We start from the raw sequence: 115343 nt of genomic DNA on the forward strand, positions 1-115343 counted from the left end.
ATGTCCACGGTCTGCGTCGCCTCCACGTTCGCGCGGCGCAGGTCCTCGTCGGACAGGACGACATACTCGCCCTTCTCGTAGGGATAGCCGCGGACGATATCGTCCCAGCTCACCGGCTCGCCCGTCTCCCGGTTCACGCGCTCGTAGCGGATCGGCGCCATGGTGCGCCTGTCGAGCTGCGTGAAGTGGAGCTCGTCGGGCTCCTCGGCGGGGTAGAGGGCCACCGGGATCTGCACGAGCCCGAAGCTGATACTCCCTTTCCAGATGCTGCGAGGCATGTGCGCTCCTTCGACCCGGAAGGCGACCCGAGGGGCCCGCGCCAGGTCCGTCATGGCGAGCAATGCAAGCCGGCGGCCGACGACGCGTCCTCGCGCATCCTGCGCCGCGCGCCCGTCCTGGCCGCCTGGGGGCCATCGCGGATCCTGCGCCCCCTGCCGCGCGCCGCCACGGCCGAGGTCGCGTTTCGCCACGGCGGACCGGGCGCGGCGGTGATCGGCGGTGATCGCTGCCCCACGCGCCGTCGCCCGCAGTATATAACCGCGCACGACATGCCTCGGCGTTCCCACGACCTTCACGGCGCCGCGCCGGACGACAGCCGGACAGCGCTGCTCCTCATCGACGTGATCAACGATCTGGACTTCCCGGGAGGCGACCGGCTGCTCGCCCACGCGCTCCCGATGGCGCACCGCATCCGGGCGCTGAAGCAGCGGTGTCGCGACGCCGGCATTCCGGCGGTCTACGTGAACGACAACTTCGGCCGCTGGCAATCCAACTTCCACCGTCAGATCGAGCACTGCCTGGAAGAGGGCGTGCGCGGCCGCGAGATCGCGGCGCTGCTGCGGCCTGGAGAGGACGATTATTTCGTGCTCAAGCCCAAGCACTCCGGCTTCTACGGCACCACGCTGGAGATCCTGCTCGAGTCGCTCGGCGCGCAGACGCTCCTCCTCACCGGCATGGCGGGGAACATCTGCGTCCTGTTCACGGCGAACGACGCCTACATGCGCGATTACCGGCTGCTCGTCCCGTCGGACTGCGTGGCCTCCGAGACAGAGGAGGACAACGGCCACGCGCTCCGGCAGATGCAGCGCTTCCTCAAGGCCGACATCACGCCGTCGGACGAGCTCGACCTCGAGCGGCTGCCCGCCTGACACCGGCCGATGCGCGGCGTCAGGCGGGCAGCTGCCCGAGATCACGTGGGGTGACAGCGCGTCACGCTCAGGCGACGGCCCTGTGCTTCGACGAGATCCCCTCTTCGGTGAGGACGGCGACGTCGGTCGCGCCGCCGCGCTCGAGGATCTGCTTGGCGAGCGCGCGCTCGTTGCTGTCCTCGACGTGGACGGAGATGAGGATGTTGCCGCCCTTGATCTTGCCCTCGTACTGCTTGGCCTCGACCTCGGGGATGCCGAGCCCGATCAGGGCGCCGGTCACGCCGCCGAGCGCGGCGCCGGCCGCGGCGCCGCTCAGCGCGGCCATGATGGGGCCGGCCGCGATGAACGGCCCGAGCCCCGGGATGGCGAGGGCGCCGATGCCGGCGAGCAGCCCGATGGTCCCGCCGACCGCGCCGCCCGCGCTGGCGCCCGCCGTCGCGCCCTCGGGCGCCTTCGTGTGCTTCTCGTGCGCGAAGTCCCGCGTCCCGTGCTTGTCGGGGAAGAGCGCCGAGATGTCGCCGGTCATGAAGCCGGCGCGCTGGAGATCGCCGACGATGATGTCTGCCTGAGCGAGCGTGCTCACGAGGCCAAGGACCGCTTTCTTCGTTGCCATGGTGTCTTCCTTTCGGACCGTTCGTGTCGGTTCAGTCAACGTCGACTTCGAGCTGGTTATCGACCCTCTGCACACCCGGGATCCCGAGGGCGATGGCGGCGATGTCGGCCTTCTCCTTGTCGCTCTTCACCGGGCCGCGCAGCGTCACCACCTGCCCCGTCGTGATGATCTTGACGTTCTTCGCGCTCATCGAGAGCGTGTCGTTCGCGATCACCGCCTGCCGGATCTTCTGGGTGATCGTGCGATCGGCCTCGTTCTCGCCCTGGTCCCCGGGGGTCAGCGCGGCGGGATCGCGATCGCGATCGTTCTTGCCTGTGTTGTCGGCGGCCGTCGGCGTGGGGTTGTTCGCCCGCTGGGCGATCTCGCCCGGAACCGCGGGATTGCCGTCCGAGCGAGTCGTGCCTTCCGCTCGATCGCAGCCGGCCGCAGCGGCGATCGAGAGAGGCAGCAGCAGGACGAATTTTGCTGTGTTCATGCCCGGCACCCTCGCAAGGCCCGGGCCATCCCCTGGCGGAGAGCGCCTGTCGGCGCGCGGTCGTGGCCAGGGTGGAGCATGATCCCCGTCACGCCGATGGATGAGATCCCTCTCTCCACGCCGTGTCGTGGGCGGCTCTTCCATCGCGGCGCCGCGCGGCAGGCAAGCTCATGACTGGATAGAGGCCGGACTGCCCCAAGTGGGGCGAACTGCCCCGTGCCGGTGATGTCAGAAGAGGAGAAACAACGCTATCGGGCGGAGGAAGGTGCGTGTGTATGCCTGTGACGGACGCCGTCCAGGGCGCCAGTCGCCAGCGTCCGATCGGGCCCGCGCTCGCGCTCGGGGCGCTGGAGGAAGGGCTCAGTCGTCGCGGGCGCCTTTCGGCCGTTCGGTCGTGCGTGCGATCGGCGATTCGATAGGCCGTTCGATAGGCCGTTCGATCGGCCGTTCGATCGGCCGTTCGATTCCGAGCCGCCGCAGCTTCCGGTAGAACGTCGCCCTCGACATGCCCGCCTCGCGCGCGGCCTGGAGCGCGTTCCAGCCGGTCCGCTCGAGCGCGGCGAGCAGCGCGGCGCGCTCGTCGCGGGGCGGTCGCGGCGCGCCGCGGCCGCCGCCTTCCTGCGCGCGGGGCAGGTCCACGTCGTCGGGGCCGATCCTGCGGCCGTCGCACAGCACGACCGCCTTCGTGATCACGTTCTCCAGCTCGCGCACGTTGCCGGGCCAGCCGTGCTGGCCGAGCCGCCGCAGCGCCTCGTGGGACAGCTGCGGCGCCGGGCGGCCCAGCTGCTCGGCGGCGCGGCGCACGAAGTGGAGCGCGAGCTCCGGCAGGTCCTCCAGGCGATCGCGCAGCGCGGGCAGCCGGATCTGCACCACCGCGACGCGGTAGTAGAGGTCCTCCCGGAAGCGCCCGCGCGCGGCCTCGGCCAGGAGATCGCGGTTCGTCGCGCAGACGAGGCGGAAGTCCACACGCACGGCCTCGGCGCTGCCCACCGGGCGCACCTCCCGCTCCTGGAGCACCCGGAGCAGCTTCGCCTGCACCTCGAGCGGCATCTCGCCCAGCTCGTCGAGGAAGAGCGTGCCGCCGCGCGCCGCGACCACGAGGCCGGTCCGGTCCCGGTCGGCCCCCGTGAACGCGCCGCGGACGTGCCCGAAGAGCTCCGACTCGAGCAGCGCGGCGGGGAGCGCGGCGCAGTTGATCCCCATGAACGGGCCGCTCTTCCGCGGGCCGGCGAAGTGGATGGCGCGCGCGACGAGCTCCTTGCCGGTGCCGCTCTCGCCCGTCACGAGCACGTTGACCGGCGCGTCGACAACGCGGTCGAGCGTCGCGAACACCGCGCGGAGCGCCGGGCCGCGCCCCACGATGGCGCCGTAATCGTAGCGGTGCTCCAGGGCCTGCTGGCGGACGAGCACCTGCTCCTGCAGCCGGTCGATCTCCGCGGCCTGGCCGCGCAGGAGCTCCTCGACGCGGCGCCGCTCGGCCTCGAGCTCCACGGTGCGGCGGCGCAGGTCGTCGACGAGCCGCGCGTTGCGCAGCGCGAGCGCGACCTGGTCGGCGAAGGCGAGGAGCAGGTCGACGTCCTCCGGCGCGAACCGCGCGCGCCGGAAGCGGTTGTCGAGGTAGAGCGCGCCGAGCACGCCGTCCGGCGAGCGGATCGGCACGGCGATCACGGACCTGAGCCGCATCGCGTGCACCGACGCGTGCTCGTGGAAGCGCGGATCTTCCTGGGCGTCCACGGTGACCACGGGCTCCTGCGTCGCGATCGCGCGCTCGGCGATGCCGTAGCTGAACTTGAGGTGGCTCCTGCCGACCTTCTCCCGGTCGACGTTGCGCGCGACCGCCACGCGCAGCTCGCCGCCCGGCTGCTCGATCAGGAGGAACCCGCGCTCCGCGGCCGTGAGGTCGATCGCGGCATCCATGGCCATCGCGAGGATGTCGGCGATCTCGACGGAGGAGTTGAGCCTGCGGAACACCGCGAGGAGCCGCTCGAGCTTGGCCGTGCGCTCCGCCGCCGGCGGCGCCGCGGCCTCGGTCGCCGCGGGGGTGCGCGCCGGCTGCGCCGCGCGGCGCCGGGGGTGGGTCCAGAAGGCGTGCTGCAGCGCCTCTGGCAGCGAGCGCGCCATGGCGGTCCAGGCGGCGGCCGCGCGCTCCCGCTGCGCCGCGGCGGCCTCCGGCTCGCCTGCGAGCTCGTGGGCTTCGGCCAGCGCCAGGCGGACGTCCGCGGCGAGGTCGGGCTGCGCCGCGCGCTCGGCGAGGCCCAGGGCACGCTCGAGGCGCTCCCGGGCGGCGGTGAGATCCTGACCGAGGTTGAGCTGACCGAGGTTGGGGCCGCCCTGACCGAGGTTGGGCTGACCGAGGTTGGGGCCGCCCTGACCGAGGTTGGGCTGACCGAGGTTGGGCTGACCGAGGTTGGGCTGACCGAGGTTGGGCTGACCGAGGTTGGGCTGACCGAGGTTGGGCTGACCGAGGTTGGGGCCGCCCTGACTGAGGTTGGGCTGACCGAGGTTGAGGCCAGCCTGACCGAGGTTGGGCTGACCGAGGTTGAGGCCAGCCTGACCGAGGTTGGGCTGACCGAGGTTGAGGCCAGCCTGACCGAGGTTGGGCTGACCGAGGTTGAAACCGCCCTGGTCGGAATCGCCCTGACCCAGGTTGCCGTCGCCCTCGCTGTCGAGCAGCGCGAGCCGCCCCTCCAGCAGCGCCGCGCGCGCCCCGAGGTCGGGCGCCTCCCGGGTGGCGCCGTGCTCCCGCGCCCGGCCCAGCGCGGCCCGCGCGTCCCCCACCGCGCCCCGCGCGAGGTGCGCCCGGCAGAGCTCCAGCTCCTCCTCCACCACCTCCCGCTGCGCCCCTTGTGCCTCGAAGCCGCGCCGCGACCGCTCGAAGCAGCGCGCCGCCTCCTCGGCGTCGCCGCCCGCGAGCGCGCAGTCCCCGAGGACCGAGGCCGCCGCCGCCGCGAAGAACGGCGCGCCCCGCCGCGCGGCCTCCGCCTCCACCCGCGAGGCCACGCGGGCGGCCCGCTCGAACGCCCCCACGTCCGCCCAGAGCTTCGCCAGATCGAAATCGAGGACGAGGACCAGGTCCGCCTGGCCCAGGGCGGAGGCGAGCCGCGCCCCGCGCTCGTAGGCGGCGAGCGCTTCCCCGAGCTCGCCCGACTGGTGGCACGCCGTACCCACGTTGAGGCTGCAGCGCGCGACCAGGTCGCCGAGCCCGTGCTCCTCCGCGGTCGCCAGCGCCTGCCGGTACCCGACGAGCGCCGCCTCGACCTCCCCGGCCCGGAAGGCGTCGATCGCCTGGTACGACAGCGCCCGCACCAGCGCCCTCGGCGCCTGCCGATCGCGGTGCAGCCCGGCGGCGAGCCCGAGGTGCAGCCCAGCGAGCCGGCGCTCCCCGAGGTAGCTCGCCGCGACGCCGACGTCCTCGTGGAGGCTCGCCAGCACCTCCGGCTCGTCGCACCACGCGAGCGCCGGCTCGGCGCGGGCGCGCGCCTCCGCGTGGGATCCGAGCCGCAAGAGCGCCCGGCTCGCCAGATCGGCGAGCCCCGCGCGCTCGCGCGGCGTGAATGACGACGCCGAGCCCTCCCCGCCGGCCTGCTCGCTCCGCTCGGCCTCGTCGAGCCGCGCGAGCGCCGCCGTGGGGTCGCCCAGCTCCAGCAGGCACGCGCCCAGCCGGACGAGGGCCTGCGCGCGCCGCGCGCCGAGCCCTCCGGCCTCGTCGCTCGCGAGCAGGTGCTCCAGCACCTCGCGCGCCCGCGCCGCGCGCCCGACGCGCTGGAGGGTGGACGCGATCTCGAGCCGCGCCTCCGCCGACGTCGCCACCTCGAGCAGCGCCTCCGCGGCCGCGCCCCACGGCCTCGGATCCGCCTCGCGCTCCGCGCGGCGCTCGAGGAACAGGCGCTCGGCGGCGGCCGTGTCGCCCGACAGCGCGAGGTGCAGCACCCGCTGCTCGGCATGCGCCGGCAGGGCGGCTGCCGCCCGCGCGTGCGCCGCGCGGACCGCCTCGCCGCCGAGGGCGCAGAGGAGGGCGGCGATCGGCCCGGCGCGCGTCAGCGTCCACCCCCCCGCGGTGCGCGCGGCGACGCCGCGGGCGGCGAGCTCGGCCAGGTGCGCGACCGGGAGCCCGAGCGGCGGCAGCTCCTCGTCGGCGATCGCGCCCCCCTGCACGGCCAGCGTCGCCACGGCGTCCCGAAGCGGCCGACCGAGGCCCCGCAGCCGCAGCGCGTAGCGCGCGCTCGCCCCGGGCGTCGTCGCGTCGAGCCCGGCCACGTCCCCGCTCTCGGCGAGCCGCCCCGCGATCACCACGAGATCGGCGGGCCACCCCGCGCTCGCGCGCAGCACGACCTCCGTCGCGTCGCCCAGGCCGATGTCGTCCATCCAGCGCTGCACCGCCTCGCGCCCGAGCGGCGGCAGCGCGACCTCGCGCGCGCTCCGCCCCGCCTCGGCGGCCACCGCGGCGAGCGGCGCCCGGCCGCCGCCGTGCGGGACGCGCTCGGCGGCGAGGAGCAGGACCGGGTCCTCGGGGCCGAGCAGGCGGGCGAGCGCCTCGAGCATCTCCCGGTCCGCCCCGCTCACCTCGTCGGCGTCGTCGAGCACGAGCACCAGCGGCCCGGCCCCCGCCCCCGCGTCGCCTCCCCGCGCCCGCGTCAGGCGCTCGTGCGCGCGCAGGGCGCCCAGCGCGCCGGCGGGGAGCGCCTCCTCGCCGGTCGCGCGGCGCAGCATCGAGGCCACCGGCGCGCTGGCCCTGGCGAAGCCCTCCACGGCCTCCATCCGGAGCTCGGCGCTCCACGTCGCCTCGCGCAGGAGGCGGCTCTTCCCGCAGCCTGGCTCCCCGGCGATCACGCAGACGCGCGGGCCGCGCTCGCCTCGCTCGAGCGCGGCGAGCGCCTCGGCGACCGCGCGCATCTCACCATCGCGCCCGACGAGGTGGGGCGGCTCCGGCGGCGGCGGGGCCACGGCGCGCGGCGCGGCGCCCACCCAGTCGAGCACCTCGCCCGCGTCGGCCGGGCGGTCGCGCGGCTCGGACCGCACGAGGCGCTCGACGAGCGCGCCGATCGCCTCCGGCAGCGGCTCCGCGAGCAGCGGCGCGATCGCCTCGAGCGTGCGGCCGAGCGAGAACAGGTCCGCGCGCCCGTCGGCCGGCTCGCCGCGGATCACCTCGGGCGCGAGGTAGCCCCGGGTGCCGGAGACGCCGTCGTCGGGCCTCCCCCCGAGCCGCGCCGCGCAGGACAGATCGATCAGGACCGCACGCCCCGAGGCCCCGACGAGGATGTTGGCCGGCTTCACGTCGCCGTGGCGGATGCGCGCGCGGTGGAGGAACCGCAGCGCATCGAGCACGTCCACGATCGCGGCCCGCGCCTCCTCGAAGCGCCGGCCTGTCACGTACTCGTCGAACGGCGCGCCCAGCACCGCCTCCGACGTGAAGTAGAAGCGCGGCTCGCCGGTCTCCCGCAGCATGCCGAAGTCGAGGACCCGGACGAGGTGCGGATGGAAGAGCCCCGCCAGCATCCTGAACTCGCCGCGGAACGCCGCCCGCTCCGCCGTGCGCGCGTGGCCGAGCAGCTTGAGGCACAGGTCCCGCCCGAGCGCCTCGTCCCGCGCGAGCCACGCGGTGGCCAGGCCCCCCCGCCCCAGGGGGCGGATCAGGCGGTAGCGGCGGGCGAGCAGGGTCCCTTCGGCTTGGCTCACCCGCGCAGTGTCTCATGGATGTGCCATCTGAGACAGTGAGACACTCGATGAGACACTTGTGCCTCGCATTTCACGACGATTTCCGTCCTTTTTCATTCGGCACCAGGTTTGCTCTAATGGCCGGCATGGCGATGCGGACGACATACGGACACCGAGGACGGCGGGGCGCGCGCGTCGCGACGCTCCTCGGAGCGCTCGTTGGCGGCTGTGTCGTGAGCCCGCAGCCGAGCCCGCCGGTCCACGAGCCGATCCTGGACACAGGGCTCGTCGGCGTGTCGGGCGACCCCCAGGTCTTGCGGCAACAGGTCTTCCTCAAGGGCGAGCCTGGCGCGGTCGAGCCGGCGGAGGGCGTGGTCGTGGTGACGAACCTCGACAGCGCGGACGCGCCCGTCATCGCGGAGATCAGCCGCGACGGCAGCTTCGTGGCCGCGGTGGACGCGTCGACGGATCAGGTCCTGCGGATCCAGGTGAAGCAGGGCGAGCGCCGGTCGGAGCCGGTGGATCTGCAGCTCACGGGGGAGCCCATCAGCGCGGCGCAGACGATGCTGGCGCACCTGCCTTGCCTCACGATCGAGCCCGCTTCGTGGGTCTCGCTCGAGGTCGGCGAGAGCGACGTGGTCGTCCGCAACACGTGCGCCGAGGACGTGTCCATCGGCGCGCCGCGCCTGCGCCGCGGCGCGGGGCCGTTCGGGTTCAGCCCGGCGGAGGCGTTCGTGGTGCCGGCGGGCGAGTCCGCCGTCGTCGCGGTGCGCGCGGACGGTGAAGGGGTGGAGCGCGAGGACGTGCTCTTCCTCGAGGTCACGGCGCCCGAGCCAGGGCGCCGCGTCCTGACGCTGACGCTCCCCGACTGAGCGGTCGGGGAGACGAACATCGAACTCGCGCGCCGCGCTCGCCTTACTGCGCGCGGCGCGAGGCGCCCTTCCTCTGGAGGGGAGGGGCTCGTGGATGTCTATTGCCTCGCCGGTGACGGCGGGGCTCTTTTGGAGGAACCCATGAACGTCCAGAATCGTATCAAGAGCAGCCGTATCGGATCCTTCCTCTGGCTCGCGCTGTCGATGTTCCCGCTCGCCGCGGGCTGTCATGTGGAGATCGCCGACGACAGCACCGCGTCCGACGCGGCGGAGGTGAGGGGCGGCGGCGGGCAGGGCAAGGCCTGCGGCGGCCTCCTCGGCCTCTCCTGCAAGAAGGGCCTCTTCTGCGACTACGAGCTCGACGCCATGTGCGGCGCGGCCGATCAGACGGGCACCTGCCAGCCCATCCCCGAGGTGTGCACGAAGGAGCTCAGGGAGGTCTGCGGCTGTGACGGCAACACGTACAGCAACGAATGCATGGCGAACGCGGCGGGCACGTCGGTGTCGTCGATCGGCCAGTGCGCGCCTCCTCCGGGCGACGTCTGCGGCGGCCTCCTCGGCCTCTCCTGCAAGGAGGGTGAGTTCTGCGACTTCGCGCCGGACGCCCAGTGCGGCGCGGGCGACATGACGGGCACCTGCCTGCCCACGCCGGGCGGGTGCACCAAGGAGTACGCCCCCGTCTGCGGCTGTGACGGGAACACGTACGGCAACGCGTGCATGGCGAACGCGGCGGGCGTCTCGGTCGCGTCGAAGGGCGAGTGCGCGCCGCCGCCGTCGGAAGGCAAGGCGTGCGGCACCCGCGGCGGCTGGACGTGCGAGAAGGGCGAGTTCTGCAACTTCCCGCCCGAGGTCGAGTGCGGCGCGTGGGACGGGCCGGGGGTCTGCACGCCCATCCCGGAGGCGTGCACGTTCGAGTACAACCCGGTCTGCGGCTGCGACGGCCAGACGTACGGCAACGCCTGCGCCGCCGCCTCGGCGGGCGTCTCGGTCGCGTCGAAGGGCGAGTGCGCGCCTGCTCCCGGCAAGATCTGCGGCGGCATCGCGGGCTTCGCGTGCGAGAAGGGCGAGTTCTGCAACTACAGCATCGAGGCCATGTGCGGCGCGGCCGATCAGACGGGCACCTGCGAGACCATCCCGGAGGCGTGCACGGAGCAGTACGACCCGGTCTGCGGCTGCGACGGCCAGACGTACGGCAACGCCTGCGCCGCCGCCTCGGCGGGCGTGTCGGTCGCGTCGAAGGGCGAGTGCGCTGAGCGCCGGTAAGGCGGTATCGTAGGCGCCGCCCGCGCCGCGCGTCGCGTGACACCCCCATCGCGCGACGCGCGGCGCGGCGGCGCCGCCCTTGACCGGCTCCGGGCCGGTTCCCTAGCATCCTGCCGTTCATGAGCGCCGCTCGATCCCAGACAGCGTCGACGCTCCTCCTCGACGAGCACTTCGAGGCCGGCGACGACCGGTTCGTGGACGAGGTGCTCGCCTCGGAGGCGGGCCGGAAGCTGAAGGCGCTCGCCCCGCGCTGGTACGAGGACCGGCGCCCGTTCGCGCGCCGCGCGCTGCTCCGCTACATCGACGACGGCTGCGACCGGCCGCACCACCGCGGCCTCGTCAAGGTCCTTTACAAACTCGCCGAGCAGGCGGGAGATGACGAGATCGTCGGCCGCTTCATGGTCGCCTTCGATCGCCTCGTCCGCCGCAAGCTCGTCAAGGTGACCCGCTACGACTGGGTGACCAGGACCTCCAGCGACGAGCCCTGCCTCGTCAGCGACACCGGCGCGCCGGCCAGCCTCCCGCAGGGCGACGTCGCGTCGCCGCGCTTCTCGATGCGGACGCGCCACTACCTGCGGCGCCGCGCGTTCCGCTACTTCCGGCGGCTCGGCCGGCGCGACGCCGCCCGCTACGGCCGCGCGATCCGCGCCGCGCTCGCGCTCTACCGCGACGAGCACCTCGACAGACCCGAGCGCCTGCTCGACGCCTGGGGGCTGCTCCACGCGCTCTACTGGGGCTCGCCCGCCCTCGAGCGCCTCCCGCGCGGCGTCCGCCTCGCGGAGGGCGCCGCCCTCGCCGAGCTCGAGCCCGCGCCGATCTACCCCGAGGCGTGGCAGGGCGCCTTCGACGAGGTGCTCCGCCTGGCCACGGCCGCGAGGAGCCGCACCGTCCGGGCGTTCGCCGTCGGGCTGCTCGAGCGCGGCTACGCCGCCGAGCTCCGCGGCCTGCCGCTCGCCCGCGTGCGCGCGCTCCTCGAGAGCCCGCACGACGAGGTGCGGACCCTCGCCGCCGGCCTGCTCCGGCAGATCCCGGGCCTCGGGAGCCTGCCGATCGCGGACTGGCTCTCGCTGCTCCAGACCGAGAACGCCGCGGCGCTCGCCTTCGTCTGCGAGGCGGTGGTCGAGCACGTCTCGCCTTCGCGGCTCTCGCTCGCCGAGTGCGTGGCCCTCGCCTGCGCGCGCGCCGCGCCTGTCGCGGAGCTCGGCCTCCGCTGGGCGAGGACGAAGCCCGTCGCGACCGCCGCCGATCTCGACACGATCGCGCGCCTCGCGGCCGCGGTCGCGCCGCGCGTGCGGGAGGAGGCGGTCGCGTGGCTCGTCGAGGTGCTCGGGCGCTCGCCCCACGGCCGGGCCGAGCACGTGCGCGATCTCCTCGACTCCCGCCACGAGGACGTCCGCGCCCGCGCGCTCGAGCTCTTCGAGGCCGACGCCCGCTTCCGCGACGACACCGGCCTGTGGGCCGCGCTGGCCGAGACGCCGCACGAAGGCGCGCGCGCCTTCCTGATCCGGCACCTCGCCGCGCGCAAGGCGGCCTTCTCGCCCGAGGCGCTGCGGCACGTCTGGGCGGCGGCGCTGCTCGCCGTCCACGGCGGCGCGCGCGACAAGCGCGCGGTCGTCCGGCAGATCGCGGACCGCGTGGTCGCCCGGCCCGGCGAGGCGGACGCGCTCCTGCCGCTGCTCGGCGTCGCGCTCCGCAGTGTGCGCGCGCCCGAGCGGCGCGCCGCCCTCGGGGCGCTCGCCCGCGCCGCGTTCCGCGCCCCCGCGCTGCGCGACGCCATCGCGCGCAGGCTCCCCGAGCTCCGGCTGTTCGAGGGGGAGGACGCGGCGTGAGCTTCGATCTCCGCTACCTCGGCACGAGCGGCATGAAGGAGCTCGGCGGCGGCGCCGCCCTGAGCTTCGCGCCCAACCTCGCGCGCCCCAGGGTCTTCTTCGACGGCGAGCTCGCGCGGCCGGTGCGCTTCCGCGAGGCGATCAGCGCGCTCCACGACGTCGTCGTGGGCGACCTGCGGCGCCTGCCGAAGGATCGCTCCGCCCACGAGGCGTGGAAGCAGCAGGAGGCCGAGCGCGAGGCCCGGCTCCGCCGGGAGCTCCACGGCGAGGCCATGAAGGCCGAGCTCGCGCGCCTCGGGAGCGCACCGCGGCCGCCGAACCTCGAGGCCGACTTCCGGAAGATGCACAAGCTCTACTGGGGCGCGCGCGTCCGCTGGGCGAACGAGCTCGCGCGGAGCGACCCGCAGCTCTTCCGCCACCTCGTCCCCTGCGATCCGGTCGTGACCGTCGCGCCCGATGTCGTCTTCTTCGAGTGCTTCTCCAAGAACGAGTCGAGCTACGGCTGCCTCTCGGTCGATCGCGACGCCTTCCGGGGCGCGCAGGACGCCGGCCTCGGCACGACGAACGTCGACTACTCGCTCGCGCTCTACGAGCACTTCCAGACGCTCCGCAGCTACCGGCCGACGCGGCTCCTCGTCGATCCGACCGGCTTCGAGGTCGCGGTGGAGGGCCGCGGCGACTACCGCGAGGAGAAGATCGATCTCCCTCCCTCGTGGCTGCGCGGCTTCGGCCAGCTCCAGGCGGCGATGTGCCTGCCCTGCCGGAGGATCGACGTCCCCGTGGAGGCGGTCTACTCGCTGCTCGCGCACCTCGATCGGCACCGCGAGCGCACGGGCCCGCGCAGCCTGCGCTTCCAGCTCACGCCGGGCAAGGCGCCGATCCTGGTGCTCGACCCCTGGGGCGTCTCTATCCCCTGCCGCGGCGTCACCTGCGACGATGTCCCCGTGGCCGTGGGGCCCGCGGCGGGCGCGGGTGGGCTCGGCCCGTACCGCTCCGGGGCGCCGAGGGGCGCGCCGGCGGCGGAGGTGACCGAGGAGATCAAGGTGTGGGGGAGGCGCCGCCTCTCGGTGCTCGCGCGGCTCTTGCCGCTCGCCGATCGCATCGAGGTGCGGCTGCTCGGCTCCGGGTTGCCGAGCCTGTGGATCGTCTTCATGGGCGAGATGCGCTTCACCCTCGCGCTCTCGGGCTGGACGGCGAACGACTGGACCTCGGGCTCTCACCTCGACGTCATGGCGGACGCCTTCACCCCGGACGCGCAGCTCGCGGACCGCGTCGCGCGCCACCTCGAGATGGTGCGGCGCGCGTCCTACGGCGAGCTCGCCGTGTCGATGGGCGCGCCGGACGGCGCGCTCCGCGGCGCGCTGCACCTCGCCGCGAAGCAGGGGCAGGTGGTTTACGACCACGCCGCGGAGTGTTATCGCTGCCGCCCGGTGATGCCGGTCGCCCTCTCCGACGCGCTGCTCGGCCCCGAGCCCCCGGAGCTCGCGGAGGGCCGGCGCATCGCCCGGGGCGGCGTGGAGATCGCGCGGGAAGAGACCCTCTCCGGCGGCCGCCGCGTCGTCATGGCCAGGGCCAAGGCGACGAGCTGCGAGCTGCTCCTCGACACCGACGGCGCGATCAAGAAGGCGAAGTGCAGCTGCTCGTACTTCTACAAGAACCGGCTGCGCGCGGGCCCGTGCCGTCACCTGCTCGCGGTCAAGCTCCACCTGTCCGGCCGCGGTGACGCGGCGCCGTCGCTGCAGCCTCCGGAGCCGCCGGGGCAGGCGGAGGCCGGCTCGCGCGGCCCGCGGGCGACGACGGCCGCCCCGCGGGGCGAGGCCGTGCCGTTCCCCGCGGAGCTCCTCGTCGAGATCGAGCGCGCCGCGGCCGCCCAGCGGGCGGGGCTCGCGGAGATCGTCGAGGCGTCGTGGGATCTCGCGTTCGAGCGCATCCAGGGCTGCCGCTCCTGGGTCGAGGCGCTCGCGCTCGGCGGCCCGGAGGCGGAGCGGGCGCTCCGCGCGCGCGAGCTCCGCGCGCCGGTCGTCAGGACGCTCCCGGTCCACGCGGACGTGCTGGCCGAGATCCGGCGCGTCGCTGACCAGTTCAAGGCGAGCCCCGCCGCGGTGGTGGGCCTCGCGTGGCTCGTCGCCAGGCGATCGACGAAGTGAGGTTCACCCAGCATCCGAGTGTCCAGCCCTGCAAGGAGATCCGTCCGCTCGAGCCCAACATGCTGCGGCGCTCCGCCGTGGTGGAGGTTGTTCTTCCATGCATCCCCACCCCCGATGTTCTTTGGGCGCCTTTAGCACCTGCGCGGTTCCACTCAGAGGGACCTGACGGTCCTGGAACCGCGCAGGTGCCCGGCGCCTGGGTGATCGGGCGTGGTCACGAGCAAGTAGTCGGGCGGGCGGGCCTCCTTGGAGGGCTGGACCGGGTGATAGGGTACTTTGGCCGAAGGTGGGGTCTTTTGAACCGCCAAGACGCCATGAGACGCCAAGAAAAACACAAAAAATCTTGGCGTCTCATGGCGTCTTGGCGGTTCCATGATTCTGGCAAGGTGGGGTAAATACCCCACCACCCTGGACCGGGTGCTGTCCCGAGGAACGGTCGAATGGGCTTCTGGGATAAGCTGAAGTCGATGCTCGGCCTGGGCGGGGCGGAGCAGGGCGAGCGAGCGCCGGGCGGGGTCGAGGCCGAGCAGGCCCGGCCGGCGCAGGCCGGGCCCGCGGCCGCCACGCAGCCGGCCGCCCGCGCGGGGCAGCCCCGCGTCGCGACGGGCGCGAAGCCGCGCCCCGCGGACCCCTACGACGGCGGCGGGATCCTCGGCCTCTCCGCCGACGAGCTGCGCAGGCGCGCGCTCAAGATCAACCCGCGCCTGACGGCCTGGATCGGCCGCGTGGACACGATCCCGCCGCAGAGCGACGAGCGCACCGCCCTCATCGATCGGGGCCTTGTCCTGCGCGGCCTGCTCACCGAGGCGCAGCTCGCCGAGATCCACCGCGTCGGCGATCTCTGGCTCAGGCACAAGGACGCCGCGGCGCTCGCCGGCACCGTCGCGGCGCGCTCGGCCGACGAGGCGATCGAGCGGCTCAAGCGCGAGAAGCTCGCGCGCAAGGAGGAGAAGCGGCGCCAGAGCGCCGAGCGCAAGCGGCAGCGGGCCGAGGCGGTCGCGCGCCGCCGGGCCGAGGACATCCTCTTCCTGGGCACCGACGTCTCGGCGGGCCTCGCGGACCGGCGCTCGCACGTCGAGTCGCTCGCCCAGCGCGGGCTGCCCGTGCTGTCCACCCCGGCCGACCTGGCCGCGGCCCTCGGCGTCGCCGTCCCGCGCCTGCGCTGGCTCTGCTTTCACGGCGAGGCCGTCGAGCGCCCGCACTACGTGTACTTCGACGTCCCGAAGCGCTCGGGCGGGACGAGGCAGCTCGCGGCGCCCCACGCATCCCTGGCCGCGGCGCAGGCCTGGGTCCTGCGCGAGATCCTGGAGAAGCTGCCCGTCGAGGCGCCCGCGCACGGCTTCGTGAAGGGCCGCTCCACGGTCACCAACGCGCGCCCGCACACGCGCCGCGACGTGGTCGTGAACCTCGACCTGTCCGATTTCTTCCCGACCATCACGTTCCCGCGGGTGCGCGGCGTCTTCCATCGGCTCGGCTACTCTCCGGCGGTGGCCACGCTCCTCGCCCTGCTCTGCACCGAGGCGCCGCGGCGGCCGGTCGAGTACGACGGGCAGCGCTACTGGGTCGCTGTCGGCGATCGCGCGCTGCCGCAGGGCGCCTGCACGAGCCCGGCCCTCTCGAACCAGATCGCGCGGAAGCTCGATCGCCGCCTCGCCGGCATGTGCGCCCGCGCGGGCTTCACGTATACGCGGTATGCGGACGACCTCACCTTCTCGGCGCCCCCGGGCAAGCGCGGCGACATCGCGATGCTGCTCGCCCGCGTCCGCCACATCGTCGAGGAGGAGGGCTTTGCCATCAACCCGGACAAGGGCCGTATCCAGCGCGCCGGCGGGCGGCAGGTGGTGACGGGCGTCGTGGTCAACGACAAGCCCTCGGCGCCGCGCGAGGAGGTGCGCCGCCTGCGCGCGATCCTCCACGCGGCGAAGAAGACCGGGCTCGCCGCCCAGAATCGGAGCGGCGTCTCGGACTTCGAGGCGCACCTGCGCGGCAGGATCGCCTATGTGCAGATGATCGATCGCGAGAGGGCCGCGCCGCTGCTCGCGGCCCTCGACGCGCTCACGGGGTGAACGCGGCGCATCTTCGTGCCGCGTCGTTCGGCTCGCTGCGTGGTACGTTCGTATGCTTCACTCGCCTGCCCAGTGCTCGTCAGGCCTCGTCCGCGAGCGCTCGATCATCACGACTTGGACTCGACTCGTCCGAGCGGCTTGGCTGCGCCCGCCAGCGCGCTTTGTGCTTCGTGCCAGGCGGGGTCTCCGGGGTAGAGCGCGGTGCGGAGGTAGGCCCGAGTCAGGAGCTGGACAGCAGTCACGCGCTCGGGGTTCTCGTCGGTGGTCTCGGCGAGGTCGTAGCCCGCGACGCCCCCCAGCCCGTGCCCTGCGTCGACCAGCATGAGCAGCGACTTGGGGCCTGGTGAGAGGAAGTAGGGATCAGCGTGCCAGGCGGCGCCTGCGGTCGTCAGGTGGGGAGAGCCGTCTTTGTCGCCGGCGACCACGAGCGCGGGCGTCGTCATGGTGGAAAAATCGATGTTCGCGAAGAATGGGTAGTTCTCTGCTGCGTACTTGCTGAGGGCGTCGCCTCGGCCGGGCGCGGCGAGCAGCACGCCCGCCTTGATCCGCGGCTCGGCGACGCTCACCTCGCTTCCGTCGTGGGGATTCACGTGGCGCGCGCCGAGCAGCACGCTCGCGGTGTGCCCGCCCATCGAGTGGCCGAGGACGGCCACCTTGCTTCGATCCACACGCCCGGCGATCGCAGGGACGGCGCGCTCGATCGCGTCGAGCTGGTCGAGGATGCGGCTCATGTCCTCGGCGCGCGCGCGCCAGAAGAGAGGCGCATCGGGGTGGTCCGAGCCTCTGAAGGGCAGCGTCTTCGAGTCGAGATGCGTGGGCTGGATCACGACGAAGCCGTGCGCCGCGAAGTGGTTGGCGAGCGGGGCGTAGCCGTGGAGGGACGAGACGAAGTTGGAGGGGCCGTGGCCGTGCGAGAGCAGCAGGATGGGCAGCTCGCTTCCGGTCACGGGCGCGGAGACGCGCACCTGGAGATCGACGGGGCGGCCGGGAGCGGGCAGCGCGATGGGGTGGATCGAGAAGACCTGCGCGGGTGCGCTGGCGGCGTTCGCCGCGGGAGTCGGTTGGCTCATGATGTGGAGTTCCTTTCGGGGGTTCGGCCCCGCTCATCGCCTTGGTAGCTCCCGCCACCGCTCTCTCATTGGAAGGACCGGACATTTTCGGAGCGCTCGCTCCGCCTCGGCTTGAACGATCGCAGCCGGCGCGCGACACTGCGACGGTGCTGCACACGACGGACACCGCGGCGACGTTCTCGCTCTCGCGCTTCGTCGAGGGCGTTCACTCGCTCCTGCCGGTGGGCGGGCACACACGTCATGAACGGCTGCCCGACGGACGAACGATGCTCGTCTTCCGCGCGCTCGAGGGAGGCCGGAGAGGCGATGTGTGCGTCGCGGGGCCGCGCACGCGCGCGCTGTTCAAGAACGCCGGCGGCGTGGCGCGGGCGATCAGCATCCAGTTCAAGCCAGGCTGGTCGGCGCCGCTCCTCGGCGTGGCCGCGAACGCGCTGACGGATCGGATCGTCCCGCTGGAAGACATCTGGGGGCGCTCGGGCGGCGATCTCTGCGACCAGCTGCTCGCGGCGCGCAGCCTGCCGGAGCTCCTCGACCGAGTGTCTTGCGCCATCGCCCTTCGTGCCCGCCAGACGTTCGAATCGGCATCGGCGCGGCTCGCGCGCCGCGCGGTTCGCTTGCTCGAAGGAGGCGAGGTCCGGGTGGAGAGCGCGGCGGAGCGGCTGGGCGTCACGGCGCGGCATCTCCGCCGTGCGTTCACCGAGAGCGTCGGCGTCTCGCCGAAGGATTTCGCGCGCACCGTTCGCCTGCAGCGTGCCGTGCGGATGGCAGCGACCTCGAAGGACTGGGCGCGTATTGCGAGGGACGCGGGCTATTACGACCAAGCGCACCTCATCACCGACTTCCGGGAGCTCGTCGGGCTCACGCCGGGCGCCTTCGTGAAGCGAGCGGCCGACGACGGTGCCGCGAGGCGACTTCTCGGCCCATTTCTGGGCTGATCGATGCGAGCGGCGCGCTCGGTACCGCCCGTGGCGGTGCCGTACGTCCAGGCGATGCCGCCCGGCGCCCATTGCCTTAGCTCGACGTGTTTTCTCATGCCTTGAGCGCTCCCCCTCTCCAGCTCCCGGTCGCCTCCAGCCCCAGCGTTGTTGCAGGCTCGTACAGCGGCCATGTAATGTCCGGCGCCATGAAACGTCGTCTCGCGGGAGCGTCGGGAGCGTCGATCACCGTTCTCGCGCTGAGCTGGGCGATGATCTCGTGCGGCGCCGCCGTCGGTTATTCCGACGACTGCGCCGAGACCTTCAGCTGCGAGCCGCCGCCGTCCTCCCCGCAGCCGTGTGCCGGCGATCCCGCCACTACGCCAGCGAAAGAGGAGTGCGGCGTCTTCGTCGCCGGCCACGGAGACGACGCCCGCGCGGGGACGAAGCAAGAGCCCGTGAGGACGTTGCAGCACGCGGTCCAGAAGGCGCTGCTGGAGGGCAAGCCGCACGTCTACGCGTGCGCAGAGGACTTCCACGAGGCGGTGCGCCTGCCGTCGGGCGTCGAGATCTGGGGAGGCCGCGCCTGCGAGCGCGAGGACTGGGCCTACCTCGGCGCGGACCACCCGACCGTCGTTGCGCCGCCCGCCGGCCTCGTGCCGGTGCTGGTGCATGCGCACGGCGCCGTCCTCTCGGACCTCTTCATCGACCGGAAGTCGCTGCTGTTCGGCGTGCGGCTCGTGGCGGCGGATGCGATCGAGCCGGGCGGCTCGTCGATCGCGCTGATCGTGGCGGACGACGCCGAGTTGAACGTCGCGTGGAGCGAGCTCATCCCGGGCGACGGCGCGCCCGGCGCGCCCGGCGAGGACGCCCCGCTCGAGGTCGCGGAGGACGGCGCGCCTGGGAACCACGGCGCCGCGGTCTGCTCGGCGGAGACCGTGCACGGCGCCTTGCCCGCGGAGACACTCTGCCCCGGCGGCGTCACGTCCATCGGCGGTCGCGGCGGCGTCGGCCGTCGCGATGCCGGCGGCGACGGCGAGAACGGGACGGTTGACGATAAGACGCCCGCGGTCGATCCGCCGGAGGGCGGGCAGAGCGGCTCGGGTGGGCTAGGTGAAGCCGGCGCCGACGCGTGTACCGCGGGCCAGGACGGGCGGGACGGCGTCCAGGGCGCGGCGGGCAAGGGCGGCGCGCGAAGCGCCGCGCGCGTCAGCGTCGTGGGGTGGCACGGCGACTGGGGAGTCGCGGGGACTCCTGGGACACCGGGCGAGGGCGGCGGAGGCGGCGGCGGCACGCGGGGGCGCGGCGTCTGTCAGAGCACGGAGCCCCAGGGCGGCGCATCCGGCGGCTCGGGCGGCGGCGGCGGCTGCGGTGGGCGCGCGGGCGGGGGCGGGCAGTCGGGCGGCTCCAGCATCGGGGTCGTCGCCGTGAACGCGGTCGTCGTGATTCAGCACTCGAGGATCCTCCTCGGGCATGGTGGCGACGGCGGACGCGGCGGACGCGGCCAGGTCGGCGGGTACGGCTGGCCGGGTGGCTACGGTGGAGAAGCCGGGATGAACGGGGGACAGCCCGAATATGCCTGCGATGGCGGCCGTGGCGGGGACGGCGGCGCCGGCGGCCCCGGCGGCGGCGGGCTCGGGGGGTACTCCGTCGGTGTTGCCCGCCTGCTGGGCGACGTGAGGCTCCAAGAGAGCGCCGTCGTCCAGCTGAACCAGGCGGGCATGGGAGGGAAGAGCGGCGATCCCGACTCACCGTCCGGCCTAGGAGACGACGGCCTCGTCGCGGATGTCTGGACGGTTGCGGGAATCGCCGCCCAGGAGGAGCCGCCGCGCTGAACCGCGGGCTATCCGACTCGAATCGCCGATTCGCGAGGGAGACCGATGAACCAGAGGACGTTGATGGGGGCGACAGTGCTGTTGGCGCTCGCCTCTGCGGGGTGTGGAACGGCCGGCCGCTGCGACGGCGGGGCGTGGTGTGGTGGGGCAGCACCGGCGGAGGCCGACTGCATCGAGGCGCTCGCCGCGCACAGGGCGGTGGACGGGTGCGGTGTCTTCGCGGACTCCCTCGCCGAGGGAGGGAATGGCACCATGGCGAGCCCGGTGGACTCGCTGGCGCGCGCGATCGAGCTCGCTCGCGCGGGCCGGCGCCGCGTGTTCGCGTGCAACCAAGCGAATTTTTGGGAGAGCGTGACCCTTCCCTCGGGAATCGATATCCACGGTGGGTTCGATTGCGATGACGGCTGGCGGTACGAGGGGGACGCGCTGCGGACGCGCATCTGGAATGCGCACGACGTAGGAGACCCGCATACCATCGTGCCGAACGAGGGCGAGCGCCAGGGACTCGACGACGGCGTCACGACGCTCACGGATATGAATTTCCAGCTGTTCGGTAGCATGCCGCCCGGCCAGACGGCGATCGGGATGCGCGTCGCGTCGAACGCGGTGGTGGAGCTGGTCCGGAGCCACATCATCGTCGCGGAGGGCGGGGCGGGGCTCCCCGGAGATGGATTCCGCACGGACGCGCGCGAGCGCGCACGCGACGGCGCAGACGGGAATCCAGGGGGCGACGCCTGCTCGGCCGACACCGTGCCTGGCGGCGCTCCGGTCACCACCGTCTGCGAGGACGGCTCCGAGTCCACGGGCGGCAAAGGGGGCGATGGCCGTGCGGATCGCGGCGAGGCCGGGAGCGATGGGACGCCGCTTCCAGAGCCGAACCCTCGCAGCGCCGGCCTCGGAGGCGCCGGGGGGCGGGAGGGCTCCGCGTGCGAGCGCGGGAAAGACGGGCAGTCTGGGGAGATCGGCGCGGACGGCAGGAGTGGGCGCGGCCCCGGGCGGATCAGCCGAGCTGGCTGGGTGGGTGAGAGCGGAACCGACGGAAAGCAGGGCGGGAACGGAAGGGGCGGGGGCGGGGGCGGAGGCTCTTTCGGCGGCTCGGCCGCGTGCGGTGCGTCGCTGCGCGGCGGTGCCTCCGGCGGCTCCGGCGGCGCCGGCGGATGTGGCGGCCAGGGGGGCCGCGGGGGCGCCTATGGGGGCGCGAGCATCGGCATCCTCGCCCTCGACGGCGCCAGGGTGACGTTGCGCCAGGTCGCGATCGAAACGGGCGACGGCGGTGATGGCGGCGATGGGGATTACGGACAGGACGGCGGGGTTGGCGGGCGGTGGGGAGGGATAGGACAACATCCGGGAGACTATCGTAGGGCTTGCGACGGTGGCTCAGGTGGCTGGGGCGGTCGCGGCGGCAACGGCGGCGCCGGGACAGGGGCGCCGTCGATCGGCATCGCCTACGTGGACGAGGAGCAGCTCACCTTGGAGGACGTCGCCTTCTTGATCGGCGCTCCGGGCAAGGGAGGCCTGACCTACAAGCCGGACGACGACAAGGGGGACGACGGGTTCGCCGTCGAGATGTACCGCTTCTCGCCGTGAGCGCTGCCGGCATCGCGCCCGTCGGGCTCGTTCGGGATGGGGCAACCGGCGGGTGGAAGCGGTGGTGGAGCTCATCGGGCAAGCGGATGCCGGCGGGTCTCCGCCGGATGACGACAAGTTCCACCTCGGATGACGATGAACCCCCCGTTGGATGACGGCGGGTACCAGCATCGATGACGACGTCTCCGGGCCGGATGACGATGGCTCGCCGCCCGATGCCGATGGGTTCCGGTCGGATGCCGGCGGGCTGCGGCCGCATGCCGGCGGGCCCCAGGCCCGATGCCGATGTCTCGGGGTCGGATGCAGATGGCTCCTGGGCGGATGACGACGACGTCCACTTCAGATGACGATGGCCCCCTCCCGGAACGACGACGCCCTCCGCCGCGATGCCGACGATTCCGCGCCGCGTGCTAGCGCGTAGGGCGTCGCTCTGTCGTCATCTACGTGCACGCTCCTTCCGGCGCTCGCAGGCGCCATGGGCCGAGACGATCCCCTCGACATCCCGCTCCCTGTGCACATAGCCTGCGCTGATGGCCAAACCTATCTCTCCTCCCGAAGAGACCATCGACAACGACCCCACGCTCGAATCCCTGGCGGAGCGGCTCGGCAAGCCGGAGCCAGGCATCATCGAGGCATTGCTCGACGGCACGACCGAATCCCAGCTCGTCGAGCGAGGGCGGCAGATCGCCTCCTCGCGCGTCTTGACCGATCTGCGCCGTCTCTACGCGACGGCACACGCGTGCTGGTCGAGCGCGTCGAAGGAGAAGCGGGAGAAGCTGCGCGGCTTCTCGCCGGAGCTGCTCGCGCTCGCGGTCGAGCAGGCGCTCGCCCTGGAGCGGCTGCTCGAGGCGCACGAGAGCGCCGGGCAGAAGAAGGACGCGGCGCGCGCCACGACGGACGCGGCGCTGCGGGAGCGGCACTCGCGCGCGCTGCTCCTGCGCGACCAGGCCTACGAGGTCCTGCGCGGCGTCGCCGGCTCGGGCAAGGAGGCGCGCGAAGAGCTCGCGCAGGCGGTCGGCACCGCGGAAGATCCAGGCGCGCTCGCGCGCGGGCTCACCCAGCTCGCCGCGCTCGGCAAGCGCTACCTCGCGCAGAAAAAGGGTCCCCTCGCCGTGCGCGCCAAGCTGATGCGGCTCGACCAGGACTACGTCGAGCGCCTCGAAGAAGCCGCGCAGGAGCTCACCCAGGCGGCGAAGACGGCGGCTGCGCGCCCCGCAGGCCAGAAAGTCACGAGCGGCGACCTCGACCGGGCCGACGGCATCAACCTGATCCTCCTCGAGCAGATCGTGCGGGTGTTCGAGCGCGCCAACGAGCAGGATCCGACCATCCCGCGCCTCGTGCCCATCGCGACGCGGCGGCTCTTCAGCCGGAGCACCAGGAAGAAGGCGACCGAGACGCCCGGCGGAGGAGGCGGCGCCACTGGAAGCGGCAGCGCCGGAAGTGGCAGCGCCGGCGGCGCGCCGCCGGACGAGGAGGATCCGGTCGAAGGCGATGACGCGCCGGCCTGAGCCGAGAGCGCTCTGATCGGAGCTGAGCGTCGACCGAGGGCTCAGGCTGCAACCTGGGCCCTCTTCCTTTTTGTCACGCCCTCGCCGGCGACGTTACGGGCGGACCCTCGCCGGTGGCCAGCTCGCATTCATTTCCCATGGATTTCCGTGGATCTGCGTGGCCGGCCAACATGCTCCTCGGCCGAACAATGTCCCACCGCTTTCGTGAGGACGCTTGCGCCTGAAGAACGGGCGGGCGAGCGTGCCCGGGCGAGAAAAATCGCGGGGTGGAGGCAATGAGATGAGAACGGTGCGATTGGCGACGATCGTTGCGGCGGCACTTGCCGTTCTGACGTACGGGGCAGCGTCGTCCGGCTGCCTGTGGGATCGCGAGGACGAGCCCCTGAGCGGGACGATCTGCGCGATACCGAATACCGGCGTTGTCGAGCACTGCGTTGACGCGAGCGAGGGCCCGGCCAGCGCGTGGAGCAAGGCCGAGGCGGACGGCGAGCTGCCGATATTCATGTGGGCGTGGTGGTCAGGTCGCGTGACGCCCGACGAGCTTCTCGCGAGCGACGCGGATCTCAGGGCCTGGTTCGGGACCATCGATCGGGTCGTGTCCTACGTGCGCGACGAGAAGAAGCACGCCGAGTCGCTCCGGGCGACGCTGCACGGCGAGCTCGGTAGGCTGCTCCGGCTGATCAGGGACAGCCAGGAGGAGGCCCTCCGGGCAGAGCCGACCCATGCAGCCGAGAACTTCAAGGAGGCGATGACCGGCAAGGCGAGCGCCGAGCAGGAGCCGCTCGTCGCCGTGATCGCGGCGGACAAGCAGGCGATGGCCGCCGTGCGAGCGATCTTCGATCGAGCCAGGGACGAGGTCGCGCCGCTGCAATCCAGGTACGCGGGCGCGGCGGCGCGCTTCGCCGCCTACCGCGCGACCGAGGCGGCGGAGACGGCGGCGTATGTGGCGCTCTCGGCGAATGCGTCGCGATCGGCGATCGACGAGCTCGACGGCGCGGAGCAGGCGGTGCTCGCGGCGGCGCACGAGGCGAGCCGCGCGCCGAGCGAACTCGCCGAGGAGGTGATGGCGCTGTCGGCGGAGCTCCAGGCGTTCGCGGTCTCGTTCGACGAGGCGATTGCGCCGCACAGGGAGGTCCTTGCGACGCACGGCGCGGTGGCGCCGGACATGACGTCGGGGGCGCTGCGCTCGCTGAGCGCGATGCTGGGGTATGTGCAGCGGCGGGTCGGCCGGAGCGACGCGACCGCGACGGCGCTGCTCGGCGGGATCGCGCTGCGCCGGCAGGCGCTCGAAGTCCTTCAGGCGGACGAGGGGGCGCGAGGGGCGATCGCGCGGTCGCGGATCCGCCGGGCCTCGGAGGTGTTCAGCGAGGGAGCGCGCGCGCGGGTCGCGGCGCTCTCCGCGGCGCCGCCGATGAGCGAGAAGCTCGGGCTGCCGCTGCTGTCCGAGCGGTGCGGGGAACTCTTGGCGGTCGTGCTGATGCGGCCGCTCTGCGAGGCGGCGCCGTCCTCGTGGCGCGAGGCGGGGTGCGCGGCGCTCCGAGGGCGTTTCGACGCCGCGGAGGCCGAGCTCAGGACGGGCTTGCCAGAGAAGATCGCGGCGGGCCTCGCGGCGCTGCGGGAGAAGGGGATGGGCGCGGCGGAGCTCGACGCAGCGCAGGCGAGGCTCGACGCGGGTGACGTGAAGGGCGCCGCGATCGCGTATGACGCCGCCGTGCGCGGCGCGGAGGGCACATGAGAAGCTCGAAGGACGTTGCGCTGCGCGGCTGGAGCGCTGCCGTGTTCCACAAGCTGGTCGCGGTGGTCACGGTGCTGGCGGTGCTGGCGCCATCGTTCGCTTGGGCCACCACGCCATACACTGTGCTGTGGATGAGCCGCCAGGACGCCACCTCGTGCGCGGACCCCGAGCTGGAGACGGAGGGCGCCGCCATCTTCGAGGTGAACCAGACGCCGCTGCCCACCTATGGGATCCCGGGCGCGGTGGAGATTTACGGCGACGGTTCCGCGAGCAACACGCTCGAGGCGGAGTTCGACTCGGTGCTGCTGCGCATGGGCGCGAACGACTTCCACTTCGGGGTCCACGTGAACGGCGGCGACTGGTGTACCCACGCGCACGACGTGGTGCACCTCGTCTCGGAGCCGCTCGGGCTGAACAAACCGCTCTTCGACATCCGCCGCGACGGGACCGGCTTCGAGGGCGACACCGACGTCGACCTGAGCCTCGCGGAGATCAACCCCGCGCTCGCGCGCGACATCGCGGAGCTGGAGGTCGCGATCGGCAAGCTGATGGAGGCGATCCTCCGGAACGCCGCCAGGGTCGCGGACCTGAGGGCACGGATGGACCTGCTGCGGCAGCTCGATCTGGAGCTGCACGACCTGGTGAACCGGCCGCTGGACGAGATCTCGCGGACCGACCTCGACGCGATCCTCGACCGGTACAAGGACGTTGTCGACGCGGAGACGCGGGCGGCGATGGAGCAGCTCGTCGACGACCTGAAGAAGAGCGTCAGCGACCTGGAGGACGAGCTCGGGCGGCTAATGGACGAGTTCGGCGCGCAGGCCGACGAGGTGGCGGACCTCGCGACGCAGGACGCGCGCGCCGAGGGGTGGAACCCGGACGACCCGTGGGCGTATGCGCTCGGGGAGAGCGAGGTGCCGTGGGTCGAGGTGCCGGACATCGCGGAGGTGGACGGTGCGTTCGACGAGGGGAGGGACCCGTATGCGGCGTATGCGGACGGCGTGATCGCGGCGCTGGAGAAGGACGTGAGCGGCGACGTGGTGGTCGCGCGGGCGGACTTCGTGGCGAACATGCGGGCGTGGCGGGCCAACAGCGCGGCGCTGGAGATCGCGCTGCGCGACCGGATGGGCGTGTCGCTGGCGGAGACCAACGCGTTCCTGAAGGCGCAGAACCGGATCACCGGCTTCGTGCGGCGGTACATGGATGCGTCGGACTGGTTCGTGGACACGCCGGTGCCGGCGGACCTGCGCTTGTACGTGGACACGGTGCTCAAGCCGCGGTTCGATGTGCTGGCGGACCAGATGAAGGACAGCCTGAACGAGTGGACGGGGGACGGGCTCGACCTGGAGCAGACGCAGCTCTACCAGACGATCAGCGCCTTCGCGGGGGCGATGTCGACGGTGGGCGAGGGCTTTGAGGCGTACGCGGAGGTGATGCAGACGCTGGTGCACGCGACGACGCGCATCGGGGTGGGGTTCGTGCCGGTGGTCGGGCCGGCGCTCGACCTGTGCGAGGCGGTGACCGGGAAGGCGTGGTGCTTGCCGTCGGGGGAGGAGCTCAGCGACGAGGAGCGGATCTTCTCGGGGCTGGGCTTCGGGCTCGGGGCGATCGGGCCGATGTGGCGCGCGGTCAAGACCAGCAGCGGACTGCGGCCAGCGGCGATCCGGGTGGCCGGGGAGATCGCCGAGATCGAGGAGTTTTTCGCCAAGATCGTGAAAACGAACCGCGTCCGGGGATACAAGAATCTTCGCGGGGCGGTAACGAAGCAGAAGAAAGTGGACATCTTCGAGAAGAAGGCGGCGAAGTTCCTGGTGGACGACGGCCGCTCGCTCGTCGGGGTGGGCGACGACGGCGTGCGCGACGTGGTCGGCATTCCGAAGACCTCGCGTCCTAAATCCAAGGAAGCGATGGCGCCTGACTTCGTGTCGATATCCAGCGGGCACAAGCTGATCATAAGCGAGGCAAAAGGTGGAAAGATCTATGTTGATGATGTGCGTCATCAGCTATCAAACGCAATGAAGGCGCTGAAGGACAAGGGGCTGGACGGAGATGTGGAGCGGGTTGAGCTCATCATGGAGCAGGGGGCGACGTTTGACGACCCCAACTTCACGGTACGGGACGGCTACCTGTTCAACGCGAACACGGGCAAGACCGTGACGCTGATAGACTTCAACAAGCCCATCATGGTGATCCGACTATGAGCAAGACAGGGCCTTGCTTTTTCGCCTGGTGTGATGAGGCGAAACGGATCGAGGCATTCGCCGCGGCACTGTCGGTCATCGTCATCCCGGGGGATCTTGTCAGCCTGATGATGAGCTCCGAGGAAGGATGCGAGACACCCTCCGTGGACGAAGTGCTAGCGATGACCCGCGCCCACTTCGAAGGAACGAACAACGCTCACATCCTCTCTGGCGTGATGCTGAGCGATTCCGAGCGCGTCATCTGTGTCGGACTGTCGTGTTACACCGACGAATCCGAGCGTCGCTCCTCCAGCGGCCCTCTCAAATTGCGAATATGCGAGAGCCGGGATTTCTTTCCATCCGAGGTCCCCGTGGGCAGGGGCCCCCGCTCCGTGGAGGCCGAGGCCGCAGCCGCCTACCATATGGTCCAAGGCGACATCGAGGACCTCCTGCTCCGCCTCTGCGCGCCGGACACAAGCGGGCGCGTGCCGACCGGCGCGTGCACGGACAAGGAGGACTGGATCGCCCCGGTCGAGATGTGCGCGACGTACAACGCGAACGCCGCGGAGCTCGCGCGCGATCTGGCCCTCTCGTGGGTAAGCCTTGATGACAAGGAGAGCGTCTCGCGCATCGCTGGCACGTCGCTGGAGGCGCTCCGCGCGCGGGTGGAAGCCGCGCCGCGCGGCGCGCGCGTGCCCATGAAAGGCACGAGCGAGCTCACGGGCTCGCTCTCGCGCGAGACCGTGCTGAAGGTTCTCGCGATGCCGCCGGCCACGCTGCTCGAAGCGCTCGAGGCCGCGGCGGTGCCCGACGAGGCGTGGCGCGCGGCCGAGCCGAAGGCGCGCGAGCTCCTCGAGCTACGCCGCCAGCTCAAGGACGAAGCCGCGGGGGAGGTCCCCCCCGCCTTCTGGGTGGACGTCACGACGCGCGAGCACACCCGCTTCCTGGAAGAGCACGCCCCCTTCCACGTTTGCCGCCTCCCGAGCGGCGGCGTCGTGCTGGCCACGCACCCGTACCGCACCCTCTGGCCGCTCTGGACCGATGCGATCTTCGTGCTCGGCCTGATGTCGTGACGTGAAGCCGAGCAACACGCTCGGGAGGTCGTGACGCTATGGGCCAGGATCAAGCCCGGGGAATGACGGCTGGGGCCGGCCAGCAAGAGGGCCGCGATGGTCGCCGACCTGGTTCTGTGACGAAGGGAAACCGATGATCCGTCAGCAAGGTGTAAATGATGTAGCCATTCATCACAGGTCGGAGGGCACCGCGTCGTGAGCCGCGCAAGCAGCTATCGTACGCTGAGGGAGGAGCCCCTTCGCCTGTATGCGGCGTGCGACGAGGAACACAGGGTCGACGCGTTTGCGGCTGCTCTGTCCGCCCTCGTCATGCCGGGGTGGTTCGTGAGGCTCTCGATCCATCCGCTCGACGGTCCCGATAGGTCTTACGCCGCGCTTCCTGTCGAGAAAGCCGTGGAAGTGGCTCGCTCGGCCTTCGGGACACATGTGCGCATCGGAGCGAGCTTCTGGACGATGACGAGCTTCGGCCACGGCATCCCGCTCACCGTCGGCTGCGCCGACGAGAAGCACGAGCGCCGGTCCCCGGACGGTCCTCTGAACGCGTCGAGCGGCGATCATCACGATCTGCTCCCACACAGGATCGACGTGGCTGTCGGGGCACGCTCCGTCGAGGTCGAAGCCGCGGTGATGTCGGTGCATGTCCAGCAGGACATCAACGACTTCTTGGTCCGTGTCTGCTCGAGCGAACACGTGACGACCGGCGGATGCTCGGACCTCAGTGCCTGGGGTCCACCGATCGAGCTCGCCGCGACATACCACGCGGACTCCCTCATCGCGCGCGATCTCGCCCTCTCATGGGTGCACGTCCACGAGGGCTACAAGGTGGCGCGCGCCGCAGGCAACTCGCTCGATGCGCTCCGAGCGCGTGTCGAGGCCGCGCCGCGCGGGACGCGGATCGCGGTCGCTGGCACCGTCGCGCGCGCGCGCAAGCACGCCGCGCTGGAGCATCTCGCAGAGACGGAGAGGATGGGGTTGCTGGTGCGCGATGAACCCGATCCGCGCGCGCGCTGGAGGAAGACCATCGAGCTCACAGAGAGGGAGGACGCGCTGCGCGCGCGCGGCGAGGTTCTGCCGGTCGGCACGCGGGTCGCGCTCGCGGGCGACGGCGAGCTGACGCGCGAGCAAGTCCTTGCAGCGCTCTCCACGCGGCCGGCCACGCTGCTTGAAGCACTCGAAGCCTCCGCTGTACCGGACGACGCGTGGCGCGCGATCGAGCCGATCGCGCTCGAGACCATTCAGGCAGCGAAGGAGGGGACGCCCACCGAGGACGTGACCGTGAATACGGGCGCGCACACTCGATTCATCGAGCAGCACGCCCCCTTCCACGTGCGCCGCCTGCCGAGGGGCGGCGTGGTGCTGGCCACACACCCGTACCGCACGCTCTGGCCGCTCTGGGCCGACGCGCTCTTCGCGCTCGGCCTGATGTCCTGACGCAGGCTACACCATGAGGATGATCGAGCGATGAGAGAAGGGCCGTTTTTCTTCGCATGGTGTGACGAGGCACAGAGGGTCGACGCGTTCGGCGCGGCGCTGTCGGCCCTCATCAAGGAGCCACAGTACGGTATCCGCGCGATCATGGACCGCGACACGGAGTGCAACACGACCTCCGTAGATGAGGTGGTCAGCATGCTCCGCGCCCACTTCGGGCGCACCGACGCCGAAACCTACTTCGTCGCATCGTTGAGCTATGACCACTTCGTCCATTGCATCCTTCGCTGCTTCACCGACAGGAGCGAACGTCTCAAGCCGATGGGCCCCCTCCACATGCACGCCCGCGAGATCGAGGACTTCTCCCCCATGCACATGGACCTCGCCCTGGGGAGGGGTCCGCGCTCCGTGCAGGCCGAAGCGGTGCTCGCGTGGCACATGGCGCTGGAGGACATCGACGACGTCCTGCTCCGCCTCTGCGCGCCGGACGCGAGCGGGCGTGTCCCGACCGGCGGCTGCACGACGGCGCGGACCTGGCTCGCGCCGGTCGCCATGTGCGCCACATACAACGCCGACGCCCGCGACATCGGACGCGATCTCGCCCTCTCGTGGCTCTGCCTCCATGACAAGGAGAGGGTGTCGCGCACCGCGGGCCTGCCGCTGGAAGCGCTCCGCGCGCGGGTGGAAGCCGCGCCGCCTGGCGCGTGCGTCGCATTGAGGCATGTCAGCGCGCATTCGCGCTCGCTCTCCCGTGAAGCCGTCCTCAAGGCGCTGGAGATTCCGCCCTCCGCGCTGCTCGAGGCGCTCGAAGCAGCGGCGGAGAAGCCCGACGGCGCGTGGCGCGCGGCAGAGCCGCGCGCGCGCGAGATCTACGAGCGGACGCTCCCGTTCAGGGGGCGCGACGGACAGGGCACGGAGACAGGCGACGGCTCGCCGCTCTCGCAGGTCGACATCACCCTCGACCACTTCGAGTTCCTGGTCGATCACGCCCGGTTCCACGTCCGCCGTTTGCCAAGCGGCGGCGTGGTGCTGGCCACGCACCCCTTCCGCACGCTCTGGCCACTCTGGTCCGACGCCCTCTTCGCGCTCGGCCTGATGTCCTGACGCACGTCGTGCCCCCTCTCGCTTCTCCGGACTTCACACCCGGGCGAGCGAGCGCTCGGGCAGCATCCCGGCTCCGTGTGGGCCATCACCCTCTGTTCCCTGCTGCCTGTCCGGAGACCTCGCAGGCCTGGCTCCCAAGGTGGCACCTTGAACCAGAACAGGTATCAACGGCGGATATCCACCCACGCCGTCCGGCGAGATTCGTCCAGCCGCGAAGCGGCTTCGTGGTACCATCCAGGACACATTCGTGGTGGGGGCATGCCACGCCGTGGCCTGTGGGCCGCGCCTGACAGCGCCAGAGCACGTCTGACGTCAAGGGGAGTGATGCTGACGATCTCGGGGTATCAAGCGACCGACACGATCTACGAGAGCGGCAGCTCGCGCGTCTACCGGGGCCGGCGCGCCGGAGACGGGCGCGCCGTGATCCTCAAGCTGCTGCGCTCGGACTATCCCAGCCAGACGGAGCTCACGCGCTACCGGCATGAATACGCGGTGCTCCGCGACCTGGACGCGCCGGGCGTCGTCCGGGCGCTCGACCTGTGCAGGCACGAGAACGGGCTCCTCCTCGTCCTCGAGGATTTCGGCGGCCGCTCGCTGGCGCACCACCTCCACCACCTCCAGCGCCGCCCGCTCGACGCCGCGGACTTCGTCCGGCTTGCGATCCAGATCACGAGCGCCCTTCGCGAAGTCCACGGAAGCGGAATTATACACAAGGATATCAATCCGTCCAATATCGTAGTCAACCGCGAGACGGGTGTCGCCAAGATCATCGACTTTGGCATCTCGACGCGGCTTTCCCGGGAAGAGCTCTCGATCAAGAGCCCCGCGGTGCTCGAGGGGACGCTCGCCTACATCTCTCCCGAGCAGACCGGCCGCATGAACCGGTCCCTCGACCATCGCACCGATTTCTACTCGCTCGGCGCCACCTTCTACGAGCTCCTCACGGGCGCGCCGCCCTTCAGCGCGACGGACGCCATGGAGCTCGTCCACTGCCACGTCGCGCGCGATCCCGCGCCGCCGCGCGCGCGCTGTCCGGGCGTGCCGGAGGTCCTGTCGGACCTCGTGATGAAGCTCATGGCGAAGGCGGCCGAGGGCCGTTACCAGAGCGCGGCGGGCCTCCTTCACGACCTGGAGGAGTGCGAGCGGCGCCTCGCGGCCACGGGCGAGATCGCCCCGTTCCCGCTGGGCCGCGCCGACGCCTCCGGCGAGCTCCGCATCCCGCAGCAGCTCTACGGGCGCGAGCGCGAGGTGCAGGCGCTGCTCGAGGCGTTCGATCGCGCGGCGCGGGGCGGCGCCGAGCTGATGCTCATCGCCGGGTACTCGGGGATCGGCAAGTCCGCGCTGGCGCACGAGCTGTACAAGCCCATCACCGAGGCGCGCGGGTACTTCGTCGCGGGCAAGTACGACCAGCTCCAGCGAAGCACCCCGTACACCGCGATCACCAGCGCGTTCCGCGACCTGGTGCGGCAGATCGTCGCCGAGCCCGAGGCGCAGTTCGCGCTCTGGCGCTCGAAGATCAAGGCCGCGCTCGGGGCGAACGGGCAGGTCCTCGTCGACGTGATCCCCGAGATCGAGCGCATCGTGGGCGACCAGCCGGCCGTCCAGGCGCTGGGGCCCGCCGAGTCCCAGAACCGCTTCGTGCGCGTGCTCCAGAACTTCGTCCGCGTGTTCTGCGACGCCGAGCGCCCCCTGGCCATCTTCCTCGACGACCTGCAGTGGGCCGACGCCGCGTCCCTCAGGGTCATCGAGCTCTTGATGACCGACGCGAAGCTGCGCGGCCTGCTCGTGATCGGCGCCTACCGCGACAACGAGGTGGGCGCCGCGCACCCGCTCTCGGCCGCGCTCGCCGCGCTGCGACGGGAAGGGGCGGTGGGCCGGGTGCGCGAGATCTCTCCCGGGCCGCTCGGCGCCGAGATGGTCTGTCGGATGCTCGCCGACGCGCTGCGCGCGGACGCCGCGGCGGTCATGCCGCTCGCCGCGCTGGTCACGCGGAAGACGGGCGGCAACCCGTTCTTCGTCAACGAGTTCCTCCGCACGCTGCACAACACCGGGTGTCTGCGGTACGACGCCGGGCTCGCGGCGTGGACGTGGGACGTCGAGCACATCGAGTCCAGGAACATCACGGACAACGTCGTCGACCTGATGATCGGCAAGCTCCGCGAGCTCCCCGCGGACACGCAGCGAGCGCTCATGTCCGCGTCCTGCCTCGGCAACCGCTTCGACCTGGGCAGGCTCGCGGTCATCCGCGAGGAGACCCGCGCCGATGCCCACCGGCACCTCGCGCCCGCGCTCCAGGAGGGCCTCCTCGTCCCGCTCTCCCCGATGGAGCCCGCGGCGCCCGACGATCTCGCCGCGCCGCTCGTCTTCCCGGACTACAGGTTCCTCCACGATCGCGTCCAGCAGGCCGCGTACGCGATGATCGAGGACGGCGAGCGCAGCGGCCTCCACGCCGACATCGGCCGGCTGCTCCTGCGGAGCCTGGGCGGGCGCGCGCCCGAGGAGAAGGTCTTCGACGTGGTCTACCACCTGAACCGCGGCGCCGACCTGCTGAGCGACGCCGCGGAGCAGCGGCGCCTCGCGGAGCTGAACCTCCTCGCGGGCCGGCGCGCGCTGCTCTCCGCCGCCTTCGACGCGGCGCGCGGCTACTTCGCCCGAGGCCTCTCGCTGCTGCCCGCGAGCGCCTGGCAGAGCGATCCTGCGCTGATGAGCGCGCTCCACGTCGGCGCGGCCGAGGCGGCGTGCATGAACGCCGACTGGGGCGCGATGAAGGAGCTCGTGGACGCCGCCCTGTGCGAGATCCACGACGTCATGAACAGGAGCAAGCTCTACGAGCTCCTGATCCTCTATCACCACACCCAGGCGGAGTTCCGGAAGGCCGTGGACATCGCCGTGGAGGCGCTCGCGCAGCTCGGCGAGACGTTCCCGGCGAGCCCCGGCATGCAGGATTTCCTCGACGCCTACACGAAGACGACGAAGCAGGTCGCCGAGATAGGCTTCGAGCGCCTCGGCCAGCTCGCCCCGATGACGGAGGCCCCGAAGCAAGCCGCGCTCGTCATCCTCCGGCGCGCGATCCATGCGTCGTATTTCGCCGCGCCGGAGATGCTCGGGCTCTTCATCTGCCGCGCGCTCGACCTGACGATGGATCACGGCGAGTCGCCGCTCTCGTCCTATGCGTTCGCGGCGTTCAGCGTGCTCGTCAACGCCGGCGTGGGCGACATCGCGACGGGATCCCGGTTCGGCGAGCTGGCGATCGCGGTGCACCGGCGCCGGGACGAGCCGTTCTACAAGGCGAGCGTCTACAACTTCTATTACGGGCTCTCCCGGCACTTCTACCGTCCGGCCCGCGAGAGCCAGGCGCCGCTCATCGAAGGATACCTGAGCTACGCCGAGAACGGCGACGCCGAGAGCGCCGCGTACTGCCTGATCAACGCCTTCGTCTGCGGCGCCGTCTCCGGGCAGAACCTCCTCGACCTCGAGGCGATGTTCGACAGGCACATCGAGGAGGTGTTCAGGTTCAAGCAGGAGCAGGTCATCAACCAGCTCAGCGTGTGGCGGCAGGTCATCCGGAACCTCACCGGCAGGTCCGAGCACGCGGCGAAGATCAAGGGAGAGTTCTTCGACGCCGAGCAGGCGCTCCCGGGCCTCTACGCGACGAAGAACTTCAACACCGTCAATTATATCCATACGGCGCAGGCCATGCTCTATTTCGTGTTCGGCGAATACGAGCTCGCCTACAAGCACGCCGCCGAGACGGAGCCGACCCTCGGCGCGAGCACGGGCAAGGTGTTCACGCCGCTGCACACCTTCTATTACTCCCTCGCCATGACAGCGCTCTACCCGGCGGCCTCGCCGGAGGACAAGGCGCGCTACCGCGCGAAGCTGTCGGAGAACCAGGCGAAGCTCGAGGCGCTGTCCGCGACGTGCGCCAGCAACTTCCTGCACAGGTACCTGCTCGTGGAGGCCGAGCTCGCGCGGATCGACGGCCGCGCGGCCGAGGCGCTGGACCTGTACGACCGCGCCATCGCGTCCGCCTCGGAGCACGACTACGTGAACGAGGCCGCGGTGGCCTGCGAGCTGGCGGGGCGGTTCTGGCTCGCGCAGGGGAGAGAGAAGCTCGCGCGCGTCTACCTCGCGGACGCGAGTTACCACTACGACCTCTGGGGCGCCGCCCGCAAGGCGCAGGACCTGGAGGAGCGGTATCCGCAGCTCGCCGCGCGCGAGGCGCACCCTCCGCGATCCTCGGAGATCGCGCCCTCACGGACGTTCGTCACGACGAGCACGCTCGGCGCCTCTCGCCTCGATCTCAGGACGGTCCTGAAGGCGGCGCAGGCGATCTCCGGGGAGATCGTGCTCGACAGGCTCCTCGCCAAGCTCCTGTCGGTCGCCATGGAGAACGCCGGCGCGCAGCGCGGCTGCCTCGTCCTCCGGGACAGCGACGGCCTGCGGATCGAGGCCGAGGTCGACTGGACGGACGGCCGCGACGAACCGCGCTTCCCGGGGCTGCCCCTCGACAAGGCCGCGGCGCACGAGCGTCCGCTCCTGTGGGCCGCGATCGTGCAGTACGTCGCGCGGACGGGCCAGTGCGTCGTCCTCTCCGACGCCTCGACAGACAGGCAGTTCCAGCGCGACGACTACGTCGCGCAGCGCTGCCCGAGGTCGGTCCTGTGCACGCCCATCACCCACCATAACGGCCTTTACGGGGCCATCTACCTCGAGAACAACACGGCGACCGGGACGTTCACCCAGGATCGGCTGGAGCTGCTGTCGATGCTGTCCTCGCAGATGGCGATCTCCATCGAGAACGCGAAGCTCTACACGGGCGTCGAGCAGAAGGTCCGCGAGCGCACGGCGGAGCTCGAGCAGGCCCACGCGACGATCGTCCGCCTGGAGCGGGAGGCGGTCGAGAACCAGATGGCGGGCGGCTTCGCGCACGAGATGCGCAACGCCCTCTCGGGGGCCGCCATGGTGCTCGAGTCGGTGACCCAGGGCGGCGAGACGCTGTGCGCGAAGAACGCGGCCCGGCTCGGCGAGCTCTTCGACTTGCTCAAGGGCGATATCCCGGAGGGCAAGATCAAGGCGGTCATCGCCCATCTGGGCGACATCGAGGAGGCGGAGGAGACGCTCGACAGCGTGCTCCGGATGGTGGGCGACTGCACCGAGCGCGCGCTGAGCGTCACGAACAGGATCCTGGAGTACTCGAAGCTCGGCGTCGCGCTCGCCGGCAACGAGGTCGTGAGCCTCCGCCGCGTCGTCGAGTCCGTCGCGGCGCGGCACCGCGACGAGTTCGCGCGCCAGGGCGTGTCGGTCGAGCTCGATCTCCGGGGCGGCTCGGCGGTCGTCGGGTACGAGTCGCACTTCGACTCCATCGTGAGCAACATCGTCCTGAACGCGCGCGACGCGCTGCTCCTGGTCGGCGACGGCCGCGACCGGCGGATGCGGGTCGAGACGGTCGACGAGGGGGAGCTCCAGGTCCTCACCATCAGCGATAACGCCGGCGGGATCTCGTCCGACGACCTCTCGAAGATCTTCCAGCCGTTCTTCTCGACGAAGCCGACGACCGGCGTGGGCCTGGGGCTCAGCTTCGTCTCGCGCCTCGTCGCGATGTACCGCGGGACGATCGACGTCGAGAGCGCCGCGGAGCGCGGAACGACGTTCGTCGTCCGGCTTCCGCGCGCGGCGCCCCACCAGCAGCCGCAGCAGCCGCAACGGCCGCAGCCGGCCGGCGCGCCCGTCGACCGGTTCGATCTCAACCTCTCCGGGAACTGAAAGGAGGCGCCAAGATGGCATCGGCGAAATTCACCAGGCGCTTCCGCGAAGCTTCGGACGAGGCGCCGCAGGAGCCCGACAAGGAGCGGGCGATCGTGGTCGTGATCGACGACGACCCGCGGATGCGGTCTGCGCTCGAGTTCACGCTGCGGCGTGACTACGACGTGCGCCTGTACGCGAGCGCGCAGGAGGGCATCGCCGCCATGACGGAGATGGTCAGCCTGGTCATCCTGGATATCCGCATGCCGGGCATCGACGGCCTCACTGCCTACCTGAAGATCAAGGCGCTGTTCCCCAAGGTGCCGATCATCTTCTACACCGCGTTCCAGGACATCCTGGAGAAGCAAGACCTGCTCTCGACCCACAAGGCGTTCGGCTATTTCGACAAGAATGGCGACGTGTCGGGGCTCATCGCGGCCGTCGAGAAGGCCGTCCAGCATCACAGCCTCGTCTCCAGCATGGCGAGCGCGCAGAGGCTCGTGCGCGGGATCATGCCCCCGGACGCGAGCTGATCAGGAGCTCGCGTGCCGCCGCGCGCGCGGCAGCTCGACCGTGAACCTCGCGCCCTCGCCCAGGCGGCTCTCCACGCGGACCGCCCCGCCCATCGCCTCCGCCGCCTCGCGCACGATCCACAGCCCGAGCCCGAACCCGCTGTAATGGCGCGACGTCGTCGCCCGCTGAAAGCAGCGGAAGATCCGCTCGTGATCGGCCGCCGCGATGCCGATCCCGCGGTCGCGGACGGTGAGGCGCGCCATGTCGCCGGACGCCTCGAGCGCCACGTCGACGGGCTTGCCGCCGCCGTACTTGGACGCGTTGGAGAGCAGGTTGCTGATGATCTGCTCGAGCCGCACCGGGTCCCAGTGGCCGCGGAGGGCGCTCGGCGCGTCGACGGTGACCGGACAGGCCGCGCGCCGGAGCAGCGGCGCGTGTCCGCTCAGGATGTCCCGGAGGAGCGCGCTGAGGTCGACCTCCTCCGGCGCCACCGTCATCGGCGCCGCCGTGATCTGCGAGATGTCGAGCAGCTCCTCGACGAGCCGGTGCAGCCTGCCGAGCAGCGCCTCCACGGCCTCGAGCTTCGGGATCACCTCCTCGGCGGCCGGCGGCGGCCCGCCGGCCCGCCGGTAGATGCGGAGGAGCGCCTGCACCCGGAGCATCACCGGGGTGAGGGGCGTCTTGAGCTCGTGCGACGCGATGGTCAAGAACTCCTGGCGCGTCTCCTCGACGTGCTTCCGGTCCGTGATGTCCTCCGCGATGACGACGAAGTAGGCAGGCGCCCCGGAGGCGTGACGCACCAGCGAGACCGTGACCTTCGTCCAGACCAGCTCGCCGCCCTTCCGGACATAACGCTTCTCCCGCGAGGCCGTCTGGACCTCCCCCGACAAGATGCGGCGCACGTTCTCGATATCGGGTGGTAGATCCGGCGGATACGTGATCTGCTGGAACGTGAGGTTGGTCATCTCTGCATGGGAGTAACCCACGAGATCGCAGAATTTCTCGTTCAGCCGGAGCCACCGGCCCTCGACCGACACCTGGCCGATGCCGACCGCGGCCTGGTTGAACGTGGCGCGAAAGCGCTCCTCGCTCCTCCTCAGCTCCTCCTCGGACCGCTTGCGCTCCGTGATGTCGTGGAACGACGTGACCACCGCATACGGGATGGACTCGCTCGGGCGCAGCAACGGCTGCGAGTTGATGGAGATCCACGCCATGTCGCCCTCCGGCCGGTGTACCCCCATGATCACGTTCTTCTGCGGCGCCCCCGTGCGGAGCGTCACGATGGCCGGGTGCAGGTCGCCGTTGAACGGAGCGCCGTCCTCGTGGACGGCCCGCCAGCGGGGATCGCGGCTCTCCCGGCCGGCCATCTCGGCGGACGTGAGCCCGAGGATGCGCTCGGCGCTCGCGTTGCACGCCTCGATCGAGCCGCTCGCGTCCTGGAGGACGATCCCCTCGTCGAGGGCGGCGATCACCGAACGATAGCGCTCCTCGCTCCTCCGGAGCGCCGCTTCCGTCGCCCTCCGCTCCGTGACGTCGGCGCAGATCACGAGCAGGGTGGCGACGCGGCCGCCGCGCAGGATGGGGCTGACCTTCACCTCGTAGCGCGCCGCGTGGCCGTGCTCGCCGGGGATCGTGCACTCGCAGCTGTCGGACGCACCCGACCGCACCACGCGCTCGACGCAGGAGCGGGCCGCCTCGCGCGTCTCCGGGGCGATGTGCTCGTAGATGCTCGTCCGCAGCAGGCTCGCCGAGCTCGCCCTCGGCAGCGCGCGGCCGGACAGCAGGATCGTGCCCTCCGGGGAGATCACCAGGATGCAATCGGATGCGCTGTCCAGGATCGCCTGCAGCAACGCCTCGGCGCCGCCGAGCTCGGCCAGCTGTCGCTTGAGCGCGTCGGCGGCGCCTTCTTCCGCGGATTTCCCCAGCGCGGCCACGCTCTATGCATTGTTACCAGAGGCCGCGGCCGCAACCGCGCAGGCGAGCTCGCGCCGGCGGACGGGGCCCGCGCGGGGGCCCGCGTCGCCGAGGTCTCCAGCATCGTTTCTCGGCGCGGCGAGTGGCCAAACGCCGAGCGCTCCACTACGCAAACCTCCGAGCGAGGACGATGCGGAGCACACGGGTGGACGGGGCTGGCCGCGAGCGCGCCGAGGGCGCCGAGGGCGCCACCGCGGCCGGGCAGGCCGAGGTGGCGCTGCGGGAGAGCGAGGCCCGCGACCGCGCGGCCAGCGCAGAAGCCGCCCGGCTGGCGGCCGAGGCGGCCGTCCGGCGGAGCGAGGAGCAGTATCGCCTCGTCAACCGCGCCACGAACGACGTGATCTGGGACTGGGATCTGGAGACGAACCGGGTCTCCTGGAACGGAGCGGTCGTCCAGCACTTCGGCTGCACGCCGGAGGAGCTCGGCGACGGCCCCGAGGGCTGGTACGACCGCATCCACCCGGAGGACAGGGTGCGGATATCCGAGGGGATCCGCGCGGCGATCGACGGCAACGGGGAGAGCTGGACCGGCGAGTACCGCTTTCGCAAGGCCGACGGCTCGTACGCGCCCTTCCTCGACCGCGGCTACATCGGCCGGAGCGCGAGCGGCGCGCCCACTCGCATGATCGGCTCGATGCTGGATCTGACCGAGCGCCACCGGGCCGAGGCCGCCCTGCGCGAGAGCGAGCTCTTTCACCGTCAGACCCTCGAATCGATCCCGGGCATGGTGTGGGCGACCCGGCCCGACGGCTACTGCGAGTTCTTCAGCGAGCAATGGGTCGAGTTCACCGGCGTGGCCGCCGAGCGGCAGTTCGGCGACCGGTGGCTCGAGGTCCTGCACCCGGACGATCGGGAGCGGGTCTTCGCCGCCTGGCGCGCCGCGGTCGGGGGGCTCGCCCCGTATGATCTGGAGTACCGCGTCCAGTGGCGCGACGGCGGATACCAGTGGTTCAAGGTGCGCGGGCGGCCCATCCGCGACGCCTCGGGCCGGATCGTCCGCTGGTTCGGGATCGCCATCAACATCCACGATCTCAAGCTGGCAGAGCAGGCGCTGCGGGACGCGGACCGGCGGAAGGACGAGTTCCTGGCCATGCTCGCCCACGAGCTGCGCAACCCCCTCGCGCCCGTCCGCACGGCCGTCGCGATGCTCCGGAGGGTCGGAGCGGCGGATCCCGTGCAGCGACGAGCCCGGGACGTGATCGATCGCCAGGTCACGCACATGGTCCGGCTGATCGACGACCTGCTCGACATCTCTCGCATCGCCCGCGGCCGGATCCAGCTCCGCAAGGCGCGCTGCGATATCGTCGGCATCGTCCGCCAGACCGCCGAGGATTACCGGGCGAACCTCGAGGCCGAGGGCGTGGCGCTCCGCGTGAGCGTGCCGGACGAGCCGCTCTGGGTCGAGGGCGACGACACCCGGCTGGCGCAGATGCTGGGCAATCTGCTGCAGAACGCCGGCAAGTTCACCGACGCGGGCGCGAGCGGGGGAGGGCGCGTGGGCGTGCGCGTCGAGGCGGGCCCTCGTCCTCGGGCGCCCGGGCGCGAAGGGGGCGTGTCTGGACAGGCCGTCATCACGGTCGAGGACAACGGCGTCGGGATGGATCCGGGGCTGCTATCGCGCATCTTCGATCCGTTCAGCCAGGCGGATCAGGGGCTGGCCCGGAGCAAGGGGGGGCTCGGGCTCGGCCTTGCGCTGGTGAAGGGGCTCGTCGAGCTCCACGGCGGGACGGTGGCGGCTCACAGCGAGGGGCCCGGCCGAGGCTCGGTCTTCACGCTGCGGCTGCCGCTCGCGGCGCCGGTCGCGCGGGACCTGTCGTCCGCCTCCGCCGGGGAGGAGGCCAGTCGCCAGGGGGTTCGCGTCCTCGTGATCGAGGACAACCACGACGCGGCCGAGAGCCTCGAGATGCTCTTGACCCTGAGCGGCTACGACGTGGAGACGGCGTTCGACGGGCCGACCGGCCTGACGGCGGCCCGGGCGCGCCCTCCGGATGTGGTGCTGTGCGACCTCGGGTTGCCGGGCGGGATGGATGGGTACGACGTGGCCCGCGCCATCCGCGCCGAGCCGTCGCTCGCGTCGACGCGCCTCGTCGCCCTGAGCGGCTACGGTCAGGACGAGGACCGGAGGAGATCGCGAGAGGCGGGCTTCGACAAGCACCTCGTCAAGCCAGCCGAGGACGCCGCGCTGATGGAGGCCCTGTCGGCGGGGCGCCGCGAGCTGCGGAGCACGGCGAGCCCGCTCTCGCGCTGACCTGCCGCGCTCGCGCCCCCGGTTGCGAGGGCGCCTGGCTTTGGCGTCGACTGCGTGAAGGTGGCATTGTAGGCACAGCGACGCTGAGGCGAACGATGAACGATAGAGAGCTCGAGGCCGCGCTGCGGCGTGATCCGTCCGATGCGCAGGCCTGGCTCGCGTACGCCGAGACGTTGACGGCGGCGGGTGATCCGCTGGCTGAGCTGATCGAATGGGAGCGGCGCGTGAGAGCCGACGAGGCGGGAGCGTGGCAAGCGCGGCGGAGGGCGCGGGACGAGCTGCGCAGGGCGTGGGGGTTGGGCGACAAGGATGGGGTCGACGGCGAGTTCGCGTGGGGGGTGTTCAAGGTGCGTCGGGTGAGGAAACATCATGCGGCGTGCCTGTGGCGTCTGACTCGAGTACGGCTGCTGGACGCGAGCTCGCTGGAGCTCGAGCAATTGCCGCGCGCCGAGCTGGAGGAGTGCCTGGCTGCGCTCGAGTCGTTGAAGCCGCGACGGCTGCTGTTGTCCGATGCCTTGCTCGACGCAGGGGATGCGTTGACGCTGGCGCGGGCTCCCGCGGCGACGATGCTGCGGCAGCTGGTGCTGGAGGCGAGCGGCGCGAGCTTCGAGGGGGACGCCGTGATGGCGGAGTTTGCTCGCGTGCTGCCGAAGGAGGAGCTCGAGCAGCTGGGGTTGTGGAACCTGCGGATCGGGGACGCCGGGCTCGAGGCGTTGCACGGCGCGGGTGCCTGGTTGCAATTGCGGCACCTGTCGCTGGGCTTCAACGAGCGGGTGTTGAGCGGGTCGCTGTGCACGCTGTTCGAGGGGGCATGCTGGCCTCGGTTGGAGCGGTTGGCGCTCGGCTGCAGCGAGGTGGACGCCGGCATGATGCCGCGTCTGTCGGGGCTGCCGCTTTCGGCACGGCTGCGCTCGCTGAGCTTGTGGGGAACTCCGGCGGGCCCGGCGTTCTGGCGTGACCTGGCGGAGAGCGCGACCTGGGCCTCGCTGCAGCGGCTGAACGTGGAGGAGAGCGACTTCGACGACGCGGCCGCGTACGCGTTGAGTCACGCTCGAGATCGATCGCTCGAGCTGCTCATGTCATTCTTCACGCCGCTCGGCGCGGACGCGGCGTTGTCGCTTCTGCGCGCCGAGGGGCTGCCGAGCTTGCGGCTGTTGGCGAACATCACCTCCGCGACACCCGAGCAGATGGCGGAGCTGCGCGGTTTTGGTCAGCGGTTCACGCTGGGCAGCGTCCACGACTGCGGAACGCCTCAGTGGATCGTGCGCGATCACTTTCAGATGGATCCATGGTAGCTTCAGGGCAGCCGCTGGCGCGCTGGCCGGGGCCCGCGGTCCGAGGCCAGCTCGGCGGGCGCGCGCGACGCCGGGATACCTCGATCGGGCGCCCGCGGTGGGGCTTTACGCGCGCCGCGACGCCGCCGATCCTTGTGCAATGCACCTACGTCTCGCTCCTGCTCTGGCTCTCGCTGTTGCGCTCCATGGTTCCGGGTGTTCCGACGCTGGCACGGGTGACCCCGGCGGCCCCGGCGGCCCCTAGTACTACAGCCGTACTTGCGGTCCATTTGCGGCTGTAGACGGGCGGACGGGCACGGATTTCTCGACGATTTTGATGTCTACAGCCGCACCTCGGACCAAGTACGGCTGTAGTACTAGGGCGACAAACGGGTTGAAACTGCCTGAAAAGCGCAGAATTTCCAACCGCCAAGACGCCATAAGACGCCATAAGACGCCAAGATTTTTGTGTTTTTTGGCGTCTTATGGCGTCTTATGGCGTCTTGGCGGTTCATTCCTCGCTTGATCAACACGATCGATGTTCTAGGCCGGCTCCAGCGGCGGGGGCGCGGGGGGTGATGGCGGGAACGAGCCGGGCGAGATCGTCGGCGTCGGTGGGGGGAGCGGGCTCTCGACCGACGTGAGCGTCATCATCACGGCCGACAACGCGTACGGCTTCGGCTACGGGACCGGCGGCATGCTCCTGAATTACTTCGGGGCATCGAGAACGTTTTCGTAAATGTACGGGACGGTCGTGCCGAGTCGGACGAAGCCGAGCCGCGACAGGATGGGCTGACTGTCGGGCCGAGCATCGACCTGGAGGTAACGATAACCGCGCTCGGCCGCGAGGCGGGTCCTGTACGCGACGAGCGCCCTGTAAACGCCTTGACCACGCCACGCAGGCGCGGTCCCTCCGCCCCAGAGGCTGGCGAACTGCGTCCCTCGGTGGAATTCGACCCTGCCAGCGCAGATGGGGACGTCGCCGGCCATCGCGACGACGGCGGCCATCGCCTCGGGCTCCTCTGCCAGCTGGGTCACCAGCCTGCGGCCCAGCGAAGCGTGATCCGTACCGAAGGCCGCCTCGTGCGCCCGGACGACCAGCCGCACGCCCTCGGCATCGGTCACGCGAAGCAGCCGCACGCCTTTGGGCAACACGACCTCCGTGGGGAGCTCGGCGGTATCGGCGACGAGCAGCGCCTCCTCCGGCTCCGGATGAAAACCGGCAGCGACCAGTCGCTGCCCCAGGTCTGCCGGCCGATCGTGGGTGTAAAGCTTCCACTCGAAGGCTCGCCCGAGCGGCGCGAAGCGTGCGATCTGCTCGGCGAGCGCGAGGTCCACGGTCGACTCGTCGAGGTCGGACCAGATGATGGTCGCCCAGCTCCCGTCCGAGCCCTCCGCCCGTACGGCGCGGCGGGCGAAGCCGGAACGTTCAGTCGCCGGCTCGCCGGAGCGCCCCTGCCTGATCTGGTGGTCAAACAGCGCAAGTACGGAGTCGCGGTCCACGGGGGCACTCCATCACCGAAGCCATTTCCTTCGCAACAGATCCCGGCCTCCTCCAGGAAACGATGGCGGGCGAGGCCTCGTGCGCATGCGGGGTGGCGCGGTGCGGGCTCTTGATGGCGCGGCGGACGCGGCGCGCACTCGATGTGCTCGGCCGAGCGACTTCGATCGATCGCCCGCGTGAGAGCTCGCTCTAGCCCCGCGGGTGCTGTCGCTGCAGCGGCGGGCCGCCGAGCTCGCCCGGGCTCGCGCCCGAGAGGGCCTGAGCGCGCCGGTGAGATCGGGGAAGACGACCACGTCGCGCGCGGGCTCGCCGGGGCCGTAGCGCAGCCAGAGCAGCGGCCACCCTCAAGGGGTGTTCAGCTCGCGCGCGCGAGGCCGACCGGGGTCGGGGCGCCGCTCTGGGCGAGGCGCTCGGCGAGGGCCTTGTCGTAGAGGGCCTGTTCGCTGGCCTTGTGGGCGGCCGTGAAGCGCACGAGGATCGCGCACACCGACGAGACGAGCGCGGCGAAGCCCAGCACCGCAAAGCAGTCCTGGGTGTCGCCGACCGCCTTGAGCAGGAAGCCCGCCGCGACAGCGCCGACGTTGCCGCCCGCGCCCACGATGCCCGCGACGCCGCCGAGCGCCTTGCGATCGATGAAGGGCACGAGCGCGTAGGTGGCGCCGCAAGCCATGTGCGTGAAGAGCCCGAAGACGATCATCGCGAGCACCGCCATCCCCGCCGTCTGCATCCGGGAGAACCAGAGCAGGCCGAGCCCCTCGCCGACCATCAGCGCGAACAGGAGGGTCGTGCGGGCGTCCAGGCCCTTCCGGTGCGCCAGCCGATCGGAGAGCATGCCGCCCACCGCGCGCGCGAACAGCGCCAGGAGCCCGAAGCTGCCCGCGGCCATGCCTGCGGTCTGGAGATCCAGCTTGAAGCGGTCCACGAAGTAGCTGGCGGCCACGTTGTGCACGAAGAGCTCGATCCCGAAGCAGGCCCCGTACGTGATGAACAGCATCCAGGACCGGTAGTTGCCCATCGCCGCCTTGAAGACCGCCCATCCACCCTTCTTCCCGCCCTCGATCTCGACGCCCGCCGCGCGGAGGTCCTTGTAGTTCCCTTGCGGGCAGTCCTGGGTGTACTTCCAGTAGAGGACCGCGACGACGAGCATGAGCGCGCCCGGCACCACCATCGCGAGGCGCCAGCCGATCGACGAGGCGACACCCAGGCTCAGCACCGCCGCGAGCACCCAGGGCATGGTCGACTGCGTGACACCCCCTCCGGCGTTGCCCCAGCCCGCGCTTGCGGCGTTCGCGGTGCCGACCACGTTGGGAGCGAACATGACGGACGTGTGATACTGCGTGATGACGAAGCTCGCGCCGATCATGCCGATCAGCAGCCTGAAGAACAGGAAGACCTCATAGCTCTGCGCGAGCGCGATCCCCAGCACGGGGATGGCGCCGAGCGCCAGCAAGCACGTGTAGGTCGCCCGCGGGCCGTACTTGTCGCAGAGCGGCCCGATCACCAGACGACCCGCCACCGTGATCCCCACCGCGGCGATGTTGATGTTGGCGATCTGCTCCTTGGTCAGCCCGAATTCGCCCTTGATGACCGGCATCAGCGGTGCCACCGCGAACCACGCGAAGAAGCAGGCGAAGAACGCCAGCCAGGTCAGGTGGAATGCGCGCATCGCTGGAGTCGACAGCGAAAATAGCTCGATCTTGGTCGCCTTGGTAGCCTGGGTCATGGGTCCTCGTAAGTTGCAAGTTCTGAAGGACCTCGCGGTGCGGCGCTCGAGGCCTCAGGACGGATCCATAAAACAAGGACCGTAAATGGGTCGTAAATCGTATGTTTCCGGTCGATGTCGAGCCAAAAATAGGTTGTAGACCGTATGTTTCCGGTCGATGTCGGACCCTGGATGGGGCGTAGATCGTATGTTTCCGGCTGATGTCGGGCGGCGCCGTGCCCTCCGGCAGCGCCCGTGTGCAGTGGAGGGGCATGCGTTGCAAGGCCGAGCTGTGTCGGGCTGGCCGAGACGTGCGGGCCAGGTGAAGAAGAGACCTGCTGCGCGACCGCGGAGGCGCTACCCGGAGGCACGTTCGACCGGAGCAGCGAGTCGATGTATCCAGCGATGGCGAGAGGGTTCTTGCTGGATCGGTTCGATGTGACGGTGGGTCGGTTCCGGAAGTTCGTGGAGGCATATCCCGGGAGCAAGCCAGCGGCGCGAGCAGGGGCGCACCCGCTGATTACATCAGGCGGCGGACTTCGAAGGATGTGGTGGTGCAGCTCGGCGGCACGCTGCCGTCGCAGCAGCGCACGCGCCCGACACGCTCGCTGGTTCGTTCCTGGGCCTCGCGGACGCGCTGCTCCGCTGCCACCTCGTCCCCGAGGGCGACGGCGCGGGTCATGGAGCCGACGAGCGAGGCGACCAGGGCAGCTCGCGGCGATAGATTCGATCTCCGCGACGTCGCCGGGCTCCAGGCTCGCCAGTCGGGCCCGCGTTGGGGCTATGCGTTCCGAGGAGCAGCGAGCCGTCGTCTCACCAAAACTTCCGGCGGAGTCGACGGACCGCACCGACTCGGCACCGCAACTTTGTCATTTCAGTCTGGTCGGATTTCATCGACCGGCTGGACGGACACGAGCGTTTCGTCGCGGCGATGCTCCGCGCCCTCGTATTCTTCCGGCTGATGGGGGTGCGAGGGGCTGCGCGAGGCGCTGGTGAAGCCGAGCGAGGCGGGGCGGCACGAGGCGGAGGAGCCGGCGAGGGGCGAGGGCATCCTCGACGCGCTGGCGACGACGCGCGGGGCGCTGCCGCTGCTCCAGTTCACCGCGGCCAAGCTGCGGGAGAGGCGCGATCGGCGGCGCATGCTCTTCAGGCGGGCGAGCTACGAGGTGCTCGGGGGCGTGGCCGGTGCGCTGGCCGGTCAGCCCCGGCGACGCCGACTTGTTGTATCGGAACCATCGCGGCGATGTTGTCCATGGTCGTTGTCGCAACGGGGACGAGGCTCGCGAAGCTGACCCGGCAGAATGGGGTGGACACGGCGCAGCTCGTTGCGAGCCAGCGGGCGGAGGACACGCTGAAGAGCGCGCTCACGGCGCGGCTGGCGGGCGATCCCGAGCGGCGGCGGCAGAGCAGACGCAGCGGGCGGCGGCGGAGGCCTGTGACCGCGCCGGGGCGGAAGCCAAGCGGGCCCGCGAGGCGGCGGACGGCGCGGGACGCGGCGCAGAGGTCCGCGGTCGAGGCGCGCAAGGCCGAGGTTAACGCGATCGAGGAGAAACGGCAGGCGGATGAGGCGGCGCTAAGGAGCAAGCGCAAGCAAGAGGAGCTCGTCATGCGGGGCATGGGGGAGACGGGGGAGCATCTATCGTGGCGCTCGGCGGACGGTAGAGCGACCCGGAGTCGCGAGGGGCCTCGTCTGGTTGTGAATGCAACTTCACGTAGGGTGGCCCATCGGCTTTGGAAGCTCCTGGCGCAAGCCGGACACCGCAGCGCTTTTCGGGCCACCACGCACCGCGATCTTCTCAAAAATCGCCGCTGTGGTAACCTCGACGACGCGCCGCGGTCGCCGCTGCCGCACCAGGTTCAGACCATGATGGACACACGGCCGAGCGTCTTTATCAGCTCCGATCCTCGAGATAGCCAGTGGCGAGATCTCGTTCTCGTGCATCTGAATGTCCATGCTTTACAAGGTCTACTAGACCCGTGGGACGAGGACCGGATAGGCTTCGGTCAGGATCGGGATGCCGCGCTTACTGCCGCGATGGATATCGCATCCGTCGCAATCTTGATCGTGACCGCAAACTTTCTCGGGTCCGAGTTTCTTCAGACGAAAATTGTGCCTCATCTTCTGAAGCGGCGCGCACAATCCGGCCTCGCCATTGTGCCGCTGCTGGCCGCTCCCTGCGACTGGCAGAGCCCCGAGTGGCTCCGCGGGCTCGAGGTCCGCCCACAACGTGATCGCTATCTCTCCCAGGGGTCACAGCATCAGATCGCCATCGATTTGACGGACATGGCCCGAGAGATAAGGGTCTTCATCAGCGGGACCCGCGAGGGGAAAGCCCTCCCGGCGCTCCCGCGCAGGCTTGTGCCAAGGTTTCCTGACGAAGAGACTCGGACTCTCAGTAACAAGCTGGAGCTGGCGCGCAGCCGTAAGGCAGAGCTTGTTGCCGTGGGGGCCAGCACGGCTGAAGTGGACCGCGAGATCCTGGATTTGCGTCGACAGCTCCGTCGAGGAGGCCAGCTGAAGGCGGGAGACTCGTTGGAAGATGGTCGTTACCTCTTGTTGAACCGCCTAGGTAAAGGAGGGTTCGCCGTGGTATGGGAGGCGCTAGATCGGAGCACCCTTGAGCGCGTGGCCATCAAGGTGCTGCATCCCGAGCTGGCGGGAGATGCGATCCGCCGTGAGCGACTCTTTCGAGGAGCGCGAGAGATGGCGCAGCTCCGGCACCCGGGGGTGGTGCGAGTCCTGAAGCCGTATGGCGAAGACGATGGGTATTACTACTTTGTGATGGAGCTCGTCGCCGGCGGCGATTTGCGTCAAGCGGTGCTCGGCGGACGTGTCCGCTCTGACAACGTTATTGAGATCATCTGCAGGATTGGCGATGCGCTCGCGGAGGCGCACGCTCATGGAATCGTGCACCGCGACATCAAACCTGCCAACGTTCTTGTCGATACGTCAGGGCAAGTCAAGCTCACGGACTTCGATCTGGTCGCCGGTGCGCACACCACCGGGGGCACGCGGACCGGTGCACTCGGAACATTCCTCTATGCGGCGCCGGAGCTCCTCCACCGGCCCCAGGATGCGGACGCACGGTCCGACGTCTACGGCCTGGGCATGACCGCAATCTTTTGCCTGCATGGCAGCGAGCTCCCGCATTGGGTTGTGCGTGATCCTAACAAGATCATTCGCAGGCTTCGGACCAGCGCCGCAGTAAAATCGGTGCTCCTGCGGGCGACCGACTGGACCAAGGAGCAGCGGTTCGCTAATGCTCGGGAGCTGTGCCTCGCGCTGATGAACTGCATGGTATCTGGCAAGCAGAATCCCCAGGAGCGCCGGCATGAAGCGACCCCGCCGGACGCTGCTCTTGCGACGGCTGACAAGGTTCTCGCTGCTCTTCCGCAGCCATCTTCCGGAGTCCTGAAGGGGCTCCGCCTCATGCGCTTTGATCTAGAATTTCCTGCGTTATTCCTGATTGGCTCCTCAATCGTGGTACTCGCCGTTGTTCTTGTTGAAACCCAGCTGTCTCGTCTGGAAGAACCGACGTCGGCATCGCCGACACCATCCCTGGCGCATCACGTGGAGGAACCGACGTCGGCATCGCCGATACCATTGGCCGTCGTCAAAGGCTCGTCGATCTCTAATTTTGAAATCATTATTGAATCGATCCCCGAGGGGGCGACGGTGCTGGAGAACGGGGATGTGCTGGGAAGCACGCCGCTAAAGATGTCGCTCGAGAATGGAATGGTCCGCGGCAATCCCCTTCGACTAACGGTTCAAAAGGAAGGGTTCGAGCCTTACAGCATCATACAGGGGCCGTCGGAACATCCCGTGCATATCGTCGTGCCGCTTACGGCGGTCGCGGGGAGGCCAAGGCCATCCAGCAGTTCACCGAGTGTGACGACGTCGGGAGGTGGTTCTCGTCCGCCAGCGTCGACCACATCGGCACCAGTGAAGTCGGCACCCCCGCCACCATCACCGCCATCGTCCAATTAGCCAGATGCGGTTTTTTTGCCGATCCGGGGCAGCTTCCCGCAGTAGTGTCAGACGGGCCGCTCGCCCTCCCCGCCGCTCGGGTGGCTACCGGGCTGCCGCGACATTTGCCCGGGCTGAACGCCCAGGGGCTCTCGGCTCGGGAGCCAGGCCTCGAGCGTCCTGTTGGTGGTGAAGTGGAGGACAGGGCCGCCGTCGGTGGTCCCGTGCTCTGCGCGTGATCGGTTTCGGTGAGGGTAGCGTGCACCCTCGTACGGCTCGCCGCGTCCGATCTTGACGCGCTAGAAGTGGCCTTGTTCCATGGAATGCGTTATGGCGCACCCCTCATTCACCCTTCTGCACCTGACCGATCTGCACTTCGGCGCGGCTCCCGCCAAGGGACACTATTGGAACAGCGAGGCGACCGAGCTGGATCTCGCACCGCAGAACCGCCGCGGTCTCGCCGGCAGCCTGGTGCGCGACCTGCGCGAGCAGGCGCTGCGACCGGCTCTTGTCATCGTCACCGGAGATCTGCTCGATCGGGGCGCGGCCGACGGCGTTCCGATGGCGGTCGCGTTTCTCGGCGAGCTCTGCGCGGCGCTTGCGCTACCTCGGCGTTGCGTCGTGCTGGTGCCGGGAAACCACGACGTCTCCCGCGATCCGGATCCCGCGCGCCGGTACGCGCTCTTCGACATGCTCTGGGCACAGTTCTACGGCGCAGAGCGCGCCGGCTTCGGCCCGAGCACCGCCCCGTGGGAGCGCGTCTCACGCTTCGATTTTGTGGCCGACCTAGGCGTGGAGGTCATCGGGTTCAATTCGTGCGAAGCCCTCGACCCGGCGGGGAGCCAGGAGCACGGGAGCGTCGGCATCGCGCAGCTCGATCGGGCAGAGGCGCTGCTCGAGGCGACCAAGGGCCGGGATCTCTTTCGGATCGCCGCCGTGCACCATCACCTGATGCGTCCAGCCGGCGTCCACCGCGACGATTTCAGCGTGATGGACGACGCGGAGCTGACCGTGCGCTGGCTCGCGCGGCAGCGCTTCCAGCTCGTGCTGCACGGGCATCAGCACCTCGACTGGCAGGATGTGCGCGAGATCGAGGGCTGGTGGCTGTCGACCGCTGGGGGCGCGAGCGCCGGGGTCGCGAGCTACGGGCGGCGCGCCTGGATGCTCCAGCTCGGTTACCAGGCCGTCGTGGTGGACAGCCCAGGCGTCGCGCGTCGCGTCCGGCGCGAGTACGACCCGCAGGCGCGCGAGTGGATCGCGGCCGGCAAGGGAGCCGCCGTGCAGGAGCTGCACTTTGGCGCCCGGCTGGCTGCACCGCCGCTCAGCGCACCCCGCGCGGCGCCGGATCCGCGGAGAGAGCTCGCGCCCGTTGACGTCTTCATCATGTTTGCGCCCAAGGACCGCGAGCTGCGCGACGAGCTCGATACCCACCTCTCCGCGCTCTGCCACGCAGGCGCGATCCGCCTTCACTACCGCGACTCCACCGACCTCGGCGCCGTCGAACAGGACGCGATCGACGCGGCGGTCGAGTCCGCCGAGATCTTCCTGGTGCTCATTAGCGCCGACTTCCTCAAATCGCCGTACTTTGGCGGCCCCGAGCTCAAGCGAGCCCTCGCGCGCTCCCGGGAGAGCGCGGGCCGCGGGCCCCTGGTGATCCCCATCTACCTGCGCCGTTGTGACTGGAAGCAGACTGCGCTCGGAGCGCTCCGAGGCCTTCCCCGTGACGACCTGCCCATCTCGCCCCGCGATCACGACGAGCACTTTGCTGCTGTCGCCGACGCGCTCCGCGCCGCCGTTGAGAGGCTGCGCAGAGCGTGAAGCCACCGGCTTCGCCGCGCCAGCTGTTCGTATTCTGCGCCTTTGCGGGCGCAGATGCGCGCCTGCTCGAAGGCCTAGAACACCGATTATATCGATCGAGCGTAAGATGAGCCGCCAAAGCGCCAAGGACAGAACACCGTCGTAGCGTCCTTGGCGTTCCTGGCGGTTTCAATTTGCGCTTTTCTGGCGGTTTCAACGCCGAATCGTCAGGCTCACTTCAGGTGACGCGATCTGTCTTCCTCCTTGCAGTCTTCGCGTCAATCAATCGAGATACAGATACGAAAGCCAATGGTGGTGTGCCGCGCGACCTCGTGGCTCCAGTTGCGGTACGCCGACTGGAGCCTGCTCTCGATGCTGCGCCAGCACCCGCCGCGCAGCGGGCGCACCCGCGTCGCGCCGCCCACGCACGGATCGCGGCCGAGGCGCGCTCGTTCGAGGTGCGCGTCCGCGCGGAACGCGTCCAGGCACCAGCTCCAGACATTGCCGGCCATATCGTGACAACCAAAAGGGCTGGCGCCGGCCGGGTGCGCGCCTGTCGGGCTCGGCCCGCCGCGATTCCAGTCCTCGGCGAAGCAGGCGCGCCGTTCGTCCGGAGGATCGTCTCCCCACGGATAGCGCCGCCCATCGAATCCGCGCGCGGCGAGCTCCCATTGCGCCTCCGTGGGCAAGGTCCCCCCGGCCCAGGCGCAATACCGCAGGGCTTCTATGTAACTCACGTTCACCACGGGCCGATCGGGCGCGTCGAGCTCGGGCCGGCCCGCGGAGGGCGGCGCCGTGGCGCCCGTGGCCTCGATGAAGGCGCTGTATTCGGCGCGGGTGACCGGGTGAGCGCCGATCCAGAAGGGCGACAGCTCGACGCGGTGCGGTGGGTTGGGTGCCTCGGACTCGAAGATCGGCTCTTGGCCCATCGTGAAGGTGCCGCCAGGGATCCACACGAGGCCGGGAGGCGTCGGGCGCGCGCCTGGTTTCATGGCGTCCGCGAGCCCGCCGCCGAGCGTTGTGCCTCGAATGGCTCGATGGAAGGCCACATCGACGCGCGCCGGCAGCCGATACAGTCCTCCGCGACCGGAATCCCGGCGTCGAGTAGCCTGCGCGCCGCCGAGAGCTCGAGCAGCCCGGATTGGAACCACACCAAAGGCGGACGCAACACGAGCGCATCCTCGACGTGGAGCGCGAATTCCTCGGGCTTGCAGAAGACGTTCAGCACGTCGATGGGCGCGGGAAGCTCGATCAGGCGGCGGCGGACGGGCACGCCGAGGATCCGGGTCGCCTCGGGATAGCGGGTCGGGACGGGGAGGATGTGGTAACCGACCTTCTGGAGGTAAAGCGGGATCTGGTGCGCATCGAGGTCCCGGCGGCTCTCCGGCTTGATCCCCAGCACCGCGATCGAGCGCGCGTTCCTGAGCGTCCGTTCCATGTCCACGGTGCCGAGGAGAGGGAGGTCGAGCATCTCGTGCGCCGCAGAAAAGCTAGCATGCGCGACGTCGTCCTGCGCCTGCGTGATCCTTGCGATGAAGATTCTCTCCATCGCCGTCGCGATCTCCGCGTTGAATGCCGCCGGGGCGCCACCGGCGGCTCGAGCAGCCGAGATGCGGTCGCTCGATGAAGAACTCGGTGATATCGAGGAGTCGATCCGAGGAGAGCACGAAGCCGAGGTCGCGAGGGGCAGCAGCGCCGCGCAGGAGACCCCGGAGCCACGCCGCGGAGGCGACGACCAGGCGCTGGCGTCGAGCCATGGTAGCGCAGGACACCAAGCGGGGCGCACAGGGGGGCCCGGGGCTTCGCAGGAGGGCGCCGGGGCTGCGTAGGAGGGCGCCGGGGCTGCGTAGGAGCTGCCGAAACGTGTGGTAGGGCACCAAGTGGGGGGCGCAGGAGGGGGCCCGGGACCGCGCAGGAGCCGTTCGAACGTACGGCAGGCCACAAAAATGGGTGCACAGGCGGCTGCCAGGGCTGCGCAGGAAGAGCGCCGAGGCCGCGCAGCAGGACCGCGGGGACCGCGCAGGAGGGGGCTGGAACCGCGCGGGAGGCTGCCAGGGCTGCGCAGGAAGAGCGCCGAGGCCGCGCAGCAGGACCGCCGGGACCGCGCAGGAGGGGGCTGGAACCGCGCAGGAAGAGCGCCGGGCCGCGCAGCAGGACCGCGGGGACCGCGCAGTGTACGAGCGGAGCCCTGGTAACACTTCTGACCGGGAGCCCCCTCGGCCGCGGCGCTACTTCCCCGGCGCGAACGGCCCCATCGACGCCCGCCGCGTCCAGGTCGCGCCCTCTCGCACCATGCGCCTCACGTGGATCTGATAGCCGACCTCGCCGCCCACGCCGTCGCGCGCTATCTCGATCTCGTTGTAGCCGTTGTGCTCCTGCACCTCCCGGCTGGAGAGCGACGGCGCCGCGGCGATACGGATGGTCCAGTCCTCGTGCCGCTCCGGCCATTGCTCCTTGCCGAACCAGCCCGTGTGGCTGTGGCCGTGGAGCACCAGGCAGAACTCCTTGTGGGCCAGCGCGTCCTTCACCTCACCGGCGTTGATCAGGCCGCCGAAGCGGGCGAGCTCGGTGGACGGCAGCGGCGACACCGGGTGATGCAGGACCGCGATCCGGATCGGCGCGTGCCACCGCGTCCTGCGCAAGCGCTGGAGATCCGCGTTGTGGACCAGGCCGGGATCGATCCGCGCCACGTGGTCGCGCAGCGCCGCGGCGCGCTCGGCGTCCGGCTCGTCCATGGCGCCTTGCCGCAGGCGGCCGATGAGCGAGAGGAGCTCGTCCCGGACCGGATCCTTCTCCTCCTGACCGCCGAACTCCGCCGATCCGAGCAGCGCGAACTCCACCCCGAGATCCGCATACCGCGCCACCGCGAGCGGCCGCGTCGCCGGGGGCTCCTCGAGCGGCGGCCGCGCGCAGCGCGGGTGATCACCGAACGCCCGCGCAAAAGGCTCGTGGCGCGCCTGCGTCCCGGCCTGCGCGGGCCCCGCCGCCTGCCGCCAGTCGACGTCGTGATTGCCGCCCACGAGCAACACGTTGGGCTCGTCGGGCGGCAGGCGAGGGTGATCCGCGAGGTGCCTGGACACCTGCTCTAGCCAGGACCGGGCCTCGGCATACTGGGCGTCGTCGGCCCACTCGGCGACGTCGCCGGAGACGACGAGGAGGTGGGGCGCGCGGCCGGACGCGGCGAGCTCGGCGACGTGCTCGACATAATGATCGCAGACGCGCGGGGGGCCCAGCGCACCACCCATGGCGCTGCCGTGCTGGCCTCTCTCCTTCACGTCGACGCGCTGGGCGGACTTCGGGCCGAAGTGGATGTCGGAGATATGGTGGATCCGCAGCGGGCACAGGTTCGCTTCGAGGATCGGGTCGGCGAGCACGGGGCGCCCGCCGCGGCGCTCCACGAGGCCGCAGCGCTCGAGCAGATCGACGTTCTCGTCGCGGGGCGACCCGCCGCGCGCGATCTCGCGGAGCACGCACCGCTGCGCCTCGGTCAGGCCGTCCTCGAACACGGCGCGGTGATAGGCGAACTCCATGCGCTCGCTGCTCACGCGCGCCGTCTGCAGGAGCGTCCACGGGGCTTTCGCCAGATCGGGCGATTGCTCGGCGAGCTCGAAGACGAGCTCGAGCAGGAAGGGATTCCGGCGCCAGGCCTCGGGCAGCGCGGGGAGCAGCGCCCTCGACGCCTCGGTGCGGGCGAGCTTGAGCGCCTCGGCGGGCGTCAGGGGATCGAGGAAACGCATGTCCCGCGAGGAGAGGAACCCGGCGTCTCTGGCGGCCGCGCGCTCGAGCGCTATCCACTCGGCGGGGCTCATCGCCAGCAGGATCTTCGTGTTGCTTCTGTAGAGATCGCCGCACCAGCGCAGGAAGGCGCTCGCATCGCGCGGCGTGCCGCCTTTGCCGGCGAGCTGCGGCTCATCCAGGAGGAGCGTCGTCCCCGGCGGCACGCCCGGGAGCTCGGGGCCGACGTTGCGCAGGTCGAGGTAGCGCACGGTCCTCTCCTCAGCGAGGCAGAGGCGTCGCTCGATCGCCTTGAGGGTCCATGTCTTTCCGGCCCGGCGCGCGCCCACGAGCGGCCAGAGGACGCCGTTCGTGGGCAGGGAAAGCAGCAGATCCATGAGGTGGCCGTGATCGCGGACGTCGCGCTCTCGCGAATAGGGGTTCCTCACGTCAAACGCGCGCATCAAGGCTCTCTCCTTGGTTCGCTGGCCACCCGTCGAATCCAGTCGAAGAACGGCGGATCCGCGAGCCACGTCCCGAGCGCGTCGCAGAGGCCCGCGTCGCAGAGGACGGTGACGTCCTCGGAAGGCAGCCTGCGCACCTCGGGCAGCGCCGTGTCGGGGGCGCCGCGGAGGGCGCCGAGGACGGCGCGCGCGCGCTCCGGCAGCTCGGCCCAGCGGGCGCGGAAGAAGGCGGCGTCGCGGTCGAGGAGCAGGCGTAGCTCGTAGAGCTCGCGCACGCCGGCGCGCTCGACCAGGGCGCGGCGCTGGCCGGCGCGGACGGCCTGGACGAGGGCATAGCCCATGACCTGGAGGTAGAAGGGCCATGGGCCGCAGAGCTCGACGATCCAGCGCGCGGTGCGCTCCGCCTCCATCGGGACGTCGGGAGGCGCGGTGTCGACGAGGAAGCGGATCGCGTCGGCCTCGGGGAGCGGACCGAGGTTGATCGGGGTGACGTCGTTGCCGAACGAGGAGCCCGGGGCGGCGGCGAAGGCGTGCTCGACGATGGTGACCCAGTCCCAGTGCGAGCCGACGAGCACCACGCTGGTCCTCTCCTGGCCGACGGCGCGGAGCCAGGCGAAGACCGTGGCGTCGGCCTGGTAAAGGTTGGCGACCTCGTCGAGGAGCAGGACGGCGTTGCCGGCGCTGGAGAGGCGGTCGCGGAGGGTGAACGCGGGGGTGGCGTCGGACTGGAGAGAGGGATCGAGGAAGCGGGCGAGATCGTCGGCGGTGCGGATGGGCTGGGCCCGGCCCTCAAGGGTCTTGTGGTGAACCGCATGGGTCGCGGAGAGGCGTGCGGCGAGGTGGTGAAGGATGGACGTCTTGCCCGAGCGGCGCGGCCCGCGGAGGATCGCGGGGCTGCGGCTCTCGATCAGGGCAAAGAGCTCCGCCAGCACCGGGGCGCGGCCGGGGAGGGAAGGGGCGTCGATGAGCGCCGGGCCGGGACGGAAGGGGTTCGCGAGGGCGCTCGAGAGCGGAGCGTCGGGCGCGGGGGGGCCGTCCGTGGCCGCGCGCGGGGGCACGGAGCTGACCGTCCGCGGCGGAGGCGCGCCTGGAGCAGCGGAGGTGAAGAGCTCCTCGCCGTCCCAGGGGACTCCGCCTGCGTAGCCGTGGCGCGCGAGCTCCTCTGCGACGTTGTCGCCGGTGAGATCGCCGGAGAGCGCGGCGAACACCTTGTCCGGGCGCCGCAGGATGTCCCGGAAGCCGGCCAGGGGCAGGTACAGCGTCGTCCGCGAGTCGGGGCGGCGGAGGGCGAGGCGGGCGCGCTCGGGCTCCGCGCCGTCGAGCAGGCAGAAGCCGCCGGGCGTGCGCGCGAGCGTGGTCCTGCCGGCGGAGACGAAGCTGGCGAGGAGCCTGCGCTGATCCGCGCTCCAGATCCGGACGGTGCCGTCGTGCCCCGCGCTCGCCAGGCGGTCGCCGCGCGGTTGCCAGGCCATGGCCATGACCCGCCGCGTGTGGCCCTCGATCCGGTCGATCTCCTCGCCCGTGGCTGCGTCCCAGATCCGGACGGTGCCGTCGTGCCCCGCGCTGGCCAGGCGCTCGCCGCGCGGCGACCAGGCGACCGCCGTGATCCCGAGCGTATGGCCCTCGAGCCGGGCGACCTCCTCGCCGGTGCCCGCGTCCCAGATCCGCACCGTCGTGTCGTCGCCAGCGCTGGCCAGGCGCTCGCCGTCCTGGCGCCACGCCAGGGCCTTCACGTCGCGCGTATGGCCCTGAAGCCGCGCGAGCTGCCTGCCGGTGTCCGGATCCCAGATCCGCACCGTCGTATCGTGCCCTGCGCTCGCCAGGCGGCCGCCGTCCGGATGCCACGCCAGCGCGAGGATCCAGTCGGAATGGCCCTCGAACCGAGCGAGCTCCTGGCCCGTGGTCGTCTCCCAGATGCGCACGGCGCCGTCGTGCCCGGCGCTGGCCAGGCGATTGCCGAGGGGGTGAAAGGCGAGGGCCAGGACGCCGTTCAAGTGGCCCTCGAGCCGCGCGAGCTCCTCCCCCTGGCCCGCGTCCCAGATCCGCACCGTCTGGTCGTCGCCGGCGCTGGCCAGGCGGTTGCCGTCCGGGTGCCAGGCGAGGGCCAGCACCCAGTTGGAGTGGCCCTCGAGCCGCGTCAGCTCCTTGCCGGTGCGGGTGTCCCAGATGCGCACCATCGAGTCGTTCCCTGCGCTGGCCAGGCGGTCGCCGCTCGGGTGCCAGGCGAGGGCCAGCACCCAGTTGGAGTGGCCCTCGAGCCGCGTCAGCTCCTTGCCGGTGCCGGTGTCCCAGATGCGCACGGTGTTGCCGTCGCCCGCGCTCGCCAGACGCCTGTTGTCCGGGTGCCACGCCATGGCCCTGACCCAGTTGGTATGGCCCTCGAGCCGCGGGAGCTCGCAGCCGGTGCTCGCATCCCAGATGCGCACGGTGTTGCCGTCGCCCGCGGTGGCCAGGCGCCTGCCGTCCGGGCGCCACGCGACGACCCTGACCCCGCTCGAGCGGCGCTCGAGCCGGGCGATCTCGCCCCCGGTGCCGATGTCCCAGATGCGCACGGTGTTGCCGTCGCCCGCGGTGGCCAGGCGCCTGCCGTCCGGGTGCCACGCCACGGCCGAGACCCCGCGCACATGGCTCTCGAGCCGCGCGATCTCCTTGCCGGTGCCGGTGTCCCAGATGCGCACGGTGTTGCCGTCGCCCGCGGTGGCCAGGCGCCTGCCGTCCGGGTGCCACGCCACGGCCCTGACCCCGCGCGCGTGGCCCTCGATCTGGGCGAGCTCCCTGCCCGTGCTCGCGTCCCAGAGGCGCACGGTCTGGTCATCGCTCCCGCTGGCCAGGAGCTCGCCGTCCGGGTGCCACGCCACGGCCCTCACCCAGTCGGCGTGGCCCTCGAGCCGGGCGCGCTCCTTGCCGGTGCCAGCGTGCCAGATCCGCACCGTCAGGTCGTATCCAGCGCTCGCCAGGCGCTGGCCGTCGGGGCGCCACGCCACGGCCAGGACCCAGTCGGAATGTCCCTCGAACCGGGCGAGCTCCGCGCCGGTGTCCGCGTGCCAGAGGCGCACCGTATGATCGTACCCCGCGGTCGCGAGGCGCTGCCCGTCGGGCGACCATGCGAGCGCGTTGATCGTGCCGGTGTGTCCGGACACCAGGTCGACGTGCGCCAGCGGCGGCGTCGCGGCGAGCCTGCGCGCGCGCTCCGGGTGAGCGCCCCTGCCCGCGATCAAGCAAGCGCTCAGGTCGGTCCCTTCGGCCTGCGCGCCGTTCCAGCGGCATCCGGTCCAGGTCGATTGCCGCAGGACGGCGCCGCTCAGCTTGGCCAGCTCGACGATGGCCCCCTTCGCCTCGGCCTGCGTGAAGTCCGCCCGGTGCGCGATCGCGCGCCGGAGGATCGTCCCGTGGAGCTTCGCGCCGGACAGCATGGCCCCGCTCAGCGCGGCGTCCGTCAGGTCGGCGCCGGACAGGTCGGCGCCGGACAGGTTCGCGTCCCGCAGGTTCGCGCCCGCGAGCGGCGCGCCGCGCAGGTCCTCGCCGGCGAGCTGCACGCCGTGGAGATCGGCCCCCTCCGAGATCCACCCGGCGGTCTCCTCGGCCCATCGCGCGAGGCCGAGCAGCAACCGGAGGGCGTTCTCGGCCGGCTCCCTCGTTGAAGGGGTCAACTGACGGTCCATCTTCAGGAACGACTGGACCGCGCGCACGGCCCCCGCGCGCCTCGGCTCGCCGAACGTCCTCAGGAGCTCGCCCACGAACGCCGCGACCTCCCGCGTGATCGGCTTGGTGCGGAGCGCCTCGATCGGCCGCTCGGCCAGCGTCGCCACCAGCGCGCGCGCCAGGAAGTATTCGAGGAACGCCTTGTGCGCGAAGCGGTAGCCGTCGCTTCCTTCCTGCACGAGGAATGTCCCGCCCTGGATGTCCAGGAACGCGGCGTCGGTCGGCATGCCTTCGGGCAGGAATCGAAAGAGCCGAGCGCGGACCGACTGCTTCAGCTCCTGCCAGGTGCACGCCGGCTGGCCGGACCGCCAGAGCTGCTCGGCGAGCGCCTCGGCGAACTCCTTCTTCTGCTCGTCGGTGAAGCTCTCCGGGTCGTCCTTCCGCGTGTTGTCGAGCCACCGCTTCAGGTACGCCTCGTAGAGATCGGCGCGCCCGACCTTCGCCCCGGAGGCGAACTCGTCCAGCGTGGTCAGCACCATCCCGAGCAGCAGCGGCCGGTGCACGAGGTCCCTGAGGTCGTAGATCGCGGCGATGCGCGAGAGCGCCGCCGCGGCGCCGTCCTCGCCACGGATCTGCCGCACGAGCTCGTGCACTTGCGCCTCGGTGAACGGCAGGATGGTGAAGCGACGTATCCCGACGGACGTGCCTGGCGTCTGGGAGGGCCCGAACTCGCCGGTGGTCGGGAGGTGCGCGTCGGCGGGGAAGTGGTCGTCACGCGAGGAGACGACCACCTTGCCGCCGCCGACCGCGACCTCCAGCAGGCTGGCGCGCCGCCCCGCGAACTCGGAGGCCTCCAGGCGCGTCGCCATCTCGTCGAAGCCGTCGAAGCAGGGGACGACGAGCCGGTGGCGGATGAGCAGGCGCAGGGCGGCGCGGTTCGCAGGGAGGTCCGGGGCGCCGGCCGCCTGGAGCAGGAGCTGCTCCGGGCTCGCGTGCGGCGAGGCGCCAGCGAGGTTGACGAGCAGGGGTCTCGGCCCTTCGGCGGACGCCCATCGCCGCTCGGCCCACGCGGCGAGCGCGGTGGACTTCCCCAGGCCGAACTCGCCGAGGACCAGCGCCATCTTCTCGCTCGACGAGAGCCACGCGTCGAGGGCGCCGAGCAGGGGCGTGGGCTCGCAGCGCCCGTCGACGAAGGCGTCCGGCTCCACGAACCGCCCCCCGACCTCGCGCAGCCGCTGCTCGCGGAGCGCCGCGATGACGCCGCGCGCGCCGTCAAAGCGCGGCGACAGGCGCGCGATCCGCCGCGCCAGGGCGTCCTGCGGGATCGCCTCGAGCGTGGCGTTGGCCAGCCCTGACCGGACGGCCGCGGAGCGGAGCTTCTCCCACGCTCGCCGGGGCCCTGTCCACCGCTCGAGGCCGTCGATCCACAGCAGGACCCACCCCTCGTCCCGGAGGGCCGCGACCATGAGCGTGCACCACGCCGGCCGGCCTTCAGGCCAGACGCCGACCGCCGCCACGTGCTCGCGCCCCTCGGCGAGGGCGAGCAGAAAGACGGTCTCCGCCGAGAGGATCTGGTGCTCGGAGAACCGCGGGGTAAGCGCGCCCTTGTCCGGCGCGGCGGTGGGGCCGAGCGCCGCGCGGGCATCGCCGGGGGCGCGCGGCGTGGCGTCGTCCATCGGGGCCCGGAAGTCGGATGGATGCCGTTGGAAGGAGAGCACCCAGCCCCGGTACTGCTGCGTTCCCAGCGCTGTCGGGTCGAGCCTTCGCGGTAGCTCGACCAGCAGATCCGGCGGCGACGAGTTCTCCCGCTCGTCGTCGCCGGCCTCCGGCGCGCCGCGCACCGCCTGCGCCACCGCGCCGAGCGCCGCCATCCCGTCGAGCGTCCACTCGCCGTTGCTCCGCTTCGCGTCCACCGCCTTGCGGAGCCGCGCCTCGACCTCCACGAACCCGGCCTCGCGCGCTTCCCGCTCGGTCATCCACCCGAACACGACGTCCGCGGCCGCCGCCGCCGTCGCCGCCCGCAAGGCCTCGAGCGGCAGCACCTCCGCGGGGACGATGATCTCCCGCGTGAACTGCCGTATCTCCTCGACGCGGGTCAGCTTGTCGAGCTCGCCATAGAGCCGGCGCAGCCGCCTCCCGCGCGCCGCGGCCCCGGACAGGGCGCCCGCGTTCAGCAGCACGTCGCGCGCGTCCTCGAGCCGCGCGACGAGCGCCTCGAGCGCCTCGTCGTCGTCGCGCCCAAGGAGCTCCCTGGCGCCGTCGAGCCACTGCGCATAGGCCTCTCCCGCCGGGTGGCCTCGGTACACGAGCGTCGCCTCGGCGACCGGCACGACCGGCCGCGGCGCCGTCGGGCGCGTGGCGCGAGCGAGGTGCGCGCTGGCCCGCTCGTACCGGAGATCGACGTCCGCGACGATCACGCCTTCGTCGCCCGGATCGAGGTACCCCGCCCGATCCGGGAAGCGCCGCAGCTCGTGGGCCTGGGCCTCGTCGACGTAGATCGAGGTGCCGCCGCCTTCGGCGCCGTCGCAATAGAGCGTGGGTCGCCCGTACCGGCGCGCCTCGTCCCACACCTTTCCTGCGAGCTCTGGCAGCGTGGTGTGCGGCGTCGCGCTGGGCACGGCGAGGAAGCGGCAGTCGCCGAGCTTCTCCGCGACGGGCGAGAGGTCGTGCGCGCCGTCCCGGAGGAGGAAATCGAGACAGGGCAGCACGCCCATGGGGCCCGGGATGCCGTCCGGCATCTCCACGGGCGCCCACGTGTCGCCTCGGCGCATCGCGCTCCGCTCCACCGCCGCCGCGGTCCGCTTCGCTTGCAGGCCGAGGAGCCGACTCCGGTAGAGCACCGGGCTCACCGACTGACCGAGCGCGGGGAGCCGCGCGGCGCCAAGGCGCTCGTACACGCCGGAGCGGCGCGCCGCCCGATCCACCGAGTGCGTCCCCGCCACGACGACCATTTCGCCCGCCGCGTCGGCGACGCCGCCGAGGATCTCCCAGGGGACGCTGTACTCGGGAAAGACAACGATCCTCGCCCCGTACTCCGCGCAAGCGGACAGCACCGCGCGGATCCGCGCGAGGAGCTGCGCATCGTAGGCCTCGCGGATGCGCCGCCGGAGCGCCTCGAGCTTGGGCTTGATCGCGTCGGGCACATCGGCGCGCGCGGGGAGCAGCGAGTCCGCTGCTCCCCTTGGATCGAAGAGCGGGTCCTCGAGCGGAGACCGTCGATCGATGATGATCGCTGGGTAATAGGCGAGTTGTACGACAGCAACCCGCGTATACATCGCTCCCCCCGCCGCCATCTGCATTCGTTTGCTCGCTCTCCGCGGACGTCCTCCGCGTGCGCGCCGTCCCGCTCGCGCCCGCTACCCGCCGAGGAGCGCGGCGGCCGCCTCGATCGGCACCTCGACGCGCAGCCAGGAGCTGCCTTTCGCTCGGACCCGGGCGAGCGCCGCGCCTGCTGGAGCCGCCTTCGCGTCCGTCGGAGTTTGCTGCCCCGCTGCACCCGACGCCTTCGCCGTCTTCCCCGCCATCCGGTGCTCCCTTGTCCGCGCGTCGATCGGCGAGGCTATCGCGCGAGCGCGGCGCGTGGAAGCGAAAGCGGCGCGCCTGCCCGCCGTGGCCAGGCGTCTGGCTGTCTGTGCCAGACGACGCCAGACGACGCCAGACGACGTGCCAGTCACGGGCGCCTGGTGACTGGGAGCCGGCCACGGCGGAACAGCGGCCGCCGGAGCCGCGGCGCCCCCAGCGCGAGCGCGGCCCCGCACGCGAGCGCGACCGCCGGCAGGTAAAACCGCGGCAGCGCCACCACCGCCTCCAGGTGGTGCCGGCCGGGCCCGACGCGCACCGCGAAGAAGCCCGGCGCGACGCGCCTCGTGGCCAGCTCGGCGCCGCCGTCGCGCACGCGCCAGCCGCTGTACGCCGTGGCGCGGAAGACCACGTCGACCGGCGCCTCGGCGTCGACGATCGCCTCGTACGCGCCCGGCTCGCGCGGCGCCTCGCGCACGCTGGCGCGGGCCGCGTCGCAGCCGTCGTCGGCCACGGCCACGCGCTCCAGCGGGCCGCGGGTCGCCTTGAGCGCCACGAGCTCACCAGGCGTGTCGAGCACGGTGCGCGGCTGCTTCAGGTGCTCGAAGAGCGCCGCGAGCAGATCGGCCTCCCGGCCGCGCCACACCTCGCGCACGCAGCCGAGCCCCACGTAGTCCGTGCCGCCCACCCGCCGGGACAGCTCGACCCCGCCGCGCCTGTCCACGAGCGCCCACGCCTCGGGCGGCCCCGGCCGCTGCGCGGTCAGGTGGATGAGCGTGCGGATGCCGAGCGCCTCCGCGCGCGCGGCGCTCCCCGGGCGCTCGGGCGCCACCTCGAGGAAGGCCGCCGCGTGAACGCCCACATGCGCGCCGGCGCCGGTCGAGAAGGCCATCGGGACCGCGCGGCGGAGATCGGCGGCGTGCATCATGGAGCAGGTCGCGAACTCGTCCTCGGCGGCGTAGCTCGCGCGGCCGTGCGGCGCCTCGGCGAGCCAGCGGGCGATGAGATCGGGGTCGAAGCCCTCGGCGGGCGGCGGGCAGCCGCGCGACGCGACGAGCGCGGCCTGCTTCTCCGCAAGGACATGGAGCTCGGCCGCGCGGGCGGGGATCTCGAGGGCCGCGACGAGCGCGAGCGCGGCCGGAAGGACCGCGGCGAGCGCGGCCGGCAGGACCGCGGCGAGCGCGGGGCGCGAGCGGCGCGCGCCCCGCGCTGCCAGCGCGGCGCCGATGCGCGCGAGCGCCGCCGCCGCGAGGTCGAGCGCGCTGACGATGGCCGCGGCCGCGACGAGCGGCAGGAGGACGAGGGCGCGCATCGGCTGGAACAGCGAGAGCAGCGCGCGGCCGAGCGGGCCTGCGCCGGCGATCCAGCCGCCGCTCATCGACAGGAGCAGCGCGACCGCCGACGCCGCGAGGACGGCCCGCGACGCGGGGGCCCGGAGGTGCGTCGCATGGAGAAAGCAGGCGGCGATCCACGCGGAGCCGATCACCGGGGTGTGCGCGAAGTCGAGCAGGTCGCCATCGAGCATCCACGGCAGCACGCGCTCGGGCCCGAAGCCGATGTGCCGCCAGCCGAGGCCGGCGGGCCAGCCGAAGGGCGCGGCCATCGACGCGATGCCGGGGCCGTAGAGCGCGGCCGCGACCAGGCCGCCGCCGGCGAGCGAGCGGAGCACGCGCGCGCACAGCCGCCGATCCCACGCGGCGATCGCGGCCGCGCCCAGGACGGCGGCGCTCACCGTGAAGACCTGCGGGTGCGTCGCCGCGCAGGCGGCGGCGAGCGCCGGCCCGAGCTCGAAGCGGGCGGGGCGGATCACCGCGGCGGCCCAGGCGATGACGACGGGGATGACCAGGATCTGCGAGAGCAGCCCGAGGAGGAAGAACGACGGCCACCCGCCGGCGAACTGCACGTACGGCGCGACCCACGCGAGCGCCACCGCGCCGGCGGCGGCCGACGCGGGCCGCGCGCCGACCGCGCGGGCCGCGGCGAGGACGACGAGCGGGGCCCCGACGAAGGCCGCGAAGCCGAGCCCCTTCACCGCGACCACCGGCGCGACGCCGAGGCGGATCAGCGCCGCCACGAGCAGCCAGCCGACCGGCGGGTAGTGCAGCGCGATCGGGAAGCCGCCGTTGTTCGTGGCGATCCACCCGTGCGGCAGGCCGCTCGTCGCGATGTCGTAGGCGATGGCGAGGTGCGAGATCGTGTCCTTCGGCAGCGCGGCGCCGGGCCCGGCGAGCGCGGGCGCGTCGCGCAGCGCGGGCAGGAGCGCCACCGCCACCGCCGCGGCGGCGGCGAGCCAGACGAGGCGCGGCGCGGGCCCGGGCGCGGCGGCTGCGGCCGGCGCGGGCGCGGGCCCGGGCGCGGCGGCTGCGGCCGGCGCGGGCGCGGTGGGGCTGGCGGCCGCGCCGGCGCGGAGCTCGGCCAGCCGGAGGACGAGGACGCCGAGCGCGAGCAGGAGGTAGAGCATCAGCGGAGCTCGCCTTCGCCCGGGTCAGCCCGGGGCGCGCTGCCAGGTGCCGAGGAGCGACCAGCCGGTGAGCGTGCGCCGCACCGACACGAGCCGCATCCGCTCCCCGACGTCGAGCGCCGCGAGGCTGCGCTCGTCGAACTTGCTCGGGTGGATGTGCTTGCGCGAGAAGCCGTCGCGGCGCGCGATCCACTCGAGCACCGTGGCCTCGAGGAGCGGCAGCGTCGACAGGCGGCCGTAGTTCGGGGTCGTGAGCAGCAGCGCGCCGCCCGGCGCGAGGCGCGCCGAGAGCCCGCGCGCCCAGCGCGACGGATCGAGGGTGTGCTCGACGACCTCCTTCGCGAGCACGACGTCGAACGGGCCGTCGAACCCGCCGCCCGTCGGGAGCTCGTAGGGCCCCGGGCAGACGGCGAAGCGCTCCGCGCGCGCCGGGTAGAGGCGCCGGCACGCCTCGATGGCGCGCGCGTCGAGATCGCAGCCGTAGAGCTCGGTCGCGGGCGGCGCGCCGGGGATCTCCCCTTCGAGGCCGCAGCCGACGAGGAGCACGCGCGGGCGCGGGCCGCGCGCGGCGATGGCGCGGGCGAGGGGGCGGGTGAGCGCGCCGTGGTAGAGCGACCACGGGAACCGCTCGCGGCGGCGGTGGTTCGAGAAGTAGTCGCCGGGCGGCGCCGCCGTTTCAGCCATCGGGCCCCGCCTGCGCCACGAGCAGGTACTCGGCGGCCGCGTCGCCGCCCGGGGCGAGGCGCCCGAGCGCGTTCACCAGGGCGCGCGCCACGTCGACGGTGAGCGGGCGGAGCGCTGGCATCGCGATCCAGCGACCGGTGAGCTTGCGCATCACGTAGCCGAGCAAGCTCGGGTACAGCATGAAGTCGAACGCCCACGAGGTCGGCCGGCCCGCGATGGGGCGCGTCTCCACGAGGTTGAAGCCCGCGCGCGCGAGGTGATCGCGCCAGCCCGCCTCGTCGTAGAGGTGGACGTGCGCGAAGACCCGATCGAGCGCGTCGCCGTACGCGCGCGAGAGGCCGACCAGGCCCACGGAGCGGAGCGCCTCGGGCAGGGCGAGCTGGTACGTCCAGTCGGGCGTGGGCACGATGAGCACGAACCGCGCCCCGGGCTTGAGCGCGCGCCGGATGTTCACGAGGGCGCCGTGGAGATCGGGCACGTGCTCGAGGCTGCAGTTGGCGATGGCGCTGCCGAAGAACCCCTCGGGCAGGTGGACGTTGACGATGCTGCCGCAGATGAGCGTGCGGTACGATGCGGTCCGCTGCGCGCGCTGCACCTCGGTCGGGTTGATGTCGATGCCCCACGCCTGCTTGTCCGGGTAGGCGAGGCGCGCGAACAGGCCGTCGCCGCAGCCGACGTCGAGCAGCGGCTCCGGCAGGTCGAGCTCGCGCACGGCGCGCAGCCGCACGCACTCGCGGATGGCGAGCGCCGCGGGCGCGAAGGCGTAGTAGGCGGAGAAGTCGTCCGCGTCGAGCGGCCACTCTCGGTCCATGGGAGCGCTCATCACCCGTGGAGGCGCAAGGAGCGCCGGTACGCGCGGACCGCTCCGGTCGGGGGCGGTCCGTCCGTCGGTTCGACGATGGCCTCGAGGGCTCCGGGATCGAGGTGCGGCAGGGACATGCGCCGCATCGTACCATCGGAGAGGCGCTCCTCGGGTACGGCCCAATTTCTCCGACACGGAGGACGCCGAGGGCCGTGTTACGCCGGGTTCCGGCTCGGCCGGTCGCAGGCGACCGGACGCGTGCTCGTGAAGCACCTTGTTTTGCGCCTGTACTGGGCTGCCGCGCAAGGACGCTCCCATCTCCTTCGAGTTCGAGCACGCGACTCCGGAAAGCGTCTTTCAGAGGCTTCCGCCGCCCGCGCGACCCACGGCGGCCTCGGGCCGTGGGTCGAAGCGCCTCGACGACGGTTGCGCCGGGTGTTACCGAACGTAACGCGAGCGCATCGAAGCGTTACCGAACGTAACGCCACGTGGCCGGACGGCGCGCCCCGGGCGTTCTTCCGGCGATGAACCGAGTAGTAGTTCGGGTCCTCGTGTGACACACTCGATGGCGCGTGTGAGGGGCATGGCATTGGCCCGCGCTCTCCCGCGCGCCTCCGGACATCGACGGTGGGCAGCGCAGCCATCCAGATGAGCTGTTCGATCGATCCGGGCTCGATCCGGGCGACGCTGCGCGCACGAGCGAACCGGCGCGCTATCGTCTGAAATCATAAAAATCGAAAGTTCGAATGCGCTGAAGGAGCTGCTGATCGGGGGCGGTGCGCCGAGGGGCAATTCGAACGATCACGTACACAGCAATCTTTCGAGCTTCGAGGACCATGCGAAGAATACTTTGCGCTCTTCTGTTTTTGGCTGTCACCGGCTGCGGCGATGACACGGACACCACGACATCCAGCAGCACGTCGAGCTCGACGTCCAGCTCGAGCAGCGCGGCGAGCTCCGGCGGGGGTGATGCCTCTGGCGGCGGTGGCGGTGGCGGCGGCGACACCGGCGGTGGCGGCGCTGGCGACACCGGGGGCGGCGGGGCCACGGGCGGCGGCGGCGACGGCGGCGGTGGCGGCGACGGCGGCGCCGGCGGGGCGGCGGAGGCGCACTGGGTCGGGACGTGGACGACCGGCCCGCAGCTGACCGAGCCCAACAACAACCCGCCCGAGCCGGGCCTGACCAACAACACGCTGCGCCAGGTGATCTACACCTCGATCGGCGGCAAGGGCGTGCGGCTGCTGCTCTCGAACGAGTTCGGCGACGGGCCCGTGACCATGGAGTCGGTCCACATCGCTGAGTCGACGACCGCCGACGGCATCAACGTGGCCACCGATCAGGCCCTGAAGTTCGCGGGCGCCGATTCGGTGACCATCGCGGTGGGCAAGACCGTCTTCTCCGATCCGATCGAGTACGCCATCAAGCCCAACACCAAGATGGCGGTGACCATCAAGTTCGGCGCCGTTCCGGCCGGGATCACCGGGCACCCGGGCTCGCGGACCAACTCGTATATCCAGACCGGCAACGGGGTCTCGGCGGCGAACCTGACCTCCCCTGTGTCCACCCCTCACTGGTACTACATCACGGGCCTCGACGTCGATGCGGCTCCCGAGGCGGCGGCGGTCGTCATCCTGGGTGACTCGATCACCGATGGCCGCGGCTCGGACACGGACGGGAACACCCGCTGGCCGGACTTCCTGTCTCGCCGGCTGCGGTCCAATCAGGGGACTCAGCAGGTCGCCGTGCTCAACCTGGGCATCGGCGGGGGCACCGTGCTCGCCGGCGGGCTCGGGCCGACGGCCAAGGCCCGCTTCCAGCGCGACGTCCTGGACCAGCGCGGCGCGAAATGGCTGATCACGTTCATCGGCGTGAACGACATCGGCAACGACAGCCAGCCGCCCGTCGCCGACAACCTGATCGCGGCGTTTGGCGAGTTCATCACCAAGGCGAAGGAGAAAGGGATGCTCGTTTACGGAGCGCCCATCACGCCGCTCGGCACCGGGTACTTCTCCGCGGCCCGCGAGGCGACCCGCCAGACGGTCAACACCTGGATCCGCATGAGCGGCAAGTTCGACAAGGTCATCGATTTCGAGCCGGCGGTCGTCGACCCCAGCGATCCCACCAAGCTGAAGGCTGACCTCGACTTCCAGGATGACGGGCTGCACTTCAACCCGACCGGCCTGGAGGCGCTGGCGAACGCCGTCGACCTCTTGCTGTTCGTCCCCCAGCCCAAGTAGAGCGGAGGCCGCTCGTGGGGGGCGCCCGATCGGGCGCGCGGAGCTCCGAGCTGCCGCGCGCCCGGCGAAGACCACCCGCTCCCCCGGCGGAGAAGCGCCTCGGCCCTCGCGGGGCGCTCTGACCGGTGACCTGGACAACTGAGCCGTCAGCGTTAACGCGTTGCGCTATGCGTCCTCGCGTATTCAGCCGCAACTGTCCTGAGTAGCCTTGTCCCATGCGCGGGCTCGAGGTGGCGCCGTGAGCCGGATCCTGCTGGTCGAGGACGAGGTCGTCATCCGGACGGAGCTCCGGCGGCTGCTCGTTCGTCATGGGCACGACGTCATCGAGGCGGGGTCGGTCGAGGATGCCTCGGCGGATCACGATCTGCGCGCGTTCGATCTGGTGCTGGCCGACGTGCGCTTGCCGGGCGCGCCGGGCACCGCGCTCGTCGGGCAGTGCGGCGGCGCGCCGGTCGTGCTCATGACGAGCTACGCCACGGTGAAGGCGGCCGTGGACGCCGTGAAGCGCGGCGCCGCGGATTACCTGTCGAAGCCGTTCGATCATGCCGAGCTCGTCGCCCTCCTCGACCATCATCTCCCCGGCGCGCGGCCTGCGCAGAGCGCGCTCCCCGACGTCGCGCCGGGCGCCTCGGTGCCCGCGCCTTCTGCGCCGCCCGTGCCGCCCACATCCGAGGACGACGAGCTCGAGGGCATGGTCGGCGGCTCTGCGGTCATGCGCGAGGTGTTCGCGCGGGTGCGCAAGGTCGCCCCGAGCGAGGCGACGCTGCTCGTCCTCGGCGAGAGCGGCACGGGCAAGGAGACGCTCGCCCGCGCCGTGCACCGGTTGAGCCCGCGCCGGCAGCTTGCGTTCGTCCCGGTCCACTGCGCGGCCATCCCCGAGGGGCAGATCGAGGGGGAGCTCTTCGGATACGAGCGCGGCGCCGTCCCCGGCGCGATCTCGGCGCGCGCGGGGCTCTGCGAGGCCGCGGAGGGCGGGACGCTGCTGCTCGACGAGGTCGCCGAGCTGCCGCCCAAGGTCCAGGCGCGGCTCCTCCGCTTCCTCCAGACGGGCGAGGTGCGGCGCGTGGGCGCGACCCGCGCCCGGCGCGTCGACGTGCGGCTCATCGCGGCGACGCGCCGAGATCTCGTGGCGATGGTGCGCGACGGATCGTTCATGAGCGACCTCTACTTCCGGCTGCGGGTCCTCGAGATCCGCCTCCCGCCGCTGCGCGAGCGGCCGGGCGATGCGGTGCGCCTCGCGGAGTCGCTGCTCCGGCGGCGCGCGTGGGCGATGGGCCGCGCGCCGCTCACGCTGACGCCGGAGGCGCGCGCCGCCATCGCGGCGGCCCCCTGGCCGGGCAACATCCGGGAGCTGGAGAACGCCGTTCACCGCGCGATGGTGCTCGCCGATGCGAGCGAGATCGGGCTGGAGCTGCTCGGCCTCGACGCGCCCCCTCAACCGCCTTCGCCCGCGCCCCTCGCGGACGCGCACGAGGGAGAGCCCCCGTCCGACTCTCTCGAGGGCTATTTCCGCCGCTTCGTCCTCGAGCACCAGCACGAGCTGACGGAGACCGAGATCGCCCGCCGCCTCGGCATCAGCCGCAAGGCGCTGTGGGAGCGGCGGCAGCGGCTCGGGATCCCCCGGCCGCGCTCCTGAGCCTCCGTCGACGGCGGCGCGCCCTCGTCAATTTTGGTTGACTGGTGGAATGTGAACGTTCACAATTGACTCAGGCGCGCTCGGGCAGGGCGGTGACCTGACAAAGCCTCCCTTGGGCTGGCATTTTTCGCGGGAAATTGAACAGGGAGGCGGGGAGACCGGGAGATCGGTGGAATTTTATTCCCCATCTCCCTGCCTCCTCGTGAGTTTTCCCGAAAGGTTCGGGCGAATGCTTCTGGGCGGCGACCGCGCGATCACGCCGGGTCGTCCCGACCGAGCTGCGTCGACTCGACGCGTTCCATCTTCTTTTTTCTGACAGCCGCGCGCCGCGCGCTCTCCCTGACACCTCTTATCAGGTTATCACCATGCACTTCACTTCCCGACCCACCGGCACCCGCTCTCTCAACCGACGCGCAGGCGGTACGGCGTCTGCTGTCTGTCTCCTCGCTCTCCTCGCAAGTTGTAGCGGGGAGTCGCAGGTGGGCGACGGTGATGGCGGCGGCGGCGCCACCGGCGCGACGACCGGCCCTGGAACGGGCGTTTCGAGCAGCAGCGGCTCGGGCGGGAGCGATGGGCAGACGACGAGCGGCGGCTCGACGAGCGCCAGCGGAAGCTCGGCCGCGTCCGGGGGCGGTGACCCCGGCGCCGGCGGCGGCGGCGGTGACGGCGGTGACGGCGGTGACGGCGGCGGCGCCCCCGCCGTCTGCCCCGAGACCTACTCCAATCCTCTCATCTGGCAGGACCTCCCCGATCTGGAGGTCATTCGCGTGGACGACGCCTACTACTACACGGCGTCCACCTTCCACCATGCGCCTGGAGCGCCCCTGCTCCGCTCCTACGATCTGGTCCACTGGGAATACGTCTCCCACTCCGTTCCTCTGCTCGACGTCGACCCGTCGTACGACCTGGGCCGGGATAGATCCTATGTGAACGGCATCTGGGCCTCCACGCTCCAGTACCGGAAGAGCAACAAGACCTTCTACTGGATGGGCTGCATGCACAACAAGGGCGGCGGCTGGGTCTTCACGGCCAAGTCCCCCGAAGGTCCGTGGGAGAAGCACAAGGGCGGCTGCTACTACGACATGGGGCTGTTGATCGACGACGACGACACCATGTACGTGGCCTACGGAAACAACACGATCAGCGTGGCGCAGCTGAGCGCGGACGGCTTCAGCCAGGTCAAGAATCAGGTCGTGTTCCAGACGCCGGGCAACATCTCCGGACCGCTGGAGGGCTCTCGCATCATCAAGAAGGACGGGGACTACTACATCTTCACCACGCAGTACGCGAACGGTGAGTACGTGCTCCGCTCGACGAGCGGGCCCTTCGGCCCCTACGAGCTGCGGCCCTTCGCGGTCAAGCTGCCCTACGCCGGCGCTCCGGGCTCCGGCGGCGCCCCGCACCAGGGCGGCGTCGTCCAGACGCAGAACGGCGACTGGTACTACCTCGGGTTCAACGACTCGTACCCGGCTGGCCGCATCCCGGTGATGGCCCCGATGACCTGGAACGACGGCTGGCCCTCGCTCACCCTGGTGGACGGCAAGTGGGGAGGTACATACCCCTTCCCGAAGCTGCCTTGCGGCTCGAACCGGGTGAAGCCGCCTGTGACCAAGGACACCTTCGCGGAGGCGACCCTGCGCCCCGAGTGGGAGTGGAACCACAACCCCGACAGCACCAAGTGGTCGTCCGGGGCCGGGCTGACCCTGCAAGCCGCGACGGTGACCAACGATCTGTATGCCGCTCGAAACACGCTGACGCGCCGTATCGAAGGGCCCGTGTCCATCGCGACGATCGAGCTCGATCATAGCAAGATGCAGAACGGCGATGTCGCCGGCCTCGCTGCCCTGCGCGACATGTCGGCGTGGATCGGGGTCAAGAAGGCAAACGGGGCGACGCGCGTCGTGATGACCAACGGGGTCAACATGAACACCTCCTGGGCCACGACGAGCACGGGCACCGAGGTGGCTTCCGCCGAGGCGTCCGGCAGCACGATCTGGCTGCGCGTGGAGGCCAACGTCCGCACGGACAACGGCGGCGCGCAAGCGCGCTTCTCCTACAGCACGGACGGCGCTCGGTTCATCAACCTGGGCAACACGCTCAACATGAACAAGAACTGGCAGTACTTCCTCGGTTACCGGTTCGGCATCTTCAACTACGCCACACAGTCCCTGGGCGGCTCGGTGAAGGTCGCGTCGTTCGAGGTAACCAAGCCGTAAGATGCGAGCCGGCAGCCTGCATGGTCATCCGCGTGGCCGAGAGCGAGCGCCCCACGGGCCCGCTCGAGGGCGCGCTGGCGCGCCCGCCGGCTCGCCCACCGTACGGGGTGGCATCGAGCCGGCGGCGTTCTTCGATGACGATGGAGAGGCGTGCCTTGACGGGGGGTTGGCTCCCACGGGAGGGGCGAGCAGGCCGTGGGGGAGGCGGCGCGGGGCGAGCCTAGTTCTTCGTCGGCGCGGGCGCGCCGCTCTGGATCCACTGGCGGAGGGCCGCGAGCTCAGCGCTCGTCACCGTCGGCTTGCCGTCCGCGGCCTGCGGCATGACGCCCGTCTGGCAGGTGCCTCCGGCGGAAGGCCTGCACCCGGCGCTCCCGGCCGTTCCTGCGACCTTGAGGTAGAGCCAGCTCTGGTCCGGATTCCCCGGGACCACGAGCTTGAACTGCCCGCCGCCCTTGGCGGTTTTGTTGACGAGGCCCGCGACGATGTCCGTCGAGCTGATGTCGCCGCCGAGCGACAGACCTGCTGCGGGACCGGTCGACGGCGCAGCGTGGCAACCGCTGCACTTGTGGATCGCGCTCTCGAAGATCGGACGGATGGTCTCGTGGAACACGCCGGACTCCCCGGGCAGGGGATCTCCCGGATCCGTATCCGGCTTCAGGTCGGGATTGATGACCTGGGCGATCGCGTCCATCTCGTAACACTGGGCGGCCACCGCGTCCTTCAGCTTCTGGTCGGTGGGCGACATGCCCTTGGCGACACGGTACTTCTCCCAGACGTTGTCGATCCAGCCGTGCAGCTTCCAGAACATGTAGTTGTCGATGTTCGTGAACTGGTTGCCGAGGCCGTGGTCGGTGTTCTGGGAGCGAACCCACTTGAAGTGGAGATCGCCGTGAAGGCCGCTGGCCTGCTGGTTGGTGCCCGGGATGGCCTGGCCGGCGAAGCACTGGAGCCACATGCCGAGCGCGCCCTCGTCCGGGAAGCGGCTCAGGTTCTCCGGCTTGTCGATCTCGTCGCCGATCTTCGCGTTGGCGAGCGTCGTGGCGCTCCAGGGCCTGAAGTCCGATCTCCACTGCTGGGGCAGCTCCTCCGCCGTCGTGGGGAACTTCTTGAAGCCCTCGAACTGCTCCGAGTGCTTCGGCCAGAGCTGCTTCAGCGACTGGATCATGTGCCTGTGCATGGCGAGGAACTGGTAGCCGTCGCCCGTCGTCTTGCACTCCTGGTCCGCCGGGACCGGGACCGCCGACCTGCAGATATTGACCCTGCTCATGCCCATGCCGCCATTGCAGCGCCGGATGCTGTGCCACTCGAAGTGGGCGGCTTGCCACTCGTTCTCCTCCATCCAGGCGATCACTTCCGGCTGAACCGTGAGATCGATCTGGTTGTTCTTCACGAACTCCGCCGCGCCGTCCTTCATCGTCGCGTCGCTCGGATGGGGATCGTAGCCATCCACGCAATGATCCTTCGGGTGCGTGTCGCCCGTCCCGCTCGATCCGCCGGTGCCGCCGGCGGGATCTCCGGTCGACGAGGAGGAGCCCGTCGTCGCGGTGGAGGTGGAGGCGTCGCCGGCGCCGGCGCCGCTCGTGCTGGGGCCGGCGCTGGTGCCGGTCAACGAGGAGGTCGTGGTGGAGGTGGATGACACGCTGCCGCCTGCTCCACCAGAGCCCCCGGCGTCGGGATCTTCGCCGCTACAGGCGCCCAGCAGCAATGCCGTAACGCACGAGAGGAAACCGAACGTGCGTTGAGACCTCTTGCCCAATGACACGGTGGACGGACCTGCCTGATCGTTGATTCGCATGGTGCTCCTCGTTACCGCTGGATGCCGGACCGCTGGGTGCCGGGCGCATGCTTCCGCGCGGCCGCTGCGCCAGACGCCAGATGGAGCATCGGCCAACCGCCGGTGCCATTGGCGTAGCACGAGGTCTCCGAGCGGAGAAGCGGGTGTAAATTTGCCGCAAAACGATCATCGCCGTCATTGGATGATGCGTGGGGGAAGGGAAAGTAAAGAGTTTTTAATAAGTCAAGCGTGATTCGCCGCTCACCCCAGGTGAGTGAGGGTTCCGCGCGCGATCCGCCTTCCTCTTGGAAAAGTGAAGCTGTATCGATGGTTGTTCCCGTTCAGTGAGGCCATAAATTGCCCGACTCTACCCGACCGTTCCGCTGACGTGCGCGATCGGGGGGGGCGCCACGGGAAGGCGAGCTCCGCAGGCCAGCGATCCTGGACGCGGCGAGCGAGCTCGTCCGAAGTGGACCCCGGGCGGCTGCGCCTTTGATAGCCTGGCCGAGCGGGGCGCTGCTGCGTACCGGCGCTTCGGGGGAGCACGGGACCATGAACGAGAGCCATATGAATGGTAGTGCTGCAGCGGGCGCGGAGCTGGAGATGCTCCGGCGGCGCAATGCCGAGCTCGAGGGGGAGCTCGTCGAGAGGCGGCGCGTGGAGACCGCCCTGCGCGCGAGCGAGGCGCGGTTCCGGGCCATCGTCGAGGGCCAGACCGAGCTTATTTGCCGTTTCCGCCCGGATGGCACGCTGACCTTCGTCAACGAGGTCTACTGCCGATTCTTCGACAAGACGCCGGAGGAGCTGGTCGGCCATCGCTTCACACCACTCATCCCCGAAGAGGACCAGCGGTTACTAGAGAAGCAGTTCGCGACCGTCGGCCCCGAGAACCCCATCCTCCACACGGAGCACCGGGTCCTGTGCCCGGACGGATCGGTCCGCTGGCTACGGTGGACCAACCGCGCCCCGGTCGGTGATGAGGGGCTGCACGCCGAGTTCCAGTCCATCGGAGTCGATGTCACCGAGCGCCGGCGGGCGGAGGACGAGGTGAGGCGCCTCAACCGCGAGCTCGAGCAGCTGGTTCGTGAGCTGTCGACCCCGCTCATGCCGGTGGCGGATCAGGTCATCGCCATGCCGCTGGTCGGCTTCCTGGACGCCGCCCGCGCCGCGGCGGCGCTAGAGACCCTCCTCCAGGGGGTCACCACGTACAACGCCAGGACGGTGGTCGTCGATATCACCGGCGTGGGGGTCTTCGACGCCCCGGTGGCCGACGCGATGATCCGGCTGGCCAAGGCGGTGAAGCTCCTCGGCGCCCAGGCGGTGCTCACCGGCATCCAGCCGCGGATCGCGCAGTCGTTGATCGAACAGGGCGTCGGGCTCGGCGACCTCGTGACGCTTCAAACCCTGAAGGAGGGTATCGCGTTCGCGCTGCGGCGCGAACACCGCGGCTCTCGAGCGCCGGCTCGCGAGTGGGCAGCTCGATGAGCTCTCGGAGAACGTCACGGAGCATGTGGGGCGGCCCGGGGGCGCGTCCTCTGCCTCGTTGACCCTCTCGCGCGGCGCGATCTACCTTGCGAGCGCCCCCATGACCATCCACGTCGTCCGCCAGGGCGAGCTCCCGGCCGCCATGGCGCGCCGCTGCTGAGGGCGATGCTCCCGGCGGACGAGGTCATCCAGAAGCTGGTGCACGTGCTCGCGCCGTACCTCGGCGAGAACATGGCGCGCGCGGCCGTGCGCAGCCAGGCGGAGAAGCTGGGGTTCAAGCACGGGCGCCTCTCCCCGGCCGACGTGGAGCGCTTGCTCGCCGCGGTCGCGCCGGGGCTCGGCGTGTTCGTCGGGCGCGACAAGGCCCAGCGGATCCTCGACGAGGCGCGCGCCGCGATAGGCGCGCAGGGAGGAGCTCGATGAGGCGAGTCCCCGTTCGCCGCGTGGCGCCGGTGGTGGTGACGATCGTGTGCGCGGTGTACGTCCCGCGCCTCCTGCCGCAGACCGCCGAGCTCTCCGAGCGGCTCCTCCCGACGCCGGTCCTCGAGGCCGTGGGGCCGCTCGTGCGGCTCGCGTGCCTCGCGGTCGCCGCCGTGTTCGGCCTGCTCAGCGCCGCGCGCCTCGAGCGCGACAACCCGGCGCGCGCCCCGTGGTTCCTGCTCGGCGCCTGGCTCGCGCTCTTCACCCTGGGCCAGGTCGGGCTCGTGTACTATCCGCTCGTCGCGCGCGCGCCCACGCCGCTGCCGTCGATCGCGGACGCCGCGTTCCTCCTGGGATACGCGCTGCTGATCGCCGCGTCGGCGCGCTTCGTCTTCGTGTACCGCGCGTCCGGCTTCCCCGTCGGCAGCGCGCGCGAGCACCTCGGCATCGCCGCGGGCGCGGCGGCGGCGATGGCGATCGTCGGTTATCCCCTGCTCGCCCCGATCGCGCGCGCGCCGGTGCCGCTCGGCGAGCGGCTCATCAACATCGCCTATCCCATCCTCGATCTGATCGCGCTCGTCCCCGCGCTGGTGATGCTGCGGATCGCGCGCGCCTTCCGCGGCGGCAAGGTGTGGGCGATCTGGGGATCGCTGCTCGCGGGCTGCGCGCTCATGGCCGTGGGAGACATCCTGTTCGCGTTCTTCTCCTCGGCGAAGGTGACCGCGTTCGGGCCAGGCGTGGACATGATGTTGCTCCTCGGGTACTTCGCGGCGGCGTGCGGGACGATGCTGCAATACGAGACGATCACCGACTGACGGCGGCGGCGCGGTGCTCGCCACGGGTCACTGGTCGCCCCGGCGGCGCGCGATGGCACGGCCGGAGCGTGACGGCGGGCGTGACATGTCACGCTGTCGGGTGTGACATGTCACGCTGTCGGGTGTGACATGTCACGCTGTCGGCCGTGACATGTCACGGCGGCTCGCCCGGCGCAGAGGTCGAGCCGTCGGCCCGGCGCGCGCCGCGGCTCGCCCATCGGGGTCGAATTCGCCGCGTCGGTGCGCTTGCGCCGCGCCCAGGGACGTCACGCCGGGGATGGCGCGCCAGGCGGCATGCGCGTTGCGTGATCGCTCGCTCGCGACACCCGTCCACGGGCGCGCGGCGCCGCCGCGCCATCACACGGAGCTGAGCGCCATGATGTCTGCGCCGATACCGATGACGACAATGAATCTCCTCTCGAGGTCCCTCTCCGTCGAAGAGCGGATCGGCGAGGCGGTCCTCTGCGCCAACGTGCCGAGCCCCCTGTCCTCGGTCGCGTTCCATGAGGACGTCGAGTGCATCCGGAGGTTCTTCGCCGCGGGGTTCCCGGTTCACCTGGCGGTTCACCGGGTGGACAGCGCCGAGGCGGCGCGCCGGGATTACACGGCGCTGCACACCCACGACGGCCCGGAGATCAACCTGATCCTCCCGGATCCCGCGGGCCTCGAGTACCGCGTCGAGCTCGGTCCCCGCGTCCACCACGTCACCGAGAGCACGAGCATCTGGATCCCGCCGGGCGTCCCGCACTCGGCGAACGTGGTCCGGGGCTCTGGCTACTTCATCACCGCGCGCTTCGACCACGGGGGGGCGAGATGAGACGTGACCTTCCTCGGAGCCTCGACAAGGACGTCGGCGTCAGGAGGCCCGCCGTGGCGGCGTCGAGCGCCGCGCAGGCCTACCGGAGAGGGAGCCTCTGGCAGCGGGGGCGCGGCGAGCGCCTCATCGCGTTCGCCGGCGTGAGGCGGGGCGAGCTCGTGCTCGACCTCGGGTGCGGCACCGGCGGCCTCACGCGGCGGCTCGCCGAGCTCGTGGGCCCCGACGGGCGCGTCCTCGGGATCGATCCGGACGAGGCGCGGATCGCGCTCGCGCGGCGCACCGCGGGCGCGCCCAACCTGGAGTTCCAGGTGGCGGCGGCCGAGACCCTCGGCGACGTCGCCCGGGACCGCCCCTTCGATCTCGTCTTCTCGAACTTCGTGTTTCACTGGATCCGCGACAAGCGCGCGGTCCTCCGCCGGATGCGCGACCTGCTCCGTCCCGCGGGGCGCATCCTCGTCCAGTGCGTCTCGTCGCTCCCCGCGCTCGTCGGGGAGCTCTCGCGGCTCGCCGACCCTTCGGGAGAGAAGATCCTGCGGGATTTCGCCTTCGAGGACGCCGCGGCGCTCGCGCACCACGTCGAGGGCGCCGGGCTGCAGCTGCTCCGCCTGGAGGAGCAGCATGGAACTCACGTGTATCCGACGCTGGACGCATTGCTGAGGTGGTGGCAGGCGACGACCCACGAGCGGTTCGACCCGCGGGCCGTCGAGCCCGCGGCGCTCTCTCGGTTCGCCGAGCAGCACGGCGACGGCGGCGTGTTCCGGGTGCGCGAGACGTTCTGCTGGTTCGAGGCGCGGCTCGCCCCGGCGCACTCGTGGGGACGCGAAGGATGACCCCTGAATCTCGATGATTTTTTCTGGATTGCGTCGACGTTTGTCTGGTCCAGGCGCCAGGACGACGCGATGCTCCTGGTCGCCACGCCCCCGTTCTTTTCCGAGGTGGGCTACCATCCGCTCTCCGCAGCCTCCCGCGGCGGCGCTCGCACCCAGGACCGATCCGAATGTCGATCTTCGAGCTCTCGTTCCAGTCCGGGGAGGCCTCGCTCTCCGTGCGCCGTGTCGTGGTCCAGGAGGCTGTCTCCGAGCTCTTCGCCGTCTCGGTGTGGGCCCGGTCCAGGCTCTCGGATCTCGAGCTGGAGTCGCTCGTCGGCCAGAGCGCGTCGCTCCAGATCCAGCCCGACGCCGCGCACCTCCACTGGCTGAGCAGCAGGCTCTGGCAAGGCGTGTGCAGCCACGTGGAGCAGGTGCAGGCCGAGCCGACGGGGCTCTCGACGTACTACCTCCGCATCGTGCCGCGCCTCTGGCTGCTCACCCAGCGCCGGGGCCACCGCATCTACCAGCACCTCTCCATCCCCGACATCGTCGACGCGCTCCTCGGCGAGTGGGCGATCGAGCCGGCGTGGAAGATCGATCGCGGCGCGTATCCCAGGCTCGAGTACAAGGTCCAGCACGGCGAGAGTGATCACGCCTTTCTCTCCCGGCTCCTCGAGGAGGCGGGCATCGCCTACACCTTCCCCGACCGCGGGGCGGACACCAGGCTCACCCTGAGCGACAAGCTCGAGGCGGAGCCGCTGAGGCCGGGGCCGCCGCTGCCGTACGTCGACAACCCCATCGAGACCGCCGAGCGCGAGTTCGTCACCCGGGTGCGGCTCGGCCACGAGGTCCGGCCCGGCGCGAGCACGCTCCGCGGCCACGACTTCCGCAAGCCCTCGTTCGCGCTCACCGGCGAGGCGCCCCCGGCGCCCGCGCCCGAGGCGAAGTACGAGCAGTACCGCTACGAGCCCGGCGCGTTTCTCGCCGCGGGCGCCGGGGGCGGCGCGCCCGTCGGCGACGCCAAGGGCGTTTACCGCCACGATCCGAAGCACGGCGCCGATCTCTCGACGCGGGTCCTCGCGGCGATGCGCGCCGACAAGCGCGCCGTGCTCTTCGAGGCCAACGTGATCGACCTCTACCCCGGCCGGGTCTTCGCCGTCGATCAGCACCCGCACCCGGAGTTCGGACAAGGGCCGCTCTTGGTGGCCGAGCTCGAGATCGTGGCCTCGCTCGGCGAGCCGTGGAGCGTGCGCGGGCGCGCGCTCTTCGCGGATCCCAAGGTCCCGTACCGGCCGGCGCGCAAGACGCCCAGGCCGGTCGCGCCCGGGCTGCAGAGCGCGACCGTGGTGGGGCCGCCGGGCGCCGAGATCCACACCGACGAGTTCGGGCGGGTGCGCGTGCAGTTCCCGTGGGATCGCGAGGGCAAGCTCGACGACAACAGCTCCTGCTGGATGCGCGTGAGCCAGGGCTGGGCGGGAGCCGGGTTCGGGATGTTCATGCTCCCACGCGTCGGCCAGGAGGTGCTGGTGGCCTTCCTCGACGGCGATCCAGATCTCCCGATCGTGGCCGGGCGCGCCTTCAACGGCCGAGAGCTCGTTCCGTACAAGCTGCCGGATCACAAGACGGTGAGCACCTGGAAGAGCAGCTCGTCGCCCGGCGGCGCGGGTTACAACGAGATCAAGTTCGATGACCAGGCGGGCCAGGAGCTCGTCTACATGCAGGCGCAGCGCGACAGGAACCAGCTCGTCAAGCGCGATGAGGTCGAGCGCACCGCGCGCCACAAGCGGAGCACCGTGGGAGGCGACGAGCACGTGGTCGTGAAGGGCGCGCGAAAGCAGCTCGTCCACGGGGGCGACCACGTGCACGTGAAGCTGGACCAGCGAACGGCCGTCGACGGCTCGGTGTCGCTCACGGTCGCGGTGAACCGGGACGAGCGCGTGGGCGCGAACCACGCGCTCGAGGCCGGCAAGCAGATCCACATCAAGGCGGGCGCGACCCTGGTGCTCGAGGCCGGGCAGCGGCTCACCATCAAGGGGCCTGGAGGCTTCATCGACATCCACCCGGGGGGCGTCGACATCGTGGGATCCATCGTCAACATCAACAGCGGCGGCGCGCCGGGCGCCGGCCAGGGCGCGAACCCGGCGGCGCCGCTCGAGGCCGAAGAGGCGCACCCCAAGGACACGCCGTCTCCCTGAGACGAGGAGGAGCGAGATCATGCCCGCCGCCGCGCGCCTCACCGATCTGCACACCTGCCAGACCCACCCTGGGCCCACGCCCATCGTCTCGTCGGCCAGGACGGTGAACATCGGCTTTCTGCCCGCGGCGCGGGTCGGCGATCGCGCCGCGTGCCCGGCCAGCGCCGCGATCGTCCAGGGCTCGGCGACCGTGTTCATCGAGGGCGCCATGGCCGCGCGTCTCGGCGACGAGACGGCGCCGAAGGGCGCGATCGTGACGGGGTGTCCGACGGTGAACATCGGCTCGACCCCCACCATCGACGCGTTGCTCGCCGCGTCCGTGTCGGGGACTCCGTTCCTCGATTGCGAGAGCTGCCGGATGGACGGCGCCGGGTGAAGGCGCTGCTCCATGTGACATCAGGTCTGCTCGCCGGGCGGCGCGTGCGCCTCCAGGCCGGCGAGGCGCTGCGCGTGGGGCGCCTCGGGCGGGCGGACATCGTGATCTCGCAGGACGAGCAGATGGCGCCGGTCCACTTCGAGATCGCGTGGGACGGCGCCGCGTGCCGGCTCGTCGATCGGAGCCGCCGGGGGACGCAGGTCGACGGCAAGGCGGTCGCCGAGGCCACGATCGGCGACGGCGCCCTCGTCGTCGCGGGGCAAACCCGCTTCCTGCTGCGGCTCGTGCCCGACGATCTGGGCGCCGATCTCCCGCCTGCGCTGCCGCGCCCGCCGCCGTCACGGGAGCTGCTCGCCGCGCGGGCGGTCGGGCTGGAGGCGCTGCAGAGCGAGCCGGAGCCGCTCTTCGCCCTCCTCGACGCCGCCCGCGAGCGGCGCATCCTCACGCTGCTGCGCGCCTGCGAGGACGAGAATCGCTCGCTCTTCGAGGGCGTCGCGGGCGAGGCGATGGCCCGGGCGGCGCCGCACCTGGTGAGGATCGAGAAGGGGTCGGCGCTCTTGCCGGTGCTCGTGAACGAGGGGTGGGGCGAGAGCTGGGGAGTCTACCTGACCGGGCGGAGGCCTCTTCGAGAGGTGCGCCAGAGGTTGCGGCGGTCGCTGATGGTGAGGGACGAGGAGACGGGGAAGGGGCTCTATTTCCGGTTCTACGATCCGCGGGTGCTCCGGTTGTTCCTGCCGTCGTGCTCGGCGCGGCAGCGGAGCGAGATCCTGGGGACGGAGATCGGCGGGTTCGTCATCGAGGGTGAGACGGGCGAGGTGCTGCGGCTCGGGGGGGCGTGACGGCGCCTGTCCGGATCCTCATGATGCGCGCCGCTGCCTGACCTGCACCACGCGCCCCAGCGCCGCCGCCTGGAGCGCCACAGGCTCCGCCTCCCGCTCGTCCATCGCCGGGTGCACCGCCGCGATCACCCGCGCTCGGAAGCGCGCCGCGAGCGGCAGCGCCTCGGCGATCGAGGCCGGAAGGTAGATGACGAGCGGCTGCGTCTCTCCCGTGACGCGCAGCAGGCCGCGAAGGTGCGGCCCGCCCAGCACCTTGCGCTTCTGGTAGTGCCGCTGCTCCAGCAGCGCGCGCTCCACCTGCTCGTTCGCGAGCTCCACCCGGCCCTTCTTGCCGTGGCCGAGCGCCTCGCGGATCTTCCCGCACAGCGCCTCGGCGACGGCGGGCGCCGTCGAGACGCCCGGCGTGGCGAGGAATTTCTCGGCGGCACCGAGCGCCGCCGCGAGCGCGTCGTCGCCTGTCGCGAGCGGCGTCGCCGTGGAGACCAGCGCCTTCAGCGTCTCCACTTCGTCGAAGGACAGCGAGAGCTCGCCCTCGACCAGCTCGAGGGGCGGCACCGGCATGCCGCGCTTGCCGGCGGCGCGCGCGAGCGCCCCGTGCACGCCCGCGACGTCGGCGGCCGCGCCGCGATCGAGGATCTCGAAGACCTGCGCCCGATCCTCGATCTCGGCGGGCTCGTCGGAGAGGGCCGGATCGTCCACCTCCGGGTCGATGGGCTCGGCCTCCATGGCGTCGAGCAGGCGCTGCCAGGCCGGCTTGCGGACGATGCGCGGCACGCTCTTCCGATCGAACCAGACGAGCGTCAGCGCGTCCCGCTGCGCTGGCGCGAGCGCGGCGCCGGCGTCCGCTGCCCCGCCTGTGCCCGCGAGCATCGCGCCGATGGTCTGCGGCGCCGCCGGCGCGTGCGGGATCATGCCCATGGCGCTCGACCCGGGCAGCGGAGCGCCGGCCGCCCAGGGGCTCACCGGCTCGCCGGGCGAGGCCATCGCGATCGGCGGGGCAGGGATCGGAGAAGGGGTGTTCGGAGGAGGGGTGTTCGGAAGAGGGGTGTTCGGAGGAGGGGTGTTCGATGCGGCCGCGGGGGGCGGCGCCGAGGACGGGGCGACGAAGGGGAGAGGCACCTTCGTCGCCTCCTCGGTCAGATCGCTCGTCTGGCCCTCGGTCGAGCTCGGCGTCGGCCGGACACCGGGCGGCTCGGCCGGCCGCGGAGCGGGCGCCTCGGGAGGAGGCGGCGCGGGCGGTCCCGCGCGAAAGGGCATGATCGACGCCTGCACGACGTCGAGCGACTTCGCCGGCATGTCGACGGTCTGCTTCGACGGGTCGAGGGAGGGCGGCTTCACCCTGGGCGCGGCCGGGGCCACCCGCGGCGGGGGCTGGGGTCCCGGCGCCGAGGGGGTGGGTGCCTCGGCGGGCGCCTGCCGCGCGGGCCGCTCCAGCGAGACGCGGATCTGCCCTGACTCCTTGGGGCTCGCGAGCGGGAGCTGGCCTCGCCAGGTCAGCGTGCAGAGGAGGCGATCGGTGTCGATCACGAGCGTGTCGCAGCGCATGGCGAGATCGCGCGGCCCGCCGGCGCGGCCGGTGACGGTCGCCCGCGGGCGGACGCCGGGAAGGCTGGTGACGAGGCGCGGGTGGCGAGGATGGAGGTTCTCGAGCACGATCTGCTCGTCCTCGCGGAGCTGCAGCAGGCGCTGATCGAGCGGAGCGACGTTGAAGAAGGTGCGATCGAGATCCTCCGGCAGCGGGCTCGAGAGGAGCGCTCCCGACGACCAGGCCGCCGCGTGTCTGCCGAGCCTGCGGTGCCGCAAAGGCCAGGTGGGGGCGATGGGCCCGAAGCCCACCGCCGCGATGGGGTCGTCCGGGCTGGTCACGACCCGATCCACGGGGAGGAGGTTCGGGACGGCGGCCCTGCCGCGGGCGTCGCGCGCCTCGCGATGGATGCCCGCAGGGTTGTCCGTGTCCGGCCCGCCCGCGGCGCGCTCGTAGGCGAGCGGCATCGTCGTGAAGTGCGCTCCTTCCTGGAGCTCGCCCTCCTGGGTGAACAGGCGATCGCAGAACACCTGAATGGGTTTGTCGATCTCGCCCACCGCCATCCGCGCGATCAGCGACCGCGCGGGGCTGCCGCCGGGCGCGTGGGCGTGGCCGACGAGGACGACATCGGCGCCCTGCTTCAGCGGCGCGAGATCGCTCGCCTCGATGAGGCTGCGCGCGGGGTCGTCGTCCAGGTGCGCGTCGCGCTCGCGGATCGGCTCCTGCGCGGGCGCGAGCGGCGACTCGCCCGGCGCGAGCGTGAACGTCGCCTTGCAGACGACGGTGAGCACCCAGGTCAAGGAGCGCACTTGCCAGAGGAGCGAGGCGACGGGGAGCGGCCCGTCGGAGACGACGTCCATAGGTGGGCCGACGGTACCACCACTCCGGCCGATCGGATTCGATCAGGCGAGGCGCTCCGCGCCGTCAGGGGGCGCGCGGGCTGTCCGCGATGAACGCGAGCCCCGCCGCGGCCGCGTCCCGGAACGCCTGGGCCGAGGCGGCGGCCCGCTGCAGGCACGGCCAGCACGGCTCCTCCTGCGCGTCGTCGGGCTCCTCCGCCGGCGCTGCGGCGGCGCGCGGGCGCTGGGCCGGGACCTCCGCGGCGGGCGAGGGCGCGGGCTGGCCCAGGTCCTTCCCGGAGCCACCCTGGTCCGGGGCCTCCGCGACGTGCACCCGTCCCGCCGCGAGCGCGGCCGCGAGGAGGTCGATCACCTCGCGATCGTCCGGCGATATCGAGAGCCAGGGCTGATCCTCGCGGAGGAACCGCCGCAGCTCGTGCAGGATCTCGGCGCGCGCGCCGAGCGAGGCGATGGTGCGCCGCGCCGCGAGCCCATCTCCGCGAAGCGGCACGCGATCGCCCGGGGGCGGCTCTTCCCACGACCAGAAGAGAGCGATCCACCGCTCCTCGCCCGGCCTCGCGGGCCCGCCGCCCTCCGGCGAGACAAGGTCGAGAAAGCGCTCGTTCAACCGCAGCCGCAGCACGGAGGCAGGTTATCATGCCCGGGGCCGCGCCGGGCGGCCCCGCCGCGAGGTGATGGATGGATGACGCCGCGCTCGATCGAATCGTTCAGCACCTCTGGGGCGCGGAGGCGGATCTGGTCTACGCCGTCCTCGACGGCGCGCGCGACACGGCGATCTCCGGTTCGGTGCGCTCCTCGGACCTGCCGCACTGCTGCCTCCTCGCGGGCGACCTGGGCCCGGAGCTGGCCCAGGTGGCGCCCTACTTGGTGAGGCTCCAGCGATCGGGCGAGCTCACGCGACGCCTGCTCCGGCTCGGGTGGGGGAAGAGCTGGGGTATCTTCCTCGCCACGCCGTCTCCCCTCGAGACGGTGCGGCGGCACCTGCGCCGGCTGCTCCGCGTCCTGGGTCCGGACGGAGCGGCCATGTTCTTTCGCTACTACGACCCGCGGGTATTGCGCACCTACCTGCCCACGTGTAGCGCTGGCGAGCTCGGCGAGGTGTTCGGTCCTGTCCTCCGCTACGCGGTCGAGGGCGAAGACGCCGGGGAGCTCGTCGTGTTCCGGCGCGCCGGGCCCGAGCTCGCGCGCTCCGTGGTCGACCTCCGCGCGGCCGCGCCGGCGTGAATCCGAAGCGCGGCCCTGTTGCTCTCTGCGCGTGTCGTTCGCGTCGACGCAAGAACTGCAGGTCGCTGCCCACGAGCCCCGCTGCGGATCCTCGGCGACGCCACCTTGCCAGCTCGCGATGAAGCCCGGCGGGACGTCCGCGCGCGGGTTGCACGGGCCTGGAGGTGGACACGGATCCCAGGCCAGCGCGCTCCGGACGGATGGGGTCGCGTCGCCCCGGCGTGGCCTGACGTGCCCAGGGCGATCGCTGGCACGTGGCCTGCAGCACGATCGCGTTTCACAGGGAGCACATCGTGAGTCCAGCGCGACCAACGCTTCTCGAGCTCGTGGTCAAGACGGCCGTGACCCACGCTGTCACCTACACCATCGTGGGTCTTCTGGCATCTTCGCTGCTCGATTATACACGGTTCTTCGCGGAGTCCAGCCTGAACCTCCTGATGCGGCCGACGAGCGATCCCTGGGTGATGGCGGGACCGCTCTTTCAGCCCCTCCGAGGAGTGATGTTCGGGGGGGTCTTCTATCTGCTGCGCGAGCCGCTCTTCGGGAAGAGGAGCGGGTGGCTGGTGATGTGGATCGCCCTGGCGGTGATAGGCATCCTTGGCACGTTCGGACCGGCTCCGGGATCCATCGAGGGGATGGTCTATACAACGTTGCCGACATGGGTCCACCTCAGGGGGCTTCCAGAGGTTCTCCTGCAGTCTCTGTCTCTGTCGCTGCTGCTGTCTTACTGGGTCCATCATCCGGAGAAGCGATGGTTGCGTTGGATGATGGGAATTTCCGTCTCGGTCCTGCTGTCGTTCCCCGTCATCGGCCTGCTGGTAGGTCAGCCACGATAGCCCGGCCCGCCTCCCTGAAGCGGCGCTCACTCCTCCATGAGGAGCCCGCGAAAGATGTCCACGTAGCTGACGATGCCGACCAGCGCGCCTTCTCCGTCGATGATCGGGAGCGCGCCGATCTTGTTGTCGAGCATGAGCTCCATGAGCTCGGTCACGTCCGCGTCCGGACTGGCGCTCACGACATTGCCGCTCATGATCGTGGACACCGGCGCGCTGGCCTTCCGCGGCGCTGCCCCGACCACCGCGGTGTCCTCGGCGTAGGGCGACTGGAGCGCGCGCAGGTCGCGGTCGCTGAGCATCCCGACCAGCTCACCTTGCTCGTCGACGACGGGCACGTGGCGGAAGTCCATCGTCTGGAGCACGTTCACCGCCTCGCCGATGGGGTCGTCGACCCGCACGGTCCGGGGGTTCTCGGTCATGAGCTCGGCGGCGCAGATCTTGGGTAGCGGCATCATATGCACGTTCGAAGCAACTTCCGGACCAGCTGGTCCTCCGATGATGTCGAGCTCGCCGGGCGCGCGAGCGGCCCCATCCGCCGGCCCGTAGACGTCGTCGAGGACCTCTCCGAGGCGCGCGACGCGGCACGACGCGACACGACGCGACACGACAAGATGATAAAGGCGCTCGGCGGCGGGAGCCTCCGAGGGGTGGAGTCAGACATCGTCTTTGGCCGCGATGGACACCAGCCGGTCGTGGATGCGTGGCGTGGCCCTGGCTGCCGAGCACGTATCGTGCGACAGCCGCACTGCACGCGACCTCCCGTCGTGATCCGAGCTCTCGCGACATGCGCGCTCGCCTGCTCGCTGCTCTGGAGCGACGCCCGAGCATGGGGGTCGTCGACGTACCCGTCTTCGGGCGACTGGACGTCCGCGATCTCGGCCTGCCGGTGTTCCCCATCCCCCTGGGGCTCGTGGACGGCTTCACGGCGTCGCCGGCGCGAGCGGAGCGCCGCGGCCCGCCGTTCGCGTGCCGCCGTTCGCGCGCCGCCGTTCGCCGCGCCCGCCCCGCCACGCCGCGAGGTGACGGCGCGGCCCTGCGCGGTTAAGCTCGCGCTCGTGCCGTTTCCCCGGAAGACCACCCCCCTGCGCCGCCTGCCCGCGCTCGCGCTCGCGCTCGCAGCGCTGACGGCGATCGCCGGCGCCGCGTGCGTCAGCAAGCCGACGATGCAGCTCGACCACGCCGAGATCACAGGGATCCGCATCGGCTTCCCGCCGAGCCTCGGCATCCTCATGACGATCGTCGTCAACGTCCACAACCCGAACTCGTACGACGTCGCTGTCCGCGCGGTGCGCGGTCAGGTCGTGCTCGCCGGCCGCTACCCGCTGGCGGTCGACTTCCGGGCCGACGGCGACGGCGTATGGCTCGCTTCCGACCGCACGACCCAGGTCCGCGTCCCCGTCAGCGTCCCCGTCGATCTCGGCTTCCAGCTGCTCCGCGAGACGCTCTCGTCGCCCGTCATCCCGTACCGCTTCAGCGGCCGGGCGGACGTCACCGCGACGCGCACCTTCCGGCTCGAGGCCGACGACTACTCGATCGACGATCACGGCGTCGTCGCCCGCAACCAGATCGAGACCGCCCTCGGCATCCTGCGATAACACCCGCCGCGGCCGGAGGCTGCTGGGCCGACGCGGGCGGGGCGCGCGTGCTCGTCGGGGTGGCGCTCGCGGCGAGCGCGGCCATCGCGGCGATCGACGTGGTCGTCCTCCGCGGGCTGTTCGACGCGGTGAAGAGCGTCACCGTCGAGTACCAGCGCAGCCGGCCGGCCGACCTCGGACATGACAGCGCGGGGCCACGCGATGCACCTGATGCGCGAGGCCCCGGCGCTCTTCGCCCGCATCGCGCGCGCGGCGCTGTCGTTCGCCGCGACGCTCCTCGGCGCCGTCTGGCTCTACCCGGGCGGCGCGTGGCTGTCGCTCTGTCGCTGGTCGCGGCGGCGGTCGCGCTCGCCGCGCCGTACCTCGCGCGGGGGACGCTCGTGAAATCGACGCTCGCGGCCGTGCTCAGCGGCCTTCACGCGCCGTCGTCGGGGCTCGTGCTGCTGCGCGGCCGTCGTGCTGCTGCGCGGCCGGCAGTTCTCGCACGGCGAGCGGAGCCGGCTGTTCCTGGCGCGCGCGCTGCTCCAGCGCTCGGACATGGGCGGGCGCCTGCTCGGTGACGCCCCCGGGCATGTCGGACATGGGCGGGCGCCTGCTCGGTGACGCCCCCGGGCATGTCGGACATGGGCGGGCGCCTGCTCGGTGACGCCCCCGGGCATGTCGGACATGGGCGGGCGCCTGCTCGGTGACGCCCCCGGGCATGTCGGACATGGGCAGGTGTCTGGTCGAGCAGGCACCGGGCCATGTCCAACTTGCCCGGCGCCCTGCTTCGCACGCCCCCGGCATGTCGCTACGAGTGATGCCGGCTACAAAACGGGCTCGGCGCTCACCGCTCCAGCGCCCCGCGCCGTGTACGCCGCGCTCGCCGCGTCCTTCTTCAGGCGCCTGCGCCTCGCCGGCTCCACGCTCACCCGTTCGGGTGGTCCTGGGCGCGGCAGAAGACGCACCGCTGGTTGAGCGGGATGCCGCGTGATGATGTTGAACAAGCTTAGCGAACAGTCCACTGGAGCGATGGGTTGAAATTGCATGAACAGCGCAGAATTTCGAACCGCCAAGACCCCAAGAGCGCCAAGAAGAGAATCTTATCTTGGCGCCCTTGGTAGTGGCGGTCTATCACTCGCTCGAACAACGTGATCGCTAGTCTAGGGCTGGGGCGCCGAGGCCATCGACCTCGCAGGGCACCAGCCCGGTCGATGGCCGAGCCCGCCTGGGGGTGATGCAAGGTCGGGGGGGGACCCCAACGGCAAATGAGGACCGCTTCCCGGGCGCGCCTCCCCTTGTCATGGCGCTGGGGGGGACCGTCGTGTTACCATGCCCATGGAATGAGCGCCTGCCTGCACCCCGTCGCGTCGCGTTCGTGGCCTTGCCGCGGCGCGCGTAGCGCGCTCATTCCCCTGCGATCCCGGCTCCTCTGCCGGAGGTCGCCCGCACGCTCGTAGGGGAGCGGCCTTCCGGCGTTTTTCGCCGGCCGCTCCCGGAAGGAAGCGGGCCTGGCGTCGAGGGCGCCTGAGCCGGCGACCTGGGCGAGCACTCACGCCGTCCAGCTCGCCGGCGCGGACCTTCGGCCGAGCCCGGATCGCACTGACGACACAAGGAGATCCCAGCTCATGGCACCTCACTCGAACCCCATCGTCCTCACCGAATTTGACCGCGATCGCCTCGCGCGGCTGCTCGAGGCGCTGCGCGCGCGGCCCGGGGGAGACTCCCCGAACCTGGAGGCGCTCGAGATCGAGATCGAGCGCGCCGACGTCGTGAAGCCGGCGGACATCCCGCCGAACGTGGTCACCATGAACTCCAGGGTCGAGCTCGTCGATCTCGACACAGAGGAGCGGCTCTGCGTGACCGTGGTGTTTCCCGGGAACGCCGACGTGAAGAGCGGCCGCATCTCGGTGCTCGCGCCGATGGGGCTCGCGCTGCTCGGATGTCGAGAGGCCGACGAGGTGGAGTGGCCCACGCCGAGCCGCACCCGGCGGCTCCGGATCGAGCGCATCGCCTATCAGCCCGAGGCGTCGGGTCGCTTCGATCTGTGAGCCTTCGGCGTGAGCGGCCGACCTCGCCGGCGCATCGTGCGCCTTGAACGCGAGAGGCCCGACGCTGCTCATCGCAGCGCGGGCCTCCGCCTCCGCCGGGCGCTCGTGGCGTCGCTACCGCGAGCCGACGCCCAGGAGGGCGGTCATCGAGAGCTGCTGAGGACCGTCGCCGAACCGCGCCTGCAGCCTGCCGAGGATCGCCTTGCCGAACGCTTCCCAGCGCTCGTCGCCCAGCTTGTCCCGCAGCAGCACGAGCGGCGCGTTCGTCCGGCAAACCGAGCGCCAGAACTCCTCGGTCGAGGGTGACTCGCGGGAGTGCTCCACCTCGCGCACCGAGACGTCTCGGAACCCGGCAGCTTCCATCTCGGCGCGGAACTCGTCCGGATCCCCGAGCGGCGCCTTGCCCTCGCCGAAGGGCAGCCCGGGCAGCTCGGCGCCGATCCCCGAGAAGAGCTCGGCCAGGATGGGCGTCCTGTCCATCGGCGCCCAGCTCCCGACGACGGCGCGGCCGCCGGGCCGCAGCACCCGGAGGAGCTCGCGGAAGCCGCGGTCGCGGTCGGGGAAGAACATCAGCCCGAACATCGAGAAGGCGGCATCGAAGGACCCGTCCTCGAAGGGCAGCGCCATGCCGTCGCCGACGCGCGCTTCCACCGCGAGCCCCGCGCGCGCGGCGCGCTCGCGCAGCTGCTCCACCATCGCGGGCGCGAAATCGATCGCGGTCACGCGCGCCTCCCCGGCGGCGAGGAGGGACAGGGTGCCTGGCCCGGCGGCCACGTCGAGCACGCGGGCGCCCGGGCCGACGCCGGCGAGCCGGAGCGCGTCTGCGGCATACTTCTCGAAGTGAGGGACGATGTCGGCCGCGTAGTCGTCGGCGACCATGTTCCACGCGACAGGGGTGGCGAGGGGGCTCGGGGGCTGGGTCATCGGCGACGGTGCTACCACGTGTGCGCCGAGCGGATCCAGCGCAGGCGTCCTGGCGCGGCGTTCCCTTGGCCGGCGCTCACGCCCTCGGGGCGAGGCGACGACAACCGCGCGTTCAACCGCGCGTTTGCGCGAGGGAGATGCCGTGATGAGGTGATGCGGTGATCACCGCGCCGTGCTCTCGCGCCGGTTCGCCATGCGCGCCTGCGCCAGCGCCTTCGGCACGCCTCTCGGGCCAGCGGGGCTCGCCGCCGCCTCCGACGTGCCCGGATCAGCGTCCGAGTCCGCGCCCTGCTCGTCATCCGCCTTGTCGGCGTCGGCCTCGGTCGCATCGTGGCGCGGCAGCACGGTCCTCGCGGTCGACACCAGCAGCACGCTGGTCAGCGCAACGACGCTCGCAGAACCGGCGACGAGCACCGCGATATGCATCATTGTGCGCTGGAGGAGGCTCCCTTCATTCAACTTCCGGAGGATCTTCAACATGGTGCTACCTGCCTCGTTCGCGAGCGCCCGCTCGCTGCCAGCGTCCCTGTGACACTCCTGCGAATGCGAGCCTCGTGCCAGCAGCCATCCGCTGGAACCAGCGCATGGATCGCGGTGCTTCTGGCGCCGCTCTGCCAAAGCTGACACGTCCGCCACCTGTACAATGGCTCATCCTGCCAAAATGACAATCCGTTCTTTGAGCGCCTTGTCTTCGCGTTGCCGCGTTGCCGCGTCGCCGCGTCGCCGCGTCACCGCATGCGCCGCGTTGGGCACCGAGCGCCGACCGCGCGCGCCGGCGACCGTGGCGACGGGAAGACATGCGTGTCTGACGTGCCTGCCGCGCCTTCCATGGTTTCGGGTCGCATCCTGTCCTGTCGATCTGACCAGCCTGGACGCGGACTCCGTCGCTTCGTCCACCGCACCCGCCACACCACCCCACGCGCGGGCTCTTCCGGCGGGGCGGGCCGTCGTCGCGCCGTCGCCGCCGATCGCTGCCCCCTCCCGCGGGCGGCGGGGTAGAGATCGGGCCCATGCTGCTCACCCGCGCCGAAGCCACCGGATTCCGGGAGACCTCCCTGCACGCCGACGTCATGCGGTTCGTCCGCGCGCTCGAAGGCCGCAACGACCCGCGCCTGCACGTGACCACCTTCGGGACCAGCCCGGGCGGGCGGGAGCTGCCGCTGCTCGTGCTGTCCAAGGACGGCCTGCGATCCCCGGACGAGGCCCGCCGTGCGGGGCGCCCCGTGGTGCTGATGCTCGACGGGATCCACCCCGGTGAGGTGGAGGGCAAGGAGGCCAGCCTCGCGCTCGTCCGCGATCTGCTCGACGGCCGCCACCCCGACTGGCTCGACGCGCTCGTGCTCCTCGTCGTTCCGCTGTTCAACGCGGATGGCAACGACGCGCTCGATCCGCGGAACCGCCGCCTCGACCTCAGGAAGCTCACCGGCCAGCCAGGTCCCGTCGTGGGCACCCGCACCCAGAGCCAGGGCATCAACCTGAACCGCGACTACCTCCGCCAGGCCGCGCCCGAGATGCGCCTGCTCCAGCAGCGCGTGTGCATCCCCTGGGCGCCCGATCTCACGATCGACAACCACGCGACCAACGGGTCGGTGCACCGGTTCCACATGACGGTCGACGTGCCGCACACCATCGAGTCCGGCCGCCCGGAGCCGATCGCGATGGTGCGCGACCGCCTGGTCCCCGACGTGATCGCCGCGGTCCGGCGGCGCGGCTTCGAGAGCGGCTGGTACGGCAACTTCGTCGAGGACGAGCGGGTCCTCGACGCGGACGGCGAGGTCGACCCGGCGGCGCCCGTCGGCCTCGGCTGGATGACCTACCCGCATCACCCGCGGTTCGGCTCGAACTACCGCGGGCTCACGGGGCGGCTCGACCTGCTGCTCGAGTGCACTAGCTATCTCCCGTTCGAGGAGCGCGTCCAGACCGCCTCGGCGTGGCAGATCGAGGCCCTCTCCTGGGTCGCCGCCCACGCAGACGCGGTCCGCGAGGTCGTGGCCGCGAGCGCCCGGCCGCCGGAGCGCGTCGCGGTCCGGTACCGCCTCGAGCCGACCGGGACCCCGATCGACATCCCGACGCGCAGCCCGCGGGCGTTCGACGGCGAGCCGGTCACCCTGCGGATCCCGCACCACGCGCGGTTCGTCGGGACCACGGTGGTGGATCGGCCGCGGGCGTACCTCGTGCCGCCGGCGATCGCCGAGGCCCTGCGCCGGCACGGGCTCCGCGTCGAGCCGGCAGGGGGCGTCCACGACGTCGAGGTCGCCCGGGTGGCGTCGCTCGGCGCCGAGGGGGGACGGGCAATCCTGGAGGCGGCCCGGGTCGGCGAGGTGTCGGTGCGGTGGCGCGAGGAGGCTCGGCGGGCCCCCGAGGGCTGGTTCCGGGTCGACACCGAGCAGCCGCTGGGCGCGATCGCCGTGTACCTGTGCGAGCCGGAGAGCGACGACGGGGCGGTCGAGAACGGCCTGGTGGAGGCGCCCGCCCTCGGGGACGAGCACCCGGCGTGGCGGGTCCGGTGAGCCCGAGGGGCCGGGCGGTCAGGGCTTCCTGGTCGCCATCGCGAACGCGATCCCGTGCGAGAGGTCGCGGCGCGTGACGATGCTGCTGAGCTCCACCTCCAGGCCGATCAGCGCCTGAGCGACCTCGGGCCGGATGCCCGTCAACACCACCTCGACGCCGAGCAGCCGCACCGCCTGGGCGATCCGCGCGAGCGCGCTCGCTGCCCGCGTATCGAAGGCGGAGACGCCCGTGAGGTCGACGATGCAACACTGCGCTCCCTTGTCGGCGATCTTGTCGAGGAGCGCCTCCGCCAGCTGCTGCGAGCGGCGCTCGTCCAGCGTGCCGATGAGCGGCAGGACCAGCACCTCGTCGCAGATCGGGATGATCGGCGTCGAGAGCTCGCGAAGGGCGGCAGACTGCACGCGCAGCCGATCCTGGAGCTCCTTCTGCTTGGTGATGACCTCGGTGAACATCATGATCCCGCCGATCTCGCCGCGCTCGTCGTGCCACGGGAAGACCTGCCAGCGCACCCACTCGATGCGCCCGTCGGCCCGCTGGAACGGGTCCTCCTCGTGGCGCTCGCTCGCCCCCGCGAGACAGCGCGCATGGATGTCCTTCCATCGCTGGGGGATCTCGGGGAAGACCTCGTAGTGCGAGAGACCGATGATCTCGCGCGGCGAGAGGCCATAGTCATCGAGCCAGCGCCTGCTCGTCAGCAGGTAACGCATGTCGCGGTCGAACAGCGCGACCGCCGCCGGCATGTAGCTCGTCAGGAGTCGCACGTAGTCTTCGAGCCGTTCCACCCCCGCGTCGCGACGGCTCCTGTCCTTCTCGAGCTCGCTCACGCGCAGGCGCAGCCGCTCGAGTTCCGCGACGAGCTCGTCGTGATCCCGTCCCTGCATGTCGCACGCTCCCCCCTGTGTTGCCCCGGGCGCGCTCGCGCTCTCGCGCGTCGTCGCGAGTCTATAACGACGCCGGCCCACGCCCGCAGCCCGGTCGCGCGTCGCGCGGCTCTTGCCGCCGCCCCGCTCCGCGGCGCAAGCTGCGCGCATGGCGCCCCCCTCGACACGGCCGGCCCCTGCAGCCCCGACCGGCCTCCCGACCCAACGAGAGCCCATGAAAGACCAGATTCCCGGGTTTCTGTTCATCGACCACATCGCCATGGCGGTGCCCGCCGGGCAGCTCGACGCGCAGGTGAATGCGTACGAGATGCTCGGCTTCCGCGAGGTGCACCGGGAGGAGGTGCGGGGCGCGGATCAGGTCCGCGAGGTGATGCTCCGCATCGGCGACAGCGACAACCACGTCCAGCTCCTCGAGCCGCTCTCTCCCGAGTCTCCCGTCCAGAAGCTCATCGAGAAGAACGGCGGTCGCGGGGGCTTCGCCCACGTCGCCTACCGGGTCAGCGACGTCCAGGCCGCCTTCGACGAGCTCAAGGCGCGCGGCTTCCGCATCATCGACGCGGCGCCGCGGCCGGGCTCCCGGGGCACGACGATCTTCTTCGTGCACCCCCGATCGCGCGATGACGCGCCGTTCGGTCACCTCATCGAGGTCGTGCAGTCCCATGGATGACAGGCTCTTCGCCGAGTTCGCGCCGGTCGCGCTCGCGACGTGGAAGCAGGCGCTCCACCGCGATCTCAAGGGCAAGACCGCGGACGACCTCTCCTGGGCGAGCGCCGAGGGGCTCCTCGTGCCGCCGATCTTCGCGCCGGACAGCCCCCCGCTCCCGCCGGCCGCGGGTGGCCCGCTCGTGGCGTCGCTGGTCACAGAGCTCGGGAGCGGCGCGCCGGAGCTGCGCTTCACGATGGGATGCAGCTATTTCCTGGAGATCGCCCGCCTCCGCGCCGCGCGCCTCCTGGCCGAGCGCCTGCGGCCGGGCGCCACGATCACCGCTGTCGTCCCGTCGGCCGCGGTCCCTGGCGACGAGGAGCACAAGAACCTCCTCCGCGGCATCGTCGGGATGATGGCGGCCATCGCGGGCGGCGCGGACGACATCGTCGTCACGCCGCCCGAGCGGCTGCTCGGCAACGCCCGGGTCATCCTCCGCGAGGAGGCCCGCTTCGACGCGCGAGACAGCCCTGCGGCCGGCTCCTGGACCATCGAGCAGCTCGCGCGGAGCCTCGCGCGCGCGGCGCTGCGGCAGCTCGGCGACACGACGGAGATCCCGGAGCCGGGCGTGGCCCCGGCGGACGTCGCGTCGCTCGAGCACCTCGGCTTCTCCGCCGGCGCGCCGCCGTTCCTGCGCGGGCCGTATACAAGCATGTACGTGGTCCGCCCGTGGACCGTCCGCCAGTACGCCGGGTACTCCACGGCCGAGGAGTCGAACGCGTTCTACCGCCGCAACCTGGCCGCCGGGCAGACCGGGCTCTCGGTGGCCTTCGACCTCGCGACCCACCGCGGCTACGACTCGGATCACCCGCGCGTGGTCGGCGACGTGGGGAAGGCCGGCGTGGCCATCGACACCGTCGAGGACATGAAGATCCTCTTCGACCAGATACCGCTCGATACGATGAGCGTGTCGATGACCATGAACGGCGCCGTGCTCCCCATCATGGCGTTCTACATCGTCGCCGCCGAGGAGCAGGGCGTGCGCCCCGAGCTGCTCTCCGGGACCATCCAGAACGACATCCTCAAGGAGTTCATGGTCCGGAACACCTATATCTACCCTCCGGCGCCGTCGATGAGGATCGTCGCCGACATCTTCCGTTACACCGCCGAGAAGACACCCAGGTTCAACTCGATCAGCATCAGCGGCTATCACATGCAGGAGGCCGGCGCGACCGCCGAGCTGGAGCTCGCGTACACGCTCGCCGACGGCCTCGAGTACCTGCGCACAGGGATCGCGTCGGGCATGGATATCGACGATTTCGCCGGGCGGTTCTCGTTCTTCTTCGGCATCGGCATGGACCATTTCACCGAGATCGCCAAGCTGCGGGCCGCGCGGCTCCTGTGGGCGAAGATCGTGAAGGGGTTCCACCCGAAGAACCCGAAGACGATGGCGCTCAGGACCCACTGCCAGACGTCGGGCTGGAGCCTCACCGAGCAGGACCCGTTCAACAACGTCACGCGCACGGCCATCGAGGCGCTCGCGGCCGTGCTCGGCGGCACGCAGTCGCTGCACACGAACGCCCTGGACGAGGCGCTGGCGCTCCCCTCGGACTTCTCGGCGAAGATCGCGCGCGACACCCAGCTCTTCTTGCAGCGGGAGACCGATGTCTGCCGGGTCATCGACCCGTGGGGCGGCTCCTACCACGTCGAGCGCCTGACGGACCGGCTCGCGCGGAGAGCGTGGCAGTTCATCCAGGAGGTGGAGTCCCTGGGCGGCATGGTCAAGGCCATCGAGAACGGCCTGCCCAAGCTGCGCATCGAGGAGGCCGCGGCCCGGAAGCAGGCCCGGATCGACGCGGGCCGCGACGTCATCGTCGGGGTCAACGCGTACAGGCTGGAGAGAGAGGCGCCGATCGCGCTCCGCGAGGTGGACAACACCGCGGTTCGCGAGAACCAGCTCGCGCGGCTGCGCGAGGTGAAGGCCGCCCGCGCGGAGGCCGCTGTCGGCGAGTCGCTCGCCGCGCTCACCCGCGCTGCCGAGACGGGCGAGGGGAACCTGCTTTCGCTCGCCGTCGACGCCGCGCGCCGCCGCGCGACGCTCGGCGAGATCTCCGGCGCGCTCGAGCGCGTCTTCGGCCGCTACGAGGCCCCGGTGCGCACGGTGAGCGGCGTGTACGGCGCGGAGATCCGCGATGCGGGCGCCGGCCGCGAGGTGGAGGCGCTCGTCCGCGAGTTCGCGGCCCTCGAGGGCCGGCGCCCGCGCATCCTGGTCGCCAAGATGGGTCAAGACGGGCACGACCGGGGGATGAAGGTCATCGCCACCGCCTTCGCGGATCTCGGGTTCGACGTCGATATCGGCCCGCTCTTCCAGACCCCGGACGAGGTGGCGCGCCACGCCGTCGAGAACGACGTGCACGTGGTCGGGGTCTCCTCGCTCGCCGGCGGCCACAAGACGCTGGTGCCGCAGCTCATCGACGCGCTCGGGCAGGCCGGCCGCGGGGACATCCTCGTGGTGGCGGGCGGCGTGATCCCGCCGCAGGACTACCCGTATCTGGAGGAGCGCGGCGTCGCGGGGATCTTCGGGCCAGGGACGGTCATCCCCGAGGCCGCGGCGCGGATCGTCCGGACGCTCCTCGGGGGCCTCTCGTCGCAGGAGGCGCGCTAGGTTGAAGCCGAGCCCGAGGCAGCTCGTCGACGGCCTCCTCGCGGGCGACCGGGCGGCGCTCGCGCGCGCGATCACGCTGGCCGAGAGCTCGCTCCCCCGCCACAAGGAGCTCGCCGAGGAGGTCCTGGAGCGCTGCCTGCCGCACGCCGGCGGCGCCACGCGCCTCGGCATCACCGGCGTGCCCGGGGTCGGCAAGAGCACGTTCGTCGACGCCCTCGGCGTTCACCTCGTGCGCGATCGCGAGGAGACGGTGGCCGTGCTCGCGGTCGACCCGAGCAGCCCTGTCCATGGCGGGAGCATCCTCGGCGACAAGACGCGGATGCCGCGGCTGGCGAGCGACCCGCGGGCCTTCATCCGCCCCTCGCCGTCGGGCGGCTCGCTCGGCGGCGTGGCGCGGGCCACGCGCCAGGCCATCCTGCTCTGCGAGGCGGCCGGATACCGCAACATCCTTGTCGAGACGGTCGGCGTCGGGCAATCCGAGGTCGCCGTGGCCGACATGACGGATTGCTTTCTGCTCCTCATGCTGCCTGGCGCCGGCGACGAGCTGCAAGGCGTGAAGCGGGGCATCATGGAGCTCGTCGATCTCGTGATCATCAACAAGGCCGACGGCGGGAACGTCGACAGGGCGGCGCGAGCGCGCCGCGATTACGAGAGCGCCTTGCACCTGTTCCCGCCGGCGCCTCACGGCTGGGCGCCCGTGGTTTCCGTCTGCTCGGCCCAGGAGGGCCGCGGTGTCCGCGAAGCGTGGGAGATCGTGCTGCGCCACCGCGCGCACATGCAGGCCGGCGGCTGGCTCCTGCGCCGCCGCGCGGGGCAGGCGCGCCGCTGGCTGTTCGAGCTCATCGAGGGGCATTTGCGGGAGGCGTTCCTGCAGAGCGCCTCCGTGCGCGACCGGATGCCCGAGGTGGAGGCCCTCGTGGAGACCGGCGCGCTCAGCCCGCTGCGCGCCGCGCGGCAGCTGCTGGAGGCCTGGAATCCGGCCGGAAAGCGCTGACGTGGCGCGGGCGCTCCGAGCCGCAGAACATGGACCTCGCCGCCGCCCGTCTGCCTGGACCCCACCGGGGCGTCCGGTTAAGCTCCGCCGCCCATGAGCCAGGCCGAAGGTCGGAGCGCGTCGGGCAAATACCTCCTCCTCGAAGTGCCGAATTGGAGCGACGCCGCGAACGAGTCCGAGCAGATGAGCACGTACCTGCGGCTCGGCGCGGTCAAGGACCCGAGCATCGCCGCCTCCCCCTCGGCGCCAAGGGCCTCGGGGGAGGACCTCGCGGCGCGGGTGACCACCTTTATCGACGACGAGCGCGCGCGCGACGGCTGCCCCGATTTCATCCCCGTCGTGGACCGCAAGGCCGAGACGGCCAGGCTCCACACCAAGGGCGGCTGGCGCGACCACTCCGACGGTAACCGCATCACCACCACCCGCGGCGACAAGGTCGAGGTCATCCAGGGCAACTATCGAATGCTCGTCCTCGGCCGGCAGGAGCACGACTCCGGGTGGGACGTGTCGGGCGGCCACGTGTCGGAGGCGGGCATCACCTTCGAGGGGAGCAGCGAGATCCGCTGGGTCCAGAGCTACGACGGCACCTGGAGGGTGATCGAGGAGAGCGTCAAGGGCGACGTCATCACCACGTTCCACGGCGACACGAGGGACACCTATTACGGCAGGCTGAAGGAGAGCACGACCGGCTCCGAGAGCCCGGCGAATCTCAAGGAGAACCCGAGGATCCTCGACCGCACCTGGGCCGAGGAGATCGCGTCGTACACGGGGTCGGCGGCGCGGCCGGTGCCGTCGATCTCGGACGAGACGTGGGCCGACCGCATCACGTCGAAGACGACGGCGGCGACGATGAGCGACACGACGACGTGCAGCGGCGCCATCACGAGCAGCACGACCGCGGGGACGATCACGGACACCACCACGGCCGGCATGATGACGAGCACGACGGTGTGCCCCGTCATCCTCGACACGACCGTCGGCGACACCGTCTCCACCATCGTCGGCTCGGAGGTCGAGATCGTCACCGGTCAGACAGGCGAGCTCACGATCGGCGGGGAGGACTCGATCACGATCGGCACCGTGATGGATATCACCCTCGCGCTGATGCTCGACGTGTGCGTCGCGGGCAAGCTGGAGGTCAGCCTCGGTGCGGCGGTCAAATTCAACGCGGAGGCGGAGTTCGACATCACCCCGAAGGCGGTGAAGCAGTGCGTGAGCAAGGTGGAGACGCTCGTGACCAACGCCGCCGTGGCCGCGACCCACAGCTTCTTCTGAGCGCCCGAGACGAGCGCCACGCCGCCCGTCCGCCCCGCCGACACATGAAGATCAAGAACCTCACCCCGCTCCCTTTCGGGTTCAAGGTCACCTCGCGGCGCCCCCCGCGGCCGGAGCTGACGCTGATCGTGCGGGGGACGTTCACGCTCGCGCCGGGCAGGCCCCTTCAGCTCGTCGAAGGGGTGCCGGCGCTCGCACAGGGCGCGCTCTCCGCGGAGGTCTACCGCGCAGAGGACGAGGAGCGCGCCGGCGAGTGCCTGTATCCAGGCGATTTCGCTGATTTCAAGCCGAAGGCGGACCTGCTCCTGCGCGCGACCTGCCACCCTCCCGGCGGGAAGCCCGTCCCCGAGTGCCCGGTGCGCTTCGCGGTCGGAAGCTGGTCCAAACACCTGCGTATCGTCGGCCGGCGCGTGTGGGTGGACGATCTGCTCGGCGCGTTCCCGTCCGCCCCGGTGCCTTTTTCGCAGATGCCGATCGATTATGCGCACGCCTTCGGCGGCCCCGGCCATGCGCCGAACCCGGTGGGCGCGGGGCTCGGGACCGAGGAGCTCCCCAACGTCGAGGCGCCCGGCGAGCCGGTGCGCTCCCGCGGCGATCGGCCGGCGCCCGCGGGGTTCGGGCCGATCGCGCCCGCATGGCCGCAGCGCAGCGGGAAGCTCGGGACCGCCTACGGCCGGTCGTACCGCGCGGCGCGGTTCCCTTACCATTCTGAAGATTTCGACTGGGCCCATTTCAATGCGGCGCCGCCGGACCAGCAGGTCCCCTACCTGCGCGGCGACGAAGAGCTCGTGTTTCAGAACCTCCACCCGGAGGCGCCGGTGTTCGGAGCCCGGCTGCCGTGCCTGCGAATCCGCGCCTTCGTCAACGACACGTCGTCGCGCTTCCGCGAGGTGAAGATGAGCCTCGATACCCTCTTCGCCGATCTCGACGCCGGGCGCCTCGTGCTCACCTGGCGCGGCGTCGATCCGGTCGCGGAGGACGACCTCGACGACGTCCGCACGGTGCTCCTCGCCTCGGAGCCGCTCGGCGAGCCGCCGCTCCCCGAGGCGCATTACCGGTCGATCGTCGACGCGTTCGAGCGCGATCCCGTCGCGGGCAGCCTGCCCGACGGGCTCCGTGAAGAGGCGCGGCTGCCCTTCCTGGACGGCGAGGGCGACGGCGAGGGCGCGCCCGAGCCCGAGGCCGCCGATCCGCTCTCCGAGCTCCTGCGCGAGAGGCTGGGCGGTTTCGCGGCGGAGCAGCAGCGGTGGGTGGCCGAGGCCGTCGCGCGCATCGACGCCGCCGCGGCGAGGCGCGGCGTCGACGCGGTGGGCGCGATCGAGGCCGCGCTCCAGGCTCCCCGCCCTCCGATCGCTCCGCCGTCGCCCGAAGCGCCGCTGCGCGACGCGCGGATCCTCGGCGCGCTGAGGTCCCGGCTCGGCAAGCTCGTCGCGCTGCGCGAAAAGGAGAAGGCGAAGGGGGCGACCGCGCTCCCGGGGCTCGACGTGATCGACGAGATCCTCGCCGATCCCCGCTTCGCCGCGCTCGCCCTCGGCGGCGAGCCGGCGGCGCCGGAGGAGCCGGGGCCCGGCCGGGATCTCTCGGGGCAAGATCTCTCCGGGAAGGATCTGCGCGGCGCCGATCTCACCGGCGCGAACCTCACGGGGGCCCTCCTCACGAGGGCGAACCTCGCGGGCGCCCGCCTCGCCGGGGCGCGCCTCGCGCACGCGACCCTCGCGCAGGCGGACCTCACGGGCGCGGACCTCACGGGCGCGGATCTCACCGGCGCGAATGCGAGCGGCGCACACGCGAAGGGCGCGATCTTCGCGGGGGCGACGCTCCATCAATCGATCTTCGACGGCGCCTGTCTGGAGCGCGCCGTCCTCTCCGGCGCGAAGGGGGAGCGGTGCGTCTGGCCGGGCGTCGATCTCTCCGGCGCCGAGGCCGACACGGCCCATTTCGAGCGGTGCATCCTGGAGGGCGCCGTGCTCCGCCGCGCGAGCCTGCGCGGCGCGCGCCTCCTCCGGTGCCAGCTCTCGAAGGCGAGCGCGGAGGGCGTCGACCTGTCGGGCGCGGAGCTCACGCGGTCGAGCCTGGCCGGGGCGGACCTGCGCGGCGCGCGCCTCGTTCGCGCGCGCGGTGAGCTCACCGTGTGGCTCGGCGCCTCGCTCGCGGACGCGGACGTGCGCGGCGCCGCCCTGCCCGGCGCCCATTTCACCGGGGCGAGCGCGCCGCGGGCGCGCTTCTCCGGCGCGAGCCTCGCGGAGGCCCGCTTCCGGCGCGCCTCGCTCGAGGGCGCGGATCTCTCGAGGAGCGACCTCTTCGGCGCCGATTTCGGCAAGGCGGTGCTCACCGGCGCGACGTTCCGGGGAGCGAACCTCTACGAATCGAAGTTCCTGCAGGCCGCCGGGGCAGGCTGCGATTTCGAGGGCGCCAACCTCAAGCGCTCCACGCTGGAGGACGTGTGACGCCGGAAGACCTCGCGCGGCGGCTGCGCGCGGGCGAGCCGTTCGCGGGCAAGACGATCACCCGCTTCGATCTCCGCGGGAAGCAGCTCGGGGGCGCGCGGCTCCGCGGCGCGAAGCTCAAGGACATCCACCTCGACGAGGCGGACCTCGCGGGCAGCGATCTGCAGGACACGCAATGGTTCCGCTGCCCGCTCCGCGGCGCGAGCCTCGATCGGTGCGATCTGCGCGGCGCGACGTTCACCGGCTCCGACCTGCGCGGCGCCCGCCTCCGGGGCGCGAACCTCTCCGGCGCGAAGCTCCTCCGGGCGAACCTCGCGGGCGCCGATCTCGCGGGCGCCGATCTCACCGCCACGCTGCTCCTCGGCGCCGATCTGACCGGCGCGCGCCTCACCGGCGCGAAGCTCGACAGGATCCGCCTCGATTTCGCGAAGCTCCCGGGCGCGGAGCTCGCGGGCGCCGTGCTCCAGGGCGCGTCGCTCAACAAGGCCGATCTCACCCGCGCCCTGCTCCGCGACGCCCGGATCACCGGCTCGACGTTCTACGACGCGCGGCTCGGCGGCGCGGATCTCGGGGGCGCGACGCTCGAGAAGGTCGTCCTGGTCCGGGCCGATCTCCGGGGCGCGATCCTCCCGAAGAGCATGACGCGGTCCGTGCTCGACGAGGCCCGGCTCGATCGCCCGGATCTCTCGGGCGCGGACCTCGCGGCCTCCGAGCTCGACGGGCACGACCTCGCCGGGGTGGAGCTCGCCGGAGCGAACCTCGCCGGCTCCTCGCTCCGCGGGACCAACCTGCGGAACGCGAACCTGCGCGGCGCCAACCTGGAGCAGGCGATGCTCGCCGGGTGTGATCTCACCGGCGCCGAGCTCACGGGCGCGAACCTCCGGCGCGCGCTCCTCCAGGGGGCCATCTTGCGCGGCCAGCGCCTCGCCGGGGCCGATCTCGAGATGACCCTCCTCGTGGACGCCGACCTCGAAGGCGCCGACCTCCAGGGCGCCCGGCTCGAGCGGGCCATCCTCGACGGCGCGAACCTCCGCGGCGCGGATCTCACCCGCGCGCTCCTCCTCCAGACGCTGCTGCGCGGCGCCGCGCTCGACGGCGTGATCCTCGACAAGGCGATCTTCGATCGGGTCGATCTCACCGGGACCGATCTCCAGGGCGTGCGCCTCGCGGGCATGACCATGACGCAATGTTGCTTCATCGAGGCGAAGCTCGCCGGGATGGATCTGCGCGAGGCCGATTTCACCGGGAGCAACTTCACCCGCGCCGACCTGCGGGGCGCGGATCTCCGGAGCTCCGTCCTGACCCGCGCGACCCTGATGGAGGCCGATCTCGCGCGCGCGGATCTCTCGGGCGCGACCGCGAAGGAGGCGTTCTTCGGCGACGCCGCGCTGGCCGGCGCGCGGGCGCGGGACGCGCGGCTCCGGCGGGCCACGTTCACCCGGGCCGACCTCGATCACGCGGATCTCTCGGGCGCCGATCTCGGGGACGTGGTGATGCGCCGCGCCCGCGCGGCCCGCGCGTCCTTCCGCGAGGCGCGGCTCGCGGGGGCCGATCTCTCCCACGCCGACGTCTCGGGCGCGGATTTCCAGGGCGCGGACCTCGATGGCGCGAACCTGCACGGCCTCCGGGACGCCGAGGCGAGCTGGAAGGGCGCGCGCCTCCGGGGCGCCCGCCGCACCGATCTCGATCGGCTGGAGGCGGAGGCGTGGTCGCCGCCGAACGAGGAGCCTGAATGAACCCCGTTGCGAAGGAGGAGCCTGAATGAACCCCGTTGCGAAGCGCCGGATCGAGCCCGCGGCCGCAGATTTCCTGGGTCCGGCGGAGGTGGTCGAGGTCCAGGGCGACGAGGTCGTCGTCGAGCTCCGGGGCGGCGAGCCCGCGCGCGCGGCGCTCGCGCTCGCCGCCCCCTACGAGCCCGCGGCCGGCGACGTGCTGCTGGTGATCGGCAAGGACGGCGAGCATTACGCGATCGGGGTGCTCCGCGGCAGCGGGAAGACGGCGCTCCGCGTCCAGGGGGACCTCGAGGTGCGCGCCGAGGGCGGGGCGGTCCGCATCGTCGGGGATCGCGGGGTGGAGCTCCACGCGCCGGAGCTGGCCATCCACGCCGGCAAGCTCCAGGTGATCGCGGGCGCCGCCGTCCAGAAGTTCACCTCGTTGTACCAGCGCGTGAGCGAGCTGCTCAGCGTGCGGGCCGGGCAGGCGCACACCGTCGTGGACGAGGGGACGGTGACGCAGGCGAAGCGCGCGTCGATCGTCACGGAGGAGACCGTGACGATCAACGGCAGAGAGGTCCACCTGGGTTGAGCCAGGCGGGTATACCTGGGTCAAGCCGCCATGCTCCCCATCGCGAACCGCGGCGCCGGCGTGTTCATCGCCGCGCCCGACGTCTGCGCCACCCCGCCGGTCGGCGCGCCCATCCCCTACGTGAACCTGGGCTTCAACGCCATGGCCTCGGTGTTCGCGGCGAACGTGCTCACGGCGATGATGCCGACGCTGACCGTGAGCTCCGTCATCCCGGTGACGACCGGCGACGAGCCCGGGGTCATGCACCCGACGATCAAGGGCGCGGCGGTGGTCACGACGTCGTTCGTCAACGTGTTCTTCAACTTCCTGCCCGCGGCCACGCTCTCGTCGCTCACCGCGGGGAACAACTTCAACGCCCCGGCGGGGCTGATCGCCGTCCCCAGCGCCACCAACGTCTTCGCCATGCGCGCGCCGGGCGGCGCCGGAAGGGGCTCTCCCGTGGAGGAGGCCGCGCGCCTCGCGCGGGCGCTCGCGCCGGCCGCGCGCGGCGAGGGGCCGGTGAGCGGCCAACTGCTGGACGAGCGGACTGGCTATCTCGATATCCGCCTCTTCACGCGCGACGTCCCGGCGCGCGTCCATACCCTTGTGCGTGATCTCACCGGGCGAGGGGCGGCGGCGCTCCTCCTCGATCTCCGGGGCAACCCGGGGGGCGACGCGGGCGCGGCGCTGGAGCTCGCGGGGGATTTCCTCGAGCCCGGGACGCCGCTCTGCACCCTTCGTGACGAGGACGGCGACGAGGTCGTCCGCCGCGCGCGTCCCGGCGCGCCGCACCGGCATTCGCTCGTCGTGCTCGTGGATCGCGGTACGGCGTCCGCGAGCGAGCTGTTCGCGGGGTGCCTCCAGGCGCACGGGCGCGCGCTGCTCGTCGGGGAGGCGACCTATGGCAAAGGCTCCGGGCAAACGCTCATCGCGGGGCAAGACGGGCTCCGGGCCGAGCTCGCGGGCGTTGTATTGCCGAACGGGCGAGGGATCGGCGCGAGCGGGCTCGTCCCTGACGTCGCGGTGGCGCCGGAGGGTGAGACGGGGGCGTAGCGACCCAGGGCGCGTCGCTACTTCTTCGACCGACCCGGACCGCCTCGGGGGGACGAGCTCCGGGAGGTCCCACGCCCTCGCCCCTGCGGGGCGGAGACGCCGCTCGATCCACCTCCGGGAATGCTGACGGCGCGCCCGCCGCTGCTCGAAGGCACGTGGGACGACCCGCGGGACGCCGTGGTCGCGCCGCGGCCTGCCGGCGGGGTGCGGCCGGTCGTCGAGGGGGTCGACGACGTTCGCGCCGCCCCACCCGTCGTGGTCCGGCTCGAGGAGGTCGTCGTGGTCCGGCTCGAGGAGGTCGTCGTGGTCCGGCTCGAGGAGGTCGTCGTGGTCCGGCTCGACGACGTCGTGGCCTGCGTCGCAGCGCCGACGATTCTTCCGACGTCCGCCAGGAACCCGCGCACCGCGGTCTTGCTGGCCCCCTCTTCTTTCGTGTTCAGCAGCGCCGCCATGCGCTGGTTCAACGGCGCTTCTTTCTGGCGGCTCTCCACGACGGTGCACAGCTCGCCCTTGCTGTTGAAGAAGCACGGTATCGCGGGCGCGTTCTCGTGTTTGACCTGCATCGACAGGCCCGGCCTCCCGATGTCGGCGAGGCGCAGGCTCGCGAGCGCCTCACTCAGCCAGCCTGGCCCTCCGCGCGTCATCGCCTCGATCAAATCGGTCCGGAGCGTTGCCGGGGCGCCGGCCCAGAGGTCGCCCTGCCCCAGGCCGCACGCCGCGAACGACGAATACCCTTTGAAATGAGCGCCGAGCGCCTCCTTCTCCCAGTTGGCGACGGGGATGGCCCGCGACGACACGGCCTGATCGATGAGGGACATGAACAGCGCGAGGCGGAGGCCCTGCACCTTCGCGGGATCGCCGCCGCTGGCCATCGCCGCATGGTTCTGGGACAGGAACTGCTGCCCCCTCACCGCGGCGCTCAGCAGCGCCTTCGTGTACTCCCGCTCCCGTCCCGGCGCGATCAGCAGATCGACGACCGCGTCCCTCGCCGCCGGGTCGTCCCCGAGCAGCTTCGCCACGCTGACGCCGATCGTCGTCTGGAGGCTGCCGGCCACCTGGGTGAAACTCCGGTTCTTTCCCCATCGGGTGCTCAGGGTCGCGTCGCCGAACTTGGTCGTCCGGTTCCAGAAACCCGGTGGCGGGGACGCGCTGAAGAGCGCCGTCCTCACGGACTTCCAGAGGGCCAGGAGATCCTCGGCGTTCAGCGGGTGCGGCGACGAGACCAGCTCCGCGGGGTGATCCCTCCCGGCGGAGGAGCGGCTGCTCACCTCCTCCGGGCTCAGATAAACCCCTCTCGTCGCGGTCAGGTCCTTCGACCGAATGAGCTTCATCCGCTTGAGCGTCGCGATGAACGCCTTGAACTCCGCGGGGGTCATGCTGCCGACTTTGGGCCGCGCGCTGTCGGGGCTCCAGGTGATGATCAGGTTGCCGATCCCCTCAATCTCGACGCCGATCTTCATGTCGTCCTGCTCGGGCAGGGCCTCGCCCCCGAGATCGACGACCAGGATCGTTTCTACCTGTTCGGTGCTGGTTTCACCAGGCGGTGCGTCGTCCGCCGGAGCGTCCGATGCCTGGTCCGTGAGGGTGATCGTGGTGGTGGTGGTCGTCGTCGTCGTGGTCGTCGTCGTGGTCGTCGTCACACGAGCGCCGACGCCCCACGTCTCGAGGAAAGGGGGGTCGTCGCTGGTCGGGAGCATCAACGGGTTCAGCTCGTTGATGAACCCCAGGTCGACGGGCAAGCCGCTCCCCGAGGGGCCGACTTCCGTCTTGGAGAGCGCGTCGAGCGGATCGCTCGGTAAGTCCGAATCGCCGTCGATCGCGCTCTCGTCCCCGACCTCGACGAAGGGCTCGTCGAGGTCGTCGCTCCGGAAGACCACCTCGACCACCCGGAACGGGTCCGCGGCGGCGGACGGCGTATGCCCCTCGCCCGAGCTCACCTGCATTACCAGATTGTCGAGAGGCCCCCGGAGGATCTGATCTATCGCCCCGAGCTGCCCCCCTGGGAGGTAGATGGTCGGCATTCCATCCTGCTCGGAGCGCACCCCGCGCAACGTTGCGACGTGTGCACCTCCCTGGGTGACCGTGATCGTGACGTGTCGCCCTCCGTGCGTTGGGGCCACCTCGTCCGTCAAGATCAGCACGCGGTCGTCCGGCGCTTCGACCCAAATCTGGCCCATGCGCCGACGCTACGCCACGACGGGCGGTTGTGTCACGCGCAGCAGAAGTCGCGCAGCGCAGCCGGTCCTGATAGGCCGCGTCCTCGCCCTCCTCGCCGCATCCGGCTCCCGCCGGCGATGCCGCACGTCGCCCTGCCGGGACCGATGATTTCGAACGGTTGCAGACCGAAATGCAGCGCCACCCTCCCGCCCGGGCACCCGCTCGAAGACGATTCAATCTCAACGTGAACCAGCCTGGGAGGGGAGTGCGCGATGAGCTGGGAGGGGAGCGTGCACTGCGGCTCGCCGCACTCGCACGCGGGACACACCGTCTCGGCGCTCAGAGCCGTCCAGCCCTTCACGGTCTTGGCGAACCCATCAAGGCATTGCCAGCGCGCCCCACCCGAGCGCGGCTGGCAGCTCGCTTGCTCCCGGATCCATGGGCGGATCCTGGGTCCCACCTGACCTATGTGTAGAGCGACAAACGGGTTGAAACCCTAGAAAAGAGCAGGAATTTGAACCGCCAAGCGCGCCAAGGACGCCAAGATTGTGTTTTGTTCTTGGCGTCCTTGGCGCCTTGGCGGCTCATTTCTCGCTCGATCAACGCGGTCGGTGTCCTAGGTGCGGCTGTCGTACTAGGGTGCCTCCCATGCGCGACGTCTGCTGGCGCTGCCGGCGCCCCCATCCGGTCTGCTATTGCGCGCTCCTGCCCTCCTTGCCGACGAGGACGCGGGTCGTGCTCCTCCAGCACCCGCGCGAGCGCCGGGTGGGCATCGGCACGGCGCTCATGACCCACCTGGCGCTGCCCAACTCCGAGCTGCACGAGGGGGTGGTCTTCGAGGACGACGCCCGGATCGCCGCCCTCGCGAGCGATCCGACCACGGCCGTGCTCTTCCCCGGGGGCGACGCGCCCGCAGCGGGCGGGGCGCCGGTGCGCTCGCTCATCGTGGTCGACGGCACGTGGTGGCAGGCGAGGAAGATGCTCGCGCTGAACCCGCGCCTGGCCTCGGCGCGGCGCATCGGCGTGACGCCCCGCGCGCCGGGCAACTACCGCATCCGCAAGGAGCCCCGGCCCGAGTGCCTCGCCACGGTCGAGGCGGTGGCCAGCGCGCTCGGCGCGCTGGAGGGCGAGCCCGCGCGCTTCGACGAGATGCTGCGGGCCTTCACGTTCATGGTCGACCGGCAGATCGAGCACCAGGCGCGGAGCAAGGCCCCGCGACGGCGGCGCGCGCAGGCGGCCTCGCCGCTCGCGCCGCTGCGCCCCTACCTCGCCGAGCCGGCGAGGGTGGTGCTCGTCGACGGCGGGGCCAGCTCCGGGTGGCCAGCGGGCGCCGGCGCGGCCGAGCCGACGTCCGAGCTCGTGCACCTCGTGGCCTGCCGCGCGTCGGGCGAGCGCTTCGAGGCGTTCCTGCGCCCGCGGCGCCCGCTGGGCCCGAGCGTCGCGCACCAGCTCGAGGTGCCCGAGGCCCACCTGCGGGGCGGCGAGGACGCCGGCGCGGCCCTGAGCCGCTTCCGCGCCTTCGTCGGCGACGGCGGCGTGCTGGGCACCTGGGGCTCCTTCACGGGTGACCTGCTCGCACAGGAGGGCTTCGGGCGCCCGCCGAGCCTCGACCTGCGCGACCTCTGCGCGCGGCACCTCGGGCGGCGGCCCGGCGGCATCTCCAACGGGGCGCAGGCGCTCCTGGCCGGGGAGCCCGTGGCGCGCGGCAGCGGGCGCGTCGGGCGCATGGCGGGGTGGCTCGAGGTCGTCCTCGCGCGCCTCCTCGACCTCGCGGGCGAAGACGACGTTGCCGCGCGGGGCGCCGCATGAGATTCTCCGTCCGTGCATTCCATCCGGTTCCGCTGAGTCCGGCATCCTCGCCCTCCCCCTGGCCCCGGCGTCGCCGGGGCACGCGGCGAGCGCGCGGGTGCCTGTCCGTGCCCTGTCTTCCTCCGAGTTCGCTCGAAACGTGGAAGACCGGGGCGCGTCGACTCACGCCCGGGAGCCTGGATGGAGCACGCCACGCGCATCGGTCGTGAGCTCGCGCCGCGAGTCTTCCCCCCTTCACGCGCGCCGCCCTGCCGGCGGCGCGCCCAGAGGCTCGCGATCATGACCGAACGCCAAGACACCTCCACCGGTTCTCCCACCGCTTCTTCCTCCTTCGCGCCGATCGAGTCCGCCGGCGCGCTCCTCGATGCGGCGCGCCGCGAGGGGCTCCGTCTCGTCACCTCCCACGCCGACTTCGACCGGAGCGGGCTCGACTTCCTCGTCGTGCACGCCCACGACGAGGACGGCGTTCCGTGGGTCGTGCGCACGCCGCGCCGCCTCGCGGTCGTCGCGTCGGCCCGCGTCGAGGCCCGCGTGCTGGCCCTGGTAGGGCCGCGCTTGCCGGTGGCCGTGCCGGACTGGCGCGTGCACACCGACCACGTGATCGCCTATCCGCGCCTCGGCGACGTGCCCGCCGTCTCCTTCGATCCCGAGGCGGGCCCGCGCTGGAGCCGCGTCGATCCGGCGGCGCCGTCCGAGGTGTTCATCGCGTCGGTGGCCGAGGCGCTCGCGGCGCTCCAGCGCGTGGACGCGGCGGCGGCCCGTTCGGCGGGCGTCCCCGTGAAGTCCATCGACGACGCGCGCCAGCTCCACGCGCGGGCCATGGACGAGACGCGCGCCGCGCTGGCGCCGCCGGAGGCGCTGTGGGCCCGGTGGCAGCGCTGGCTCGAGGACGACGCGATCTGGCCGCGCCACCTCGCCCTCGTGCACGGCGATCTGCACCCCGGCCACATGCTCCTCGACGAGGGCGGCCGGCTCACGGGGATCCTGGACTGGACCGAGGCCCACATCGGCGATCCCTCCGTCGACTTCGCGCTCTTCGTCGGCGCCTTCGGCAAGGCCGCGCTCGACGCGTGCATCGCGCGCTTCGAGGCGGCCGGCGGCGCGACGTGGCCGGGCCTCGCCGCCCACGCCGGCGAGCGCTGGGCGGCGTTCCCCGCGATCGCGGCGAAGTGGGGAGTCGAGTCCGGCGACGAGGGCGTGATCGCCCACGCGCGCAACCTGCTCGCGGGGATCGCGGCCGAGAGCGGGTGAGCGCAGGCTCGTCGCACCCCATCATCCATTGAAATAACGCATGTTCAGCCGCGGCGGCCCTGAGTAGCCTCTCCGCATGACCGGAGGACACGGCGCGGATGCCGGCGCGGCGGATCGCGCGCTCGTGCTCATGCTGCTGGGCACGGTGCTGCTCGTGTCGCCGGCGCGGCTGCTCTGGGCCCGAGGCCTGCTCGCGGTGGCCGTGGTCTTCGCGGTCTGGGCCGCGCTGATCGCGCTCGCCGTGCTCGCGGCGCGCGGCGACCGCGGCGACCTGCCGAGCGGCGATGTCGCCCGCGGCGAGCGCGAGCGCGAGCGCGGCGACCCGGCGCCCGGCGCCGGTGATCGAGGCCCGCCGTGATCGACGTCGGCGTCCTCCTCTTCGCCACGGTGGCCTGGCTCGCCGTGCTCGCCGCGATCGCGCTCGCCGCGCAGCGCGAGCGGATCCCCCGCGCGCTCGCGCGTCACCCGCTCGTCCTCGCCCTCTCGCTCGGCGTCTACGCCTCGTCGTGGACCTACTACGGCGGCGTCGGCTTCGCGCAGCGCCACGGCCTCGTCTTCCTCGCGGTCTACCTCGGCCCGACGCTCGCGTGCATCGCCACCCCGCTCCTCTGGTCGCGCGTCCTGCGCATCACGCGCGAGCAGCGCCTCTCCTCGCTCGCCGACCTCTTCGCCTTCCGCTTCCAGAGCCCCGCGGCAGGGGCGGTCGTCGCCGCCTTCTCCGTCGTCGCCAGCGTGCCCTACGTCGCGCAGCAGTTCCGCGCGACCGAGCAGTCGGTCCGCGTGCTCTCCGGGCCCGGGCACGAGGAGGCCGTCGGCGCCGTCTTCTGGGCGCTGCTCACGCTCTTCACGGCGTTCTTCGGCGCCCGCCCGGCCGCCGAGCAGGGGCGGGAGGACGGCCTCGCGGCGGCGGTCGCGTTCGAGTCGGCGGCGAAGCTCGCCGTGCTCGCGATCGTGGGCCTCGTCGCCGTGCTCGGGGTCTTCGGCGGGGCGGGCGGGCTCGCGGACTGGCTCGGCGATCACGCCGCCGAGGTCGAGGCGCTCGGCCGCCCCGTGCGCGAGGACAGCGGCTGGACGTCGATGCTCGTCATCAGCTTCGCCGCCGCCTTCCTGCTGCCGAGGCAGTGGCACATGGCGTTCGCGGGCGGCGCCGGCGACCGCGCGCTCGCCAAGGCGGCCTGGGCCTTCCCGCTCTTCCTGCTCGCGCTCAACCTGCCCGTCCTGCCCGTCCTTTGGGCCGGGACCCGCCTCGCGCCGGCCGAGCCCGCCGACAGCTACGTGCTGCTCGTGCCGCAGCTGCTCGGCCAGGGCTGGCTCGCGCTCGCCGCGTTCATCGGCGGCATCTCCGCGGCGAGCGCCATGGTCATGGTCACGGCCGTCGCCCTCGCGAGCGCCAGCGCCACGCACCTGCTCCTGCCGCTCGCCCGGAGGACGCTGCGCCGCAACGTCTACGCGCGCGTGCTGTGGCTCCGCCGCGGGCTCCTGGTCGTCATCCTCGCCGGCGGGTGGCTCTTCCACCGCGCGCAGCCGCACCGCGGGCTGCTCGTCGAGAGCGGCATCGTGTCGTTCGTCGCCTTCGCGCAGTTCCTGCCGGGGCTGCTCGCCGCGCTCTTCTGGGAGCGCGCGACGCGCGCCGGGTTCCTCGCCGGGCTCCTCGCCGGCATCGGCATGTGGACCGCCACCTGCCTCGCGCCCTTCCTGCCCGAGCTGTCCGGGCTCGACCCGGGGTGGCTCGATCTCCTGCGCGAGGGCGCGGGCCGGGCCGACCCCGCCGTGTACGTGACGGTCACGGACACCTGGTCGCTGCCCACGTTCGTGTCGCTCGCCGTCAACGGCGCCACGCTCGGGCTCGTCTCGCTCCTGCGCCCCCCGGCCGAGGAGGAGCGCGAGGCGGCGCGCCTGTGCACGCGCCGCGAGATCGGCCCGTCGGTCGAGCGCGCGACCGTGGCCTCGAGCGTGGGCGCGCTGGAGGAGCGGCTCGCGCGGCTGCTCGGCCGCGAGGCGGCCGCGCTCGAGGTCACGCGCGCCCGGATCGAGCTCGACATCCCGCGCGACGAGACGCGGCCCACGGAGCTCCACGCGCTCCAGGAGCGCCTGCACCGCAACCTGTCGCCGCTCGTCGGCCCGGTGCTCGCGAGGACGGTCGCGGAGGCGGACGCGCAGGCCGCCCCCGGGGCGTTCGGCGGCAGAGCGGCGAGCGGCGCGCTCACCGAGGAGCTCCGGTGGCTGGAGCGGCGCCTCGCGCGCGGGGAGGCCACGACGACGTTCGTCGGCGCCGCGAAGGAGCTCGACCTCCTGCGCCGCTGGCTCCGCTCGGTGCTCGCGCAGCTCCCCCTCGGCGTCTGCGCCGTGGGCTCCGACGGCGCGATCAGCCTCGTGAACCGGCGCCTCGAGGCGCTCGTCGGCGCCGAGGAGCGCGACCTCGTCGGGGCGCCGCTCGACCGGCTGCCGGCCCCGTTCGCGGAGCTGTTCGCACGCGCCGCCCGCGCCGCCTCGGCGGGCGAGCCCGGCGCGGACGAGATCGAGGCGCACGTGGCCGGCCGCGCGCGCTCGCTGCGCGTCCACCGCGCCGCGCTCGACCCGCTCGACGCGCGCGCCGCCTCGGGGGGCGTGGTCCTCCTCGTGGAGGACCGCACCGAGCAGCGCGCGCTCGAGGCGCAGCTCGCCCACCGCGACCGCCTCGCCCAGCTCGGCCGCCTCGCCGCCGGCGTGGCCCACGAGGTCGGCAACCCGCTCACCGGCATCGCCTGCCTCGCGCAGAACCTCCGCGCCGAGTCCGACAGCGACGAGATCCGCGCGCGGGCGGGCCTCATCCTCGGCGAGGCGGCGCGCATCGAGGCCATCCTGCGCTCCCTGCTCGACCACAGCCGCACCGGCGCCGTGCCGAAGCCCGGCGAGGGCGCGCGCGCGCGGGTCGGGCGCGTGGCGCTCGCCGAGGTGGTCGCCGAGGCCGTGCGGCTCATCCGGCTCGACCGCGCGGCGCCCCACGTCCGGGTGGATCAGGCCTGCCCCGACTCGCTCGTCGTCATCGGCGACCGGCGCGAGCTCGTCCAGGTCTTCGTCAACCTGCTCGCGAACGCCCGCGACGCGTCCGAGGCCGGCGCGCTCATCGCCGTCCGAGGGTGGATCGAGGCGGGCCAGATCGTCGTCGAGGTCGAGGACCACGGCTGCGGCATCCCCGAGGAGCTGCTCGCCGCGGTCCTGGAGCCGTTCGTGACGACGAAGCGCGACCCGAGCGGCACGGGGCTCGGCTTGCCGCTCTCGCGCTCGATCGTCGAGGACCACGGCGGGACCCTCACGCTGCGCAGCGCGGTGGGGCGGGGGACGACGGTCGTGGTCCGGCTGCCGCTCGCGGGCGCGGGGTGAAGCGGTCGGCGCGGCGGGACGTCGGGTGTTACCGATCGTAACGAGACGTGGCCGAACGAGCCCGCCCACGTGCTTGCCCCGTGGACGAACAGGTATTCTCAAGTCTGCTTGCGTGGTATTGAGATCAAAGAGAGCAGCATTCTGCGAGCCGGGGGTGACAGGGCATCGACCCGTGCGCTGCCCGGCCCCTCCTCCTCCCTCGCGTGCGGGGGCGGAGGAGCCATGAAGAACACCCTGGCTGCCTCTTTCCGCTCGGCGCGCCTCCAAGCCCGTGTCCGGCCCTCTCGACGAGCGCTGGAACTCCTCCGAGGAACCGTTCTCATGGCACAGACGTCTCCCCAAACCTTCGCCGTGACGCCCACGAGCCAGGCCCCCGCGGCCGAGCGTGAGGTTGTCAGCAGCTCCACGCTCTGGAAGGTCATCTTCGCGTCCGCTGGCGGCACGATGATCGAGTGGTACGACTTCTATATCTTCGGGAGTCTCGCCGCGATCATCTCGACCCACTTCTTCCCGAAGGACAACCCGACGGCGAGCTTCCTCTTGACGCTCGGCACGTTCGCCACGGGCTTCGTCGTCCGCCCGTTCGGCGCGCTCGTGTTCGGGCGCATCGGCGATATCGTGGGTCGGAAGTACGCGTTCCTCGTGACGCTGCTGCTCATGGGCGGCGCGACGGCGCTCATCGGCTTCTTGCCGACGTACGAGAAGATCGGGCTCCTCGCCCCGATCGCGCTCGTCCTGATCCGCCTCGTTCAGGGCCTCGCGCTCGGCGGCGAGTACGGCGGCGCGGCGGTGTACGTCGCCGAGCACTCACCCGACGAGAAGCGCGGCTTCTACACCTCGTTCATCCAGATCACGGCGACGCTCGGTCTGTTCGTCTCGCTGGCGG

General features: G+C 71.7%; 77 protein-coding genes (2 of these 77 running past the window's edge). 53 read left to right on the forward strand and 24 right to left on the reverse strand.

Features of this window, described 5'->3' with window-relative positions; translation table 11 throughout:
- Positions 1–278, reverse strand: the start of a protein-coding gene (locus tag WMF34_RS13850) for a Ku protein (protein WP_012235296.1). Its footprint begins 685 nt before the window's first position; only the first 278 of its 963 coding nucleotides appear in the window; the start codon lies at positions 276–278; its stop codon lies off the left edge, out of view.
- A gap of 270 nt (positions 279–548) precedes the next feature.
- Here WMF34_RS13850 and WMF34_RS13855 point away from each other — a divergent pair, with 270 nt between their 5' ends.
- The gene (locus tag WMF34_RS13855) at positions 549–1148 is read left to right on the forward strand and encodes a cysteine hydrolase family protein (RefSeq protein WP_044968429.1); all 600 of its coding nucleotides are present in this window, start codon (positions 549–551) and stop codon (positions 1146–1148) included.
- Between the two features lie 67 nt (positions 1149–1215).
- Here the strand turns inward: WMF34_RS13855 and WMF34_RS13860 are convergent, their stop codons facing one another.
- The 3 genes from WMF34_RS13860 to WMF34_RS13870 form a co-directional block, all read right to left on the reverse strand.
- The gene (locus WMF34_RS13860; protein WP_012235298.1) at positions 1216–1761 is read right to left on the reverse strand and encodes a hypothetical protein; all 546 of its coding nucleotides are present in this window, start codon (positions 1759–1761) and stop codon (positions 1216–1218) included.
- Between the two features lie 31 nt (positions 1762–1792).
- Positions 1793–2236 (reverse strand): BON domain-containing protein, encoded by a 444-nt coding sequence (locus WMF34_RS13865; protein ID WP_012235299.1) that lies wholly within the window; start codon positions 2234–2236, stop codon positions 1793–1795.
- A 360-nt stretch (positions 2237–2596) separates the two neighbouring features.
- Positions 2597–7912 carry a sigma 54-interacting transcriptional regulator gene (locus tag WMF34_RS13870; RefSeq protein ID WP_437993563.1) on the reverse strand — a complete coding sequence of 1772 codons (5316 nt, stop codon included), beginning with the start codon at positions 7910–7912 and terminating at the stop codon, positions 2597–2599.
- A 212-nt stretch (positions 7913–8124) separates the two neighbouring features.
- Between WMF34_RS13870 and WMF34_RS13875 the strand changes: the two genes are divergently transcribed.
- The 5 genes from WMF34_RS13875 (at position 8125) to WMF34_RS13895 (ending at position 16068) form a co-directional block, all read left to right on the forward strand.
- Positions 8125–8763 carry a hypothetical protein gene (locus WMF34_RS13875; protein ID WP_437993564.1) on the forward strand — a complete coding sequence of 213 codons (639 nt, stop codon included), beginning with the start codon at positions 8125–8127 and terminating at the stop codon, positions 8761–8763.
- Between the two features lie 141 nt (positions 8764–8904).
- Entirely contained in the window at positions 8905–10026 is a 1122-nt protein-coding gene (locus WMF34_RS13880; protein WP_437993565.1) for a Kazal-type serine protease inhibitor family protein, read from the forward strand.
- 119 nt (positions 10027–10145) lie between these two features.
- Positions 10146–11855, forward strand: a complete 1710-nt coding sequence (locus WMF34_RS13885; RefSeq protein ID WP_437993566.1) for a hypothetical protein — start codon at positions 10146–10148, stop codon at positions 11853–11855.
- The gene (locus tag WMF34_RS13890; protein WP_437993567.1) at positions 11852–14002 is read left to right on the forward strand and encodes an SWIM zinc finger family protein; all 2151 of its coding nucleotides are present in this window, start codon (positions 11852–11854) and stop codon (positions 14000–14002) included. The genes WMF34_RS13885 and WMF34_RS13890 overlap by 4 nt, the downstream gene beginning before the upstream one ends.
- Before the next feature lie 440 nt (positions 14003–14442).
- Positions 14443–16068, forward strand: coding sequence for a reverse transcriptase family protein (locus tag WMF34_RS13895; protein WP_437993568.1), 1626 nt, complete (start codon positions 14443–14445; stop codon positions 16066–16068).
- Positions 16069–16175: 107 nt separating this feature from the next.
- Here the strand turns inward: WMF34_RS13895 and WMF34_RS13900 are convergent, their stop codons facing one another.
- Positions 16176–17138, reverse strand: coding sequence for an alpha/beta hydrolase family protein (locus WMF34_RS13900; RefSeq protein ID WP_437993569.1), 963 nt, complete (start codon positions 17136–17138; stop codon positions 16176–16178).
- Between the two features lie 146 nt (positions 17139–17284).
- Here WMF34_RS13900 and WMF34_RS13905 point away from each other — a divergent pair, with 146 nt between their 5' ends.
- The 11 genes from WMF34_RS13905 (at position 17285) to WMF34_RS13955 (ending at position 36780) form a co-directional block, all read left to right on the forward strand.
- A complete protein-coding gene (locus tag WMF34_RS13905) occupies positions 17285–18073 on the forward strand; it encodes a helix-turn-helix domain-containing protein (RefSeq protein ID WP_437993570.1) in 789 nt (262 codons plus the stop codon).
- A gap of 188 nt (positions 18074–18261) precedes the next feature.
- Positions 18262–19887: a hypothetical protein gene (locus WMF34_RS13910; protein ID WP_437993571.1), complete on the forward strand. Its 1626-nt coding sequence runs from the start codon at positions 18262–18264 to the stop codon at positions 19885–19887.
- 45 nt (positions 19888–19932) lie between these two features.
- Entirely contained in the window at positions 19933–21474 is a 1542-nt protein-coding gene (locus WMF34_RS13915) for a hypothetical protein (protein ID WP_437993572.1), read from the forward strand.
- Positions 21475–22004: 530 nt separating this feature from the next.
- A complete protein-coding gene (locus WMF34_RS13920) occupies positions 22005–22982 on the forward strand; it encodes a hypothetical protein (RefSeq protein ID WP_437993573.1) in 978 nt (325 codons plus the stop codon).
- Between the two features lie 289 nt (positions 22983–23271).
- On the forward strand, positions 23272–24717 hold the full coding sequence (locus WMF34_RS13925) for a hypothetical protein (protein WP_437994634.1): 1446 nt from the start codon (positions 23272–23274) through the stop codon (positions 24715–24717).
- Positions 24714–26918, forward strand: a complete 2205-nt coding sequence (locus WMF34_RS13930; RefSeq protein ID WP_437993574.1) for a hypothetical protein — start codon at positions 24714–24716, stop codon at positions 26916–26918. The genes WMF34_RS13925 and WMF34_RS13930 overlap by 4 nt, the downstream gene beginning before the upstream one ends.
- Entirely contained in the window at positions 26915–27970 is a 1056-nt protein-coding gene (locus WMF34_RS13935) for a hypothetical protein (protein ID WP_437993575.1), read from the forward strand. Before WMF34_RS13930 ends, WMF34_RS13935 begins: the two co-directional genes overlap by 4 nt.
- 309 nt (positions 27971–28279) lie before the next feature.
- Positions 28280–29401 carry a hypothetical protein gene (locus WMF34_RS13940; RefSeq protein ID WP_437994635.1) on the forward strand — a complete coding sequence of 374 codons (1122 nt, stop codon included), beginning with the start codon at positions 28280–28282 and terminating at the stop codon, positions 29399–29401.
- 30 nt (positions 29402–29431) lie between these two features.
- The gene (locus WMF34_RS13945; protein WP_437993576.1) at positions 29432–30502 is read left to right on the forward strand and encodes a hypothetical protein; all 1071 of its coding nucleotides are present in this window, start codon (positions 29432–29434) and stop codon (positions 30500–30502) included.
- A 324-nt stretch (positions 30503–30826) separates the two neighbouring features.
- The gene (locus WMF34_RS13950; protein ID WP_437993577.1) at positions 30827–36268 is read left to right on the forward strand and encodes a trifunctional serine/threonine-protein kinase/ATP-binding protein/sensor histidine kinase; all 5442 of its coding nucleotides are present in this window, start codon (positions 30827–30829) and stop codon (positions 36266–36268) included.
- Between the two features lie 14 nt (positions 36269–36282).
- Positions 36283–36780 (forward strand): response regulator, encoded by a 498-nt coding sequence (locus WMF34_RS13955; RefSeq protein ID WP_437993578.1) that lies wholly within the window; start codon positions 36283–36285, stop codon positions 36778–36780.
- On the opposite strand, the gene WMF34_RS13960 is transcribed toward WMF34_RS13955, so the two are convergent.
- Positions 36781–38694 (reverse strand): PAS domain S-box protein, encoded by a 1914-nt coding sequence (locus WMF34_RS13960; protein ID WP_437993579.1) that lies wholly within the window; start codon positions 38692–38694, stop codon positions 36781–36783.
- A gap of 170 nt (positions 38695–38864) precedes the next feature.
- Here WMF34_RS13960 and WMF34_RS13965 point away from each other — a divergent pair, with 170 nt between their 5' ends.
- Positions 38865–40982, forward strand: coding sequence for a hybrid sensor histidine kinase/response regulator (locus WMF34_RS13965; protein WP_437993580.1), 2118 nt, complete (start codon positions 38865–38867; stop codon positions 40980–40982).
- Positions 40983–41077: 95 nt separating this feature from the next.
- Positions 41078–42277, forward strand: a complete 1200-nt coding sequence (locus WMF34_RS13970) for a hypothetical protein (protein WP_437993581.1) — start codon at positions 41078–41080, stop codon at positions 42275–42277.
- 687 nt (positions 42278–42964) lie between these two features.
- On the opposite strand, the gene WMF34_RS13975 is transcribed toward WMF34_RS13970, so the two are convergent.
- Together WMF34_RS13975 and WMF34_RS13980 are read right to left on the reverse strand one after the other, a co-directional pair.
- Positions 42965–43759 (reverse strand): GNAT family N-acetyltransferase, encoded by a 795-nt coding sequence (locus WMF34_RS13975; protein ID WP_437993582.1) that lies wholly within the window; start codon positions 43757–43759, stop codon positions 42965–42967.
- 356 nt (positions 43760–44115) lie between these two features.
- Positions 44116–45483, reverse strand: a complete 1368-nt coding sequence (locus tag WMF34_RS13980) for an MFS transporter (protein ID WP_437993583.1) — start codon at positions 45481–45483, stop codon at positions 44116–44118.
- A gap of 971 nt (positions 45484–46454) precedes the next feature.
- Between WMF34_RS13980 and WMF34_RS13985 the strand changes: the two genes are divergently transcribed.
- The 3 genes from WMF34_RS13985 (at position 46455) to WMF34_RS13995 (ending at position 51247) form a co-directional block, all read left to right on the forward strand.
- A complete protein-coding gene (locus WMF34_RS13985; protein WP_437993584.1) occupies positions 46455–46754 on the forward strand; it encodes an nSTAND1 domain-containing NTPase in 300 nt (99 codons plus the stop codon).
- Between the two features lie 425 nt (positions 46755–47179).
- Positions 47180–49450, forward strand: coding sequence for a protein kinase domain-containing protein (locus tag WMF34_RS13990; protein ID WP_437993585.1), 2271 nt, complete (start codon positions 47180–47182; stop codon positions 49448–49450).
- Between the two features lie 309 nt (positions 49451–49759).
- Positions 49760–51247, forward strand: coding sequence for a metallophosphoesterase (locus tag WMF34_RS13995; RefSeq protein WP_437993586.1), 1488 nt, complete (start codon positions 49760–49762; stop codon positions 51245–51247).
- A 257-nt stretch (positions 51248–51504) separates the two neighbouring features.
- Here WMF34_RS13995 and WMF34_RS14000 read toward each other — a convergent pair whose 3' ends face one another.
- The 8 genes from WMF34_RS14000 to WMF34_RS14035 all read right to left on the reverse strand — a co-directional run bounded on the left by WMF34_RS14000 (position 51505) and on the right by WMF34_RS14035 (position 66521).
- Positions 51505–52218 carry a formylglycine-generating enzyme family protein gene (locus tag WMF34_RS14000; RefSeq protein WP_437993587.1) on the reverse strand — a complete coding sequence of 238 codons (714 nt, stop codon included), beginning with the start codon at positions 52216–52218 and terminating at the stop codon, positions 51505–51507.
- On the reverse strand, positions 52215–52775 hold the full coding sequence (locus tag WMF34_RS14005) for a CoA-binding protein (RefSeq protein WP_437993588.1): 561 nt from the start codon (positions 52773–52775) through the stop codon (positions 52215–52217). Before WMF34_RS14005 ends, WMF34_RS14000 begins: the two co-directional genes overlap by 4 nt.
- Before the next feature lie 679 nt (positions 52776–53454).
- The gene (locus WMF34_RS14010) at positions 53455–55404 is read right to left on the reverse strand and encodes a metallophosphoesterase (RefSeq protein ID WP_437993589.1); all 1950 of its coding nucleotides are present in this window, start codon (positions 55402–55404) and stop codon (positions 53455–53457) included.
- Positions 55404–62339 (reverse strand): pentapeptide repeat-containing protein, encoded by a 6936-nt coding sequence (locus tag WMF34_RS14015; RefSeq protein ID WP_437993590.1) that lies wholly within the window; start codon positions 62337–62339, stop codon positions 55404–55406. The genes WMF34_RS14010 and WMF34_RS14015 overlap by 1 nt, the downstream gene beginning before the upstream one ends.
- A gap of 63 nt (positions 62340–62402) precedes the next feature.
- Positions 62403–62570 carry a hypothetical protein gene (locus WMF34_RS14020; RefSeq protein ID WP_157906666.1) on the reverse strand — a complete coding sequence of 56 codons (168 nt, stop codon included), beginning with the start codon at positions 62568–62570 and terminating at the stop codon, positions 62403–62405.
- A gap of 146 nt (positions 62571–62716) precedes the next feature.
- Complete coding sequence (locus WMF34_RS14025) at positions 62717–65026, reverse strand: hypothetical protein (protein WP_437993591.1); 2310 nt, start codon at positions 65024–65026, stop codon at positions 62717–62719.
- 24 nt (positions 65027–65050) lie between these two features.
- Positions 65051–65710: a class I SAM-dependent methyltransferase gene (locus WMF34_RS14030; RefSeq protein ID WP_012235320.1), complete on the reverse strand. Its 660-nt coding sequence runs from the start codon at positions 65708–65710 to the stop codon at positions 65051–65053.
- The gene (locus tag WMF34_RS14035; RefSeq protein WP_012235321.1) at positions 65703–66521 is read right to left on the reverse strand and encodes a class I SAM-dependent methyltransferase; all 819 of its coding nucleotides are present in this window, start codon (positions 66519–66521) and stop codon (positions 65703–65705) included. Before WMF34_RS14035 ends, WMF34_RS14030 begins: the two co-directional genes overlap by 8 nt.
- Before the next feature lie 827 nt (positions 66522–67348).
- Between WMF34_RS14035 and WMF34_RS14040 the strand changes: the two genes are divergently transcribed.
- The 3 genes from WMF34_RS14040 to WMF34_RS14050 all read left to right on the forward strand — a co-directional run bounded on the left by WMF34_RS14040 (position 67349) and on the right by WMF34_RS14050 (position 72601).
- Entirely contained in the window at positions 67349–68749 is a 1401-nt protein-coding gene (locus WMF34_RS14040; protein WP_437993592.1) for an SGNH/GDSL hydrolase family protein, read from the forward strand.
- A 238-nt stretch (positions 68750–68987) separates the two neighbouring features.
- Positions 68988–70385, forward strand: a complete 1398-nt coding sequence (locus tag WMF34_RS14045) for a sigma-54-dependent transcriptional regulator (RefSeq protein WP_437993593.1) — start codon at positions 68988–68990, stop codon at positions 70383–70385.
- A gap of 365 nt (positions 70386–70750) precedes the next feature.
- The gene (locus WMF34_RS14050; protein ID WP_437993594.1) at positions 70751–72601 is read left to right on the forward strand and encodes a glycoside hydrolase family 43 protein; all 1851 of its coding nucleotides are present in this window, start codon (positions 70751–70753) and stop codon (positions 72599–72601) included.
- 220 nt (positions 72602–72821) lie between these two features.
- Here the strand turns inward: WMF34_RS14050 and WMF34_RS14055 are convergent, their stop codons facing one another.
- Positions 72822–74051 carry a hypothetical protein gene (locus WMF34_RS14055; protein ID WP_231864830.1) on the reverse strand — a complete coding sequence of 410 codons (1230 nt, stop codon included), beginning with the start codon at positions 74049–74051 and terminating at the stop codon, positions 72822–72824.
- A 19-nt stretch (positions 74052–74070) separates the two neighbouring features.
- Here WMF34_RS14055 and WMF34_RS14060 point away from each other — a divergent pair, with 19 nt between their 5' ends.
- From WMF34_RS14060 to WMF34_RS14100, 9 genes are all read left to right on the forward strand, one after another.
- Complete coding sequence (locus WMF34_RS14060) at positions 74071–74343, forward strand: hypothetical protein (protein WP_231864831.1); 273 nt, start codon at positions 74071–74073, stop codon at positions 74341–74343.
- Between the two features lie 584 nt (positions 74344–74927).
- A complete protein-coding gene (locus tag WMF34_RS14065; RefSeq protein WP_012235327.1) occupies positions 74928–75860 on the forward strand; it encodes a PAS domain S-box protein in 933 nt (310 codons plus the stop codon).
- Positions 75861–76025: 165 nt separating this feature from the next.
- Complete coding sequence (locus WMF34_RS14070; RefSeq protein ID WP_012235329.1) at positions 76026–76283, forward strand: hypothetical protein; 258 nt, start codon at positions 76026–76028, stop codon at positions 76281–76283.
- Positions 76280–77095, forward strand: coding sequence for a hypothetical protein (locus WMF34_RS14075; protein ID WP_437993595.1), 816 nt, complete (start codon positions 76280–76282; stop codon positions 77093–77095). The genes WMF34_RS14070 and WMF34_RS14075 overlap by 4 nt, the downstream gene beginning before the upstream one ends.
- A 397-nt stretch (positions 77096–77492) precedes the next feature.
- Positions 77493–77912, forward strand: coding sequence for a hypothetical protein (locus WMF34_RS14080; RefSeq protein WP_157906667.1), 420 nt, complete (start codon positions 77493–77495; stop codon positions 77910–77912).
- Complete coding sequence (locus tag WMF34_RS14085; protein ID WP_012235332.1) at positions 77909–78742, forward strand: class I SAM-dependent methyltransferase; 834 nt, start codon at positions 77909–77911, stop codon at positions 78740–78742. The genes WMF34_RS14080 and WMF34_RS14085 overlap by 4 nt, the downstream gene beginning before the upstream one ends.
- Before the next feature lie 167 nt (positions 78743–78909).
- A complete protein-coding gene (locus WMF34_RS14090) occupies positions 78910–80916 on the forward strand; it encodes a type VI secretion system Vgr family protein (protein ID WP_437993596.1) in 2007 nt (668 codons plus the stop codon).
- Positions 80917–80935: 19 nt separating this feature from the next.
- The gene (locus tag WMF34_RS14095; protein ID WP_012235334.1) at positions 80936–81292 is read left to right on the forward strand and encodes a PAAR domain-containing protein; all 357 of its coding nucleotides are present in this window, start codon (positions 80936–80938) and stop codon (positions 81290–81292) included.
- A gap of 14 nt (positions 81293–81306) precedes the next feature.
- Positions 81307–82131 (forward strand): DUF4123 domain-containing protein, encoded by an 825-nt coding sequence (locus WMF34_RS14100; protein WP_437993597.1) that lies wholly within the window; start codon positions 81307–81309, stop codon positions 82129–82131.
- Positions 82132–82149: 18 nt separating this feature from the next.
- On the opposite strand, the gene WMF34_RS14105 is transcribed toward WMF34_RS14100, so the two are convergent.
- The gene (locus WMF34_RS14105) at positions 82150–84516 is read right to left on the reverse strand and encodes a DUF2169 domain-containing protein (RefSeq protein ID WP_437993598.1); all 2367 of its coding nucleotides are present in this window, start codon (positions 84514–84516) and stop codon (positions 82150–82152) included.
- A 64-nt stretch (positions 84517–84580) separates the two neighbouring features.
- A complete protein-coding gene (locus WMF34_RS14110; RefSeq protein ID WP_437993599.1) occupies positions 84581–85138 on the reverse strand; it encodes a hypothetical protein in 558 nt (185 codons plus the stop codon).
- A 56-nt stretch (positions 85139–85194) separates the two neighbouring features.
- Between WMF34_RS14110 and WMF34_RS14115 the strand changes: the two genes are divergently transcribed.
- Together WMF34_RS14115 and WMF34_RS14120 are read left to right on the forward strand one after the other, a co-directional pair.
- A complete protein-coding gene (locus WMF34_RS14115; RefSeq protein WP_437993600.1) occupies positions 85195–85740 on the forward strand; it encodes a DUF4123 domain-containing protein in 546 nt (181 codons plus the stop codon).
- 326 nt (positions 85741–86066) lie between these two features.
- Positions 86067–86576 (forward strand): hypothetical protein, encoded by a 510-nt coding sequence (locus WMF34_RS14120; RefSeq protein ID WP_437993601.1) that lies wholly within the window; start codon positions 86067–86069, stop codon positions 86574–86576.
- A 26-nt stretch (positions 86577–86602) separates the two neighbouring features.
- On the opposite strand, the gene WMF34_RS14125 is transcribed toward WMF34_RS14120, so the two are convergent.
- On the reverse strand, positions 86603–87181 hold the full coding sequence (locus WMF34_RS14125; RefSeq protein WP_437993602.1) for a CBS domain-containing protein: 579 nt from the start codon (positions 87179–87181) through the stop codon (positions 86603–86605).
- Between the two features lie 450 nt (positions 87182–87631).
- On the opposite strand from WMF34_RS14125, the gene WMF34_RS14130 reads away from it, so the two are divergent.
- From WMF34_RS14130 to rnk, 3 genes are all read left to right on the forward strand, one after another.
- Positions 87632–88171 carry an LEA type 2 family protein gene (locus tag WMF34_RS14130; RefSeq protein WP_437993603.1) on the forward strand — a complete coding sequence of 180 codons (540 nt, stop codon included), beginning with the start codon at positions 87632–87634 and terminating at the stop codon, positions 88169–88171.
- A gap of 180 nt (positions 88172–88351) precedes the next feature.
- Positions 88352–88555, forward strand: coding sequence for a hypothetical protein (locus WMF34_RS14135; RefSeq protein ID WP_437993604.1), 204 nt, complete (start codon positions 88352–88354; stop codon positions 88553–88555).
- Between the two features lie 1223 nt (positions 88556–89778).
- Positions 89779–90201, forward strand: coding sequence for a nucleoside diphosphate kinase regulator (rnk, locus tag WMF34_RS14140; protein ID WP_012235342.1), 423 nt, complete (start codon positions 89779–89781; stop codon positions 90199–90201).
- A 114-nt stretch (positions 90202–90315) separates the two neighbouring features.
- On the opposite strand, the gene WMF34_RS14145 is transcribed toward rnk, so the two are convergent.
- Entirely contained in the window at positions 90316–91125 is an 810-nt protein-coding gene (locus tag WMF34_RS14145; protein ID WP_012235343.1) for a class I SAM-dependent methyltransferase, read from the reverse strand.
- Positions 91126–91287: 162 nt separating this feature from the next.
- Positions 91288–91605 (reverse strand): hypothetical protein, encoded by a 318-nt coding sequence (locus WMF34_RS14150; RefSeq protein ID WP_049876258.1) that lies wholly within the window; start codon positions 91603–91605, stop codon positions 91288–91290.
- 530 nt (positions 91606–92135) lie between these two features.
- Here WMF34_RS14150 and WMF34_RS14155 point away from each other — a divergent pair.
- Entirely contained in the window at positions 92136–93635 is a 1500-nt protein-coding gene (locus tag WMF34_RS14155; RefSeq protein ID WP_437993605.1) for a M14 family metallopeptidase, read from the forward strand.
- Between the two features lie 18 nt (positions 93636–93653).
- Here the strand turns inward: WMF34_RS14155 and WMF34_RS14160 are convergent, their stop codons facing one another.
- Positions 93654–94517, reverse strand: coding sequence for a PAS domain-containing protein (locus WMF34_RS14160; protein ID WP_012235346.1), 864 nt, complete (start codon positions 94515–94517; stop codon positions 93654–93656).
- Positions 94518–94731: 214 nt separating this feature from the next.
- Here WMF34_RS14160 and WMF34_RS14165 point away from each other — a divergent pair, with 214 nt between their 5' ends.
- The 8 genes from WMF34_RS14165 (at position 94732) to WMF34_RS14200 (ending at position 105877) form a co-directional block, all read left to right on the forward strand.
- Positions 94732–95184 (forward strand): VOC family protein, encoded by a 453-nt coding sequence (locus WMF34_RS14165; protein WP_437993606.1) that lies wholly within the window; start codon positions 94732–94734, stop codon positions 95182–95184.
- A complete protein-coding gene (gene scpA / locus WMF34_RS14170; RefSeq protein WP_012235348.1) occupies positions 95177–97825 on the forward strand; it encodes a methylmalonyl-CoA mutase in 2649 nt (882 codons plus the stop codon). The genes WMF34_RS14165 and scpA overlap by 8 nt, the downstream gene beginning before the upstream one ends.
- A 1-nt stretch (position 97826) precedes the next feature.
- Positions 97827–98819 carry a methylmalonyl Co-A mutase-associated GTPase MeaB gene (gene meaB, locus WMF34_RS14175; protein ID WP_437993607.1) on the forward strand — a complete coding sequence of 331 codons (993 nt, stop codon included), beginning with the start codon at positions 97827–97829 and terminating at the stop codon, positions 98817–98819.
- 93 nt (positions 98820–98912) lie between these two features.
- On the forward strand, positions 98913–100094 hold the full coding sequence (locus WMF34_RS14180; RefSeq protein ID WP_437993608.1) for a hypothetical protein: 1182 nt from the start codon (positions 98913–98915) through the stop codon (positions 100092–100094).
- A 44-nt stretch (positions 100095–100138) separates the two neighbouring features.
- On the forward strand, positions 100139–102541 hold the full coding sequence (locus WMF34_RS14185) for a DUF2169 family type VI secretion system accessory protein (RefSeq protein ID WP_437993609.1): 2403 nt from the start codon (positions 100139–100141) through the stop codon (positions 102539–102541).
- Positions 102538–104277 (forward strand): pentapeptide repeat-containing protein, encoded by a 1740-nt coding sequence (locus WMF34_RS14190; protein WP_012235352.1) that lies wholly within the window; start codon positions 102538–102540, stop codon positions 104275–104277. Before WMF34_RS14185 ends, WMF34_RS14190 begins: the two co-directional genes overlap by 4 nt.
- A gap of 25 nt (positions 104278–104302) precedes the next feature.
- A complete protein-coding gene (locus tag WMF34_RS14195) occupies positions 104303–104845 on the forward strand; it encodes a DUF3540 domain-containing protein (RefSeq protein ID WP_012235353.1) in 543 nt (180 codons plus the stop codon).
- 30 nt (positions 104846–104875) lie between these two features.
- Complete coding sequence (locus WMF34_RS14200; RefSeq protein ID WP_012235354.1) at positions 104876–105877, forward strand: S41 family peptidase; 1002 nt, start codon at positions 104876–104878, stop codon at positions 105875–105877.
- Positions 105878–105894: 17 nt separating this feature from the next.
- Here WMF34_RS14200 and WMF34_RS14205 read toward each other — a convergent pair whose 3' ends face one another.
- A complete protein-coding gene (locus WMF34_RS14205) occupies positions 105895–108054 on the reverse strand; it encodes a hypothetical protein (protein WP_437993610.1) in 2160 nt (719 codons plus the stop codon).
- 628 nt (positions 108055–108682) lie between these two features.
- Here WMF34_RS14205 and WMF34_RS14210 point away from each other — a divergent pair.
- The 5 genes from WMF34_RS14210 to WMF34_RS14230 all read left to right on the forward strand — a co-directional run.
- Positions 108683–109843, forward strand: coding sequence for a DTW domain-containing protein (locus WMF34_RS14210; RefSeq protein ID WP_437993611.1), 1161 nt, complete (start codon positions 108683–108685; stop codon positions 109841–109843).
- 279 nt (positions 109844–110122) lie between these two features.
- Positions 110123–111094 (forward strand): macrolide 2'-phosphotransferase, encoded by a 972-nt coding sequence (locus WMF34_RS14215; RefSeq protein WP_012235357.1) that lies wholly within the window; start codon positions 110123–110125, stop codon positions 111092–111094.
- 76 nt (positions 111095–111170) lie between these two features.
- Positions 111171–111452, forward strand: a complete 282-nt coding sequence (locus WMF34_RS14220) for a hypothetical protein (protein ID WP_012235358.1) — start codon at positions 111171–111173, stop codon at positions 111450–111452.
- The gene (locus tag WMF34_RS14225) at positions 111449–114457 is read left to right on the forward strand and encodes an ATP-binding protein (protein ID WP_012235359.1); all 3009 of its coding nucleotides are present in this window, start codon (positions 111449–111451) and stop codon (positions 114455–114457) included. The genes WMF34_RS14220 and WMF34_RS14225 overlap by 4 nt, the downstream gene beginning before the upstream one ends.
- 321 nt (positions 114458–114778) lie before the next feature.
- A protein-coding gene (locus tag WMF34_RS14230) for an MFS transporter (RefSeq protein ID WP_012235360.1) crosses the window boundary here: on the forward strand, positions 114779–115343 show its 5' portion. 815 nt of this gene lie beyond the right edge of the window; 565 of the gene's 1380 nt are visible here — the first part of the coding sequence; its start codon is at positions 114779–114781; the stop codon falls past the right edge of the window.

Source organism: Sorangium sp. So ce145, assembly GCF_051525985.1.
Taxonomy (GTDB): domain Bacteria; phylum Myxococcota_A; class Polyangia; order Polyangiales; family Polyangiaceae; genus Sorangium; species Sorangium cellulosum_B.

Excerpts from the sequence above, each read along its gene's own strand:
- WMF34_RS13855 (WP_044968429.1), top strand. The coding sequence starts at position 549 with ATGCCTCGGCGTTCCCACGACCTTCACGGCGCCGCGCCGGACGACAGC.
- WMF34_RS13860 (WP_012235298.1), bottom strand. The coding sequence starts at position 1,761 with ATGGCAACGAAGAAAGCGGTCCTTGGCCTCGTGAGCACGCTCGCTCAG.
- WMF34_RS13865 (WP_012235299.1), bottom strand. The coding sequence starts at position 2,236 with ATGAACACAGCAAAATTCGTCCTGCTGCTGCCTCTCTCGATCGCCGCT.
- WMF34_RS13880 (WP_437993565.1), top strand. The coding sequence starts at position 8,905 with ATGAACGTCCAGAATCGTATCAAGAGCAGCCGTATCGGATCCTTCCTC.
- WMF34_RS13885 (WP_437993566.1), top strand. The coding sequence starts at position 10,146 with ATGAGCGCCGCTCGATCCCAGACAGCGTCGACGCTCCTCCTCGACGAG.
- WMF34_RS13895 (WP_437993568.1), top strand. The coding sequence starts at position 14,443 with ATGGGCTTCTGGGATAAGCTGAAGTCGATGCTCGGCCTGGGCGGGGCG.
- WMF34_RS13900 (WP_437993569.1), bottom strand. The coding sequence starts at position 17,138 with ATGAGCCAACCGACTCCCGCGGCGAACGCCGCCAGCGCACCCGCGCAG.
- WMF34_RS13910 (WP_437993571.1), top strand. The coding sequence starts at position 18,262 with ATGAAACGTCGTCTCGCGGGAGCGTCGGGAGCGTCGATCACCGTTCTC.
- WMF34_RS13915 (WP_437993572.1), top strand. The coding sequence starts at position 19,933 with ATGAACCAGAGGACGTTGATGGGGGCGACAGTGCTGTTGGCGCTCGCC.
- WMF34_RS13920 (WP_437993573.1), top strand. The coding sequence starts at position 22,005 with ATGGCCAAACCTATCTCTCCTCCCGAAGAGACCATCGACAACGACCCC.
- WMF34_RS13930 (WP_437993574.1), top strand. The coding sequence starts at position 24,714 with ATGAGAAGCTCGAAGGACGTTGCGCTGCGCGGCTGGAGCGCTGCCGTG.
- WMF34_RS13935 (WP_437993575.1), top strand. The coding sequence starts at position 26,915 with ATGAGCAAGACAGGGCCTTGCTTTTTCGCCTGGTGTGATGAGGCGAAA.
- WMF34_RS13940 (WP_437994635.1), top strand. The coding sequence starts at position 28,280 with ATGCCGGGGTGGTTCGTGAGGCTCTCGATCCATCCGCTCGACGGTCCC.
- WMF34_RS13945 (WP_437993576.1), top strand. The coding sequence starts at position 29,432 with ATGAGAGAAGGGCCGTTTTTCTTCGCATGGTGTGACGAGGCACAGAGG.
- WMF34_RS13950 (WP_437993577.1), top strand. The coding sequence starts at position 30,827 with ATGCTGACGATCTCGGGGTATCAAGCGACCGACACGATCTACGAGAGC.
- WMF34_RS13955 (WP_437993578.1), top strand. The coding sequence starts at position 36,283 with ATGGCATCGGCGAAATTCACCAGGCGCTTCCGCGAAGCTTCGGACGAG.
- WMF34_RS13965 (WP_437993580.1), top strand. The coding sequence starts at position 38,865 with ATGCGGAGCACACGGGTGGACGGGGCTGGCCGCGAGCGCGCCGAGGGC.
- WMF34_RS13970 (WP_437993581.1), top strand. The coding sequence starts at position 41,078 with ATGAACGATAGAGAGCTCGAGGCCGCGCTGCGGCGTGATCCGTCCGAT.
- WMF34_RS13980 (WP_437993583.1), bottom strand. The coding sequence starts at position 45,483 with ATGACCCAGGCTACCAAGGCGACCAAGATCGAGCTATTTTCGCTGTCG.
- WMF34_RS13995 (WP_437993586.1), top strand. The coding sequence starts at position 49,760 with ATGGCGCACCCCTCATTCACCCTTCTGCACCTGACCGATCTGCACTTC.
- WMF34_RS14000 (WP_437993587.1), bottom strand. The coding sequence starts at position 52,218 with ATGAAACCAGGCGCGCGCCCGACGCCTCCCGGCCTCGTGTGGATCCCT.
- WMF34_RS14005 (WP_437993588.1), bottom strand. The coding sequence starts at position 52,775 with ATGGAGAGAATCTTCATCGCAAGGATCACGCAGGCGCAGGACGACGTC.
- WMF34_RS14010 (WP_437993589.1), bottom strand. The coding sequence starts at position 55,404 with ATGCGCGCGTTTGACGTGAGGAACCCCTATTCGCGAGAGCGCGACGTC.
- WMF34_RS14015 (WP_437993590.1), bottom strand. The coding sequence starts at position 62,339 with ATGGCGGCGGGGGGAGCGATGTATACGCGGGTTGCTGTCGTACAACTC.
- WMF34_RS14020 (WP_157906666.1), bottom strand. The coding sequence starts at position 62,570 with ATGGCGGGGAAGACGGCGAAGGCGTCGGGTGCAGCGGGGCAGCAAACT.
- WMF34_RS14025 (WP_437993591.1), bottom strand. The coding sequence starts at position 65,026 with ATGCTCTACCTCCTGCTCGCGCTCGGCGTCCTCGTCCTCCGGCTGGCC.
- WMF34_RS14030 (WP_012235320.1), bottom strand. The coding sequence starts at position 65,710 with ATGGCTGAAACGGCGGCGCCGCCCGGCGACTACTTCTCGAACCACCGC.
- WMF34_RS14035 (WP_012235321.1), bottom strand. The coding sequence starts at position 66,521 with ATGGACCGAGAGTGGCCGCTCGACGCGGACGACTTCTCCGCCTACTAC.
- WMF34_RS14040 (WP_437993592.1), top strand. The coding sequence starts at position 67,349 with ATGCGAAGAATACTTTGCGCTCTTCTGTTTTTGGCTGTCACCGGCTGC.
- WMF34_RS14050 (WP_437993594.1), top strand. The coding sequence starts at position 70,751 with ATGCACTTCACTTCCCGACCCACCGGCACCCGCTCTCTCAACCGACGC.
- WMF34_RS14065 (WP_012235327.1), top strand. The coding sequence starts at position 74,928 with ATGAACGAGAGCCATATGAATGGTAGTGCTGCAGCGGGCGCGGAGCTG.
- WMF34_RS14070 (WP_012235329.1), top strand. The coding sequence starts at position 76,026 with ATGCTCCCGGCGGACGAGGTCATCCAGAAGCTGGTGCACGTGCTCGCG.
- WMF34_RS14075 (WP_437993595.1), top strand. The coding sequence starts at position 76,280 with ATGAGGCGAGTCCCCGTTCGCCGCGTGGCGCCGGTGGTGGTGACGATC.
- WMF34_RS14080 (WP_157906667.1), top strand. The coding sequence starts at position 77,493 with ATGACGACAATGAATCTCCTCTCGAGGTCCCTCTCCGTCGAAGAGCGG.
- WMF34_RS14085 (WP_012235332.1), top strand. The coding sequence starts at position 77,909 with ATGAGACGTGACCTTCCTCGGAGCCTCGACAAGGACGTCGGCGTCAGG.
- WMF34_RS14090 (WP_437993596.1), top strand. The coding sequence starts at position 78,910 with ATGTCGATCTTCGAGCTCTCGTTCCAGTCCGGGGAGGCCTCGCTCTCC.
- WMF34_RS14095 (WP_012235334.1), top strand. The coding sequence starts at position 80,936 with ATGCCCGCCGCCGCGCGCCTCACCGATCTGCACACCTGCCAGACCCAC.
- WMF34_RS14105 (WP_437993598.1), bottom strand. The coding sequence starts at position 84,516 with ATGGACGTCGTCTCCGACGGGCCGCTCCCCGTCGCCTCGCTCCTCTGG.
- WMF34_RS14115 (WP_437993600.1), top strand. The coding sequence starts at position 85,195 with ATGGATGACGCCGCGCTCGATCGAATCGTTCAGCACCTCTGGGGCGCG.
- WMF34_RS14135 (WP_437993604.1), top strand. The coding sequence starts at position 88,352 with ATGACAGCGCGGGGCCACGCGATGCACCTGATGCGCGAGGCCCCGGCG.
- rnk (WP_012235342.1), top strand. The coding sequence starts at position 89,779 with ATGGCACCTCACTCGAACCCCATCGTCCTCACCGAATTTGACCGCGAT.
- WMF34_RS14145 (WP_012235343.1), bottom strand. The coding sequence starts at position 91,125 with ATGACCCAGCCCCCGAGCCCCCTCGCCACCCCTGTCGCGTGGAACATG.
- WMF34_RS14150 (WP_049876258.1), bottom strand. The coding sequence starts at position 91,605 with ATGTTGAAGATCCTCCGGAAGTTGAATGAAGGGAGCCTCCTCCAGCGC.
- WMF34_RS14155 (WP_437993605.1), top strand. The coding sequence starts at position 92,136 with ATGCTGCTCACCCGCGCCGAAGCCACCGGATTCCGGGAGACCTCCCTG.
- WMF34_RS14160 (WP_012235346.1), bottom strand. The coding sequence starts at position 94,517 with ATGCAGGGACGGGATCACGACGAGCTCGTCGCGGAACTCGAGCGGCTG.
- WMF34_RS14165 (WP_437993606.1), top strand. The coding sequence starts at position 94,732 with ATGAAAGACCAGATTCCCGGGTTTCTGTTCATCGACCACATCGCCATG.
- scpA (WP_012235348.1), top strand. The coding sequence starts at position 95,177 with ATGGATGACAGGCTCTTCGCCGAGTTCGCGCCGGTCGCGCTCGCGACG.
- WMF34_RS14180 (WP_437993608.1), top strand. The coding sequence starts at position 98,913 with ATGAGCCAGGCCGAAGGTCGGAGCGCGTCGGGCAAATACCTCCTCCTC.
- WMF34_RS14185 (WP_437993609.1), top strand. The coding sequence starts at position 100,139 with ATGAAGATCAAGAACCTCACCCCGCTCCCTTTCGGGTTCAAGGTCACC.
- WMF34_RS14195 (WP_012235353.1), top strand. The coding sequence starts at position 104,303 with ATGAACCCCGTTGCGAAGCGCCGGATCGAGCCCGCGGCCGCAGATTTC.
- WMF34_RS14200 (WP_012235354.1), top strand. The coding sequence starts at position 104,876 with ATGCTCCCCATCGCGAACCGCGGCGCCGGCGTGTTCATCGCCGCGCCC.
- WMF34_RS14205 (WP_437993610.1), bottom strand. The coding sequence starts at position 108,054 with ATGGGCCAGATTTGGGTCGAAGCGCCGGACGACCGCGTGCTGATCTTG.
- WMF34_RS14210 (WP_437993611.1), top strand. The coding sequence starts at position 108,683 with ATGCGCGACGTCTGCTGGCGCTGCCGGCGCCCCCATCCGGTCTGCTAT.
- WMF34_RS14215 (WP_012235357.1), top strand. The coding sequence starts at position 110,123 with ATGACCGAACGCCAAGACACCTCCACCGGTTCTCCCACCGCTTCTTCC.
- WMF34_RS14220 (WP_012235358.1), top strand. The coding sequence starts at position 111,171 with ATGACCGGAGGACACGGCGCGGATGCCGGCGCGGCGGATCGCGCGCTC.